We start from the raw sequence: 112,995 nt of genomic DNA on the forward strand, positions 1-112,995 counted from the left end.
GCGCCGCCCCAGGCGTTTGCCCTGAACCTCTACCGGGACGGGGACTTCGTTCCGCAGTACACCTTCGACTGGTGTGTTGCGGCGAGCATCCAGATCGCGCACAACCTCATCGATAACACCGGCGGCACATGGGCCGACAGGGCTCAGCAGAGCGAGCTGTGGGAGATGGCCAGGGCACGGTCCTCCAACTCGTTCAACGGCGCCAACCCGTTCGGTTGGGCGCAGGTGCTGACCGAGTCCGGGATGGGCCCCTACAAGGTGGTGAGCATCGCCGATTATCAGGACGCACTGCGGACCGCGGCGCGGGCCATTGCGGACACGGACCGGCCGGTGGGGCTGGTCATGTGGAGCGGCCGGCATGCCTGGGTGATGAGCGGTTTTGAGTCGCTCGGCGATCCTCAGCACTACCCCGGTTTCACGGTCACGGGCATCCGCGTCCAGGATCCCCTCTACCCGTACGGAAGCCAGCAGTGGGGACCGTCGCCCGCGCCGAACAGCCTGCTCACGCCCGACGAGCTGGCCACGCAGTTCGTAGTCCGCGAGCCGCGACGCTGGAGCAGCGACCTTCCCACCGGCTACCTGCTGGTGCTGCCTACAGCCGCGGCCTGATCAGGTCCTGCCTGATCAGGCCGCGCCCGCTGGCGGCACGCAGAGCATTACCGGAGCGGATCGAAGGGGCGGATCTCATCCGGGATGTGACCGGTGGCGATCTGCTCGGCCAGCAGTTTGCCGGTGGCCGGTCCCAGCACGATGCCCCACATGCCGTGACCGCCTGCAACGTAGACCCCGGGGGAACGCGTCGCCCCAACTACCGGCAGCCCGTCGGGCGTGACCGGACGTGCGCCCACCCAAATATCCTCAAGGTTCTCCAGGTCCATGTTGGTGAACAGCGGCCGCACGGAGGCGAGGATGGCGTCAATGCGACCAGTCTGCAAGGGCTCGTCCGGGCCGCGGAACTCCATGGTGCCGGCAATCCGCAGGCGGCCCTGGTACGGCGTGCACGCCACCCGGCGGGCCGGGAAGTAGATGGGGAACTCGGCGGGATCGTCCGTGGCCACGCTGAAGGAATAGCCGCGGCCGGCCTGGATCTGGGTCTTCACGCCCAGCGGCTTGGCCAGCGCCGGCAGCCACGCTCCGGTGGCAAGCACCACGACGTCGGCGTCAACCGGCTCCTGCCCGTAGCTCTCCACCGAGATCCCCTGCGGGCCGTGACGCAGCGAGCGCACTTCCCTGCCGGTGAGGATCCTTCCGCCCCTGGCCTGCACGGCTTCGGCGAGTGCCTCGACAAACGGCCCGGGTTCGATGAACCGCTGGTCCCCCATCTCGTAGACGGCGGAGACGCCGGCGGAGAGCTGCGGCACCTTAAGCTGCGGATTGTCCAGGCGCGTCAGCGGCACCTTCTGGCCGGCTTTCTCCACTTGCTGGATCTCGTGGATGAAGGGCTTGCTTTCCTTTTCCTGCTCGAACCCGATAACGAAGGGCCCCTTACGCGTCCACGCTTCCACGCCGCCGGAAGTCAGCTCGTCGAAGGCGTCCAGTGCCACCCGGTCGATCGGTGTCAGGGCAGCCATGGCCTTGTCCCAGGCCTTGGCCGTGGCGTGCAGCCCGAAGCGGGCCAGGAACGCCCACAGCTTCGGATCCAGCCGGGCCGGGATATGGAGCGGCGCAGTGGAATCCAGCAGCGCCTTCGGGGCGTAGGACCACAGGGTGGGGTCGGCGAGGGGCATGGCCATGCCTGGCGTGAGCCAGCCGGCGTTGCCCCACGAGGCGCCGGCAGCGACGCCGGAACGCTCCAGGACTGTCACTTCGATGCCGCGTTCCTGCAGGTGCCAGGCCGTAGCCAGGCCAACCATTCCAGCACCGACAACGACGGCGGTGCGCGGCGACTGTGCACGTGCGTACATTCCACTCTCCTTCAACCATGACTTATGCCACATGGCATTGCCTTCAGTCTGAAGAATGCAAAAACCAACCTCAATTGATTCGGCAATCATTCTGGGGAAAGCTGGGCTTATGCCAAATTATTCAGAAAGAGGCGGTAGTTTCCCTCCGGGACCGAACAACGCTCGGCACGCATTCCTGGACGAAACGGACCGCCTCATCGTCCGGATGCTGCAGGCTGACGCGCGGACGCCGAACAACGCCATTGCCGCCGCGGCCGGCATCGCCCCGTCCACCTGCCACGGCCGGATCCGCTCCCTTCAGGAGCGGGGCGTCATCCGGGGCTTCCACGCTGATGTGGATCCGGCGGCAGTTGGCCGCGGACTGCAGGCCCTGATAGCCATCCGGCTGCATGCGCACGCGCGAGCCAACCTCACCGAATTCGAAAACTACCTGGCCGGGCTGCCCGATGTCGAGAGCATCTTCTTCGTCACCGGGGACCGGGACTTCCTCATCCACGTCGCCGTGGCCGATTCCGCCGCACTCCGTGACCTGGTGGCCGCCAACCTGAGCCTCAGGCCCGAAGTGGCCGGCACGAACACCACTGTGATCTTCGAATACGTGCGGCCCACGGAAAGATCGCCCTCCGCCTGACCTGCACCGTTACCAACCGCCCCGGGTGGGCGTATGACCCTTTCGGGCGTCGTCGGGCATTGCCATCTCGGCTCGCAGGCCCAGCAGCCGGATGGGGCGGTTCGGCTCGATTGCGGTTGCGAGGTCCAGGGCCCGGGCGAGGATTTCGACCCGGTCGAAGGTCTCCGGGATCTTCCTCGCATGGGTTGTGGTGAGGAACGGGGCATACCGGACCTTGAGGGTCAGCCCGACCACGGGCCGCCCTTCGGCCACAACATCCTCCAGGACATGCGCCGTCAGCTCCCGCACGGCCTCGTCCACCTGGGCGGGCTCGGTCAGGTCCCGCTGGAAGGTGGTCTCCCGGCTGTGCCCGCGCGCCACCCACGGGGTGTCATCCACCACGCTGGCGCCGTCGCCGCGCCCCAGCTCGGCATACCAGAGACCCATCTTGGGACCGAACTCGGGGACCAGGCTCTGGGGGTCGGACGCGGCGAGCTCGGCGACCGTATTGATGCCCAGTTTGGCCAGCCGGGCAGACACTTTGGCGCCGACGCCCCACAGGTCCCGGGTGGGTCGAGGGCCCATGACATTCAGCCAGTTCCCGGCGGTGAGGCGGAAGACGCCCGCCGGCTTGCCAAAACCGGTGGCCACCTTGGCCCGGACCAGGGTGTCGCCGATGCCCACACTGCAATGCAGCTGAGTACGTTCCAGCACAGCGGCCTGCACCTGCCGGGCGTAAGCTTCCGGGTCCTCCGCCTCAATACCCATGAAGGCTTCGTCCCAGCCGAGCACCTGCACGGTAGCGCCGGGCCGGGCACGCAGCGTAGCCATTACCGTTTCAGACGCCGCGAGATAGGCCTCGTGATCGACGGGCAGGATCACGGCGTCGGGCACTTTCCGGGCCGCAACACGCAACGGCATGCCGGAGCCCACCCCGAACGCCCTGGCTTCGTAGGATGCGGTGGACACCACGGCACGTTCGGTGGGGTCACCCCGGCCCCCGACGATGATCGGCTTACCCGCAAGTTCAGGCCGCCGGAGCACTTCGACCGCAGCGATGAACTGGTCGAGATCAACATGCAGCACCCACGGGACTCCGCTCACGCCACCAGTCTGCCGCAAACATCCCCGGCATTTCAGAATCAGTTGCGGTCAGCCGCAACAAAAAGGTTGACTTATCAAGTATTGGTGCGACAATAGATGCATACGCATACAAAACGCGTACCGCGGGAACATCGTTACCACCGTGACCCGCGCAATCGCTCTAGAGATTGGACTGACTCATGCAACTCGAGAACAAGGTCGCATTCATTACCGGCGGCGGATCGGGGCTCGGTCTCGCGACCGCAAAGTCCTTCATTGCCGAAGGCGCCAAGGTCATGATCTTCGACTACAACCCCAAGTCGCAAGAGGTTGCAGACCAGATCGGCGCGAAGTTCGTCCAGGGCGACGTCTCCAAGGCCGAGAACGTTCAGGCCGCCGTCGCCAAGACGGTTGAAGAATTCGGCCGCGTGGACATTGCGGTCGCCTCCGCAGGAGTGGGCGGCGAGGGCGACGTTGTCACCTCGACGGTCGACAACTGGGAGCGCACCAACGGCATCGACTACTCCGGGGTTTTCTACACCAACAAGTACGTCATCGAACAGCTCCTCAAGCAGGGCCAAGGCGGCGTTGTAGTCAACCTCGCGTCCATGTTCGGCCTCGTTGCCGTGTCCAACAACATCGCCTACTCTGCCTCCAAGGGCGGCGTTGTGAACATGACCCGCGCCGCCGGGACAATGTACGCGAAGGAGGGCATCCGCGTGAACGCGGTGGCCCCGGGCGTTATCCGTACCCCGCTCATCGACGAGCCCACCCTCGAGCAGTATGCAAAGCTGCACCCGGCCGGCCGCGTCGGCGAGGCGCAGGAAGTTGCCGACCTCATCACCTTCCTGGCAAGCGACAAGGCAAAGTTCATCACGGGTGCCACCATTCCGATCGACGGCGGCTACACGGCCGTCTAGCCGGAACAGGCACCGCGCGAAAGTGCCCCCTCCCAACGGAGGGGGCACTTTCGCGTCATGATTCCCTTACGCCTTCCGCCGCACCACCAGGCCGGTTCCGGCGGGAGCACCGCCGTCGGGCCCTGCCTTTGCCTCCAACCCGTCAACGGTGAGTTCTTCGACGTCGGCAGCGGTGTCCACCAGCACGGTGTCACCGTCCGCGATGTCCCCGGCGAGGATGGCCTTCGCCAGCCGGTCACCGATCTCCCGTTGCACCAGCCGGCGGAGCGGCCGGGCACCGTACGCGGGATCAAAACCGGTCATGGCCAGCCAGGCGCGGGCGCCCTCGGTGACGTCCAGGGTGAGCCGGCGGTCGTGAAGCCGCTTACCGAGCTCGGCCACCTGGAGTTCCACGATGTGTGCCAGCTCGTCCACCGTGAGGGCGTCGAACAGCACCACCTCGTCCAGCCGGTTCAGGAACTCAGGCTTGAAGGAGGCGTTGACCGTGGCCATTACGGCGTTCCGTTTGGCCTCCGGATCCAGCGTAGGATCCACCAGGAACTGGCTCCCCAGGTTCGAGGTCAGCACCAGGATCACGTTGCGGAAGTCCACGGTGCGGCCCTGGCCGTCGGTGAGGCGGCCGTCATCGAGCACCTGCAGAAGGATGTCGAAGACCTCAGGGTGGGCCTTCTCCACCTCGTCCAGCAGGATCACCGAATACGGCCGACGGCGGACTGCCTCCGTCAGCTGGCCGCCCTCCTCGTAGCCCACGTAGCCGGGAGGCGCACCAACGAGCCGTGCCACCGAGTGCTTCTCGCCGTACTCGGACATGTCGATCCGCACCATGGCGCGCTCGTCGTCGAAAAGGAAGTCCGCGAGTGCCTTGGCGAGCTCGGTTTTACCCACACCGGTGGGGCCCAGGAACAGGAATGAACCGGTGGGCCGGTTGGGGTCGCTGATGCCGGCACGGGCACGCCGCACGGCGTCGGACACCGCGGTGACGGCCTTGGCCTGGCCAATGAGCCGCCGGCCCAGCTCCTCCTCCATGTGCAGCAATTTTTGGCTTTCACCCTGCAGCATGCGGCCGGCCGGAATACCGGTCCAGGCGGAGATGACCTCGGCGATATCGTCCGCCGTGACCTGCTCGGCCACCATCTGGGCGGGCTTGTCCGTGTTGGCTTCCTCCGCGGCCGCCGCTGCGCTCAGTTCGCGTTCGAGGGCCGGGATTTCGCCGTAAAGGATCCGGGACGCCGTCTCCAGATCACCCTCCCGGGCGGCCTTGTCGTACGTGGACCGCAGCTCGTCGAGCTTGGCCTTGAGGTCGCCCACGCGGTTCAGGCCGGCCTTTTCAGCCTCCCAGCGCGCGTTGAGTGCATCCAGCTCCTCGGTCTTGTCCGCTTTGTCGGCCCGCAGGGCTGCCAGGCGCTCCACGGAGGCGGCGTCTTTTTCGTTTTCGAGGGCCAGCTCTTCCATGGTGAGCCGGTCCACGGCACGGCGGAGCTGGTCGATCTCCTCCGGCGCGGAGTCGATCTCCATGCGCAGCCGGGAGGCGGCCTCATCAACCAGGTCGATGGCCTTGTCCGGCAGCTGCCGGCCTGAAATGTACCGGTTGGACAGCGTGGCCGCCGCCACCAGTGCGGAGTCCGCGATGGTCACCTTGTGGTGCGCCTCGTAGCGTTCTTTGAGGCCGCGAAGGATGCCGATGGTGTCCTCCACGCTGGGCTCGCCCACGTACACCTGCTGGAACCGGCGCTCCAAGGCGGGATCCTTTTCGATGTTCTCTCGGTACTCATCCAGCGTGGTGGCACCGATCAGCCGCAGCTCGCCGCGGGCCAGCATGGGCTTGAGCATGTTGCCGGCATCCATCGACGACTCGCCCGTGGCACCGGCACCCACCACCGTGTGGATCTCGTCGATGAACGTGACGATCTGCCCCTCGGAGTTCTTGATTTCCTCAAGGACGGCCTTAAGCCGCTCCTCGAACTCGCCGCGGTATTTCGCACCGGCCACCATCGAGGCCAGGTCCAGGGCGATCAGGGTCTTGCCGCGCAGACTTTCGGGCACGTCGCCTTCCACGATGCGCTGGGCGAGGCCTTCGACGACGGCAGTCTTACCCACGCCGGGCTCGCCGATAATCACCGGGTTGTTCTTGGTGCGGCGGCTCAGCACCTGGATGATGCGGCGGATCTCGGTGTCACGGCCGATCACCGGGTCCAGCTTGCCCGAGCGCGCCATCGCGGTGAGGTCGGTGCCGAACTTCTCCAGGGACTGGAACGTGTTTTCGGGATCCGGGCTGGTCACCTTGCGGTCCCCTCGGACACCCGGCAGGGCGGCGAGCAGCGCCTCATGGGAGGCACCGGCGTCGCGCATTAACCGCCCGACGGCGTCACTCCCAGCAGAGAGCCCCAGCAGCAGCATCTCGGTGGACACGAAGGTGTCACCGAGGCGTTCGGCCTCGTTTTTGGCGTTTTGGATGGCCTGCAGCGCAGGCCGGGACAGCTGCGCCTGCTGCGTGGAACCGCCCGATGTAGCCGGCAGGGCCTTGATGGCGCTGCTCGCCTGCACGCTGACGGCGTCCGGGTCAGCACCGGTGGCGCGGAGGAGCGCGACGGCGACACCCTCCCGCTGGTCCATCAGCCCTTTGAGCAGGTGGGCCGGCTCAACCTGGGGGTTGCCGATGGTGGAGGCGTTCATGGCTGCCGCCGATAGAGCCTCCTGGCTCTTGGTGGTGAATTTGACGTCCAAAGAGAGCTCCTTCCGATTTAAGCATTTTCGCTAAGTTGAGTCTACTACGCTCAACTTTACGCGCGGTCTGCTACGCCTCATGTTTGCCGACGGCGAACTTCCTGTCCAGAGCCCTTCGGAGTTTTGTCCAGATATTCGGCCTCTTGCCGCCCAAAAGCGCCATTATCTGGACAAAAACTCAATAGCCGGCGGCAGGCTTGGTCTCGATATAGTTGATCACCAGGAAATCCCCGGCCGGGACCAGCTCCACGTACCAGCGGGTCGGTTTGTCCAGGTCTTCCCAGCTTCCCTGGCCCGCAACGACAGGACGGTAGACGGCGTCGAACTTCAGGAATGTCCCGCTGTCCGTGGCGCTGGAATCGATCTCCTTCAACAGCTCGAACTTCCCGCGGCCACCCGACTCCGGCAGGGCAAGCCGGACGGACGCCAGGTTCTGCTGGTTCATCACCTTCACGGACGCGAAGTACTCCCACCAGGCCACGTCGCTGTGGGAAGTGAACAGGGTGCTGGAGTAGGCCTCCGCGTTCCGGGCCGCCAGCCGCTCAACGCAGTTTTCGGGGACCGTGGTGCCGGGGCTCCAGGCGGTGACCAGTTCGGATCCGGCATTGAGCCACGCGCCGTAGGCGTTCAGGACGCTCCCGATCGTTTCGCGCGGCGTTCCTATCGGGATGCGGACGGGTGTCAGGTCGTTCTTGCCAACGAAGGGGCATTCCGGCGGCAGCGCCGACACGGGCGTGGCCGGGGCGATGTCCGGCGGGGGCGTCGGCGACGGAACCAGGCTGCAGCCAGCAAGGCCTGTCAGCAGCGCCAGCGCGGCAGCCGCCGTCGTGATTATCTTCAAGTTTCTTCCCCCCAATACCGCCGCCGCACCCGGACGACGCTGCCCAGCCTACCCGCCGCCCGGCGCCCCGGATGTGCGAGAGCGTCCGGCAAAACCGTGCAGCAAGTGCGAGAGCGTTGGGGTCAGACGGGGTAGATGGCCACCGCCCCGGCCTTGATCACGAAGTACACCCGCAGGCCCGGGGCGAGCGCCAGGTCCGCGGCGGCAGCGGGCGTGATGTCCGCACTCAGTTGGCCGTCTTCGCCGGCGCGGACGCGGATCTGGTCACCATGCGGCTCCAGGTCCGTGATGGTCACCGGGAAGGTGTTGCGCGGGCTGCCGTGCGCTTCGGACAGGAAGATGGAAACGGCCGACGGCGGGAAGACCGCCACGCCGGGCTGTCCCGTGGGCAGCGGGCCGGGGAGGTCGTGGTGCTGTCCGTAGAGGTTCAGCCCGCCCGACCGGAGGCCGTGCTCCGTGATGTCGCCGGCCAGGAAGTTGAGCCCGGCGAGCCCGGCGGCAAACCGGCTGCGCGGCCGCTGCAGGACCTCGCGGGTGGGGCCTTCCTCGGTGATCCGCCCGTCCTCCAGGATGACCACGCGGTCGGCCAGCATGAGGGCATCGAGGACGTCGTGGGTGATGATGATGGCGCGCCTGTTGTGGAGTACGCGCTTGAGCAGCCGCCGGAGCAGCGGCGCGGCATGGATGTCCAGGGCGGCCATCGGCTCGTCCAACAGCAGGAGTCCGGGATTGGCCGCGAGCGCCCGCGCCACCGCCACCCGCTGGGCCTGCCCGCCGGAGAGCTCGCCCGGGCGCCTCGCCTGCAGGTCCGTGGCCTCGACTTCAGCGAGCCAGCGCAGGGCCGACTCCTTGGCCGCACGTTTGGACGCGCCTGCACTCCGGGGCCCAAACGCAACATTGTCCAGCACGCTCAGGTGCGGAAAGAGCAGCGGTTCCTGGGCCAGCAGGCCGGTGCCGCGATGGTGCGGCGCGGTCCATTCCCCACGCCCGGCGGTCAGGTCAAACAGGGTCCTGCCGTCCAGTTCGGCCCTCCCGGAGTCCGGATGCAGCAGGCCCGCGATGACGTTGAGCAGGGTGGATTTGCCCGCGCCGTTGGCTCCCATGACGGCTACGGTTTCGGCCGGGCCGACGCGCAGGGACACGTCGAACCCGCGCTGTTCCACGGCGGCCTGAACCAGAAACGTCACTGGACGCCACCGCCCGCGGCGCGCGCCGTCGTCGTACTCTCCGTATTTGCAGGCCTGCCGGCGCGCGGGCCGCGGTACGCGAGCGCCACCACGGCGATGGCCACCGCGACGAGGACCAGGGAAAGCGCGACGGCGGCATCGGCGTCCGTCTCGCGCTGCAGGTAGATTTCCAGCGGCAGGGTCCGGGTCACGCCCTGCAGGCTGCCCGCGAACGTGAGGGTGGCGCCGAATTCGCCGAGGCTGCGCGCGAAGGAGAGAACCGCGCCGGACGCGAGGCCCGGGAGCACCAGCGGGAGCGTGACCCGGCGCAGCACGGTGCTGGGGCGGGCGCCGAGGGTTGCAGCCACCGCTTCATATTTCGGTCCCGCGATGCGCAGGGCGCCCTCAAGGCTGACCACCAGGAACGGCAGCGCAACGAAGGTCTGGGCCAGCACCACAGCAGTGGTGGAGAACGCGATCTGCACACCGGCAACTTCCAGCGTCCTGCCCAACAGCCCCTGCCGGCCGAACGTGTACAGCAGCGCGATGCCGCCCACCACCGGCGGCAGGACCAGCGGCAGGAGGACCAGCGAGCGCAGGATCCGCTGGCCGGGAAAGCTGCCGCGGGCCAGGACCAAGGCGAGGGGCACCCCCAGGATGACGCACAGCACGGTGCTTGCCGCCGAGGTGCGCAGGCTCAGGCCCAGGGCCGTCAGTGACGATTCCGACGTGACCAGCGGAATGAAGTTGGCCCAGTTGACCTTGGCCACCATGGCCGCCAGCGGGAGCACCACCAACAGCGCCCCGACGATGGCCACGGCGTAGATCCAGGCGGGAACCCCGGTGTAGGTGGCGGCCTTGCGGGCCGTCATGGTCCTCATGGTGTGCCGAAGCCGGCCTCTCCGAGCGTCTTCCGGCCTTCCGCGCCGGTCACCATGGCGATGAAAGCCTGCGCGAGTTCCTTGTTGCGGGCCGGACTTACTGCGGCGATGGGGTACGTGTTGACGGCCCCGCTGGACTCGGGAAACGTGATCCCCTTGACCTTGTCTCCCGCGCCCTTGATGTCCGTGACGTACACCAGGCCGGCGTCGGCTTCGCCGGAAGTCACCTTGCCCAGGACGTCCGTGACCGACGATTCCTCACTCACCGGGGAGATGGTCACGCCGGCAGCTTTCTCCACCGCGTCGGCGGCCGCCCCGCAGGGAACCTGGCTGGCGCAGAGTACCACCCGGGTGCCGGGCTTCGCCAGATCGGCGAAGGATGCGATCGACGCCGGATTCGACGGCGGGACGGCAATCTCCAGGACATTGGTGGCAAAGTTCTTCGCGGTTCCGTCGAGGAGCTTGGCGTCGGCAAGCTTGGCCATGTTCTTCGTGTCCGCCGAGGCAAAGACATCGGCGGGCGCGCCCGCCGTGATCTGGGTGACCAGGTCCGATGAGCCGGCGAAGCTCAGTGCGACCTTCGTGCCGGGATTCTTTGCCTCGAACTGTGCGGCGAGGTCCGTGAAGGTGGCTTTCAGGGAGGCCGCGGCGAAGACGGTCACAGTCCCGGAGAGCTGCCCGGTGGAACCTGACGGGGAGGCCCCGGGTGCGGATGCCCCGGGTGCGGTGGATGCCGCGCAGCCGGTGAGGCCCGCCATGACGGCGGCGGTGATCACCGCGGTCTTCAGATGCTTGGTGGCGCTCATGCGGAGCCCTGTCCCTGCTGGGTTTCGATGATCACAGTGGTGGCCTTGACCACGGCAGTGGCCACGGAGCCGAGTTCCAGGCCCAGATCGCGGACGGCCTCGCTGCTCATCAGCGAGACCACACGGAAGGGCCCGCACTGGAGTTCCACCTGCGCCATGACCTTGTCCGTGGTGATGCCCGTGACCAGTCCGACAAACCGGTTGCGCGCCGAGCTGCCGCCCCGGTGCGGATCGTCCGGGAGCTGGGCAAGTTTCTGGGCGTGCCGGGCCAGTTCCAGGCCATCCACGGCCAGCCGGCCGGTGTCGTCTTTGAGGGCGGCGAGGGTCCCGTTGTCCGTCCAGCGCCGGATGGTGTCATCGCTGACGCCCAGGAACCGGGCGGCTTCTGATACGCGAATAGTGGGCATTCGGCCAGTTTAGACCGCATTTGCGGTTTTGCGGCCTATTTAGGGCTTCCCGGCAGGTGTTACGGCAGGTGCTCCGGCCCGGGCGGGAGGTTGGTGGTGGCGGGCCCGTGGATGACCGTGCCGTCGACGGCGAAGCGGGAGCCGTGGCAAGGGCAGTCCCACGTGGTGTCGGCGGCATTGAACTCAACGGTGCAGCCAAGGTGGGTGCAGATGGCTGACAGTGAGTGGATGCGCCCGTCGCCGTCCCTGTATACGGCGGCACTCTCACCGGCCACATCCAGAACTGCTCCCTCGCCGGGGGCCAGCGAGTCTTCGCGGGGCGCCGGTGCTGTCTCGGCAGGCGCTGCCGCGGTAGCCGCGGTGGGCACCCCCGAGGCAGCGTCCCCCACCGCGCCGGCCCCGGCGGCCGGGGCGCGTCGGTTGCTGTCGAACACCGCTGCCCAGGGGGTCTCCCGTCCGCCGAGGGTGTCTGCGAGGATGAGGGCCGCAGCCGTTCCGTTGGTCAGACCCCATTTGCGCAGCCCGGTGATGACGTACACATGCCGGGCGTCCGCGGACATGAGTCCGACGTACGGCAGCCCGTCCGCAGGCAAGTTGTCCTGGGTTGACCAGCGGTGGGTGATTTCTCGGACGCCCAGCCTGTCGCGGGCGAAGGCGGCGAGCCGGCCGAACCTCCCGGCGGTGTCGCCCGCCTCGGAAGCGGGATGCCCTTCCCCGCCCGTCAGCACATAACTCTGGCCATCGATGGCGACGGTCAGGATGGAGCGCATCGGTTCGTCCACGCTAATGAACGTCGCGTCAAGCGGCGGCGCATCCACGCGTCCGGCCACGATGTAGGAGCGGTGCGGCTGGCAACGGGAATCGAAAGCCCCGTCGTCGCCGAACGGCACGTTGGTGGCGACGATGATGTCGCGCGCCCGGACCGTCCCGCCGTCGGTATCCACCACACCCGGACTGCCGTCGTGAAGCCGCAGCGCCCGAGTCTGTTCGAAGACGAAGCTGCCATCGCCATGGACTGCGCGCGCCAGGCCCTGCAGGTACTTCACCGCGTGGAACTGTGCCTGCCCGTCAAACCGGACCGCACCCTTCGCCGGAAACGGCAGCGGCACATCCGATGTGAAGCTCGAGGGAAGGCCCAGGCTGGCGGCCAGATCCGCTTCGGCACGGACCAGCTGGAGGGCCTCGTCGGTCTCGGCATAGGTGTAGTTGGTGACCAGGCGGAAGTCACACTCGATGCCCTCCGCAGCCACCACCCGCCGGATGTGGTCGATTGCGTCCTGGTTGGCCTGGCCGTAGATGCGGGCGGTGTCCGTGCCGTGGCTGCGGACCAGGTCGGTGTAGGCAAGCCGGTGCAGCGAGGTGACTTTGCCGGTGGTGTGGCCGGTGACGCCGGTTCCCACCCGCGCCGCCTCGAGGACCGCCACGGTGTGCCCGGCGCGTTTGAGCGCCAAGGCCGCCGTCAGTCCGGCAACACCGGCCCCGATGACCGCCACGTCCGCCTCTGCGTCGCGGTCCAGTGCCGGATAGCCGGTCTCCCCGGCAGAGGCAAGCCAGAGGGAAACAGGTTCACCTTGCAGCCGCCCGCCGCCTGGTATCTCCATTGGAACCTCCCCGTTGACGGAACGTGCAGCCACATGTGTGCTGATCATCCGCCTTCCGCCGGGGAATATCAACGGCCCCAGTGCCGCAGTATGCGCAGGTCAGCGGCGCGCTGTGGAACATCGCCTGCCGGCGTCCTACGCTATGGGGAGGGGAGGGGCCGTGGTCGCTGAGGAGCATCGCCATGAAGTGGATCAGGCCCGACAGCCCCGACTTTGACCAGGCCCGCAGGGTCTTCAACGCCATGATTGACAAACGTCCGGCGGTCATCGCCCAGTGTTCGGGTGACGCCGAGGTAGCCGAGGCCCTCCGCTATGGACGCGATAACGCCATGGTCGTTGCCGTCCGGGCCGGCGGGCATTCCGTGGCCGGCATGTCCACGAACGACGGCGGCCTGGTGATCGATGTCCGGCCCATGAAGTCGATCGGCGTGGATCCGGAGTCCGGCATGGTCACCGTCGGCGCAGGCGTGACCTGGGGCGAGTTCGACCATGCCGCACAGGAGCACGGGCTGGCCGTGACCGGCGGGCGCGCCTCCACCACCGGCGTCGCAGGCTTCACCCTCGGCGGCGGTTCCGGGTGGCTGGAACGCGCGTACGGGTTCGCCTGTGACAGCCTCGTCTCGGTAGACCTGGTGACGGCCGACGGCGATCGGGTCACCGCGAGTGCTAAGGAAAACCCCGAACTCTTCTGGGCCCTGCACGGCGGCGGCGGAAACTTTGGCGTGGCCACGTCCTTTACGTTCCAGGCGCACAGGCTCGGTCCCATGGTGCACGCCGGAATGTGGTTGTGGCCCGGCGAGGAGGCCACTCACATTTCGCGGGCTTACCGGGACCTTGCCCTGGCGGCCCCGGACAGTGTGGGCCTCGGAATGCTCTATCTGACCGCGCCGCCGGAACCGTTTGTGCCCGAGCATCTCGTGGGGAAAATGGCCGTGGTCATCGGCTACGTCTATGCGGGAGACCCTGAGGAGGGTTCTGAACATGCCCGGCCCTTCCGTGAACTCATGCCTGCCGTTGACCTGGTAGGCGACACGCCGTACGCCGAGTTCAACGGCGCCCTGGATGATCCGCCGGACCACTACAACTACTGGAGCTCGGATTATCACAACGAACTGTCCGACGACGCCCTGGACGTGTTTGTGGACTCGGCCAGGAACCTGCCCGACGCCACCTCCCAGCAACTGGTCGCGCGCTGGGGCGGCGCTGTCGGCGGTACTGCGGGCGCAGCCACCCCGCTGATTAACAGGGACGCGGCCTGGGTGAGCCACCCGTACGGCATCTCCCCCACGCCCGAGGAAGGCCAGCTCGCCAAGGCCTGGGTCAAGGACTTCCGGCAGAAAATTGCGCCCTACGCCACCGGCGGTGTGTGGCTGAATTTCATCGGCAACGAGGGCCACGACCGCATCCGTGCCGCGTTCGGCGACGCCAACTACGCGCGGCTGGCGAGGGTCAAACGGGACTTCGATCCGCAGAACATCTTCCAGGGCAACCAGAACATCCTGCCGGCGGGCTCCTGAGTTCGGGCTCCTGCCGTCCAGCCCGAACTAGACTTCTTGCATGTCGATCTATATCGATCCGCCCCTCTGGCCTGCCCACGATACACACTTTTCACATCTGGTCTCCGACTCCTCGCTGGCGGAGCTGCACGCCTTCGCGGCCGCGGCGGGCATCCCGGACAGGGCGTTCGACGGCGACCACTACGACGTTCCGGAGCGCCGGTTCGATGACCTCGTGGCGGCCGGCGCTGTCCCGGTCGAGGGCCGCATCTTGGTCCGCAAACTGATCGCCAGCGGGCTGCGCATCCCTGCCAGGCAGCGCAGCAAATCCCTCAAAGTGCCGCTGCTGCACCGCTGGGAAAGCATCATGCCCGGCCACGACGCCCTCTTCCTGGACCTCCTGGATCGGTGGGGCGAGGACCACCGCAAGTACCACGGCCGTACCCACCTGCTGGCCGTCCTCGAGGCCTTGGACCTGCTCACCGAGCCTGCCGATCCGCCGAAGACCGTGCTGCTGGCGGCCTGGTTCCACGATGCCGTGTACCGCGGGGTTGCAGGCCAGGATGAGGAGGAATCCGCACGGCTGGCCGAAGACCGGCTGGCTGAGGCTGGACTCCCGGCGGCTGAGGTTGAGGAGGTGGCGCGCCTGGTCATGCTGACGTCGGACCACCGTCCGGAGCCGGGGGACGACGACGGCGCCCTCATCTGCGACGCGGACCTTTCGGTCCTCGGCGGGGAACCGGAGCCCTACGCCCGGTATGTGGCCGCCGTCCGCGAAGACTACGCGCACATCGGCGACGCCGATTTCGCCGCCGGACGCGCCGCCGTCGTACGCCAGTTACTGGAACTGGACCCGCTCTTCCACAGCCCCCGGGCACGGGAGCTGTGGCTGGACGCCGCCCGCCGGAACCTGCACGGCGAGCTCGCCTGACCCGGACGGCAGGGAGTTCTGCGCCCTGCGCGCGCGTCAGCGGTAGGCGCTAATAAAGGGCCGGTTGGTGGGGACGATCTGCTTGCCCAGCGGCATCAGGCTCACCGGGATGAGCTTCAGGTTGGCGATGGCCAGCGGGATGCCGATGATGGTGATCGCCATGGCGAAGGCCGTCACCACGTGCCCGATCGCGATCCAGATGCCGGCCACCAGCAGCCAGATGACATTCCCCAGCAGGGAGAACACACCCGTTCCGCCGGGCTTGTCCACTACCATCCGACCGAACGGCCAGAGCGTGTACGCCGCGATCCGGAAGGACGCGATGCCCCAGGGGATGGTGACGATCAGCAGGCAGCAGATGATGCCCGCCGTGAAGTAGCCCAGGGCAAGCCAGAATCCGCCGAAAACGAGCCAGATGATGTTGAGCAGAGTCTTCATGTGTCCATTGTGCCCTGCAGGGTCTGACAAAAACGTCGGGGTCTGCCCTGATTGGCCCCTGATTTCTGCCGCCTTGGGCCGTTCCCCGGCCGCAAGCTTCAGCCGATGACCTTAGCCTTTGGCCGCCGTCACGAACGCGGCGATCTTATCCAGGTCCTTCACCCCGCGCGACGCTTCCACGCCGGAGGAGACGTCTACACCCCATGCGCCCGCTGCCGCGGCGGCGTCGCTGACGTTGCCGGGATTCAGTCCGCCGGCCAGGAGCCACTGGCGGCCCTGAAGTGCTGTCACGTCAACCATGGAGGCGTAGTCCCACGTTTCACCGGACCCGGGGACGGCGGCGTCGATCAACAGGATGTCCTCGCCCCAGTTGGCGAAGGCGTCCGCGGTGGCTGCCATGGTGACCGCCCTGATGAGCTTCATGCCGGCGTCGTGCACTGTGGTGACGTCCGCCGGGGTGAGGTCGCCATGGAGCTGGATCCATTCGAGTCCGGCGGTGCGGGCGATTGCGAGGGCATCGGCCACGGGTTCATGCCGGAAAACGCCGATGGCGGTCACGCCGGCAGGCACGCCTGCCAGCAGCGCCGAAACCTGGGACGGCGAGACCGCGCGAGGACTCGCAGTCAGCACAAACCCCACCGCGTCAGCCCCGGCGTCGACGGCAACGCGGACCGATTCAGGCGTACTAAGACCACATATTTTGACGAACATTTCAGGCTCCTCGAGTCTTTGTGTGCTATGTCCCCCGGGAGGAGAGTAGCAGGCGTGGGGTCATTACAGTGATCCCGGCCTGCGGCGGGGGCATCGGCACACGAACTAGGCTGGACGGATGGAGATCATCCGCTTCGCAGAACTCAGGTCCGAACCGTGGCGCAACGGCGGCGGGGCAACCCGCGAACTGGCCAGCCATCCGAAGGCGGCCTCCGCGCAGGACGGCGCCTGGGACTGGCGCGTCAGCATCGCCGACGTCACCAAGGCCGGGGACTTCTCGGCGTTCCCGGGCATGGAGCGGGTGCTGACCGTGCTTGAGGGCGAACTCCTCCTGCTCACCGTTGACGGTGCGGAGCATCCGTTGGAAAAGTACCGGCCGTTCAGGTTCTCCGGTGACGCTGCCGCGCACGGTGCCCTGCCCACCGGCGACATCCGGGACCTCAACGTCATCACGCGGGCGGGTTCGTTCAAAGGCTTCACGTCCATCATTGAGCTCTCCAAGAAGCGTGCGCATCCGGTCTTCGAGGGCCAGCTGGCCGTGCTGCTGCAGGGACAGGCCACCGTCAGCCCCGGCGCGGCCGTGGAAGCGGACGGCACAGAAGATGCCGACGGCGGAGCTGCCGCAAGGCCCGCTGAACCCGAGGCGCTCAACCGCTATGACGCCGTCGTCGGTTCCGATACCCGCTCCCCCGAGATCCTGGGCCGCGGCTTCCTGGCCGTCGTGTCGATCGACCGCGTCGCAGGCTGACCGCGGGGCAGGCTGACCGCGCAATCCCGGCCCATCTCATCCCAACTGGGGAGTGGAACCCCGCTGGTGAAGTTGGCCACCAGACCGACCACCCGCCGTCGGGCGTTTGCTACGCTGTTGACAAGGTCCCGCACTGGGGCCTCCGGACGACGGTTCAGTACCCGGCGCGCGACAAGACTGGCCAAAGGATCTGTCATGTCGTGGGTAATCCTCATTCTTTCGGGGTCGCTGGAGGCCGTGTGGGCCGCCGCCCTGCACCGGACCTTTGAATCAGCCGGCCGGCGCCGCATCGCACCCGCCCTCCTCTTCCTGGTCTCCGTCCTGGCCAGCATGGCCGGGCTCGCCATCGCCATGCAGTCCATTCCCACCGGGACCGCCTACGCCGTCTGGGTGGGTGTGGGCGTGGTGCTGACCTCCGCGTATGCGATGGTCACCAAGGCAGAACGTCCGACGACGGCGCGCCTGCTGCTGCTGACCGGCATCGCCGCGTGCGTGGTGGGCCTGAAGGTGGTGGCGTAATGAACAAGCGTTCCGTTGCGTGGCTGTTTTTGCTGGTGTCCGCGGTGCTCGAAGCCGTCTGGGCCACCGCCCTCGGCTTGTCGAACGGCTTCACCCAGCTGCTGCCCACCATTGTCTTCGCCGTGACCTCCACGCTGAGCATGATCGGCCTGGGGCTCGCTATCCGCAGCATCCCGCTCGGCACCGCCTACGCCGTCTGGGTGGGGATCGGAGCTGCCTTGACGGTGGGCTGGGCCATGGCCACCGGCGTCGAACCCTTCAGCCTCCTGAAAGTGCTGTTCATCGCCGGGATCGTGGGGTGCGCGGCCGGGCTGAAGTCGCTGCCTGCCGACGCAAAGGTCCGTGAGGACCAGCCGGTTTAGGCTTTTGCCATGGACTCCCCCGAAATCACCGCGGCGCTGACCGCGCTGCGGCACAGGCTCGCCGGCAACACGAACGGCGGGTCCGGCGGCCCTCGGACCCTGCTGGGTATCACCGGGGCCCCTGGCTCGGGCAAGTCCACCTTCGCCGCGCGCCTGCAGCGGGAGTTCGGCCCGGGCGTTGCCGTGGTGGTTCCGATGGACGGCTTCCACCTGGGCAACGCCATCATCGACGGCACACCGCTGCGGCAGCGCAAAGGAGCAATGGACACGTTCGACGTCGGCGGGTACCTCTCGCTGCTGCAGCGGCTGGTGCGGCGGGACGAGGCAGTGGTCTACGCCCCGGAGTTCCGGCGGACTCTGGACGAACCGGTGGCAGCGTCCATTGCCATCCCGGCCTCCGTGTCCCTGGTCATCACCGAGGGGAACTACCTGCTCGCAGACACGCCGCCGTGGAAGGACGTCCGGGCGCAGCTGGACGAGGTCTGGTTCATGGACACGCCGTCTGCGGTCAGGTTGGCCCAACTAGTGAACCGGCACGTGGAGTTCGGCATGGAGCGGAGCGCCGCGGAAGCCTGGGCCTCGGGCCCGGATGAGGCCAACGCCGTGCTGATCGAGGCCACCCGGGCGGGAGCGGACCGGATCATCCCCTGGGGCTAGGCCTCTCTCCGTCGACCAGCGAGATCTCGGCGCTAAGCGGGCGCCGTAACGCCGAGACGTCGCCACTCGATGCGTGGGCCGGCCATAAAACCCACACAGAGCCCGGAATACCATTGACGGGCACGGGGTTCTTGGCTGGGACAGCCTTTTCTCAACGAACGGAGCGCGCTCATGACTGCATCAGCACCATCGGTACACCTCGGGGACGGCCTCACTGTCAGCCCCCTCGGCTTCGGCGGAATGGCCCTCACGCCGGTGTACGGCGACGTTGACCCGGACGATGCCCTTAAGACCCTGCACCATGCGGTGGATGCCGGCATCAGCTTCATTGACACGGCGGACATCTATGGCGGAGGCAGCAACGAGGAACTCATCGCGAAGGTGTTGAAGGACCGGCGGCAGGAGGTTCAGCTGGCCACCAAGTTCTCCCTCGTGGGCACGCCCACCACCGGCTACACCGACGTCCGCGGGGATGCGGCGTATGTCCGGCAGGCAGTGGACGCCAGCCTGAAGCGGCTGGGCACGGACGTGATCGACCTCTACTACATGCACCGCCGTGACCTCCGCGTTCCGATTGTGGAAACCGTGGAGGCCATGGCGGGGCTTGTGCAGCAGGGCAAGGTCAAACACCTTGGCCTGTCTGAGGTGACCGCGCAGGAGCTTGCCGAAGCCCACGCGGTACATCCGATCGCCGCAGTCCAAAGCGAGTGGTCCATTTGGAGCCGCGATGTGGAACGCAACGTTGTTCCCGCCGCCGCCGGACTGGGCGTTGGTTTTGTGCCGTATTCGCCGCTGGGCCGGGGATTCCTCACCGGCACCGTGGACGCGTCCAGCCTTGGTGCCGACGACTTCCGACGCCGGATCCCCCGATTCGCCGAAGACGCCGCCGCTGCCAACCAGGCAGTGGTGGCCGCCGTCCAGGCCGTGGCCGCGGAGCTGTCCGCAACCCCGGCGCAGGTAGCCCTCGCCTGGCTTCTGGCCCAGGGCAAGCGGCTGGGCCTGCCCGTGGTCCCCATCCCCGGCACGCGCAAAACGCAACGGATCGACGAAAACCTGGGTGCCTTGTCCCTGGTCCTTACCCCGGCGCAACTGAACGCACTGGACGAGGCTGCGGACGCCGTCGTCGGCTCCCGTTCCGCGGATCCCACGTGGGTGTCCGAGGGCCGCGAATAGCCAGCACCGTGAATAAACAGCAGCGTGAATAAACTGGGGCGCATGGAAACCCTCATTCATGACCTGCAGGACATCTCCATCCGCCGGATTTCGGTCAGCGAGATGGACAACAACGTGTATCTGCTGACCGCGAAGCAGTCGGGCGCGCAGCTGCTGATTGATGCCGCGGACAACCTTCCGGCCATCCGGGGGCTGCTGCGGGACGCAAACCTGGACACCGCCGCAACACCCCGCCTTGCCCTGATCGCCACCACCCACCAGCACTGGGACCACGTCCGGGCGCTGGAGGAACTGGTGGCCGCCACCGGCTCACGCACTGCTGCCGGCGTGGATGACGCCGCGGCACTGCCTGTGAAGGTGGACGTGCTGCTGAACCACGGCGACGTCGGCAACTTCGACGGTTTCGACGTGACCGCAGTGCACCTGCGCGGCCACACGCCGGGTTCCATCGCGTTTGTCTACCGGGACCCGGCCGGGCCCGCCCACATCTTTTCCGGGGATTCGCTCTTCCCCGGCGGTGTGGGCAACACCCAGAAAGATCCCGAGCGGTTCAACCAGCTGATTAATGACGTCAGCGAGCGGCTGTTCGATGCCTACCCGGATGACACGGTGGTGCACCCGGGCCACGGCAAGCCCACCACCCTCGGCGCGGAACGCCCGCACCTGGAAGAGTGGCGCGCCCGCGGCTGGTAGGCAGGCTTAACAACCAATCGAGTGCTCCGTAACCGCCGTTTAGAAGGGTCATAACGGCAGTTACGGAGCACTCGGTGGCGTTTAAGTTGGGCCCACGCCGGCAGGGTTCCCTGGCCGGGCTTGCGAGGTTTGGGAGCCGGTGGGGATTAGCGGCTGCGGCGTTCGTTCGAAGCCGGAGCCGACGCGCGGCGGGGACCGCTGCGGGCCAGACGGCCTTCACCGGAACGGCCGTTGCCGCCGTAGGAGCCACCCGAAGTACCGCCGGTGGTCGAAGACCAGACAGCCTTGTTGCCGCCGGTTGCGCCCGCACCGGCAGAGCGCTGTCCGCCACCGGTCCGGGCACCCGTACCCGCGCCGGCACCTGCTGTGCGTGCGCCGGCTGCGCGCTGGCCCGTTGCCGGACGGCCGTTACGCTGTCCGCCGGAAGACGCCGGGCGGCCGGAGGAAGCCGGACGTCCGGTGCCGCCGCGAGGAGCATCGCTGCGGGTTACGCGTGAATCCGTGCGGCCATCAGCGCTGCGTCCGTCTGAACCGCGGCCAGCCGATGCACGGCCACCTGCTGCGGGAACGTCGTTGCGATGGGTGGAGGCAGCGGTGCCGCGGCCCCTGGCGTTGCGTCGTGCAGCAGCTGCTGCAATGGCGCGGTCCTCGTTCTGCTCAGCTACGCGATCGAATGCTGCCCGCGCCTCGGTGCGGCCTTCGTAAGCCACGGCGCGGCGTTCTGCACGGGGCAGGTCGGTGCGGGGAGCCTCGGTGGAAACACGTCCGCGGCCACCGCGTCCACCACGGCCACCCGCGGTGGGTGCAGCCTGGCCACTGCGGCGGGCGCGCTTGCGCTCCGCGTTGGCTCCGGTGGAGGTGCCGCCGCCCTGCTGCTTGGCCTTGGTAGCCAGCAGTGCCGCACGGGTGCGGGGATCGATCTTGTCGGCCATTTCGCCCACGAGTTCAGCAACCAGCGGGGAGTTGGCCGTGACGCGCTCGAAGTTGACCTCGACGCCGGCAGCCTTCATCAGCTTCTTGACGTCGGACTGCTGCTCCGGGAGGGTCAGCGTGACAACGGTGCCGTCCGAACCCGCACGGGCCGTACGGCCTGAGCGGTGCAGGTATGCCTTGTGCTCTGTGGGCGGGTCAACGTGGATGACCAGTTCGACGTCGTCCACGTGGACGCCGCGGGCCGCGACGTCGGTGGCCACCAGGACGCGCACGTCACCGGAGGAGAACTCGGCGAGGTTGCGGTCACGGGCGTTCTGCGAGAGGTTGCCGTGCAGGTCGACGGCGGGGATCCCGGCGTCGGTCAGGGTCTTGGCGAGCTTGCGGGCGTGGTGCTTGGTCCGCATGAAAAGTACGCGGCGGCCGGCACCGGAGGCGAGCTCGACGATCAGCTGCTTCTTGACAGTCTGGTCGTTGACAACCAGCACGTGGTGTTCCATGGTGGTCACCGCGGCCTGCGGATCGTCCACGGAGTGGGTCAGCGGGTTGGACAGGTAGCGCTGGACGATCTTGTCCACGCCGTTGTCCAAGGTAGCGGAGAACAGCAGGCGCTGGCCCTGGCTGGGGGTCATGTCCATAAGCTTCTTGACCACGGGCAGGAAGCCGAGGTCGGCCATGTGGTCGGCCTCGTCCAGGATGGTGACCTCTACGCCTTCGAGGGTCAGGATGCGCTGGCGGATCAGGTCCTCCAGGCGGCCGGGGCAGGCGATGACAATGTCGACGCCGGCGCGCAGGGCCTTTTCCTGGCGGGCCTGGGAGATGCCGCCGTAGATCACGGTGGTGTTCAGGCCCATGGCCTTGGCCATCGGCTCGATGGTGGCATTGATCTGGGTTGCCAGCTCGCGGGTCGGTGCGAGGACCAGGCCCATGGGGCGGCCGGGCTTGCGGAAGTGCTTGGCTTCCCGCTCAGCGAGTCTTGCTACAAGCGGGATGGCGAAAGCGATGGTCTTGCCGGAGCCGGTGCGGCCGCGGCCCAGGACGTCGCGTCCGGCCAGGGTGTCCGGGAGGGTCTTGACCTGGATGGGGAAAGGCTCAACGATTCCCTGGGCTGTGAGGGTCTCGGCAAGTTCTTTGGGCGTGCCGAGGGCAGCAAAAGTAGTCATAGATTCAAGGTCTTTCAGGCGGTATCCGTGCGGATATCGGCCCCCGATGCCGGTTGGCTCAAGGGTTTCGCCGAAGAAAAGTCAGGTGATCAACCGGGCTGCTGCCCAATTCAGGGCGGCGGCTGGGACCAAATGGAACGCGTTCATCGACGCAGGATGTGCCTCTCACATGAAAAAACCCGCTTCCCAACGTTTGGGACTCCAACCAAGGAGCAAGCGGGCATCACTGCACATCAAGTCCCCTAAGCGTACCACCCCGCGGCCCGCAGCCCCGATTCCTGACCCTCCCCCGCCCCATGTAGGTCGCAGCACATGTCGGTTTGAGGCCTCATAACAGCATCTGCTGCGACCCAGTTGGGTGGGGATCGCGGTGGGGAAGGGACGCGCAGACGGGACCGTTGCCTTCGAAGCCGCGCCGGGGCAGGCTTGAGGCATGACTGAACAGGGCGGGGACCACCAGCACGGAACGCACGACGGCGACACTCACCAGGGGGATCAGCGGCAGCAAAGCGCGGCCGAAGCCTGGGACGAAAAATACGGCAGCAAGCCACAGATCTGGAGCGGCAAACCCAACGCCCAGCTGGTCCGGGAAGGTGCGGGGCTGCGGCCCGGCAAGGCACTGGACCTCGGTTGCGGCGAAGGTGCCGACGCCATCTGGCTCGCGCAGCACGGCTGGACGGTCACCGCCGTCGACGTGTCCGCCGTCGCACTGGAACGCGCGGCCAGGCACGAAAAAGACGCCTTGGACCGCGCCAGTGTGCACGCCGGCCCGGGCGCCATCGCCAGCCGCATCCACTGGGAACAGTGCGACCTGGACGAGTGGCAGCCGGCGGAGGCTTACGATCTTGTGTCGTCCCATTTCCTGCATGGTCCCCAGCTGGTGTGGCAGGGCCCGCTGCGGACCGCGGCTGCCGCGGTCAAGCCCGGCGGCACGCTGCTGATTGTGGGCCACCACCCCCACCGCCTGCCGCCGTGGGGAAACCACACCAACCCGGACATGTTCTACACCCCGGAGCAGCTCGTGCAGGAACTGGGCATCGAATCCCCGGGCTGGCAGGTGGAGGTAAGTACCACGCGGGAACGGCCTGCCACGGGTCCGGACGGTGAGGAAGCCGTCATCTCCGATACCGTGCTCCGGGCCACCCGCCTCCTCTGAGTTTTTGTCCGGCAGGAGGGTTAGCGGGCGACGCGCGGGGCTACGGCCACCGCGGCGACGGCGAGCACCGCGGTCAGGGCGAAGACCCCGGCGAACGATTCCGCCGTCGTCGTAAATGCCGCGAACACGATGCCCGTGGCGGCGAGGGCCAGCGCGCCGCCCAGCGAGTCCGCGATGGACATCGCCGAGCTGTTGAAGCCCTCATCCGCCTTCGTGGACAGCGCCAGCGTCATCACGCTCAGCCGGGGATAGAGCAGTCCCATGCCGCCGCCGGCGAAGATCCAGGCGGCGATCGCGACGACGGCGGACCAGTGCAGTGCCGATGTCGCCAGCGTCAGGACGATGGCCAGCAGCACCAGCGCGGCACCCGTGCGCACCGCCGTGCGGTGGGGCAGCCGCGGGCCGAGCCTGCCCTGGACCGCGGCGGCACCGGCCCACGCGACAGCACCCGCGGTGAGGGCCAGCCCCGCGAACGTCGGCGCAAATGCATACCGGTCGATCAGCAGGTACGGCAGGTACACCTCCGCCCCGAAAAACGCCGAGCCCGCAAGGCCACGCGTCAGGATGACGCTCGGCAGGCCCCGCCGCGCGAGCAGTGTTCCCCGCGGCACGAGCGGGCGCACCGCAACCAGGGCAATCACGACGGCGGCCGCGGCCAGGAGCGCCGGTGCGGCGGAAAGTCCCGCGATGGTGACGTCCGCGGAGAGGTTCAGGCCCAGCACCGCGAGCGCTGCGAGCGCAGCCCAGGCAATCCGGCCCACCGCCCAGGGCGGCGGCGTTCCCTGTTCCGCCGGACGGTCAATGCCGCGGAGCACCGGAACAATCATCACCAGCGCGGGGACCACCAGGACCACAACGCCCAGGAAGACCCAGTGCCAGCTCAGGACCTGGGCCACCAGGCCGGCAGCGAACGGCCCCACCAGCGACGGAACCACCCACGCCGCGGAGAAGGCAGCAAAGATCCCCGGGTGCAGGGCCGCAGGGTAGACCCGGGCCACCACCACGTAGAGGGCCACTGTCAGGGCCCCGCCGCCAAGTCCCTGCACCAGGCGTCCGCTGACCAGCATCGGCATGGACACTGCGGTGCCCGCGATGATCAGGCCGAGCACAAACAACCCCACGGCGGCGTAGAGGGGCAGGGCCGGCCCCCGCCGGTCGGACCAGTTTCCGGCCGTCACCATCCCGATCACCCCGGTGGCCAGCGGCCCGGCGAAAGCCAGTGCATACAGGCCGGCGCCGTCCAGTTCGCGGCTGACCACGGGCATGATGGTGGTCACCGCCAGCGATTCGAAGGCCGCCAGGAATACCAGGGCGCACGCGCCGATGGTCACCCACAGGTATGGCCGCTGCAGGATCCCGGCGGTGGTCCCTGTTGTAGGGAGGGTGGAATCGTGCACGGCACCAGCCTGATCAGTCGTTGTGCAGGCCACCGTATCAGCCCCCTCCCCGAGTTATTGTCCAGGTAACCCTCTTTTTTGGCCGGAAAACCGGCATTATCTGGACAAAAACTCCAAGGGTTGGGGTTGGTGTGGGTTACCGGACGGCCAGTGCTTCCTGCACGCTTTCCGCGACGGCGCGGGCGCCGGCCTGGCCCATGACAATGGTGTAGTGGTTAACGTCGGGCACCTCACGGACGCGCAGGCTCGGCAGTTTCCCCGCCCACTCGTCAAGATAGCCGGGGGCGTACAGGGCCGCCGGTTCGTTGAGGAGGCCCCGCGGCGCACGGAGCACCCGGGTATCCACGGCCAGTTCGTCGAGCGCCTTGAGCAGCGAGGCGCCCCGGTGCAGCTCGGCGGTGTCCTCGGCCATGGCCTGGTAGCTCGTGGCCGGCCTCAGCTCCGGCTCCTCCCCCGTCAGGTCGTAGTCCACGTACTCCTCCACGAACTGATCCCAGTCGCTGAACGCGGGGTGCTGCCGCCAGAACGACCGGTAGACCTCGCGGCTGGGGAACGTGGAATTCAACCGTTCGGCGGCCGGGCCCAGCACCGCCGCCACCACGTCCTCGTCCGAAATTCCGGCCGGCACCTGCAACGGCAGGCCGCCGTCCACCAGCACTAGCGACCGGACCAGCTCCGGGAACAGATTCGCCAGGACCACGGAGGCGAACGCACCCATGGAATGCCCAACCACCACCACCGGCCCGGTGGTGAGGGCGCCCAACACCCCGGCAAGGTCCTGCGCGTGCGTGGGCATCCCGTAGGGCCCCGGCAGCGTATTGCTGCGGCCCCGTCCCCGCAGGTCGGGGGCGATGATCCGGGTATTGGGCAGCGCCTCCGCCAGGTACGGCCACGCCTTGTGCGATGCCGTCACGCCGTGGACCGCGAGGATGGTGGGCGCCAGGGGATCATCCGGGCCCCAGAGGGCGGTATGCAGGGTGCCGCCGCGGACCTCGACGTCTGTGGTCCGGTATCCGGTGCTGCTGGCTGCTCGGGTCATGGGGCTTTCCCTTCCTGGGGCGGGATGGAACCGGCGGGTGTGGGCGCGTGCGGGGTGGCGCCGGGTGCGAGGGCCCGCTCGATGAACTGCATCATCTCTTCGAACACGTCCTCCGGGACGTCAGGCCGGGCGCCCGGGACAGGTTCGGTGCCTTCCTCGTCCCAGAGCACCCAGCGCATGCCGATCAGTTCGCCGATCCCCATCAGGGCCCACGCGGCAACGGTGGGATCCATGTCCCGGACCTCGCCGTTCAGCTGGGCCGCCTTCAGGCCGGCGATGTAGCCGTCCACAATCCGGGTGTAGTGGAGCCGCAGGGCGCCGGGGGACACGAACTCGGCCTGCCGGATGATCCGGTAGAGCGCCGGGTGCTCAGCCGTGAACCGGAAGAAGGCCCGGAACCCGGCCCGCTCGGCCTCAATCCGGTTGGTGGCGCTGCGGGCGGCATCGGTCATCGCGTGCCGGACCCGCCTGTTGAGGTCTTCCACCACTTCGTCGAAGATGGCCTGCTTGCCGTCGAAGTACAGGTAGAAGGTACCGAGTCCGACGGCGGCCCCTTCCGTGATCTTCACGATGGAGGCTTCGTGGTACCCCACCGACGCAAACACCGTTTCGGCTGCTTCGAGCAGTTTGGCGCGGGTGCGTGTTCCCCGGGCCGTGCGCGGCTGGGCGCTCATGGCCGGCTGCCTTCTGCGTGGTGTGCTGCGTGTTCGGGCAGCGCGGGTTCCTGTTCTGAGAGCTCCTGCCGCAGCCTGGACCGAAGCACCTTATTCAGCGCAGTCCGGGGCAGTGCCGTCACCATGGAGATGCGGGTGGGTACCTTGAAGGCGGACAGTTGCGTGGCACAGTGTTCCAGCAGTTCCTGCTCGTCAGTGGCCATGCCTGCACGTACCACCACGAACGCCGCACCGCTTTCGCCCCAGTGCCCGTCCGGCACGCCCACCACGGCGGCCTGCGACACGGCGGGATGTGCCAGGAGCACCGCCTCCACCTCGGCCGGGGCGACGTTTTCGCCGCCGGAGATGTAGATGTCCTTGATCCGGTCCACCACCCTGATGTACCCGTCGGCGTCGCGTTCCACCAGGTCGCCGGTGCGCAGCCAGCCGGCCGCGAGGACAGCTGCCGTGGCGGCGGGGTCGCGGAAATACCCGGCGAACACCCCGGGGCCGCCCACCAGGAGCTCACCGGTGGCGGCCCCGTCGTAAATTTCACCGGTGACCGGATCGGCAACCGCGACCGCGACGTGCGGGTATGCCTTCCCGGAGTAGCCCACCATCCGTTCGGCGTCCTCGTTGGCCAGGCACAGGACGTTGGGCGAGGCCTCCGTGAGCCCGTAACCCTGGCTCAAGGCCACCCCGCGGCGGTGCCAGATCCGCAGCAACGGCGCCGGCATCGGCGCGCCGCCCACCACGGCGTGGCGCAGGCTGCCGAGGTCCGTCCGGGCGAAGTCCGGGTGTTCGGCGAGCATCAGGTACTGCGTGGGCACGCCCATCAGCATGGTGACGCGCCGTTCTGCGATCAGCTGCAGGACCCGGCCCGGTTCGAAACCGCGCTCCAGGACCACCGTGGCGCCGGCCCACCAGGCCAGCAGCGGCTGGATGTTCCAGCCGCCCACATGGAACTGGGGCAGGACTGCGAGCACCACATCTGTACTGGCCATGTCCAGGGTCCGGGACAGCGCCAGGTTGGTCCAGAAGCAATTGGCATGGGTCAGGACGGCGGCCTTACTGGCCCCTTCAGTGCCGGAGGTGAAGATCATGAGGAGGGGGTCATCGTCGCGGACTTCCCTCCCGGCGAACGGCGCTGGAGGCAGCACACGCGACGGCGCGGGCACGGATTTTTCGACGCCGCCGGGCCCGGGCGCCACGGTCCGCGGCGGTTGGGGCAGCAGGGAGCACGCCGCGGCCGCCAGGGCGTCCAAGTCGTTTTCAACGAGGAGCAGCTGGGGGTCCGCGAGTTCCAGCTGGGCGGACAGTTCGCGCGGCGAAAGCCGCCAGGACAGCGGCACCAGCACCAGCCCGGCCTTGGCGCAGGCGAAGAACACCACCACATGGTCCGAGCTGTTGCCGGTCAGGGTGGCGATCCTGTCGCCCGTGACGTAGCCGGCGGACTGCAGTGCCGCGGCGAGGTCGGCTGCCCGGCGTTCCAGTTCGGCGTAGCTCAGGGTGAGGCCGCGGTCGTCGATGGCGATCCGGTGCGGGGTGGCCAGGGCGCGGTCCGCGGTCCAGCGGCCCAGCGTGTGCAGGCCGTCCGGCCGTCCCGGGCCTGTTGTGCCGGTCATGCTGCTTCCTCCAGGATCTCGCGGGACTCCTGCACCCTGCTGGTGCCGCGCCGGCTCCGGCGCTGCGCCAGCCGCTGGGCGGCACCCGTGAGGCCGCCGGGCAGGAACAGCACCACCAGGACGAACAGGGTGCCCAGGATGAAAAGTGGTTCTGACAACGGTACGCGCAGGATGTCCGGGAGCCCATCGATGGCATCGGAATTTGCCAGCGCGGTGAGGCGCTGGTCCAGGATCGTGTAGAAGACACCCCCGATCACCGCACCCCAGCGCGAACCCACGCCGCCCAGCACCACCATGACCAGCAGGGTGATGGTGAGGTCCGCGGACACGGCCCGGGGGACGGCGCCGCTCTGCAGCAGCAGGAACACCATGCCGATGATGCAGACCAGGACGGCGGAGACCACGAAGATCAGCAGCTTCACCAGGTAGGGCTGCAGGCCGAGGACCCGCACCCGGAGTTCGTTTTCACGGACCGCCGCGGCCACATGGCCGGCGCGGGAGGACTGCACCCACGTGACGATGATGAAGACGGCCACCAGCACGGCGAGCGCCAGCCAGTAAAGGTTGCGGGTGTTGACCACGCCCACCAGGAAGTCCGGCAGGTTGTCCGTGCGCAGGGTCAGGCCTTCGTCGCCGCCGGTGGTGCCTTCCGGGTTGCGGCCCACCACCACCGAACCGGCCTGTGCGAAGGCGAGGGTGACCATGGCAAACGGGATGCCGCTGACCTTCAGGCTGATGCTGCCCACCACGTGGGCCAGCACGATGACCACGAGCAGGGTCAGGCCCATGGCCGGGAGCAGCGGGATGTCCAGGTTTTGCAGGATGATGGCCAGCCCGTACACCCCGGCGCCGAAGTAGAGGGCGTGGCCGAACGAGAGCAGGCCGGCGACGCCGAGGAGCAGGTGGTAGGTCAGTGCGGCGGCGGCCATCAGCATGCACATGGCCAGCAGCTGCAGCGACCCCGGCGTGTAGGTGGGCCCCGGCAGGACCCCGGGCAGGGACAGGTTGAGCAGCGGCAGCAGGATCAGCAGGACGACGCCGGCGAGTCCGGCTGCGGTGCCCGCAATCCTGCCGCGCGTCAGGCGCAGCGGTGGGCGGCCGCCGTCGTTCGCGGTACGACGGCGGGACGCGGCAGCGGTGCCTGCCTCCCCGCCGGTTGTGGGCCCGGCGGGCGCGCCGTTGGTTTCCGTGGCGTCGGTTTCGGTGGTCATGAGGTTCTCCCGAGCAGGCCGGAGGGGCGGAACAGCAGGACAAGTGCCAGGGCCAGCACCACAACGAAGTCGCCGGTGCCGCCGAGGTAGAAGTTGGCGAACTGCTGCAGCACCGCCACCGCGACGGCGCCGATGGCTGCGCCGGTCAGGGACCCGAGGCCGCCGATCACGGTGACGATGAAGGCGAAGATCAGCAGCGAGCCGCCCAGGAGCGGCGAGACGTAGCCGAAGTAATGCGAGGCCAGGACCCCGCCCAGGCCCGCCGCGGCACCGCCGATGGTGAAGACCAGCGTGAACGCCTTGCGGACGTCGATGCCGAGCGCGGTGACCATGGACCGGTTCTCCACGCCGGCCCGGATGATCATGCCGTAGCGGGTGTTCTTGAGGAAGAACACCAGGGCCAGCAGCACCAGGACGGCGGCGATGATGCAGATGAAGCGGTCGTTGGGAATGCGCGCGCCGAGGATTTCGGTGGTGTCCTTGAACCAGGCCGGACCCTGGATGAAGACCGGGTCGGTGCCCCAGATGCCGTCGAACAGTGCCACCGCGGCGAGCGAGAGGCCCACGGTGATCAGGACCTGCTCGATGTGCCGCTGGTACAGGCGGCGGATGAGGACGAATTCGGTGAATGCGGCGAACACGGCTCCGGCCACGGCCCCCACCAGCAGGGACAGCAGGAACGTCCACCAGTTGTCGGCACCGGTCCGGCGGGCGATTTCCCAGCCGGTGAAGGCGCCGAGCGTCAGGAAGGCACCGTGGGCGAAGTTCAGAACGCCCATCAGTCCGTAGATCAGGGACAGTCCGGCGGCCACGAGGAAGTAGAGGGCCCCGAGGCCCAGGCCGGTGAAAAGCAGCAGGACAACGGTGCTCACAGGGCTGCGCCTTTCTCGTGCGCGGCGGCGGTTTGGTGGCGGGGTGCCGCGTCGTGGGCGGCGCCCTCGGTGGAGACGCCCAGCAGCCGTTGCGTCAGCCCGTCGTCGTCCAGGAACTCCAGGGCGTTGCCGGTGTGGACCACGCGTCCGCCGGAGAGGACCACGGCGCCTTCCGCCAGCCTGCGGACCACCTGCAGGTTCTGTTCCACCAGCAGGATGGGGACGGTCTTGGCCGCTTCGGCGAGGGTCTCGGCCACTTCGGCCACGATCTTCGGCGCCAGCCCCTTGGTGGGTTCGTCCACGAGGAGGACCTTGTTGGTGTTCAGGAGTGCGCGGGCCAGCGACACCATCTGCTGCTGGCCGCCCGACAGGGTCCCTGCCATCTGGCCGGCGCGGGCCAGCAGGTCCGGGAAAAGCTCCTCGACCAGCTGCCGGCGGGGTGCGGCGTCGCGTTCGGCGAGCCTGAGGTTTTCGGCGACGGTGAGTTTGGAAAACACTTCACGGTCCTCCGGGACATAACCCACGCCGCTCCGGATGATCTTGTAGGTGGGCTCCTTTTCCACCCGGACGCCGTCCAGTTCCACCTCGCCGGTCCGGTCAATCAGGCCGATGATGGCTTTGATGGTGCTGGTCTTGCCCACGCCGTTGCGGCCCAGCAGGGCGGTGATGCCGGTGGCGGGAACCGTGAAGGACACGTCCTCCACCACCTGCTGTCCGGCGATGTGGGCGTTCAGTCCTGCGATCCTGAGGATAGGGCCGCCGGGTTCGGGATTTCGGGGATTGGGGCGCTGTGCTGCGGCGGTCATACGGGTTCTCCAAGGTAGGCACTCTGCACGGTGGGATCGGCCATCACGGCATCGGGGCTGTCCAGGGCCAGCAGGCTGCCGTGGTGCATCACTGCCACCCGGTCCACCAGCCCCAGGACCACGTCCATGTGGTGCTCCACCATCATTACGGTGCAGCCGCGGTCGCGGTGCATCCCGCGGATGATCGCGGTGAGGGACGGGACGTCCCCGGACGCAACGCCCGCCATCGGCTCGTCAAGGAGGACGACGGCGGGATCGGTGGCCAGGAGGACGGCGATTTCCACCTTGCGTTTCTCGCCATGCGAAAGGTCCCCCGCCGCCGTCGTGAGCTGGCTGGTAAGCCCCACTTCACTGATGGTGCCGCGGGCAATCCGGGTGGCCTCGTCCGAGCCGGCCGGGAACCTCAGCAGGTTGAGGCTGCCGCCGATTTTGGCCTGCGCGGCGAGCCGGACGTTTTCCAGGACGCTGAGCCGGGGGAACAGGTTTGACGTCTGGAAGGTCCGCCCCAGCCCTGCCTTGGCCCGGCGGTGGACGGGTGCTGCCGTGATCTCCCTGCCGTTCAGGCTGATGCTGCCTTCGGTGGGCCGCATCACCCCGGAAATCAGGTTGAACAAGGTGGTCTTGCCGGCGCCGTTGGGGCCGATGACGCCGATCATTTCTCCGGCGCCGACGGCGAAGCTCACGTCCTGGAGGATGCGGGCACCGCCGATCTGCAGACCGAGTCCGTCCACCGCGAGGGCAGGCAGGGCTGGAGCGTTCATGTCCTGATCCTCTACTTCTTCTCGGGCGGTGCCACCTGGTCGCCGGGGACCACCTTGACGAGCTCGGGTGCCCAGGCAGCGCTCTTCTGGACGAGCTTGACCTGGTACATGTCCTGGACCAGTGCGTGGTCTGAGGCCCTGACGGTCTCCTTGCCCTTGGGGCCGTCGAAGCTGAAGCCTTCGAGCGCCTTGACCATGGCGTCGGTGTCGGAGCCGCCTTCCTTGATGGCCTGGACGATCATCTGGCCGGCCACGAAGCCGTCCGGGGTGAACAGGTCGGCCTTGGCGCCGGCCTTTTCGACGGCGGCGATCATCTTCTTCTCCACCTCGGTGCCGGAAGCGCCCGGGAAGTAGTGGTTCAGGAAGCTGATTTTGCCGGTGGCTTCCCCGTAGGCGCCGAAGGTGGACGCGTCGCCCAGGCCGGTGACCACCGGGGCGGCATCGAAGGCGCCTTGCTGGCTGAGGGCCTGCCACATGGTGCCGGAGGTGGCTCCTGCCCAGGCCACGAAGACCATGTCCGGCTTGGCGTCAACCAGCTGGCGGGCGAACGGGGTCAGTTCCTGGCCGTCCGGGACGAGGACGGACTCTACGGTGGCGCCCTTGGCTCCGAGGACGGCCTTGACGGCGGCCACGTTGCCCTGGCCGAAGGCGTTGTCCTGCGCGAAGACCACTACCTTCTTGCCGTTGGTGTCGATGAAGGAGCCGGCGGTGGCCACGTCCTGCAGGCTTTGGCGGCCCGAGCGGAACGTGTACTTGTTGATGCCCTGGATGGCGTCCGTGGCGGCGGGACCGGAGATGTAGAGGACCTTGTTCTGGGCCGCCTGCTCGGCCAGCTTCAGCGCGATGCCGGAGACCACGGTGCCGCCGATGATCTTGTAGCCCTTGCCGATGAGGTCCTTGGCTGCCGTCACTGCCTTGTCCGGATCGCCGCCGTCGTCAGCGTACGTCAGGTTGATCTTGGCGCCGTTGACCGCACCGGTGCCGCCGGTGGCGTGGTCGATGCCGGCCTGGAGGCCCTCATAGTAGGTGGCACCGTAGGCGGCCAGCGGGCCGGTCTTGGAGTAGATGATGCCAACGTCCACCGGTTCGGCCGACTTGGTACTGCCGGACTCGGCCGGGGTGGCGGCTCCGGGCGTGGGCGCGCAGGCGCTGAGGGCCAGCCCCGTGGCCATCACGGCGGCGAGCAGGAACTTCTTCGTATCCTTCACGGGATGCCTTTCGTACTAAAACTGGGGATTGTGGACAACGGGTGCGATTAAGAAATCGTGAGCAAACCTGAAAGGTGATTCATGTTACGGCAAATCTAGGGCGTGACTCATCAACTGTCAATGGAATTCCCCGCCCGATTTAGGCAACGCGGGGTCACCAAACACCCAATAGACGGCGCGGAGGGGACATCAAGTGACCCCGCGTCGGTGTGTGGCGGGCGGGGTGCGTGAGGTGGGTGGGGTCGGGGGTTAGCCGCCGACGTACCGGTTCCGGCCGGCGCGGTAGCCGAACACCGCGGCCAGGGAGCCTACGCCGAGGAACAGCAGCCCGGCGGCGGTGAAGGAGCCGGTGGACTGGTGCAGCTGGCCCACCAGCAGCGTCCCGGTGGATCCCACGCCGTAGCCCACGCCCTGCATCATCCCGGACAGATGCGCGGCGGTGTGGCCGTCGCGGGTCCGCAGCATGATCATGGTCAGGGCCACCGCAGTGAGGCTTCCCTGCCCGAGTCCCAGCAGCCCGGTCCACACCCAGATGAACTGCAACGGCCCGAAGATGCTGAGCGCGAAGCCGCCGCCGGTCATCAGTGCCACCAGCACACTGATGGCACGCTGGTCCCGGAACCGTGCCGCGAGCGCAGGGGCGAACAGCGAGCCCAGCATCTGGAGCACAATCGAAACGGACACCATCAGCCCTGCGGTCCCGCCGTCGACACCGCGCTCGCGCAGGATGGGCGCCAGCCACGCGAACACGCTGAAGGACATCATGGCCTGCAGCACCATAAAGATGGTCACCTGCCAGGCGACCTCCGAGCGCCACACGTTGACGCCGTCCGACGCGGCCTGGTGCCGGACGGGGTGCTGCCGGAGCGCCACCGGAAGGAACAGCAAGAGCACGACGACGGCGGGCAGCGCCCAGAACCAGAGCCCCGCCGTCCACTCCCCCGTTGCCGTGAAGACCGGGTAGGTAAAGCCGGCGCCGAGGGCGGCCGAGGCGCAGATTGCCGTGGTGTACAGCCCGCTCATGAGGCCCAGCCGGTGCGGGAAATCGCGTTTCACCAAGCCGGGGAGCAGCACGTTGCACAGGGCGATGGCTGCACCGCAGGCGGCCGTCCCCACGAGCAGGGCCGGCAGGTGCCCGGCGCCCGGCAGCAGCCCGCCCAGGTCCGCCGGCCGCAGCAACAGCCCCGCCGTGAGGACCGCCATGGCGCCGAGCAGCACGCGCTCCGCCCCGAACCGGCGGGCCAGGACAGGGGCCAGCGGCGCAAACACGCCCAGCAGCGTGACGGGCACGGTGGTGAGCACCACCACCGCCCAGCCCGGCAGGCCGGCGTCGGACGTGAGCTCCGGAAGCACCGCGGCGAAACTCGAGAAGACCGTCCGGAGGTTCAGGCCGATGAGCACCAGGCAGAGGCCCAGGTATGCCAGGGCGCGGCGGCTGCGGGGCCCGTCCGGGAGCTCCGTGGGGGACGCCGGGGGAACATCGTCGATTTCGGCGTCGACGAGGAATCCGGGTACGTCAACGTTGTCAGCACGGGTCACGGCACCCATTGTGTCAGGCGGCAGTGGGCGCCATCACCAAGGCCATCCCGAAACCGCTGCCTGCCCGCAACTCAACTACTCTGGAAGGGATGAGTGAATCCCCAGAATCTCCCCAGCCTCCGCATGTTCCGCGGCCGGTGACGCCCGGAACCCAGGCCTCCTTCGGCACGTACGGCGGCAGGCCCGTCAGCTTCGTGCGCCGCGGCACCCGCCTTCAGGGCAGGCGCCAGGCGGCCTGGGAAGAGCACGCGGACCGCTGGGCCGTGGACGTGCCGCGGCACGTCGCCAACACGTCCGTCCACCCGGATTACACGTTCGACGCCGAGGCGGAGTTTGGCCGGAAGGCACCGCTGATTGTGGAGATCGGGTCCGGGCTGGGTGACGCCATCTGCCACGCCGCCGAGGAAAATCCTGACACGGACTTCCTGGCGGTGGAGGTCTACACACCGGGCCTGGCCAACACCATCATCAAGATCAACAGCCGCGGGCTGCAGAACGTGCGCGTGGTGGAAGCGAACGCGCCCGAGGTCCTGGCCACCATGCTGCCGGCAGGGTCCGTCAGCGAACTCTGGGTCTTCTTCCCGGACCCCTGGCACAAGTCGCGCCACCACAAACGGCGCCTCATCCAGCCCGAGTTTGCCGCGCTCGCTGCACGGGCGCTCAAACCGGGCGGCCTGTGGCGGATTGCCACTGACTGGTCCAACTACGCCGTCCACGTCCGCGACGTCCTGGCGGGCTCCGCCGACTTCGAGAACCTGCACACCGGCGAGCGCCACGGACCCGAAAGCCCCCTCACCCAGGTGTGGCAGTCCGGCGTCGAATCCCTGGTGGGCGGCGCACCGGTCCGCGAGGGCAGGGCCCCCGTCAGCACCGAACATACCGGCCCGAACGAGGGCGTGGATGAAACCGGAGGCTGGGCGCCGCGCTTCGAGGGCCGGATCCGGACCAGCTTCGAAGCCAAAGCCCATGAGGCCGGCCGGCTGATCTTCGACCTCTGCTACCGGCGCCGCTGAGCCGCGGAAGGCGAGTGGCCGGGGGTCAGGCCACGCTGATGGACGAAACGATCTCCTTCAGCATGTCCACCCGCGGCTCAATCTCCGGGTTCACGTAGGGCCAGATCACCACAACACCGATGAACCGGTTGTTCTCCCAGACGCCGACGCTGGCTGCCACCCTCGCCGCACCGTCGGGGTCCGAGTAGCCAACCAGGACGGCGTACGCGGACTTGCCCGGCAGGTTCAGCGCGCCCTCGGTCAGCACGGTACCGGCACGTTCGAGATAGAAGTCCGACATGACGTGCGCCCAGCCGTTGGCGCCGGGGGCATCGGTGACGGAGGTGTCGTCCTTGATCACGGTGACCAGGACACCGCCCAGGAGGCCGTACTGCTCGGTGTTGGGTCCTGCGGCGGAATCCTCGAGGACCTGGGTGTGTTCGGGAAAGTCTGCGGTGAAACCCAGGGGGGATTCGATGTGCACTGACATGGTTGCTCCTTAGCGGTAAGTCTTGGGATCAGGCACGGCCACGTCAGAGCCGCTCGAGCTTGGTGTCGTTCGCGACCTTATAGTACGTGGACACGTTGGTGGTCGCCTTGTTCTCAGTCTTCAGCTCCACCTCGCCCGCCTTGAAGTCCACGCCCACCTCATTGGAGGCCGTCACCACGTTGTTCACCTGTACCGTGGCCGAACCTGCCTCATACAGCTTGGCCGCATCCGCAGCCGCCGCGCTGTCGTTGCCCAGCGCCACATTGCGCATGTAGCTGTCGATCACCGGTGCGTTGTCCGGGGTGTAGTCGATGTCGATCTTGACGGTGCTCTGCGTCCCGACGGTCACGTTGGACTCGAGCTTGGCGCCTTGCAGGTCCGGCCCGGCACTGGCTCCCTGCGCTACGTTGCCCTCCATGGACACCACGATCGACTTGATGCTGCTGTCCTTGTCCAGGTTCACTTCCAGGCCCCCCTTGCCGGAGGCCGTGAACAACTGGCCATCCAGGTCCAGCTTGCCCTGGGCTGACACCTCCCCGCTGCCCTTGGCAGTACCGTCCGTCAGGTTCCGCTCGTAGGCAAGATCCAGCTTGGCGGAGCCGGACGCGGGCCCGGCATCGCCTTTGGCCTCGAAGGAGAGGGTTCCCTTGACCTTGTCGTCCCAGCTCGTCGCGCCGTTGTGGTCCGCGGCCTCCTGGATGGTGGTCATGAGGTAAGCAGGCGCGTTGGCGGCCACGTCCTTGACCTCTCCGATGCTGTCCGGGGGAAGGTCCCGGTACATCTGGTTCCGGGCAGCCACGGCCTCTTCGACGCTGCCGAACTTGTACTCGCGCGATCCCTCTCCGTTGAGCGTGATGTTTCCCGATCCGGTGGTGTCGTTGACACCCACCCCGACGTTTCCGTAGACCTTGAGCGTGGCTGACCCGTCGGCGTTCTCGCTCACCACCGTGCCCACTTCCGCGCCGGCGTGGAACCAGGCGATCCGGCCGTCGATGGTGGCCTTGCCGCTCTCGGTATAGACCGGGGTGTCTGCGAGGGCGAGTACCTTGAGATGCTCGGCGGCCTGGTCCTGGGCGGATGCCGGGATGCCTCCGTCCATTTTCATCAGCTCGGCGGCGAGGGGTCCGTGCTTGCCTTCGCCTTCGATCAGGTACTGACGGTCAGCCTCGGACAGGGCCGCCCACCATTTGGCCTGCTCCTCCGGGGTGCCCTTGAGCGCCTGGTCGAGTCCCTGTTCGAGCTCCTGGCGGTGTGCCTGCGCCTCGGCAGCTTTCTGCATCTGCTCTTCAAGCCAGGTCTGGGCGCGGCCGCCCAGACCCTTGAGCTTGTCCAGGAAGCTTCCGCCGCCACCGGCGCCGGCGGCATCGGATGCCTTTTCCTGCTCGTTGGCGTGCTGCAGGAGCAGTTTGGAGTTGTGGCGCAGGCTGGACGCCACGCGCTCCAGGGTGGGGCGGTGGCTTCCGGCCCAGTCCTGCCGGAACCGCTCGCCGTCGATGCCCTTCCAGGGTGCGGACTGAATCTGCCCTTGCAGGGAGCTGGCCCGGCTACTGAGCAGTGTGGCCGCCTTGTCGACGGCCTTCGCCAGATCACGCAGCTGGCTGACGTCCGCGCCGTAAAAAGTCATGGTTTTCCCCCGGAAAGTGAAACGAGTGGGTTTATCGCTGAACTTATGGTCGCACGGCGGCCAAGACCCGGCGATGGGGATCACTCCCCATCCCCGCCTTCACCGGCGGCGGGATCGTCGGCGCACCTCACGGCCGCCCGGAGCGCGGGCAGCGGGATCATCAGCGCACCTCACCGGCACCCGGAGTCCGGGGCTGTCGGCGGCAGTCTTTGCGTGGCACGATAAGAATTGTGTGGGGGCACGCAATTTGCGCCTCCCTGGCGCCGGCAAAAGGAACCGTCATTAAAAGAGAATTAAGGCAGGCCGCAGACGCTGCGGAGGACGTCACCAACTCGCGAGTTTTGGAGCTGCTGGCACGGGCGGGGTTCGCCGCAAGCGGCATCCTGCACTTCCTGATCGGGGCAATCGCCATTCGGCTCGCTATGGGCGGTACGGGGAACGCGGACTTCAGCGGGGCCGTGGCCGAACTCGCCGGCCAGCCCGCCGGCCCGTTCCTCTTGTGGGCAAGCTTCGCCGCCTGCGCGGCACTGGCGGTGTGGCAGGCCAGCGATGCGATCTTTGATTACACCAGGCTTCCCACCAAGAAAAAGGTGGGAGAAAAAGCCAAGGCCGCAGCGCAGGCCCTGGTGTTCGCCGGGTTCGCCCTGACACTCCTGGCCTTCGCCATGGGCACGGGCTCCGTTAACGACAACAGGCAAAAGGCGAGCGACCTCACCCTGACCGTGATGAAGGCACCCGGCGGCGTGGCCCTGTTAGTCCTGGTGGGGACAGCCATCGCCATCACCGGCGCGGTCTACGCCATTCGGGGAGTCAGGAAATCCTTCGAAAAGCACCTGGTGATGCCCAGTTCCCCACCGGCCCGGACAGCCGTCACCGTCCTGGGCGTCGCCGGCTATGTTGCCAAGGGCGCCGTGCTGCTGCTGACCGGACTGCTGATCGTGATCGCCACCCTCAGGGCCCATCCGGAAGACTCCACGGGCCTCGACGGCGGCCTCAAGGCGCTCCGCGACCAGCCCTTCGGCGTGTACCTGCTGGCCGCTGTGGGGGCCGGCCTGATCTGCTACGGCGTGTACATGGCGGTCCGGGCCAAGCTGGCGAAAATGTCCAGATGAGCTACGGAACGGTGATCACGGCGACGGTTTTCTCGTCGTCGTCGCGCAGTTCCACGGTGGCGATGCTGGCCAGCTGAACAGGTGTGGCGCCGGTGACCTTGACCCGCCCGCTCGGCGTGGCGGTCCAGGCGCACGCGCGGTCCTCCCCGCCGGCACGGTCCCGCACCCACAACGAGTACGTTCCGGTCAACGGCATGCTGCTGCCGTTCACCGCCAGTTCCGTGCCCCAGGTCTTCCGGGCCAGGTCCACGCTGAACCGCAGGCCGTTGTCCGCCTGGACCGAGTAGCTGGCATCCGGCTGCGGCGGCCGGTTCAGCAGCGGCCCTGCGGCCACGCCCAGCGCGAGGCACGCGGCGGCGACGGCGCCCACCAGCCCGGCCCACCGCCGTCGTGATTTACGACGGCGGGTGGCCAGTTCGGTCAGGACCGCCCGGGGCACCTGGGCACCCGGCTCTGCGGTGGCAGCCGGACGGGAAGTTCCGGTCAGTGCCACCGCGTCCGGCACGGGAAGCGCGGCCAGCAGGGCCGGCAGGCTTTCCAGATCGGTGAGCTCCGCGCGGCAGTCGGCACACTCCTGAAGGTGCTGCCCGAAGCGCTGCGAATCGGCGGCATCCAGTCCACCCAGCACATAGGCGCCCAACAGATGGTGCAGGTCGGCGGCGTTCACCGTTCCACCCCCATCTCATCCAGGATGGTCCGCAAAGCGCGGACCGCATAGTAGGCCCGTGACTTCACGGTGCCGCTGGGAATGTTCAGTTGCACGGCGGCTTCATTGACGGTGAAGCGGCGGTAGTGGAGCGCCACCAGCACGTCACGGTGTTCGCTGCTGAGCCTGACCAGGGCCTCTTCCATCAGTACCCGGTTGAGCAGTTCGTCCACCCGTTCAGCGGCTTCGGCGGGATCGGCGACCTCCCGTTCGGTGACCTCGCTGGGCCGCCGCTGGGCTTTCCGGTAATTGTCGATCATGATGTTGCGTGCCGTCCGGAAGAGGTAGCTTCGCAGGCTGCCGGTGATATCCGGGGCCTTCTGCCAGACCCGGAGCACGGTCTCCTGGACCACGTCCTCGGCCAGTTGCGGATCCCGCGAGGCACTGAGCACGAACCGGCGCAGGGCGGGGCCGTGCTCGCGGTAAATCGCGGCCACCACTTCCTCGTCCAGCGGCATGCCGCCTCCTTCAGTCCCTGACGCCCCATCCGCGGTCCCCCGTTTGCTGCCGGGACCTCGTGTCGGCTGATACGACGTCCGCCGCGCGTAAACGGTTCACTGCCGGCGATCCGGGGGCGATCAGGGGACGGCCGGTGCACCATGCTTGAACCATTCTTCACCTTTGGCCGTCTTATGGTTAGCGTTCGGCGATCCGACGCCGGGCCCCAGCGAGGGAGCACCTCCATGAAGAAGCATCCGGGCACAAGTCTTGCAGCGCTGGCCCTCCTGGCCGCGCTGGCAGGCTGCGGCGGCAGCCCCGGAACCACCAGCACATCGGCCGCGCCCGGCGGGTCCGCCACAAGTCCGACGGCCTCGTCCTCCGCCCCGGCCGCGGGCCCGGGCGCCACCCCCGCAGCACCCGCCGTCGACCTCATGACCGCGTCCTCAAGCGCCGGCAAGATCGTGGTGGATGCCAAAGGCATGAGCGTCTATTTCTTCGCAAAAGACCTCAAGGATTCCGGCACCAGCGCCTGCACAGGAGCCTGCCTCATGTCGTGGCCACCGGTCCAAAGCAACGGAACCATGCCGTCCGCTGACGGGATCACTGGAGCGCTGGGCACCATCACCACGCCGGACGGGACAAAGCAGCTGACCCTGAACGGACTGCCGCTGTACCACTACTCGAAGGACATGAAGCCGGGCGACGTCATGGGGCAGGGCGTCGGTGGCCTCTGGTACCTCGCGGATCCGGCCGGGGAGATGATCAAGGCCGAGGCGCCGGGCTACTGAGGGTGGCGGTTACGAGTTCCGGTTACGGCCGGACCACCGGCAACTGGACTGGAGGGGTCGGCGGAAGGGGCAGCGCTGGGGGCTGTCCCTCGCCGTTCGGCAGCCGGTCCGGCACGCCGGGCAGGCTGGGCGTGAGGTTTTCCGGGACTGGGAGGTCCTGGAGGGGCGCGGCCGGGACGTGGGACGGCTGGCCCGGAGCGTGTTGCGGGGCCTGGCCGGGTTTCGATTCAGGAGCGGCCGGAGCCTGCTGCGTGACGGGTGGTGATGCGGGCACTGTGGCAGGAGAGACTGGCTGCGCCGGCAGCGGAGCCGGCGTTGCCGGCTTTGCCGGCTGTGCGGGATTTGACGCGCCGCTAACGGTGCCCACGAAGGAACTGACGGCCTTGTTTACCTGGCCGAGGGAATCGCGGAGGCCCTGGTCCGACGCCACCGCGACCGCGCCGCCGGCCGCCAGCGACACGGCCACTGACAAGGTGGTGAGGGTGATTCGGCGCTTCGCACGACGGCGGGCTGCGAGTTCGTCGGTTGCGGTCTGAGTTGCGGCCTCCGGCGTGGCATCCGGCGTCCGGGGCGCAGTCGACGTTGGCGTCCCAGCCGGCGTCGGGGTGGCAGCCATCATCAGGGTGGGTGCAGGCGCCGGGGTCGGCGCCGGGGCCGGGTTCTCAGGGCTGTCCGCAAGCTGGGCGAGCCGCTCTGTTTGGGGGGCGGCCTCGGGGACGGCGGCGAGGTGGCGGGTAGGCGGGGCCATCAACGCGGCCACCGCGGCAGATGCCTCAGGCTGGCCGCCGGCCAGGTCGCGCAGGTCCTGCAGGGCGGAAAGGAGCACGGCGTCGTCGTCGAACCCCGCGTCACGGAGCAGCCTGTCGACGGTCCCGTCGCTGCTGGAGCCTGCGATGTCACTCATGATCTGCCTGGTTCCTTCTAAGGGTCTGGTCCTTGAGGTTTTGCAACGCCCTGCGTTGGAGCTGTTTGATGGCGCCCTGGGATTTGCCCATGATGCTGGCCACCTGTTCGATGGACAGGTCGGCCACGACCCGCAGGGCCAGGACTTCCCGGTGGTCGTTAGGCAGGCCCTCCAGCATTCCGGCCGCACCGCCGGCGTGGCCGAGGGCGTGGTCCTCTGCCGACGCCGTGCTGCGCGCGTCCTGCAGGGGATCGTACGGGGTGAAGGCCGGGCTGCGTTCAACGCGCCGGTAGTGGTCCACCATCCGGGCGTGGGCGATCGAAAACACCAAGGATTTGGCGCCCTGCAGCCCGCCGGTCAGCTCGCCGATTTTGGGGAAGAACGCCAGGAAGACGTCCTGGGTGACAGCCTCGGGATCGTCGACGCCGCGGGCCCTGAGGTAACCCAGGACAGCGCCGGAAAAGGTGCGGTAGACGACGCCGAAGAGCACGGCCGGATCAGCGCCGGCAGTGTCTGCAAATATGTCGATGTCTTCTTCGGCCAAAGTGTCTGGCACCAGTGGCTCCTTCGTCCCGGGCGACAGCTTCATCCCGGCATTCTGGACTGCGGGCGGCCCTAACCGGCCGTTTTCCCGCAGTCCAGCCTAGCCGGGAGGGTCCTAGCGGGCCGAAACGGCGGGGACGTCCACGTCGTGGCCGGGCACGGCGGCAACTGCGGGCACAGCCGGAACAGCGGGGACGACGGACTGCCCGTTGGCGCCCGGCACTGCCGGAACAGCGGGAACCGCGGGAACAGCCGGCAGCTCGGGGCGCTCGGCCTTGACGGTGGCGGATCCTTCTGCGGTGGCCTTGGTCTCAGCGGCGGCATAGCCCTTGGCGACCACGTCGGTGCAGAAGGCCTTCACGTTGCCCTCACCCTTGGCGGCGATGACCAGCGAGGAGAAGCCTTCGGAGGACGCGTTGAGTCCGCCGTTCGTGAAGGCGGTGCAGAGGCCGAATGCTGCGGCGCCGGCAGCGTCCACGGCGGTGCCGGCAGCGGCGGAGACGTTGGCCTCGGCAGCAAGCTTGTCTTTGGATACGGCAGCGTTGCCGGCGGCTGCGCCGTCAGCCGTCACTGCGGCGTCGCCCGTGGCGTTGGCCGAAGCCTTGTCTGCAGCCTTGTCGGCGGTGTTCTTGAGTGCACTATCCGTAGCGTCAGCGGCCAGCTTCGGTGCCGGAGCGCCGAGCAGTTCGTGGGCGGTCTGCTGGGCTCCGGTCGGGAGGGCGCCGGAAACAGCGGCGACGCCGGTTCCGCCGACGGCCAGGGTGCCTGCGGCGAGGACTCCGGCTGCGACTTTGCTGGTGGCGAGAACAGTGAAGAACGACATAAGACACTCCAAAACTAGGGAACGATTCAGATCCGGCTCCGTGGGGAACCCATCACGCCCTACATCGCTGGCCGGCCGGGGAAAGTTACGGCGCTGCGGGAATTTCTTTTAAAGCGCCCGCCGTCGGGAACGCCCAAACGCAACAGGGCCGCCGGAACGTTCCGGCGGCCCTGCACTCCTTCGGCGATTGCGGCGATCTGGGCGAACCGGGCGAACCGGCTCCCCGGGGAACTCCGCCCGCCGAACCCGGCCCGCACAAGCCCGCCGCGCGCGTCAGATGAGGTGCGCTACGCCTCGATCATCTCGTCGTCGTCCACTTCCTCGAACTCGACGGCGGCCACGATCTCCTGCGTCTCCGGGTTGATCATGAAGGCCTCGTCCTCTTCCTCAACCATGAGGAAATCGCCGTGGTCCGTGCTGAAGTGCCAGGCCAGCGTCTTCTCGCCGTTGTGGACGTAGTTGGGGTCACCCATGGTGATCTTCTCGAGTTCGTAACCGGCAACATCGCACAGTTCGCGGATGATGACTTCAAAATCCGGCGCGTTGTCCAGGGCTTCCTCGTCGGCCCGGGCCTGGCGCTCTTCGAGGTCGGGCAAGAGCGCAACCTGGCGTTCGATGTAGGCGCTGAGCTCTTCGTCATCGAGCACCAGCAGGTTTTCCTGGGCCAGGAGCCAGGCGGCGTTGAGGGCCGTGATGTTCTCAGTTTCGAACAGTTCCTCGAACTCGCCGTCGAGTTCCTCCATGGTCCGCACGGCGTCGTTGGACTCTTCCTCGGTGTCCAGGTCGCCGTCAAGGTAGCGTTCCTCGTCCTCCTCGGACAAGGCATCGAACGCCGTCACGGTCCGGTTGAAAAGCTCCAGGTGCGCCGTTGCGCCGATGCTCTCCAGGCCCTCGCGGATCAGCGGATCGACTTCGTCACGGTCGGCGGTGAAGACGTACTGGGCGAAGCCGCCCTCCAGGGACTGCGTGACGTAGAAGTCCACGTAGTAGCTGCGCAGGGCCACGGGTGAGATCTCGCCGGAGTCGAGCAGGCTCCCGTACATGGCGTTCACCACGTGAACGTTGGCATCGACAACCTCCTCACTCCCGGCTTCGATGCTGGCCTTGGTCAGGACGACAGGGTTCTGGCTCGTGGTCATGGGATTCCTTACTGCTGCTGAAACCGGTTGATGCTCGGGACACTTTCACGCTACGTGGGCCCGGACAGCGGTTGGTTGAGGCGGAAGTGAACGTCAGGCGAAGTTTCAGGCCCCTGCCGGGCGAACTAAGATGAATCAGATAACCATCGATCGGCCCCGGCCACGCCGCGGGCACTGAAAGTAGCGCGCACCATGCCATCCCAACCGGACGAGAGTGCGGCACTGGCAATACAGACTCCCGCCATCAACGACCGCTCCCTCGCGGCCGGCCTGGCCTATGCCATGGGGAGCCGCGTTTCCGGCATATCGTTCGACGCCACCACCGGCCTCATGCTGGGCAAGGTCCGGGGCGGCGCGGACGTGCCCTACTCCACCACGGCCAAGCTGGTCCGGAAAACAGGCGGCTGGAGCTGCACGGTGGGCGTGTGCAGCTGCCCCGTCCGCAAGGACTGCAAGCATGTGGCGGCGTTGCTGTTCGCTGCCGAGGACAATCCCGCCATCCGCGTCCAGCTGCTCGCCCCCGCCGAGGTCTCCCGGCTGTCCCGCCAGCCCGCCAGCCTGGACCTGGCCGACTGGGAACAGGCCCTGAGCCCGCTGATTTCGCAGCCCGGCATCACCCCGTCCAGCAACGGCATCCCGCTGGCCCTCCAGTTCGAGATCGAGGAACCCACCCCGCACTTCTCCTACACAGGCCGCCGCGACCCCCTGCGCAGCGTGCGCCAGCTCAAGGCCCGGCCCGTGATCATGGGCGCCAAGGGCAAATGGATCCGCGGCGACGTCTCCTGGAACACCCTGAGTTACCTGAACTTCCGGCGGGAATGCAACGAAGCGCACATCGAGTGGATGCAGACCTTCCTCGCCGCGCACACCGCCGCCGCCAACCGGGTCCACAGCTCCTCCGCGCTCTGGCTGGGCCTGAACACCTTCGCCGGGAAGAACATGTGGAGCCTGCTCGCCGATGCCAAAAAGATCGGCCTCGCCCTCGTCCACAGCCGCGGCACCGAACCGGTCCGGCTCGCGGAGTCTCCCGCCGCCGTCGGGCTTAATTTGAGCCGCTACGGCACGCCTGCCGCTGCAGCCGCGGGGCAGTCACCCGATAAAACAGCCGACGACGGCGGGCTGGAGCTCGCGCCCACCATCACCGTGGAGGGGGAAGAGGTTGATCCGGCGACCGTGGGCACCATCGGCCGCCCGGCGCACGGCATCTTCCTGACGACGGGCGGCGAGGCGCTGCCGGGGGTGGCTGCGGACAACGTGATCACGCTGGCCCCGCTCGAGAGTGGCCTCAGCGAGGAGTTGCTGTCGTTCGTGACCGCCGGCAGCACCCTGCACATCCCGGCCCGGGACGAAACCCGCTTCCTTACCGGCTTCTATCCGAAGCTCAAGCAGACGGCCCGGGTCACGGCGAAGGACGAGTCCGTGGAACTGCCCGCGCTGGCCGTCCCCACACTCTCGCTGCTGGCCAACTACGGCGCGGACCACCGGGTGCGGCTGCACTGGGAATGGCACTACAAGTCCGGCACGCTGGTCACCGCCCAGCCGCTCTGGCGGCACCCGGGCGACCATGGCTACCGCGACGACACCGCAGAAGCACGGATCCTGGAGGGCATCGGCCAGCCGTGGAACGTGGTCGCGGCCCTGGGCGAATCCGCCACCGGCGGCTGGGGCACGCCGCGGCTCTCGGCGTCCGCGGAACTGAGCGGCCTGGACACGCTGGCGTTCACCGAGGAAGTCCTGCCCCTGCTTCGGCAGGCGCCGGACGTTTCCGTGGACACCGCGGGTGACATCGCAGACTACCGCGAGGCTGAGGAAGCGCCCGTGGTGTCCATTTCCACCAAGGCCACCGAGCAGCGGGACTGGTTTGACCTTGGCATCCAGATTTCCCTGGAGGGCCAGCCGGTGTCCTTCGCCGCCGTGTTCTCCGCGCTCGCCGCCGGCCAGACCAAGATGCTCCTGCCCAGCGGCGCCTACTTCTCCCTGGACCTGCCGGAGCTCCACCAGCTGCGGGCCCTGATCGAGGAGGCCCGCTCGCTGCAGGACAACAAGGACGCGCCGCTGCAGATCAGCCGCTTCCAGGCCGGGCTCTGGGACGAACTGGCGCAGCTGGGCATCGTGGACGAGCAGGCCGCCGCGTGGCGCTCCGCGGTGGGCGGCCTGCTCGAGGGCGGGATCGACGGACTGCCACTGCCTGCCTCGTTGAACGCCGAGCTGCGGCCCTACCAGCTTGAGGGTTTCAACTGGCTCAGCTTCCTCTTTAAGCACAGCCTGGGCGGGGTCCTCGCGGATGACATGGGCCTGGGCAAGACCGTGCAGGCCCTCGCGCTGATGTGCGCGGCGAAGGAGCAGGCCGCGGAGCTGGCGGCTGCCGGCACCGCGCCGGACGCTTCAGCGCCCGACGGCGGGACTCCAGGGCACGGCGGCGGCACTCCCTTTTTGGTGGTGGCCCCCACCAGCGTCGTGGGCAACTGGGCGGCCGAAGCCGCGCGCTTCGCCCCTGGCCTGACCGTCCGCACCGTCAGCGAAACCTTTGCGAAGAACGGCCAGGACCCCGCCGTCGAACTGGGCGGCGCGGACATCGTCATCACCTCCTACGCCCTGTTCCGGATCGACTACGAGTCCTACGCCTCCAAAACCTGGGCCGGCCTGGTGCTGGACGAAGCCCAGTTCGTCAAGAACCACCAGTCCAAGGCCTACCAGTGCGCCCGCAAACTCCCTGCGGCGTTCAAGCTGGCCATCACCGGCACGCCCCTGGAGAACAACCTCATGGAGTTCTGGGCACTGACCTCCATCGTGGCACCGGGCCTCTTCTCAAGCCCGAAGCGGTTTGCCGAGTATTACCAAAAGCCGGTCGAAAAGAACGGCGACAAGGGGCAGCTGGAGAAGCTCCGCCGTCGGGTCCGTCCGCTGATGATGCGGCGCACCAAGGACCAGGTGATCAAGGACTTGCCGCCCAAGCAGGAACAGATCCTGGAAGTGGTGCTGAACCCGCGCCACCAGAAGGTCTACCAGACGCACCTGCAGCGGGAGCGGCAGAAGATCCTGGGCCTGATCGAGGACGTGAACAAGAACAGGTTCACCATTTTCCAGTCGCTCACCCTGCTGCGGCAGCTCAGCCTGGACGCGTCCCTGGTGGATCCGTCACTTACTGGTGTCCGTTCGTCGAAGCTGGACGTGCTGTTCGAGCAGCTGGAGGACCTGGTGTCCGAGGGTCACCGTGCCCTGATTTTCAGCCAGTTCACCGGCTTCCTGGGCAAGGTACGCGCCCGGCTGGATGAGGAGAACGTCGAGTATTGCTATCTCGACGGCGGCACCCGGAACCGTGCCGACGTCGTGAATGAATTCAAGAACGGCAGCGCGCCGGTGTTCCTGATCTCGCTCAAGGCCGGCGGCTTCGGCCTGAACCTGACCGAGGCCGACTACGTTTTCCTGTTGGATCCCTGGTGGAACCCCGCGTCCGAGGCGCAGGCTGTGGACCGGACCCACCGGATCGGGCAGGCGCGGAACGTGATGGTGTACCGGCTCGTGGCCAAGGACACCATCGAGGAGAAGGTCATGGCGCTGAAGGCCCGGAAGTCGCAGTTGTTTGCGGACGTCATGGAAGGCGATGCCCTCTCCGGCGGCGCCATCACGGCGGAGGATCTGGCGGGTCTGTTCAAGGACTGAGCCTGGGCGCTGCCGCTGTGGAGTCCGTGAATTGCCTGCCGCCGGCGGGTTAGGCGCATCCAGCCAGAATGCCGGCGATCGCGTCATGCTCGGCCGGGGTTGCCCACAGTTGGTACTTGGCTTTGACCGCGGTCTGGCGGGCAACGTATTCGCAGCGGAACGCCTTGTTTGGCGGAAGCCAGGTGGCCGCGTCCTTGTCGCCCTTGGCCCCGTTGGTGGGCCCGTCGGCAGCCATGAGGTTCAGGGGATCGTTGGCCAGTTCCTTCCGCTGATCGGCGCTGAGCTGCTGGGCGCCCTTCTGCCAGGCGTCGCTGAGTGCTACCAGGTGATCAATCTGGACAGCGGAGCTGGTGGCGTTGCCGCGGACAAAGCTGATGGTGGTCCCGGTGTATTTGTCGGCCAGAGTTCCCGTGGCAACCACGCAGTCCTTTGTGCCGGGCTTGAACGTCTCCCCCTCGAGGTCCCTGGCGAGGATGTCATTGCGGGTATCGCAGCCGTTCCGGTCGACGTCCGCCCAGGCGGGGCCGAATTCCTCGCGGGTGTAGCCCGTCTTGGGTGCGCGTCCCTTGACCGGGATCGTGTCCAGCTGCGCGAGGGCCGTAGCCACGTCGGCCGGCGTTACAGACTGGCTGGCGGAGCTGCCCGGCTCTCTGGCACCTTCGGCCATCCTGGTGGCGGCCTGGGCTGCGGCATCGCACCCGGCGAGGGTGCCTGCAACAAGCAGGGAAAGGAACAGGGTGAAGCCCTTGGTGGCGGCGGAGCGGTTGATCGGAACGTCCTTCGGGAGTGCGGCGGCAGTTGTTCGGTGGCGGTGAACAGGCTACTAGCGCCAGCCGTCCCGGGCTGACAGGCTGGCGGGTGGAGTCGGTCACGCCCCGCATGCCGGAGCCACCGGATCCCTGTGCGGGCCGGGCACTTCTCACGACAACGGGCCGAACCGCGGAACTATAAGCCAGCGATCGCCGGCACCGGTCCGCAGTTCGGCCCACGGCCGGACTCGTCAACTATTTATTTTTGGGCACCTGCTGCTGCCGATGTGGCCGGTTTCAACTTCTGCCGGCTGGTATCAGGCGCGGAGCGGCGAACCCAACTGCACGGGGTCCTCGTCAGTCAGGTAGGCCAGCTCCGAGTGGGCGGCGAGGTCGATGCCGCGGAGCTCGTCTTCCGGCTTGATGCGCAGGCCTACTGCACGGTCCAGGATCTTCGCCAGGATCCAAGTCACCCCAAATGAGTACGCCAGAACCGAGACGGTGGCGATTGCCTGGATCCCCAGTTGTTCGAGGCCGCCGCCGTAGAAGAGGCCGTTCACCCCGTTGGGAGCCTTGTCGGTTGCGAAGAGGCCGATCAGCAGGGTGCCGATGATGCCGCCTACCAGGTGGACGCCCACCACGTCGAGTGAGTCGTCGTACCCCAGGCGGAACTTCCATTCGATGGCGAGGGAACAGACTGCGCCGGCAATCGCCCCAATGGCCAGTGCGCCGAGCGGGCTGACGGCACCGCAGGCAGGAGTGATCGCTACCAGCGCGGCGATCAGGCCGGATGCCGCGCCCATGCTGGTGGCGGCGCCGTGGCGGAGCCGCTCCACCAAGGCCCAGGCAAGGAGCCCGGCAGAAGCCGCCACTGCCGTATTCAGGAAGACCACGGACGCGGACTGGCCGGCGGAGAGGGCCGAACCGGCGTTGAACCCGAACCAGCCAATCCACAGCAGGCCGGCACCAATGAGGACCAGTGGCCGGCTGTGGGGTTTGGTGTGCTCCATCTTCGGCCAGCCGGAGCTCTTGCCCAGGACCAGGGCCAGTGCCAGTGCGGCCGCGCCGGCATTCATGTGCACAGCGGTGCCGCCGGCGAAGTCGATGGCCTTGATGCCATTGGCGATCCAGCCGCCGGTGACGCTCCCGTCCGCCGACGAGAAGGCAAACACCCAGTGCGCGATCGGGAAATAGACGATGGTCGCCCAGATGCCCGCGAAGAGCATCCACGCACCAAACTTCATCCGCCCGGCCGCAGCTCCCGCGACCAGGGCCGTGGTGACGCAGGCAAAGAACAGCTGGAACGCGGCGAACAGGATCCCCGGAATGGAGGCCGAGTCATCTTTAGCCAGCAACTGCCCCATTCCCGGGAATTCGGTCACGTCACCAATCAGCCCCAGGCCCCCCACAGAGTTCCCGAAAGCCATTGAGTAGCCGAAGAGCGCCCAGATCACCGCCACCAGGCTCGCGCCGCCGAAGCACATCATCATCATGTTGAGAATGCGACGCGACCCCACCATGCCCCCGTAGAACAGTGCGAGGGCGGGAATCATCATGCAGACCAGCGCGGAGCTGGCCAGAATCCAAGCGACATTTCCCGTGTCCATGGGAAACCCCTTTCGTGATGCGAAGAAAGAACGGACAGTGTCCGTCGAAGCCGCGCCGGGGAGGGACGCGGAGTCAGTACCACGTTCATTGGATGGCAGCCACTGCCGTCTGATTCCAACTTTAGGGCCGCCTTTTCGCCTTAGGTTTCCGGCCGGTAAATTCAACGTTTCAGTCATCCACCCGCGAGTTTCAGAGGTCACTCCAGTTCGTGCGTCGCCACGAAAGCACAGAGGCCACGGACCTTTGTTGGTCCGTGGCCTCTGCGAAAGGAACGTGCTGTTTGGGGGATGCCTTAGATGAGCCCCTGCGCCAGCATGGCGTCCGCAACCTTGACGAAGCCGCCGATGTTGGCGCCGAGCACGTAGTTTCCGGGCTCACCGTATTCGTCCGCGGTGGACGCGCAGCGGTCGTGGATTCCCACCATGATCTCGGTAAGGCGCTGCTCAGTGTGCTCAAACGTCCAGGAGTCGCGGCTTGCGTTCTGCTGCATCTCCAGGGCCGAAGTTGCCACGCCGCCTGCGTTGGCCGCCTTACCGGGGCCGAACAGCACGCCGGCGTCCTGAAAGACCGAAACGGCCTCGCGGGTGGAAGGCATATTGGCGCCCTCACCCACCGCAACCAGGCCGTTGCGCACCAGCCGCGCGGCAGCATCGCCGTCGAGCTCGTTCTGGGTTGCGCACGGGAGGGCAACCGTGGCGTCCACATCCCACACCGAGCCGGCCTCAACGTAGGAGACCCCAGAACGGCGGAGCGCGTAGTCCTTGAGGCGTCCGCGCTCCACTTCCTTGATCTCGCGCACGAGCTCGACGTCGATGCCCGCCTCATCGACGATGTAGCCGGACGAGTCAGAGCAGGCCACCACGATGGCGCCGAGCGTCTGGGCCTTGGCGATGGCGTTAATGGCGACGTTGCCGGAGCCGGACACCACGACGCGCTGGCCGTCGAAGGACGCGCCGCGGGTCTTCAGCATCTCCTGGGTGAAGATGACGGTGCCGTAGCCTGTGGCTTCGGGCCGGACCAGGGAGCCGCCCCAGGAAATTCCCTTGCCCGTGAGGACGCCGGATTCGTAGCGGTTGGTGATGCGCTTGTACTGGCCGAAGAGGTAGCCGATTTCACGTCCGCCGACGCCGATGTCACCGGCGGGCACATCGGTGTACTCGCCGATGTGGCGGTACAGCTCGGTCATGAAGGACTGGCAGAACCGCATGATTTCGGCATTGCTCCGGCCGCGGGGGTCGAAGTCCGAGCCGCCCTTGCCGCCGCCGATGGGCATGCCGGTGAGGGCGTTCTTGAAAATCTGCTCAAAGCCGAGGAACTTGACGATGCCGAGATACACCGACGGGTGGAAGCGCAGGCCGCCCTTGTACGGGCCCAGCGCAGAGTTGAATTCAACCCGGAAACCCCTGTTGATCTGTACACGGCCGGAGTCGTCGGTCCACGGGACGCGGAAGATGATCTGGCGCTCGGGCTCGCACAGGCGCTCCAGGATGGCGGCCTCCAGCAGCTCAGGGTGCCGGTCATGGACGGGGCCGAGGCTTTCGAAAACCTCGGTCACGGCCTGGTGGAATTCTGCCTCGCCAGGGTTTCGCGCCAGTACCGTATTCCGGATGGCTTCAAGCCGCGCGTCCACACTGTCTCCTCAAGTTTGTTAAATGTTCAACATGAAATGATAACAACCGAATGTTCCTGCCCGACTATTTGTGTCCTCCGCCCTAAAATCCCCTCTCCGTTCCTTTCCCCAAGTGGGCAGCGCTGTCCGTCGTTTAGGCGCCCGGAATGGCAGCTGCCGCTACCCCGTTGGGTGCGCGGGCACCTGACGTGAAACCATACGGATCATGGCCCAGAAAATTGCGTACCAGGGTGAACCCGGCGCCAACTCAAATATCGCGTGCATGGACATGTTCCCCGACCTTGAAAGCGTTCCGTGCGCCAGCTTCGAGGACGCCTTCGAGCTGGTCTCAAGCGGTGAGGCCGAGTTGGCCATGATTCCGATTGAGAACTCGATCGCCGGCCGGGTGGCCGATATCCACATCCTGCTCCCCCAGTCGAACCTGCAGATCGTCGGCGAGTTCTTCCTGCCCATCCACTTCGACCTCCTGGGCATCCCGGGCAGCACCATCGAGGGCGCCACCGAAGTGCACAGCCACATCCACGCCCTGGGTCAGTGCCGCCGCCTGATCCGCGATGCCAAGCTCCGGCCCGTCATCGCCGGCGACACCGCTGGCTCCGCCCGTGAGGTCCGTGAATGGAACGATCCCGCCAAACTGTCCCTCGCTCCTCCGCTCGCCGCCCGGATCTACGGCCTGGAAGTGCTGGCGTCGCGCGTCGAGGATGATCCTTCCAACACCACCCGTTTTGTGGTGCTGGCCCGGGAAAAGGAGCTGCCCACCCGGGAGGAGCTGCCGGGTCCGGCGGTGACCAGCTTTGTGTTCCGGGTCCGGAACGTCCCCTCGGCGCTCTACAAAGCGTTGGGCGGGTTCGCCACGAACGGGGTGAACATGACGCGGCTGGAAAGCTACATGGTGGGCGACGAGTTCGCGGCCACCATGTTCATGGTGGACGTTGAGGGCCACCCCGAAGACACGCCGCTGCGGCTGGCCCTGGAGGAGCTGGACTTCTTCACCACCGAAGTCCGCATCCTGGGCGTCTACCCCGCCGCCGACCATCGGATAGCGCAGGCAGCCAACAGCTGACCGCCCGCGCCGCCCACACCGCCCACACGGCCCCCGCGCCCCGGCGCGGCCGTCGCGTGGGCGGCGCCGTAGCCGTTACTCCTTGGCGGATCCGTCCGCGGCGTCACCGATCGCGGGCTCGACCTTGGCGATGGAGCCGGTGGCGGGCGGTACCGGAGGCGTGAGCACCGAGGCGTAATCGTGCTGGGTGGAGTAGGTCAGGAAGCCCAAGTGCGCCTCGTAGCGGTCCAGGACGTCGTCGATGATCTGCTGGTGGGTCACTCCCATCAGGTCATACCCCTCAGAGCCGGTCTGGGCGAACACTTCCACCCGGTAGTAGACGTCGGTTTCGCGGGACATGCGGCCGCCGAACATGGGGACCGGCGCCTCCACGGCCTGGACCTGGTACTGGAAATCGCGATGGTCCGGGATGCTCACCACCAGGCAATGGCTGGAGATGCCGCTTTCCTCGTCGGGAATGATGTCCAGTGTTGCCGGGTAGCCCTGGTTCGTGAATTCGCGGAGCACATCGGCCAGTGCAGGCTGCACAACGCGTTCCATGAACTGGGCCACCTGTTTCTTCGAAGGGTACGAACGCATCCCGGCGAGGCGTTGCCGCCAGGTGCGGTCCGGCACCATTCCGCCGTGCGCCGCCGTCGACTGCCGCCGCAGGACCTGGCCTTCGCGTTCGGCCCGCTCCATGCGCAGTGCCTTTGAGAAGGATGCCATTACCAGCCAGGCGATGATGGTCACCGGCAGCGCAAAGATGAGCGTGGCGTACTCCATGGTGGTCACGCCGCCGGCAACCAGCATGGCGATGGTCAGCAGGGCGGTGAGGACGGCCCAGAAGATGCGGAGCCACTTGGCGCCGTCCTGGGAGGGGTCCGGGATGGAGGAGGAAAAGTTGGACATCACCATGGCGCCGGAGTTGGCGCTCGTCAGGTAGAACAGCAGGCCGGACAGGGTGCCCAGGCCGATGAGGAAGCTGGCGCCGGGGAACATCTCGAGGAGGGCGTACCAGCCCTGTTCCGGGCTGTCCATGGCCAGTTGGGCGAAGGCGGTGTTGCCGCTCAGGACCTCGTGCATGGCGCTGTTGCCGAAGATGCTCACAATCAGGAAGTCGCACAGCACCGGCGCAGTGATGGCGGCAATGACGAACTCGCGCAGCGTCCGGCCGCGTGAGATGCGGGCCAGGAACAGGCCCACGAACGGGCCCCACGCCAGCCAGAAGGCCCAGAAGAAGAGCGTCCAGCTGGCCATCCACTGCGAGCCGCCGTCCTCGTAGGCGAAGGTCTGCAGGGTGCGGTCCGGCAGGGTGAACAAGAACCGGCCAATGTTCTCCACCATCGAGTTCAGTAGGAATGAGGTCTGGCCGGTCACCAGGATGTACAGCAGCATGGCCGCCGAACTCCAGAGGTTCAGTTCGGAAATCCAGCGGATCCCTTTATCAACACCCGACGTGCACGCGGCGATGGTAAGAACGACGGCGACAATCACCAGGGCGATCTGCAGCGCCAGGCCCTGTTCCAGGCCGAACATCAGGGCGAAGCCCACGTTCAGCAGCACCACACCGATACCCATGGACGTGGCAACACCGAAGACGGTTCCCACCAGGGTGACGATGTCGATCGTGTCACCGATCCCGCCGCGGACGCGTTTGCCCAGCAGCGGATACAGGGCGGCACGGATGGACAAGGGCATGCCCCACCGGTAGGCGAAGTAGCCCATGGCCATGCCGAGGAGCGCATACATGGCCCAGCCCGCCACGCCGTAGTGGAACATGGTCCACACCACGGCATCCGCGGCTGCCGCCGGGGTTTGTCCCTGGCCGGAAGGCGGCGAAATGTACTGGCTGATGGGCCCGGTGACGGAGAAGAACAGCATGTCGATGCCCACGCCGGCGGCGAACAGCATGGCCACCCATGTGAAGAGCTTGTATTGGGGCCGCGAGTGGTCGGGGCCGAGCCGGACCGAGCCTTCCTTGGAGAAGGCCACCCACAGGACAAACCCGATCACCACGGTCACGGTGAGGACGTAGAACCAGCCCACGTTCTCCGCGATCCATGCCACCACGGTCTTCATGGTGGACTGGGCACTTGCCGGCACCAGCATCGCCCACACGGAGAAAGCGATGATGATGATCGACGCGATCACGAACACACGCCAGTTGACCTTGGGCTGCGGAGCCTCGATCAGTTCGGCGGGGCCGCGGCTTAGTTCCTGGCGTGAAACCGGCGGGCGGTTCTCGAATTCCGGGCCGTTTCGGCGGCGATCCGTGCCGCCGAGCTGGCTGCGTGGAACCAGCGCTTTCGGTGGTCCATCTGCCGGGCGCCGCGTGTCTTCTTGTTCAGCCATGGAATCTCATGCTAGTACACCTGGCCGGAACGGGACCCGGTCAGGGGTACCCTGCAGACGGCCGTCAGGAGCCCGCTTTCACGGGTTCAAGGCCTCTTCCGGCCTGCTCCTACGCGGGATTAGGGCGGTTGAGGAGCGGCGCGAAGAACGCGGCCAGGTCCGCCGTCGCTGTTAGGGGAAGCACATTTGCTACGTACTGGTCCGGCCGCACCACCACCACAACACCGCCGCGGTGAAGGCCCCGGAGATCAAAGATGCTGTCCTTGGGATCGGTGGCGTAAACCTTCTCATAGTCCGTGAGCCGGAACGGTCCGACGTGCGGCTTGAACACCGCCGGCACAGCACCTATTTCCACCTCGGTATGGTCCTGCTGGTAGACGACCTTGACGTCGAACCAGGCGTCAGGATCAAGGCCCGACGGCGTCGCAGCGAGCGGCGATTCGGCTGAGTTCGCGAGCCACTCGGCGAGGTCCGTGGTGGGTGACGGGGCGCCTGCACCGGCGGCATCCGCGAAGACGTAGATGCGCCAGCGGCCGTCTGCCGTGGCATGGTGGCCCAGGTGCATCGGGTTGGCGTCGCATACCCGCACCACCCGGGCGGACCTGAAGCGTTTGCCGATGGGGAAGCCTTCGGCCAGGTCCTGATGGGCGGGTCCGCCGGTGATGAGGGACGGTGTGTACTGGGTCATGAATCCGGCGGGGAACTCGGCGGTCCTGACGTAGAAGTCCTCCAGCTCGGAGGGGTTCTCAAACTCTTCCGGCTTCTTCGCCATCATGGTGGACCACACTTTGTCGAAGTCGATGAGGTTTTTCGCCACCACCTGGCGCTCGGCCGAATATGTGGCGAGCAGGCTTGCGGGGCTCCGGCCTTCCAGCACGTGTCCGAGCTTCCAGCCCAGGTTGAACCCGTCCTGCAACGAGACGTTCATGCCTTGGCCGGCCTTGGCGCTGTGCGTGTGGCAGGCGTCGCCCGTGATGAACACGCGCGGCGTGCGCGTGCCGCGCTGGTCCGGCAGGACGTCGTCGAACCTGTCTGTCAGGCGGTGGGCAACCTCGTAGACGCTGTGCCAGGCGACGTTCCGGACGTCCAGCGAGTACGGGTGCAGGATGGCGTTCGCGTGGCCGATGATCTGCTCGATGGTGGTGCTGCGCACGGCGCCCTTGTCGTCCGGGTCCACCTCGCCGAGGTCCACATACATGCGGAAGAGGTGGCCGCCCTCGCGCGGGATCAGCAGGATGCTGCCGCCCGAGCCGGACTGGATGGCGCATTTGGTCCGGATATCGGGGAAGTCCGTGACGGCGAGGACATCCATGACGCCCCAGGCGTGATGGGCCTGGTCGCCGGCCATGGTGCAGCCGATCGCAGTGCGCACCTTGCTGCGCGCCCCGTCCGCGCCGACAACGTATTTCGCCCGGACAACACGCTCTTCGCCCTCGTCCGGACCGGCCGCGCGTGCGAGGGTAACAGTCACCGGATAGTCGCCGTCAGCCACTTCCAGGCCGCGGAACTCGTACCCGTAGTCCGGCTTCATCCGCGTTGGGGCATCCGCCATGTATTCGGCGAAGTAATCCAGCACGCGTGCCTGATTAACAATCAGGTGCGGGAACTCGCTGATGCCCATCTCGTCATCAACTGCCCGGGCGGCCCGGACGATCCGGGAGTGGTCCGCGGGGTCCGGCTTCCAGAATGCCATCTCCGTAATGCGGTAGGCCTCGGCGATGATCCGTTCGGCGAAGCCAAAGGCCTGGAAGGTCTCGACGCTCCGGGCCTGGATGCCGTCCGCCTGGCCGATGACGAGCCTTCCTGCACGGCGTTCCACAATGCGCGTGGTGATGCCGGGAAACTGGGACAGCTGGGCCGCGGCGAGCATGCCTGCCGGGCCGGTGCCCACGATCAGCACGTCCACCTGGTCGGGGAGCCCGGCCGGGCGGTCAAGGCCGACGCCGGCGGCAGGCTGGATGCGCGGGTCCCCTGAAACGTAACCGTGGTGATGGAACTGCACGGGCTTCCCTCACTTCGTTGTGTGAATGTACTCGATAGTACGCCGGTCGGCCCGCGATTTCAGGGCCGCAGCTTGGCGTAGGATCCTCGCATTCGATGAGTTTTCGTCCAGATGTTGTGCCCACGCCGCTTCCAAACGGGCATTATTTCGACGAAAACTCCAGGGACGGGCCGGCTACCCCATCGCCGGAACCGCAGTGGTCCCGGAACTGAACTGGCGGCGGGCCCAGCGTGCGAGTTTTTTGCCTTTGCCCTTCCACCAGCTGTCCTCGTCCTTGTCGCTGTGGAGGCGGAAGATGATCGCCACCATCACGAACGTGGACATACCAACGTCCGTCCAGGACCAGGACAGGGCGGCGATGAGGGCACTCATGCCGGTGGCGATAATCGAGGGGATGGCGAGCGTCCGGAAGACGGTGCTGGCTATGTACCGGCGGTGCGATCGCGGCACCGAGAGTGCCCGCACCATGTCAAAACACGCGCAGACCACCACGACGGTCTGCCCGAAGGACAGCAGGATCAGCCCAGCACTGGACCCCGCAAACATAACGACTGAAGAATTAAGCACGTGAAACCCCCAGGGACTCGAACCTGCGCTGTGAGACCAGCAACAGTTACATTCAAGACACCGGGGGCGGACGGGGCACGAGTAGTGAGTACTCTACTTTTCGGCGTGCACGCGTCCGGGGTTCTTGTTTTCGGCGTGCCTACTTGCCCAGGGCCCTGGGCCGCCAGACCACCACTGCCTGCGAGCGGGCGCGCGGGCGCTGGCCGCGTGCCAGGCTCACCACATCGCCCGCTGCACCGGCTGCGAAAATCCTGGAATCCAAGGGATCACGACGGCGGGCCACCTCCTCGGTCAGCTCGCTTACCTTGCGCTGGAGCGCGGCCACCTGGTTCTCTAGTTCGAGGATCCGTTTGATGCCCTCCAGTGAGACGCCCTCGTGGGAGAGCCGCTGGACCTCTCGCAGCATGTTGACGTCCCGCTGCGAGTAGCGGCGCGACTTCCCCGGCGCCCGGCTGGGCGACACAATGCCCAGCCTGTCGTACTGCCGGAGCGTCTGCGGGTGCATATCCGCCAGCTCGGCCGCCACCGAGATCACGAAGATCGGCTGGTCAGCACTGATATTCACGGCTTGCTCCGCTTACAGCCGGGCCTTGGCGGCCAGGCCCTCGCGGACATCGGCGTCGGCCGTGGCCTCGGCAAAGGCCTTCACAGCCGCTTCGGCGTCCTTGTTCAGGTTCTTGGGGACCGCGACGTCGATGGTCACCAGGAGGTCGCCGGTCGCCTTCGACGTTTTCACGCCGCGGCCCTTTACCCGGAGCGTGCGGCCCGACGGCGTGCCGGCCGGAACCCGGACCTTGACCTTCTCGCCGTCGATCGTGGGGACCTCGATGTCGGCACCCAAAGCAGCTTCCGGGAAGGTGACCGGGACGTGGATGCGGAGGTTGTCGCCGTCGCGCGTGTAAAAAGCGTGGGACTGGACCGAGACAGCCACAACCAGGTCCCCGTTGCCTGCCGGAGACGGCTGGCCCTTCCCGCGGACGCGCACTTTCTGCCCGTCCTTGATGCCGGCGGGGACACGGACGTCGATGACTTCGCCGCTCGGTTCGCGCAGGCCGATGGTGGTGCCGCGGATCGAGCCGGCGAACGAGATACTGGTGGACGCGGTGCGGTCAGCGCCCTTTTGGGGTGCGCGCTGGAAGCCGGTCTGGCCGCCGAAGCCGCCGCCGAACAGGTCCGCGAACTCGGGCGGAATGCCGCCCGAAGTACTGAAGCCGCCGGAGTGGCGGCCGGCGTTCCCGGTGAACAGGCCGCCGAACATGTCCTCGAAGCCGCCGTTGCCGCCGGCAGCGCCGCCCGGCGCGAACCTGGCGCCTCCGCCCATGGCCCGGATGGCATCGTACTGCTGGCGCTCGTCCGGATCGGAGAGCACCGAATAAGCCTCGGAGATGTCCTTGAACTTCTTCTCCGAGGCGGCGTTGCCTTCGTTGGTATCCGGGTGGTGCTGGCGGGCAAGTTTCCGGTACGCCTTCTTAATGTCGGCGTCGGAAGCGTCCTTGGCGACGCCAAGGATCGCGTAAAAGTCCTTGTCCACCCAATCCTGGCTAGCCAATGGCGTTTCCTTTCAAAAGTCTTTTAACTGACAGCTCTCCGCGGTATAGGGGCCCCCGCCCCTACGCGTGGTGACTCGGTCCTGTCGGACCAAGCCACCACGCTCCGGCAGGCCCGAAGCCACTCCCGGGGCCCCTATACCGCTGCGAGCTTTGTGGTTATCTCACCTTACGCAGGGACTGCGACGATAACCTGTGCTGCGCGGAGGACGCGGTCGCCTGATTTGTAACCGGAGCGGAGGACCTGGCTGACGGTGTCAACCTCGATGTCCTCGCCCGACTGCTGGATCAGTGCCTCGTGGATGTTCGGATCGAACTCCACGCCGGTCTCGGCGATACGGACCAGGCCGTACGTCTTCAACGTGGTCTCCAGCTTGGTGGCGATGGCCGCGAACGGGCCCTCCGCGAGGTCACCGTGCTGGCGCGCGGCGTCGATGTCGTCCAGGACCGGAAGCAGCGAGTTCAGGACGCCGATGACGGCCATCTCCCCTGCCACGGCCCGGTCGCGTTCAACGCGCTTGCGGTAGTTGACGTACTCGGCCTGGAGGCGAAGGAGATCGTTCTTCAGCTCCGCGGCTTCGGCGTGGGCTGAACCCTGGGCCACCGAATCCTCGGCCGGCACCTCGACGCCGTTGAGGATTTCCTCGGCCTGGGCCAGGGCGTCACCGTCGGAGTCCACCGGCGCCTCACCCTGGGGAGCCTCACCGTGCCCGCCCTCCGGGTGCCGGGCCTGCCCGGTCACCGGGTCAACCTTGCGGTTGTCCCGGATGACCGGTTCCTGCTGGCGTTCTTCACCGGGTGATGCGTTGTGCTCTTCCTCGTTACCGTGGTGCGGCATGGCTACTTCTTCGCTTCGTCTTCGTCGATGATCTCGGCGTCGACGATGTCTTCTTCGCCGGAGGCAGAACCGGTCTTCTCGCCGCCTGCGGCACCTTCAGCACCCGGAGCACCGGTGGCGCCGTCCGGCGAACCGGCCTGGGCGTAGATTGCCTCGCCGAGCTTGGTCTGGGAAGCCTGCAGCTTCTCGAACGCGGTCTTTACGGCGGCGTCATCCGTGCCTTCGAGGGCCTTCTTGAGGGCGTCGACGTCGGCCTGGACCTCGGTCTTGACCTCTTCGGGCAGCTTGTCGGCGTTGTCGGCGATGAGCTTGTCCACGGAGTAAGCGAGCTGTTCGGCCGTGTTGCGGGTGTCGGTGGCCTCGCGGCGGGCCTTGTCCTCGGCTGCGTGCTCCTCGGCGTCCTTGACCATGCGGTCAATGTCTTCCTTGGACAGCGCGGTGCCGCCGGTGATGGTCATGGACTGTTCCTTGCCTGTGCCCTTGTCCTTCGCGGAGACGTGGACGATGCCGTTGGCGTCGATGTCGAAGGTGACCTCGACCTGCGGGACGCCGCGCGGAGCCGGCGCGATGCCGGTCAGCTCGAACGTGCCCAGCGGCTTGTTGTCGCGGGTGAACTCACGCTCGCCCTGGAAGACCTGGATGGCCACGGACGGCTGGTTGTCATCAGCGGTGGTGAAGGTCTCGGACCGCTTCGTGGGGATGGCGGTGTTGCGCTCGATCAGGTGCGTCATGACGCCACCCTTGGTTTCGATGCCGAGGGACAGCGGGGTGACGTCGATCAGCAGGACGTCCTTGCGCTCGCCCTTGAGGACACCGGCCTGGAGCGCGGCGCCGACTGCGACGACCTCATCCGGGTTGACGCCCTTGTTGGGCTCCTTGCCGCCGGCGAGTTCCTTGACCAGGTCGTACACGGCGGGCATACGGGTGGAACCGCCGACGAGGACGATGTGGTCGATCTCGGAAAGCTTGATGCCGGCTTCCTTGATAACGTCGTGGAACGGCTTCTTGGTGCGCTCGAGCAGGTCCTTGGTGAGGTCCTGGAACTTGGCGCGGGTCAGCTGCTCGTCCAGGTGCACCGGGCCATCGGGGGTGACGGAGAGGTACTGCAGGGAGACGTTGGTGCTGGTGGAGGAGGACAGTTCCTTCTTGGCCTGCTCGGATGCTTCACGGAGGCGCTGCAGGGCGATCTTGTCCTTGGACAGGTCAATGCCCTTGACCTTGAGTTGGTTCAGCAGGTAGTCCACGACGCGCTGGTCCCAGTCGTCGCCGCCGAGGCGGTTGTCACCGGCGGTGGCGCGGACCTGGATGGTGGAGAAGTTGTCTTCGTCCTTGCCCACTTCGAGCAGGGAGACGTCGAACGTGCCGCCACCGAGGTCGAAGACCAGGATGAGTTCGTCTTCCTTGCCCTTGTCCAGGCCGTAGGCCAGTGCCGCGGCGGTGGGCTCGTTGACGATGCGCAGGACGTTCATGCCCGCGATTTCGCCGGCTTCCTTGGTGGCCTGGCGTTCGGCGTCGTTGAAGTAGGCCGGAACGGTGATCACAGCGTCGGTGACCTTTTCACCGAGGTAGGACTCGGCGTCGTTCTTCAGCTTCATCAGCACGCGCGCGGAGATTTCCTGCGCGGTGTACTTCTTGTCATCGATCGCGACGGACCAGTCGGTGCCCATGTGGCGCTTGACGGAGGCGATGGTGCGGTCGATGTTGTTGACGGCCTGGCGCTTGGCGATTTCGCCCACCAGGACCTCGCCGGACTTGGAGAACGCAACGACCGACGGCGTGGTGCGGCCACCCTCGGCGTTGGCAATAACGGTGGGCTCGCCACCTTCGAGAACGGAGACGACGGAGTTGGTGGTTCCGAGGTCGATACCTACTGCACGTGACATAAGTTGCTTCCTTCTTTCCTTGGAAACTTGCTGGCGCCCACTCATTGAGCGTTCTGCACTCAACTTTACTCAGGGCATGAAAGATGTCAATCCAAAGTTGAGCGCAGTACGCTCAACTTTGGAGTTTTCGGAGGACACACCACCCCGGCCGCCGCGTGTTTCCGGGGATTTTGGACCACGGGAAGTACGACGGCGGCTGGTGCGTTTCGCTGTAGGAGAACGTTTGGGGGCGTCGCGGCGCCGCCGGCCTACCCGTGGAGCGGTCCGCGCTCCTGGTCGGTGGTGTTTACCTGTCCGTCAGTAAGGCCCTCCCGGATAGCCCCTTCTGCACGGTCCGTTCCGGTGGTCCCGGCCTCACCGTAATCACCGTCGGGGTACTGGGCTTCCTCGGGATCCACTTCGGCGGGGCCCACTACTCCGGCATCGCCGTAGTCGCCCTCTTCGTACTGGCCGCCTTCGCCCTCCAGCCCGGGCGCTGTGCCGGCGCGCCGTGCCTGCTCTTCCCGGGCAGCGTCGCGGGCAACCGGCTCGTCGGCAGGAATGTGATTTTCGCTCATGGTGGCATCTCTTCCTCGAGGTTGCGCGTCCATGCGGGCGCACTTGGAGTTTACCCAGCACAGGCCGGGCTAAACAGGGGCGGCTGCAACTTAGATCCGTTTATCAGCGTGCTGCCACCAAGGCCTGGGGAGCCGCCTGCTTCATCCGCGTCTGCAGCCATTTGAGCTGCCTCGATGTCTCCTTGCCGCACTGCGCCACCACCTCGAGGAGTTCCTCATCGCGCAGGGCGGAAGCGGCCTGCTTAACCATGGTCCAGGTGATGTCCACGAAGCTCGCCAGGAGGTACAGGTCCTGCAGGTCCCGAAGCAAGCCGACGGGTCCGCTCCGGGTTTCGGCAAGGCCCTCGGCGTGCAGGCGTTCCGGTTCGTTGCCGGACTCCTCCTCGCCGTAGCGTTCGACGACGGGCTGCAGCAGCCGCCGATGTCCGTCGCACTGCCCCGCCAGGGTGAGGCACAGGAAGTGGACGTCCGGCTCCTCGCCGTGACCGTCCGCGACCTGGCGAAAGGAGCTTCCCAGGGTCTCTTCGGCCTGGCGCAGCAGCCCCAGGTAGATGGTGAGGTTCATGGCCTGCCTCCAACTGGTGTGATGGCGGATGGGAACTCGGGCGGCGGGGTGGGCTCAATGGCCTCGGACGCCTCGGCTTCCGGACCGCCTCGGGTGGCCGGAACCGCGCCAGTCCCGGTGGGGCGCGACGCCGTCGTGGTCGGTGCCGGTGCTGGTCCTGCACCGGCACCGATCCGCTCAACCCGTACCGCCGCGTTCTTGAACACCGGTTGCTTGGAGACAGGATCCCACTCGGTCAGGGTCAGCTCGTTGGCGGCCGTAGGGTGTTCCCCTGGTGTTCCGCCGGTGTCCCAGTAGCCGTAGTGGAAGGGGGCAAAAACCGTCCCGGGGCGGATGTCGGTGATCCGGACGGGCGCCTCAAGGCGACCCCGCCGGGACGTTACCCGCACCAGGTCGCCTTCGGCAATTCCGAGGGCGGCACTGTCGTCGGCGGCCATTTCGAGCCAGACTTTCGGTGCGGCGGCATCGAGCGGCCGGGAGCGCGCCGTCTTGGTCCGGGTGTGGAAATGGTAGGCGGTCCGCCCGGTGGTGTAACGCAGGGGGTAGTCCTGGTCCGGTTCCTCATGGGGCGGCACGTAGGCGGTGCTGCGCAGGATGGCCCGGCCGGCGGGTGCCATCGCTTTGTACTCGGCGGGCGGTACGGATGCCCCGGTCAGCAGGTCGTGGCCGTAGCTTTCGCAGTAGTCGGGTGCCGTGGGGAACTCGCCGTCGCCGTACAGCCGGACGCAGCCGTTAGGATTCTCGCCGTTGCAGGGCCACGGGATGCCGCTGCCGCCGCGCAGCCTGTCGTAGCTCATCGCAGAGTAGTCACACGGCCGGCCTGCTGAGCATTCCTTCCACGCCTCGAAAGTGTCCTCCGGGCCGGTCCACGGCAGCAGCGGCCCGCCGGACAGGTTCCGGAAGTCCATCCGGCGTGAATAGTCGAGGAAGATGTCCAGGTCGGCCCGGGCTTCACCCGGTGGTTCCACCGCCTTTTCCGAGAGGTGGACGGTGCGGTTGACGTTGGTGAACGTCCCGGCCTTTTCGCCCCACCCCGCGGCAGGAAGGACGACGTCGGCCGCTTGGGCGGTTTCGGTCAGGTACAGATCCTGCACCACCAGGAAGAGCTCGGGCTTGGCGAGGATCTCCCTGATCCTGGGGAGCTGCGGCATGGACACGGCCGGGTTGGTGGCCGAGACCCAGAGGAATTCGATGGACCCCTGCTCCGCGTACCGGAAGATCTGCAGGGCATGCGTGGGCGGCGCCCAGTGGGGAATGATGGCCGGATCGACATCCCAGAGCCGTGCCAGCTCCTTGATGTGGTCCTCGTTTTCCCAATTCCGGAAACCCGGCAGGTCGCCGTCGGCCCCGCACTCCCGATTGTTCTGCGCGGTTGGCTGCCCGTTCATTTGCAGGATGCCGCAGCCGGGGCGGCCCAGCAGGCCGCGGAGCAGGTGCAGGTTGTTCACCTGGCAGGACGCCGCTGTTGCCTGCGAGGACTGGTAGAAACCCTGCAGCACGGTGGACAGCACCCGTCCGGACATGCCGAAGATCCGGGCCGCTTCCCGGATGTCCGCTGCTGCCACGCCGCACGTTTCCGCGGCGGCCTCGGGAGTCCATGGTTCCACTGTTTTCCTGAGCTCTTCCAGGCCCAGCGTGTGGCTGTCCAGGTAGGCCGCATCCTCCCAGCCGTTGTGCAGGATTTCCCGGACCAGGGCATGCATCAGGGCAAGGTTGGTGCCCGGCTTCAGCGCCAGGTGGACGTCGGCATGCCTGGCAACCTCGGTGTCACGGGGATCCACACAGACAATCTTCGGCCGGTCCGGTCCGGCGATCCGGTCCAGGACGCGGGACCACAGGACGGTCTGCGTTTCGGCCATGTTGTGGCCGTAGAGGAAGAGCGCGTCGCAGTGGTCGATATCTTCGTAGGCGCCGGGCTGTCCGTCGGCTCCAAACGACTCCTTGAGCGACGCTGCCGCGGTGGCCGTGCACAGCCTCGTGTTGCCGTCCATGTGGGGCGTGCCGATGCCGGCCTTGCCGATCACCGCCAAGGCGTAGTACTCCTCGAGGAACAGCTGGCCGCTGGTGTAGAAACCGTGACTGAGGGGACCTTTGGCCGTGAGCAGTTCCCGGCTCCGCCCCACAATGCGGTCCATCGCCACCTCCCAGCTGCACTCCACCAGCCGGCCGTTCTCGCGGATCAGCGGACGGGTGAGCCGGTCCTTGTGCGAGACTCCCTGCCAGCTGGCGAAAAGCCCCTTCGGCCCCAGCCGGCCGTGGTTGACCAAGTCGCCTGCCCGGCCGCGGATGCCCACCATAGAGCCGTCCTTGACCGCGATGTCGCAGGCGCAGCCGTTGCTGCACAGGACACAGGCGGACTGCACCCAACGGTCAACGTCCGCTTCCTGTACGCCGCCGTCGAGCGCCTGGTCCACCCGGACGGGCCACAGCCCGCCCCGGGCATAAGGGGTTCGGCTCCCCCAGATCTCAGCTATGCGGTCAGCCACGGCGGCCTCCTGGGTTCTTACGGCGGCGGAAGACTTCCTGCTGCTCAGGCTAGACCCGGATGATGCCAAACAAAAGGGCAGTAGGCTTACTATTATTGGCCCACGTAGCCGGAACCGTTCGCGTCCGGGCGTCACGCAAAACAGGCTTTCGGCGCCACCGCGGGCCGGCGTCCCCGGAAATCCGCGCGCTTACCGACGACGGACGGCCAAAAGCATGCGTGGCGTGACACGCCGGGCCGGATCAGATCGAGCTGAAGCCCGCCACGCCCGCGAGGACCGCCAGGTGGTGCTCGAAGAGTTCATCGCGGGCGCTGAACGTTTCGGACCCATACTGGCCGAAGACCTCGAAGCTCACGGCGCCGAACAGCGACGTCCACGCCAGCACGCCGTTGGCCACGAGGACGTCGGGCACGGCCAGTCCAAGTTCCGCGCGGATCGTTTCGAAATCGGCAGCAAGCGCCGGAGGCACGGGGGGAGGCACGACGGCGGCACACGCCGGCGGCGTCAGGTCGCCTGCGCGGTAGGCGGCGTCGAGGATCCCCACCAGACGGTAAATCACCCGGGTGCCGGGCGCCGTGGTCTGGCTGGCGGGGGCCTGATAGCCGGGCACCGGGCTGCCGAACAGCAGGCCGTAGCGGGCGGGCTCACGCAGCGCCCAGCCCCGGACTGCGAGTCCCAGGGCAGTAAACCGGCCGGCGAAGTCACGCTCAGGCCGTGCGTTCACGGCCGCATCCACCGCATCACCGAGCTCGTTGTAGGCGTCCACCAGCAGCAGGGTCAGAAGCTCGTCCCGGTTGGCCACGTAGCGGTAGACGGCGGACGAGACAACACCCAGATCCCTTGCTACGGCGCGCAGGGACAGCGCGGCCGCGCCGTGGGTTGCCAGGTGGTCCCGGCCCAGCCGAACAATGTCAGCGATCGTCTGGGCACGGGCCCGCTCCCTGGGCGTCCGGACGGCGGTTTCCGCGTTGGCGGCGGCGTCACTCATGGGTCCAGCATCGCACAAAGCAGAGCAGTGTCAACAATTGAGAGCACTGCTCTTGACGTAGGTCCGGACGGCGAGCATCCTTATTGGAGAGCAGTGCTCTCAAACGAAGAAAGTCTCGAAGGGGAAGTCATGAACGATCTCAATGTTGTCACGGGTGCCGGCCCTGTTGGCTGGGCGGTCGCCGAACAGCTGGCCGGGCAGGGCAAGCACGTGAAGGTACTGACGCGTTCCGGCTCGGGCCCGGCGCATCCGCTGGTGGAACGGCTGACCGTCGACGTCCAGGATGCCGCCCAGGTGCGTGCGGCGTTCGCAGGCGCCACCGCCGTGTTCCACTGCATCCACGGATCCTCCTACACGGCGGACGCGTGGCGGGCGGAACTGCCCCGGGCGGAACAAACGGTGCTGGCCGCGGCGCACGAGGCTGGCGCCGTCGTCGTTTTTCCCGAAAGCCTCTACTCCTACAGCGAGCCGGACCGGCCCATGACCGAAGCGGGGCCGCGGACCGCCCGCGGCGGCAAGCGCGGAGTCCGCACTGACCTGCTCCAGTCCAGGGACGCCTCGCCCGCCAACACCGTCAGCGTGGCGGCCGGCGACTTCTTCGGCCCGCATGTCCGGAACTCCCACGGCGGCGAACGCATGGTGGCGCCTGTCCTGGCGGGAAAGAAACTCTGGGTTGTCGGCAGCGCGGACCAGCCACACTCGTTCACCTACGTCCCGGACCTCGCAGCGGCGATGATCCGCTCCGCGCAGACCCCCGCACTGTGGAACAAAGTGTGGCACGCGCCCACCGGTCCGGCGGTGACGCAGCGGCAGCTGGCAACTGCCTTCGCGGAAGCCGGCGGAGCCGCCCCGCCGAAGATTGGGGCAATCCCCGGTTGGGCGCTCCGGACGATGGGTGTCTTCTCGAAGGATCTCGGGGAGCTCGGCGAGACCCTCTACCAGTTCCAAGAGCCCTTCGTGATGGACTCGGCCGCGAGCCAGGCCGCCCTGGGCCTGCAGCCGACACCCCTGCACCAGGCCGCCGCGGAAACGGTGGCCTGGTGGCGGGCGCAGGGCTGAGGCTACCCAGGGCGGTGGCTACCGGCTGCCGGCGCCTTCCGACTCCAGCTCCACGTCTGCGGTGTCCCGCGTGGCGGCCGCATCCAGCTCCGGACGGCCCAGCTTGCTCGGCCACCAGATGCGCGGGCCGATGTCGGAGGTCAGGGCCGGAACCAGCAGCGAGCGCACCAGGACCGTGTCCAGCAGCACACCGAAGGCCACAATGAACGCCAGTTGGACCAGGAACATGATGGGAATGATGCTCAAGGCGGCAAAGGTGGCGGCCAGCACCACGCCGGCTGACGTGATCACACCGCCGGTCACCCCCAGCCCGCGGAGGATCCCCGGACGCGTCCCGTGCTTCAGCGATTCCTCGCGCACCCGGCTCATGAGGAAGATGTTGTAGTCCACGCCCAGGGCCACCAGGAAGACGAATCCGAATAGCGGCACGGTGGCATCCGCGCCGGGGAAACCGAGCAGATTGTTGAACACCAAGGCCGAGACGCCCATTGCCGCGCCGTAGGACAGCACCACCGAGAGCACCAGGAGGACCGGTGCCACCACGGAGCGGAGCAGGAGCATCAGGATAAAGAGGATGACCACCAGCACCACGGGGATGATGATCACCAGGTCGCGCTGCGCGGTGGTGTTCGTATCCAGGGCCGTGGCGGTCACCCCGCCCACCAGCGCACCGGCGTCGACGGCCTTCACCTCCTGGCGCAGCGCCTTGACCACGTCCTCGGCCTCGATGGAATCCGCGGCATAGTTGAGTGTGGCGTTGATCAGCACTTTGCCGTCGCGGACGTCGGGGGCGGTGGGGGCCCCGGGTGCGCCTGAACCGGTGGAAACGATGGGGACGCTGCCTGGAGCCAGGAGGTAGGCGTCTCCCACGCCGTCGGCCGCTTTGACCTTTGCGAGCACCTCTGCAGCCTTGCCTTCATCCGCAACCACGACGGCGGGGCTGCCGCTGCCGGCGTCGAAATGGCGCGCCAGCGCGTCCTGGCCGTCCACGGCGTTGGACGCTGTGAGGATGACATCCGTCTGCGGCACGCCGTTGGCCTTCAGCTGCAGGATGCCCGTCGAGGCCACCAGCAGCAGGAGGACCGAGGCGATCCACACGGTGCGCGGGCGTCGGGAGACCAGCGAACCGGTGGCACGCCAGAGACCCTTCTGCCCCTCCAGGCCGGTCACCAGCTCCGGTTCGCGCTGGTGGTCCGGGACCAGCTTGGGGCGGAACGGCCAGAACGCGGCCCGGCCCAGGAGTGCCATCAGCGCCGGCAGCAGGGTCAGCGCCGCGAACAGCGAGCAGAGGATGCCCGCGGCGGCCACCGGGCCCAGGCCCTTGTTGGAGTTCAGATCGGAAAACAGCAGGCAGAGGAGAGCAATGATGACGGTGGCGCCGGAAGCCACGATCGGTTCCACGGACGCCTTCCACGCCGTCAACACCGCCGCGGTCCGGTTGTGGGTGTGGGTCAGGGCTTCGCGGAACCGCGCCACGTACAGCAGCGCATAGTCCGTGGCCGCGCCGATCACCAGGATGGACAGGATGCCCTGGCTCTGTCCGTTCAGCTGGATCCAGCCGAGTTTGGCCATTCCGAACACCAGCAGGATGGCGGCGCACAGTGCGAAGACGGACGTCAGCAGGACCGCGATGGGCAGGAGCAGGGAGCGGTAGACGATCAGGAGGATGACAAAGACAGCACCGAGTGCCACCAGCAGCAGGATGCCGTCAATCCCTGCGAACGCGCTGGTGAGGTCCGCGGCCAGGCCAGCAGGTCCGGTCACGAACGTCTGCATGCCCTGCGGGGCGGCGTCGGCAACGGTGGCCCGCAGTTCCTTGACCGCTTCCTTCAGCTCACCGGATGAACGGATCGGGGCGATGAACTGGACAGCTTTCCCGTCCTCGGAGGGGATGGGGCCGATCACGGTGCTGCCGAGCTTGAGGGCTTCCAGGTCGGCTTTCAGGCCGGCGGCCTCGCCCAGCTGGGCCCGGGTGAAGGCCTCAGCATTCTCAATCACGATGACGGCAGGCACTTCATTGGAGTCCCGGAACTTTGCCTGCCATTCCTGCGCCGCCGTGGCTTCGGCACTTGCGGGCAGGAACGAGGCCTGGTCATTCGAGGAGACCTCACTGAGGCGTCCGAACGTGGGTCCGCCAATGCCGGCGACTGCCAGCCACGTGAGCACCAGGAGGACCGGGATGAGCCAGCGGAGCCAGAACGGAACCCGCGCGCTGTGTTGGGGACTGGTTTTCATGATTCCTTCTTGACCGGGGAGCGGAGGCGTACAATTGATTCCATCATAGAGTATCTCCACCATAGAGATAAGTGGCTGTCGTGCAATTTCCTCCATCGTCCCCGTGGAAGGGCCCCGGAGGGCGTTGCTGCAGTAAGATCCGTCAAGGCACCGCGAGGTGCCGCCATCAGCACCGCGGCCGCAGGCAGAGGAGGGACATACATGGCAGGAGAACCCTTCCAGGGGCCACCCGACTCCGCACCGCAGTCCCTCATCCGGCTGCTGCAGGAATTCACGCTTGAGGCCAACCGGTATGCGGACTCCGCCGGCGAGCGCAATGACATGCACCGAACCGATCTGAATGCCCTGGCTGTCATCATGCGCCACACCGCCAAGGGCCTTGTGGTCACGCCCGGCGTCCTGCGGAAGGAACTGCACCTCAGCTCCCCGGCCACCACTGCCCTCATCGACCGGCTGGACAACTCCGGCCACGTGGTCCGCGAACGGCACGCGTCGGACCGGCGGCAGGTCCAGCTCCGCATGACGCCCAAGGCCTTCCAGGACGGCGGCGCCATGTTCCTGCCGCTGTCCCGCCATATGGGGGCGGCCATCGCTGCCTTCTCCCCCGAGGAACTGGAACTGGTGACCCGGTTTATGACCGCCATGGTGGATGCCACCGTCGCCGCCCGCCAGGAAGCGTCCGGCGACGTCCCGGCCACCCCCGGCTCTCCTGCCAACCCCGGAGCCTCGGCCGCTGCTGAGTCCCGCCCGCCCAAGTAGGTAGCGGTACATGTCGTTTTGGGCCCTCATACCCACTTGTGCTGCCACCCAGTTGGGCGGAACCCACGACGGCGGTTCCTCCCATTCCTGCAACGGCGGCGGTAGCGTTTGGTTATGAGTGCGCAGCAGCCTGAAGACGACGATGTGTATACGCACGGCCACCACGAGTCCGTGGTCCGCGCCCACGCTTCCAGGACCGCGGAAAATTCCGCGGCCTTCGTCATCCTGCACCTCACCCCCGGGACATCCGTGCTCGACGTCGGCTGCGGACCCGGGAGCATCACGTGCGATTTCGCCGCGCTGGTTTCCCCGGGAAAGGTGACCGGCCTGGACCGCTCGCCGGACATCATCGCGCAGGCAACGGCGCTCGCCGCTGAACGCGGCGTCACCAATGCTGAGTTCGTCGCGGGCAATATCTATGACCTCGACTTCGAAGATGAGACGTTCGACGTCGTCCATGCCCACCAGGTCCTGCAGCACCTGACCGACCCGGTGGAGGCACTGCGGGAGATGCGCCGCGTGGCGAAGCCCGGCGGCATTGTGGCCGTGCGCGACGCCGACTTCCACGGCATGAGCTGGTACCCGTCACTGCCGGAACTCGACGAGTGGATGGAGCTTTACCAGCAGATCGCCCGCCGTAACGGCGCCGAGCCCGACGCCGGACGCCGCCTGGTCTCCTGGGCCCAATCCGCCGGCTTCACCGACGTGGCGCCCACCAGCAGCAACTGGCTCTACGCCACCGGCCAGCAGCGGAGATGGCAGGCGCGTGTATGGGGCGAGCGGGTGCTGCACTCTGCGTTTGCGGACCAGGCCCTGGAGTACGGTTTCGCCAACGCGGCCGACCTTGCCCGGATCTCTGCGGGCTGGCACCGCTGGGGATCCACCGACGACGGCTGGTTCCTCATTCCCAACGGCGAGGTCATCGCGCGGGCGTGAGCTCCGCGTACCTTTTGGTCCACCGCCTGACTTTTCCACATACGGATATTCCACGCTGACACGCACCATTGCGCCCGAATAGCGTCGGATCATGATCATTCAAGCAGGCTTTGACCTTGAACTACTCGCACGGCCGTTCATAATCCAGGAAGACAAACTGCTCCCCCGGCTGGTGGTGATCGGGCTGGATGCAGAAATGCAGCTGGAGAGCATCACGGTGGCATCCGACCACTTCACGGGAAAGCTGGAGCCGGAGTTCGACGCGGTTCTGGATGAGTTGGAGTCACAACGGATCCGGTATTTTGCGATTGCCCATGCCGGGATCTGGGCGGAGCACTGCCCGCCGTGGGAAGTGCCGATCATCCAGGAGGCCGCCGGCCTGAAAGTGTTGGCGGATCAACGCGGCTTCCGGATGATCGGACACCTTGGCATTGATGAGACGGGATACATGTGCGACGGGCCGCACATGTACTTCGACCAATACCCGCTGGGCGATGACCTTCCGTGCACCATGAGCCACTGGGTGCATTCGAGCTACCGGGGCTACGACTGAACCGCCCTAAACTTGGGAGGTGCAATTCTCCCTTTGGCTCGCGCTTGCGGGCGCCGGCGTCCTGATCAGCTTCACCCCGGGGGCCGGTGCCATCAACACCATGAGCAACTCCCTGACGTCCGGGTTCCGCCGCTCCATTTGGGGGATCCTGGGCCAGCAGGCGGCCTTGGTGGTCCATGTGATCATCGTGGCCCTTGGGGTCGGCGTGCTGGTGGCCAGCTCACCGGTGGCCTTCAACGTGATCCGCTACGCCGGCGCCGCCTACCTTGTGTACCTGGGCATCCGTCAGTTTCTCAGCAAACCGGACCTGGACCAGGAACAGGCGGCCGCACTTCGGAACGAGCCGGGGTGGTCCATGTTCCGTCGCGGCCTGTGGGTCAACCTCCTCAACCCCAAGGCCATCGTTTTCTTCCTCGCCTTCATGCCGCAGTTCATCCGCCCGGAACAGCCGCTCCTGCCCCAGTACGCGGTACTCACCACCACCGTGGTGGTCATCGACATCATGGTCATGTGGTTCTTCTTTGCGCTGGCCGCCAAGTCCTTCCAGCGTTTCACCCACAACGCCCACGGACAGAAGGTCCTGAGCCGCATATTCGGGGTCCTCTTTGTCGCAGTCGGCGTTCTCCTCGCCGTGATCCACTAGCCCATGCAGCAAGCGACACCACAGCAGGTACGCTCTACTTTCATGACCCCCGCACCCGTGATCATCGCCATTGACGGGCGTTCCGGAGCAGGCAAGACCACGCTGGCTATCGAACTGGCTGCGCGGCTGCGGAACCACCACAAGGTCTCCCTGTTCCATCTTGAGGACATTTACCCGGGCTGGAACGGCCTCACGGCCGGCATCGAGCGCTACGTTTCGACCGTCCTGACACCGCTGAGCGGCGGCGAAGCAGCCACCTGGACCAGCTGGGACTGGGCAAACCACTACGACGGCGAGACCCGCACCACCCTCCCCGCGGAAATCGTGATCATCGAGGGCGTCGGTGCCGCCGCGGCTGAAGCACGGCCTCTGCTCAGCGCCGTGGTATGGGCGGATTCACCGGACGATGTCCGCCGGAAGCGCGCGCTGGACCGTGATGGCGGCACTTATGAGCCGTTCTGGGAACAATGGGCGGCGCAGGAAGATGACTGGCTCGCCGACGACGATGTCCCGGGACATGCCGACATCCGAGTGCTGAATCATGCTGACGGATCGGCCCCGGCGGACGTCCTCCAGGCACTCTCCTACCTCCCTGCACTGGCACCGGTCATGGTTCCCGAACTTGCCGCCCGCCGCGGCCTGAAGCTACGGGCGGAGCGCCTGGAGGGCCGGCCGGACACCGCAGCCCTCTTCGCGACGCTGTACGGAACTTCCGTGAACGCCGCCTGGCTGGACTCCTCCAACGCCCCCGCTGCCCCGGAGCCGGCCGCCCCGGAGGATGGTCTTCCGGGAACTGGTCTCCCGGCTGCCGGGAGTCCGGCGCAACAGTCACCCGCCGCCGCCCGCAGCCGCTTCAGCATCCTCGCGGACGACGCCGGAACCTACGGCCAGTCGGTCACGCACCGCTCCGGCGAAAGCGTGGTCACCGCCGGATCAGCAACAGTCCGTGTGCCGGGACCGTTCTTCCGCTGGCTAGACACCGTCTGGGGACGCAGGGCCGTTCGCACCCCCGACGCCTATCCCGGCGACTTCACCCTGGGCTGGGTGGGCTGCCTGGGCTATGAGCTCAAGCGTGAAACCGGCGGCTCGGACCTGGCGTCACCCACCCCCGATGCGGCGCTGATTTTCGCCGGCCGGGCCGTCGTGGTGGACCATGTCGAGGGGACGGTCTGGCTCCTGGCTTTGGATGCGCCCGACGCGGACAGTTGGCTGGCCGCCGCACGCAGCGCCGCCAACGCAAACGGCGGCAGCAGCGCAACCGCCGTCAACGCAAGCGCAGTGAACGCAACCGCCGCCCCGGCTACCCAAGCCGGCGGCAGCTCCGGCATCGCGCCTCCCCGCGGTCCCGTTTTCACCAGCCGCGACACCGAAGAGTCCTACAAACAGAAAATCGCGGCCGCACAACACGAGATCCATGAGGGGAACTCGTATGAGGTCTGCCTCACCACCACGCTCACGGCCACGCTGCCGGCCGGCGCGGCGGACCCGTGGCCCACCTACCTGGCCCTGCGACGGAGGAACCCGGCACCGTTCGCCAGCTACCTGCGCTTTGGCGGCCTGGCCGTGGCAAGCACCTCGCCGGAGCGGTTCCTGCGTATCACGTCCGACGGCGGCATGCGCGCCGAACCCATCAAGGGCACCCGCCGCCGGGGTACTGATCCGGAGCGGGACAGGGCCCTGCGGGAGGATTTGGCGTCATCGCTGAAGGACCGCGCGGAGAACATCATGATCGTGGACCTGCTGCGGAATGACCTTAGCCACTTCGCCGAGCCCGGATCCGTGACGGTCAGCCGGCTGTGCGAGATCGAAAGCTACGCCACGGTCCACCAGATGGTGAGCACCATCGACGCCCGGCTGATGCCGGGCTCGCCGCGCGCGGAAGCCGTGGCTGCGTGCTTCCCGGCCGGGTCCATGACCGGCGCGCCGAAAATCAGCACCATGGCCATCCTGGACCGGCTGGAGGACGGCCCGCGCGGGTTGTACTCGGGCGCCATCGGCTATTTCTCGCTGAACGGAGCCACGGATTTGGCGGTAGCCATCCGCACGCTCGTCACCTACACCGCGAACGGCCCGGACGGGAACGGCAGCCACGGGGCCGCAACGGCGGAACTGACCCTCGGCGTCGGCGGCGCCATCACCGCCGACTCAGTACCGGATGAGGAGTACGACGAAATCCGGGTAAAGGCGTACGGCGTGCTTTCCACACTCGGCGCGGAGTTCCCGGACCGATAGACCGCGAACCCGCGGAGTTACTGGACGGTGGCCGTCAGCCGCGCCACGTTGTCGATGTAGCGGGCAGCGAGGGGCCGGTTCACCCAGCTTTCAAGCAGGAGCTCCGTGGAAATGTCCCGGTACGTGTCTTCCACCGCGCGCATGCTCTTCACGATGTCCGCGCCGAGCAGCATCACCGAGACCTCCATGTTCAAGGAGAAGGAGCGCATGTCCATGTTGCTGGAGCCGAGGACGGCAACTTCGTCGTCGATGGTGAAGTGCTTGGCGTGGAGCACAAACGGGGCTTTGTAGAGGTAGATCCGGACGCCGGCTTCCAGCAGCGCCTCGTAGTAGGAGCGCTGGGCATGGTGGACCAGGAACTGGTCGCCCTTTTCCGAAACGAACAGCTCCACGTCCACGCCCCGCTGGGCCGCGGTGGTAATGGCGTAGAGCAGCGAGTCGTCGGGGACGAAGTACGGGCTGCAGATGGAAATCCGGTGCTGGGCCGAGTAGATCAGGGTGGTGAAGAGGCGCAGGTTGTTTTCCGTGATGAACCCGGGCCCGCTGGGCACTACCTGGGCAGTGACGTTGCCGGGTTCCGGGTTGGCCGGGAGCTGCAGCTGGTGTTCGAGATTTTCGTCGGTCTCGCTGAGCCAGTCGGTGGCAAAAACCACGTTCAAGGTGGTGACGATGGGCCCGCGCAGGCGCGCCATCAGTTCCACCCATTCGCGGCCGGCTTTGCGGTGCTTCGGGTTGTTGTAGGACGGCTCAATCAGGTTCTGCGAACCGGTGAAGGCGATTTCGCCGTCCACCACCATGATCTTGCGGTGGTTCCTGAGGTCCGGACGGCGCCACTGGCCCTGGGTAGGCAGCAGCGGCAGCATCCGACGCCATTGGATTTTGCTTGCCTTGAGCCGGGTCAGGAGGTTGCGGTAGCCCTTGATCCGGAGGGTGCCGATGTGGTCGAACAGCACCCGCACTTCCACGCCGCGTTCGGCTGCCTCTTCCATCGCCGTCAGGAGGTCGTTGGTGACATGGTCCGTGCTCATGATGTAGAACTCGGCGTTGACGAATTTCCTGGCGCCGCGGACGGCCTCAGTCATGGCAAGGATGGAGTCCGGATAACCGGGGATCAGGTCCACGGAGTTGCCGTCCACCATCGGCAGGGAACCCAGCCGGCGGTTCAGTTCACCCGCGGACTTGACCCAGTCCGGGCCCGGATAGTCACTTTCGACGTCGGCAAGCGCCGAGATGCCGGACCGCACCCTCGTGTTGACAATCTCCTGCTGCTTCCGGCGCCGGCTGGAGAGCTTGAAGTTCCCGAAAAGAAGGAACAGAACCAGGCCGAGGAACGGGATGAAGAAGATCCCCAACAGCCAGGCCATGGCCGTGGTGGGGCGCCTGTTGCCGGGAATGATGCCCACGGCCAGGACCCTGATCACCAGATCCGCAATGCTCAGAAGCACCACAAGCCACGTCGGCGCAGTACCGGCAAGCGAAATCGGCCACAACACTGGAAATACCCCCGGGGTGTGCGCACCGGCGGACGGATTCCGGCCGGGCAATGACCAAAGCTTAGCCGCGCCGGGCCCGACTAAGCTGGAGCCATGACCTCTCCTGCGCCCGTGGTGCTCGTTTTCCTTGACCCCGACTACCCGGAAGGCCGCCTGGCCGACGCCTCGCAGCCCCAGCTGATGGCCACGGACCAGGGTGCCACGCGCGGTGACGGCGTGTTCGAATCCATGCTGGCCGTGGGCGGAATCGTGCGGAAACTGCAGGCCCACCTGGACCGGCTGGGCGGGTCAGCCGAGGCCCTTGACCTCGTTATTCCGGCGCAGGAGCAGTGGCGCGCCGCCATCGCCACCGGCGTCGCGGAGCACCGCGGCCAGCACCCCTCGGCGTCGCCGGAAGAGGATGAGGTGGTGGTCAAACTCGTGGCAACACGGGGCCCGGAAGGCGCCGACTCCCCCACCTGCTGGGTGCAGGTATCCCCCGTAGGTGCCCTCGGCCGCCGCCAGCGCGAGGCCGGCATCGACGTCATCCTCCTGGACCGAGGCTACGACAGCGATGTTGCGGACCGCGCCCCCTGGCTGCTGCTCGGTGCCAAAACCCTTTCGTATGCGGTGAACATGGCCGCGCTGCGGCACGCGCACAAACAGGGCGCCGACGACGTGATCTTCCTGTCCGCCGACGGCCGGGTCCTGGAAGGGCCCACCTCCACCGTCCTGCTGGCACACGTGGAAACATCCGACGACGGCGCCGGCGGCATCCGCACCGTCCGCCGGCTGATCACGCCCCAGCTGGACACCGGGATCCTCGCCGGCACGTCCCAGAACGCACTTTTCAGGGCCGCGAAGGCGGCCGGTTGGGAACTGGGGTACGGTCCGCTGGAACCGCAGGACCTCCTGGACGCTGACGCCGTGTGGCTGATTTCCAGCATCCGCCTGCTGGCGCCCGTGAACCACATAGACGGCAAGGAAATCGGCACGCCGGCCCTGCAAAAGCAGCTGACGGCCGAACTGAGCGCACTGTACGCAGGAATCCAGTAGGTCCCATGACGGTGCGCAGCGCGGGCATCCTGCTGTACCGGCACGGCCCGGGAGGCGGGCTGGAACTCTGGATTGGGCACATGGGCGGGCCTTTCTGGGCCGGCAAAAAGTCGCATTCCTGGTCGCTTCCCAAGGGCGAGTACCAGGCGGACGAGGACCCGCTGGCCGCAGCCCGCCGCGAGTTCACTGAGGAGATCGGCACCCCGCCGCCGGCCGCTGACTATGCCCTGCTCGGCGAATTCCGCCAGCCGTCCGGGAAGCGCATCACGGTGTTCACCGCGGCGGCCGCCGATTTCCAGCCGGAAGAGATTGTCAGCAACACCTTCCCGCTCGAATGGCCGAGGGGTTCCGGGACGGTCCGGGAGTTCCCCGAAATCGACGACGCCCGGTGGGTCACCGAGGCCGATGCACGCGACAAGCTCGTCAAGGGCCAGCTGCCCGTCCTGGATGCCCTCGTCCAGGGCCTCGGCGTCGAAGGCCTGTTGAAACGGCAGGATCATCCGTAAGGTTTGGTCCATGAACTCGCACACGGATCCGATCATCAAACTGACCTTTGACGAATGCTGGGAACTGCTCGCCGACGAGATCGTGGGGCGCCTGGCCCTGGTGGTGGACGGCCATCCGGAGATCTTCCCGGTCAACTACATCCTGCAGCGCAGGACCATCGCCTTCCGCAGCGCCGGCGGCACGAAGCTGTGGAGCGCGGCGTCGGAGCGGCCCGCGGCGCTTGAAATCGATGGCTACGATCCCGGCACCGAGCAGGCCTGGAGCGTGGTGGTGCGCGGCGACACGGAGTTGATCGAAGACCAGGCTGAGAAGGACGCCGTGGACGCCCTCCACCTGGAACCGTGGCAGCCCGGGGACAAGAACTTTTACATCCGGCTGACCCCGCGCGCCCTCACCGGCCGCCGGTTCCGGGTCAACAAGCCGGACGTCTGGAACACCCGGCCTGCGGACCGCCGGCGCGCCTCCTTCGAATAACCCGTCTTTCAACCACCCGTCCTTCAACAACCCGTAGGCGCACTTCCATGAGCAACGATGCCCGCGTCCCCGTCATCCTGGGCGGGGCCCGCACCCCCTTCGGCAGGTTCCGCGGCGGCCTCTCCGGCCTGACCTCAAGCGAACTTGGCGCCCACGCCATCCGCAGCGCCCTGGCACGGACCGGGGTGGCTCCGGAGCAGATCCAGGCCGTGATCGTGGGCCAGGTGATCCAGGCAGGCGCCGGCCAGGGACCCGCCCGGCAGGCCAGCCTCGCCGCCGGCATCGGGTGGGACGTGCCCACCGTGACCATCAACAAACTCTGCCTGTCGGGGCTGACCGCCGTGATCGACGCCGCCCGGATGATCCGTGCCGGCGAGGCCGACTTCATTGTGGCTGCGGGCCAGGAATCGATGACCAACGCTCCGCACCTGCTGCCCAGGCTCCGCGGCGGCGTGGCCATCGGCGACACGGCGCTGCTCGATTCGCTCAATTTCGACGGCCTGCAGGACCCCCGCACCGGGGAACTGATGGGCTCCGCCACCGACGCCGGGAACGCCCGCCTCGGCATCAACCGGGAGGACCAGGACACCGTCGCGGCCCGCTCCCACCAGCGGGCGGAAGCCGCCCGGGCGGCCGGCATCCTGGCCGCGGAGATCGCTCCGGTGGAAGTGCCGCAGCGCCGCGGCCCCGCCGTCGTGATCGATGCTGACGAAGGGATCCGGCCAGGCACGACGACGGCGGCACTCGCAGCCCTGAAGCCCGCCTTCTCCACGGCGGACTCAGCCACCATCACCGCAGGGTCCTCCTCACCGCTCTCCGACGGCGCGGCCGCCGTGGTGGTGGCCAGCAAGGCAGCAGCGGAAGCGGCCGGCCTCAGCTGGATCGCCGAAATCGGAGCCCACGGGCAGACCGCCGGACCAGACGGTTCCCTGCACTCCCAGCCGTCCCGCGCCATCGAGCGTGCCCTGAAGCTTGAGGGGCTGACCGTCGCGGAGCTGGACCTTATCGAGGTCAACGAAGCCTTCGCCTCGGTGGTGCTGCAGTCCGCCAAGGACTTGGGAATCGACGCCGAACGGATCAACGCCGACGGCGGCGCCATCGCCCTGGGGCACCCGGTGGGCGCCTCCGGGACCCGGCTGGTGCTGCACCAGTCCCTGGCGCTGCAACGCCGCGGCGGCGGCACCGGTGTGGTGGCGCTGTGCGGCGGCGGCGGCCAGGGCGAGGCGCTAATCCTGAAGGCCTGACGCGGACCCTTGCCGGATGCCGGGTCAGGTGCCCGGGTATCGGCTCAGGTGGGAATGATTCCGAACAGGACCCGCTTTTTCACCATCAGCCACAGCAGGCCCAGGATCGCCGCGTAGGCAGCCGTGTTGAGCAGGAGGTCTGCCTGCTTCAGGGCCGGGATGTTGGCGATCACGGCGATCAGCACAACGTGCAGGATGAAGACATAGAGCGTGGCCTGCCCGAGCGGGATCAGGAACCACCCGAGGCCGCGTTCCACCGGTTTCCAGTACGCGCTCAGGAACGCGTAGGCGGCCACCACCAGGACCAGGACGTTGAGCAGCCGGCCGGGATCCAGGTAGGTGCGGGCAAAGAAGGTGTCGTACATGACCCGGTAGGCAGCATCCGGGATGACGGCCAGGCGCAGGTCGAAACTGTTGGCCAGATACGGATTGCACCAGGACAGGAACGCGAAGACGGCCGCGAGCACCGTACACGCTGCCACCACCCACTGATGTGCCGACAGCCAGGCGACGATGCGGTGCCGGTGGAAACCTGCCACAAGGCCGAGGACAAACAGCACCTGCCACACCAGCAGCGGGAAGGAGTCCTCAAACTGGGACGGCAGCAGACGGAACCGCGTCACGGCGCCCACCGCGTACAGGCCCAGCGTGGCGGCCAGGACCCACAGCCACTTGCCCCGGTTGAGTGCCGCAAGGACCAGGGGGCTGATGAGGAGCAACACAACGTAGAGGCCCATCACGTTGAATTGCCAGGGCCCGAACTGCAGGAGGATGATGGCGGGCAGGATTTGGGCGGGGACCGGGAACTGCAGCAGGGTTTCCATCCCGGCGTACAGGTCGTAGGTACGGCCGACGGCGTTGTGCCCGGCCCCGCCGGTTCCCTGGTCCACGTAGGTGGTCAGCGCATCGGTCTGGAAGAACGGCAGCAGCGAGAGCAGGAAGACGCCCACCAGCACGGCCAATGCCGTCATGTACAGCTTGCCGGCACGGCGGGACGTCAGGTCCACCACCTTGCCGAAGTCGTCCCTGACCCTGGGGCCATAGACCATGCCCACCACCAGCCCGGAGAACAGGACGAACAGTTCCGCGCCGGACACGAACCCCACCGCCTCCTGGGTGAACAGCTGGAACAGCGAGGTCATGCCCAGGTGGTTGACCACCACAAAAACAATGGCCACCCCGCGCAGGAAGTCCACGCGAGAATCCCGCTTGGACGGCGGGCCGTACCCCCAGCCGGCCACCGCACCTACCCGCCGCGGCAGTTGCCACAGGCCAACCAAAAGGATGAGCATGGCCGCAGCCACGCTCCAGGCCGCGGCCCCGGACAGGGAATTGGCGGGCGTTGCCTGCTGGCCCCCTCTGACAGCCGTCACCGGGCCGGTGGTGAGGCCGGACTCGGCCAGCCTCTTGCCCGCCGCGCCGGCAATGCCGCCGTTGCCCGTCAGCCGCCAGTCAATGCTGACCACGCCTGTGTCCCGCGTGCTGGTCCGTTCGTCCCAGACGACGGCGGCCGTCCGGGCAAAATCCGCTGACGTGGCCGTGGCCAGGGTTTGGTCCCACCAGGACGCCTTGATCTCGGCTTCCGCGGCGCCGCCCGCGGCGGGGCTGTAGAACGCAGCCGTCTGGAGCAGCATCGGCTTGTTCCGCCCGGCGGCGTAGGCGGCATAGAAATCCTCGTTGCCGGACTGGGTCAGCATCGCGGTCAGCTCGCCCCCGGCCGGGAGGGTGTTGACGGCGGAGTTGCCGCCGGTGTCATCGTGGTACGCCGTCAGCCCTACCCACTCCACGGCATCGTCGCCCGGATAGTACGGTGCATAGGCGGCATCTGACCCGTCCCAGCGTCCGTCACCGTTCGTGTCCAGCAGGGCGAAACCCTCAGAACCCTGCGCCGGGGCGTTCCGGTGCCGCGCAAACGGGTAGTCACGCCCAAGGAAAGGCTGCCACACCATCACGGTGCCGGCGTCGTCCGTTGCTTTGAACTGAGCGGCGACGTTCCGGAATGCTGCCCTGTAGGCGTCCGGCTGCTGGCCCCATTCCACCCAGCTTGAGTTCATGTCCGGGGCGAAGCGGATCAGGAGGGTGCCTTTGAAGGACCCCGCCAATTGTCCAACCTTGGCCGCGAAGGCCTTGGCGGCAGCCGGGTCCACCTGGTCCAGTGCCGTGGTAGGCCGCACCGTGAGCATGGCATGGGAACCCTGCCCGGCGACCTGGCCCAGGTACTCGCGGATGTCCTGCTCCTCGCCGGGCCGCACGGGCAGCGAGATCTCGTGTCCGAGGAGCGCCGGTGCCGCCCCGAGCCGATCGGCAAAACCCTGGGCCGAGTCCTCGCCCCACTCCAGGACCGCCCCGAGCAGGGGCTTGCCCTTCGCCGGTTCAGGCTCTGCCGCCCGGGCCGCGCCCGCGGGCAGCAGGCCCAACAGGAGGAGCAGCGCCGCCAGGAGTGCGGCTGGCAGAGGGCGCCGGAATCCGGGCACGGCCGACGGCGGCACCCGCCTGAGTGCGGTGGCTGTTCGCATGCTGGTGTTGGACCTTCCCCCAGACGGCTGTTACAGAGACGGTGGCCGGTGCCCCCGCCAAACTCTATCGGTCTTCGCAGGTCAGGCCCGCTTTAAGGCGCCAGGATCACCAGCGTCTCCAGGCGCTGGGCACAGGAGGCCCTAATCAGGGTCCGCTGCCCCGAAGCGGCCCGGTTGTTAACTCCGGTGTCATCGCACCAGTCCACGTTATACGGGTACGCGGTGACACCGGCTTTCCCGGGGGACATGCCCGCCGGGACGGTGAACACGAAAGTGAAGCCGCCGTCGTCGGTCATGGGTGCGAGCTCTTCCAAAACGGGGGTGCCGTCCGCATTCAGCAGTTGCACCTGGACCTGGGCGCCCGCGCCATAACGTGCATCGCAGGCAGCGTCCGGGGCGCTGACCGTGACCTGATCGCCGGGTTTCGCCTCCGACGGCGCCACGCTGAACGCGGGCGGCATGCACGGCGGCGGCGCGAAAACGTTCCGGCAGCTGCTGAGCGCCACGGTCAGAAACACGGCACACAGCACTCCGGCCACAAAGCGCCGCAACCCACGGCTCAAACGGTTCTCCCCCATGGTCCGATTCTGATGCCCGGCTGCCGCGCATGGAAGCACGTGTTGGTTACGGAACATGACGGCGGCGGCCGTGCCGACGGGCGGCCCGGGTGTTACGTTTTTCGGGAGTAATGAGAACCGGCGCCAAGCCCTGACTGGCCGGTCGGCAACCCTCCTATCGCGGCGGGGTGCCTCAGGTGAATACTCGGCATATCGACCCATTCGAGCTGCAAGCGTGAAGAAGGAGTTCCGTCGTGTCCGACGTACCTGTTCCTGAAGAAAAACTGTCGTACCGGCTCATCACCGGCCCGGACGACAGGACGTTCTGTGAGCGGATTTCCGCCGCCCTGGCCGAAGGCTATGTCCTGCACGGCAGCCCGGCCGCCACGTTCAACGGCACCGCCGTGATCGTCGCCCAGGCTCTTATCCTTCCGGCTGCGATCGCCAGCGCGGATGCCGCCGTCGCCACCGCCGTGGAGGATCTCGAGGCGGGCGAGGATCTCGAGTTCGACGGCGAGGGCCACGCATGAGCTACGCCGGAGACCTCACGCCGCAGGAAGCCTGGACCAGGCTGCAGCAGGGCGCCATCCTGGTGGACGTCCGTACGGAGGGCGAATGGGCGCACATCGGCATCCCGGTGACCGCGTCCGCGAACGAAAAGGGCACTGACCCCTTGTTCATCCCGTGGACCTTCCCGGGCGGCATTCCGAACCCCGATTTCATCACCGACCTCACGCGGCAGGCGCCGGAGGCCGAAGCCGCCGAGCTGCTTTTTATCTGCCGCTCCGGCCAGCGTTCCATCGCCGCCGCCACCGCCGCAACGCAGGCCGGCTTCACGTCCTACAACGTGCTGGAAGGCTTCGAAGGCGAACCCGACCGCTACGGCGAGCGCACGGTCAACGGCTGGAAGAACCGCGGCCTGCCCACCAACCTCGGAAGCCGTTAAATGACATTCAACAATGACGCCGCCGGCTGGAGCCCTGACACCCAGGCCGTCCGCGGCGGGCTGGACCGCACGCAGTTCCAGGAAACCACCGAGCCGATCTTCCTGAACTCCGGCTTCGTTTACGAGTCCGCCGCCGCGGCCGAACGCGCCTTCACCGGTGAGGACGAACGGTTTGTCTACTCCCGGTACGGCAACCCCACCGTGGCCACGTTCCAGGAACGCCTCCGGCTCCTCGAAGGCACCGAGGCGTGCTTCGCGACGGCGTCGGGCATGTCAGCGGTGTTCACTGCCCTGGCTGCCCTGCTGGCTGCCGGTGACCGGGTGGTTGCCGCGCGCTCGCTGTTCGGCTCCTGCTTTGTGATCCTCAACGAAATCCTGCCGCGGTGGGGCGTTGAGACGGTGTTTGTGGACGGCCCGGACCTGGACCAGTGGCGCGAAGCCCTGTCCCGGCCCACCACCGCCGTGTTTTTCGAATCGCCGTCCAACCCGATGCAGGAAATCGTGGACATCGCCGCGGTCAGCGACCTGGCGCACGCCGCGGGTGCCACGGTGGTGGTGGACAACGTCTTTGCCACTCCGCTGCTGCAGCGCTGCGGCCAGTTCGGCGCGGACGTGATTGTGTACTCCGGCACCAAGCACATTGACGGCCAGGGCCGGGTCATGGGCGGCGCCATCCTGGGGACGGCGGAGTTCATCAACGGCCCGGTCAAACAGCTCATGCGCCACACCGGACCGGCGCTGTCATCCTTCAACGCCTGGGTCCTCACGAAGGGCCTGGAGACCATGGCCCTGCGCGTGAACCACTCGTCCGCCTCGGCGCTGCGGCTGGCCGAATGGCTCGAGCAGCAGCCGGCCGTGAGCTGGGTCAAGTACCCGCTGCTGAAGTCGCACCCGCAGTACGAGCTCGCGGCGAGGCAGATGAAGGCCGGCGGCACCGTGCTCACGCTGGAACTTGCGACGACGGGCGGCCGCTCGGGCAAGGAAGCCGCCTTTGCGCTGCTGGATGCGCTGCGGATCATCGACATCTCCAACAACCTCGGCGACGCCAAGTCCCTCATCACCCACCCGGCCACCACCACCCACCGCGCCATGGGACCGGAAGGACGGGCCGCCATCGGGCTGAGCGACGGCGTGGTGCGCCTGTCTGTCGGGCTCGAGGACGTGGACGACCTCATCGGAGACCTCGAACAGGCGCTGAAGCAGGTCTGACGCCGGCCCGCCCGGTCAGTTGCCTGGCCGCCGGAGCTCCCGGGATGCCGCCTGACGCACGGAGTCCGTCAGCTGGTTGAGCACCGGGGAGTCAATCTTCCACCGCTGCCAGTACAGGGCCACGTCCACCGGGTCCTCCGGCGCCAACTCCACGAGGCCCCCGTCCGCGAGGTCCCCCCGGAGCTGCTGCTCCGGCAGCAGCCCCCAGCCCAGTCCCAGCAGGATGGCCTGGGCAAATTCGGCCGACGACGGCACATAGTGCCGGGGTGCCGTCAGCTCCGCGCCCGTCATGGTCCGGAAGAACCCGGCCTGCAGATCATCCTTGCGGTCGAAGTCCACCACCGGCGACCGACTGCCGGCCACCAGTACAGGACCCTCCTGCCACCAGCGCTGCACATAGGCCGGGCTGGCCACCGCCCGGTACCGCAGGGAACCCAACGGCTCCACGCTGCACCCGGGGACCGGCTCCGGCGTTGCTGTTACCGCCGCCATCACCGCGCCCGAGCGCAACTGCCGGGTGGAATGCTGCTCGTCCTCCCGCCGGAGTTCGAAACAAGCGCCGAGGTCCGCCGGCAGGCTTGCCAGCGCAGGCAGGAACCAGGTGGACAGCGAGTCGGCGTTCACCACCAGGGGGATGGGAGCGCTCGGCGCGGCGGGGTGACCGCCCAATTCCCGGTGCGTGTCCCACTCCAACTGCCGGACTTGCAGGGCGAACCGCAGGACTGCCTCGCCGGCGGTGGTCGGCCGGACCGGGCTGGTGCGCTGCAGCAGGATCCGGCCGGCCGCATCCTCCATCGCCTTCAGCCGCTGGGAAATGGCCGACGACGTGACGTACAGGCTGCGGGCCGCCGCCTCAAGGGTGCCCTCCTCCACCACTGCGGCAAAGGTCCTGAGCTGTTCCAGCTGGAACCCTTTCATTAGCTTTCCTTAATACAAGTAACAATATTTAGCTGGAGTAATGCTAGCCCGGGCCGTACGTTGAAACATATGGACTTCACAGGATTGCTGGGCCCCGCCGCGCTGGGTTTCGGAACCGGGCTCGCCCTCATTGTGGCCATCGGCAGCCAGAACGCCTTTGTCCTGAGGCAGGGTATCCGGGGCGAGCACGTGGCCGCCGTCGTTGGGGTCTGCAGCGCCTCTGACGCGGTGCTCATCGCCGCCGGGATCGCCGGCGTGGGTGCACTGCTGCAGGCGAATCCGGTGATCGTGTACGTGGTCCGGTTCGCCGGCGCGGCTTTCCTCGTGGCTTACGGCGTCATGGCGGCGCGCCGGGCTTTCCGTCCCGGAGCCCTGACGGCGTCCGGCCGGCAGCCCGCCGTCGGCCTCGGCGCCGCCCTCAGCACCGTGCTCGCCCTGACCTGGCTGAACCCGCACGTCTACCTGGACACCGTCCTGCTACTGGGGTCCGTGGCCAACCAGCAGGCGCAGGAGCTGCGGTGGTGGTTCGGCGCCGGCGCCATTGCCGCAAGCGTGCTGTGGTTCAGCGCTTTGGGTTTCGGTGCCCGCGTCCTGCGCCCATTCTTTGCGCGGCCCTCCTCCTGGCGCATCCTCGATGGCTTCGTGGCGCTGGTGATGCTGACATTGGGGATCCGGCTGGCCGTCGGCGGTTGAGTCGGCGGCGGGGGCGGGGAACTAGACCTGGCGCACGCGCAGCAAATCTGCAACCTCGTCCGCCTCGGACAGCCCGGAAGTGCCACGCATAGTGACACCCACCGCGTGGGACACCACGGCCCCGAGCCCGTCGTCGTCGGACGCTGATCCCTCCACCGCAGCGTCACGCACGCGGCGCTGTTCGGCGGAACCGGTGCCCCGGGAAATGATGTCCTCCACACCCTGCCTGGCCAAGGACAGTTCGCCCTGTTCCTCCAGCACCGGCGCAAGATACTCCACCAGGGAACGGACCACGGCCACCGCGGGGGCCGGCCGGAAGGTGCCGAAGTCCAGCAACTCACCGCCCAGCCCGCTGCTGGATGCCTGCCACGCCGCCATCCGCAGCAGCACGGTGGGCACCGGCGCCGGCTCCACGCCCTCCCGCCATTCCCGACTGGCCGACTCCACCAGCGCCCGCACCAGCACGGCGATCAGGGCCGCATCCTCGGCACGAAGGCAGACATCGGCAACGCGGACTTCAATGGTGGGATGGTTCCGGGACAGGCGGGCATCGAAGTAGATCATGCCTTCGTCCAGCATCACCCCGCTGTCCAGCAGGCGTCCCACCACCCGCCGGTACTGGGAATACGTGCCGAAGATGGCTGACGGACCCGAGGTGGGCCACCGGTTCCAGGCCTGGGTCCGGTAACTTTCGAAACCGGTGGACAGCCCCATCCAGAACGGCGAGTTGGCGCTCATGGCGGTGAGGACGGCCAGCTTGTCCCGGATCCGGTCCAGGACAGCCACGCCCTCCTCGTTGGACTCAATCGACGTATGGACATGGAAGCCGCAGGTCAGCTGTTCCTGGGCGGTCAGGCCAAAGCGCTCCAGCATCCGGGCATATCGCGGGTCCGGGGTGGTGTGGCTCGCCAGCCCGAACGGGGACGTGGCCAGCGCAGCCACCCGCGCGCCGTACTTGCGTGCCGCCCGGTCCGCGAGCAGGCGGCCTGCCCGGATCTGCGGGAGCAGCTCGGCGTACTCGAGGCAGGGCCGGGTCTGGGTCTCGATCTGCTCGAGTTTCAGCTCGGCGCTCAGGCCCATTTCGTCGTCGGGCGCGGTTTTGTCCCGGGTTCTGCCCGCGTAAGGGTCTGGCGGGGCGTCGTCCGCCGCGAGCCGGTGCCCGGCGAGCAGGGCGTCCGCCAGCGCAAGCGGCTGCCCCGAGTCCGGATCAACGATCAGGAGCTCTTCCTCGACGCCGAAAGTTCGCATGGTTATATTGTGCGCCAGCCGGGCGGGCCCGCGGCAGCCCGGTCCGGGTGACGGATGCGGCCGACTGAGGGATGACCGGCCCTGGTGCGTCGGGGGCCGGTCCGGAACGACTCGGGTGGGGATGCGGCCGGCTGAGGGATTACCGGCGCTCCGTGTGGGATTCTGCACCATCATCCGGCGTGGACCTGACCTCCGGCGCGGGATGGCGCGGCCCCGACTCGCGCGCCGCGGAATCATGGCGCAGAAACCCTCGGCCGACCTTTCCCCCACAGCCCGCGTTGTCCACATACCGTCATTTGCCAGCCCACCCCGGGCCAAAACCGTGGCTAGCTCGATCCATGGACCCCTTGGATTACCTGAGATCCCTGTGCGGTGTGGCCCGAGTTGGCCAGCTGCGTCGGGAAGCTCGCGCGAGGCCTGGCGGAAGGACATGACCCGGTCCAACATTGCCCAGACACTGGGCCACGCCGTTCTGAACTATGCCCCGGAACAGATCTGGAACAGCCCGGACATGGTGTTGCGGGAAATCCGGGCCGTCCTGGAGTGTGGCCGGGCCGTCCCGTGACGGGTTCTGCACCATCATCCGGCTTGGACACGGCCGCGGGCGCGGGATGGCGCGGCCCGCACCCCCGCAAGGCTGAATGATGGTGCAAAAGCCCACGGTCCGGCCATTCCTAGCCCAACCCCGGCCCGGCCATTCCCTAGCCCAACCGGGCCCCTAGAAAACCCCCGGCCCACCTAGTCCTGGAAGTACTCCACCTTCGCGCCGATCGTGTTGAGCCGCTCGGCCAGGTCCTCATAGCCCCGTTCGATCACGTAGATGTTGCGCAGCTCGGAGACTCCCCGGGCAGCGAGCATGGCCAGCAGCAGGCAGGCGGCCGGTCGGAGGGCAGGCGGGCACCCCACCTCGGCGGCGCGCCACTTGGTGGGGCCGTTGACGTAGATCCGGTGCGGGTCCAGCAGCTGCACCTGGGCGCCCAGCCGGTTCAGCTCCGTGAGGTAGATGGCCCGGTTTTCGTAGACCCAGTCGTGGATCATGGTCTGGCCGTGCGCGTTGGCGGCGATGACCGCGAAGAACGGCAGGTTGTCGATGTTCAGCCCGGGGAACGGCATGGGGTGGATCTTGTCCTCCGGCGCCCGCAGCTCGGAGGGCTTTGTGGTCACATCCACCAGCCGGGTGCGGCCGTTGCGCGCCATGTACTCCCCCGAGATCTCCAGCTGCTGGCCCATCTGCTCCAAGGTGGCCAGTTCGATCTCCATGAACTCGATGGGTACCCGTCGGATGGTCACCTCCGAGTTGGTGACGATGCCGGCGGTGATCAGGCTCATCGCTTCAATCGGATCCTCGGACGGGAAGTATTCGATGTCGGCGTCCACCCGCGGCTGCCCGGTGATCTTCAGGGTGGTGGTGCCCACGCCTTCGATCTGTACACCAAGCATCTCCAGGAAGAAACAGAGGTCCTGGACCATATAGTTGGGGCTGGCGTTGCGGATGATGGTGGTGCCCCGGCGGTGGGCTGCGGCCATGATGGCGTTTTCGGTCACAGTATCCCCGCGCTCGGTCAGCACGAACGAGCGGTTGTGGGTGTCCGGCCCGGGCGCCTGGACGGTGTAGAAGCCGGCCGTGGCCTCCACGGACAGCCCGAACTGGCGCAGCGCCTGCATGTGCGGCTCCACGGTTCGTGTGCCCAGGTCGCAGCCGCCGGCGTAAGGGAGGCGGTACTCCGAGCTCTCGTCCAACAGCGGACCCAGGAGCATGATGACGCTGCGGGTGCGGCGGGCCGCATCCACGTCCATCGCCGCCAGGTCCAGGACCTCCGGGCGGCGCAGTTGGAGGTCGGTGTCGTTAAGCCAGGTGCATTCCATTCCGATACTGGTCAGGACTTCCACGATGCGGTTGACTTCTTCGATCCGGGCAAGGCGGCGGAGCACCGTGGTGCCGCGGTTGATCAGGCTGGCGCACAGCAGGGCCACACCGGCATTCTTGCTGCTGTTGACATCCACGGCGCCGGACAGGGTGCGGCCGCCTTCTATCCGCAGGTGGGTCATCTGCGGTTTGCCCACCTTGACGATGCTGCGCTCGAAGATCGTTTCAAGCCGTTGGATCATTTTGAGGCTGAGGTTTTGCTTGCCCTGCTCCATCCGGGCGATGGCACTTTGGCTGGTCCCCAGCGCGTCGGCCAACTGGCCCTGCGTCCAGCCCTTCTCTATCCGGGCGTCCTTGAGCGTGGCGGCAATGTGCTCGGCAGTTTCCTGAGTCATGGCTAAAAAATATCACGGATGAGTTATTGGAGCAGCGTTTTATGCCGGGACACACACAATCGGCGAAACGATACCCATTTCATGCGATATCTTGCCGACCGGACAGGTCAAGGCCTCTCCAGCCCGAAGCCTACCGCCACACGAAGTTCCAGGTCCCCATCCCTGCCGCGGCACTCACCGCCGCGGCAGCAATCAGCACGCCGCCCAGGACCACCCAGGCGTCCAGGAGCGAGTAGGTGGATTCCCGGGCCCAGGTACGCTGGCCGGTACCGAACCCGCGCGCCTCCATCGTGACAGCCAGCCGGGAGGCCCGCCGGATCGCCTGGACCAGCAGCCCGAACCCCTGGCCAAGCGTGGCACGGAGCCGTTGCAGCGGGCCGCCGTGGGAGCCGACGCCGCGGGCACGCCGGGCCATGCCGATGGTCTGCCATTCCTCGGCCAGCAGCCCCACCAGCCGCATCGCCGCCAGGGTGCCGAGCACGAACCGGTGCGGGAGCCGGGCCTTCTGCGCGAGGGCGTCGGCAAGGTCTGTGGGGTCCGTGCAGGTCATCAGGAGGATCGCGGGCAGGGCTATGGCGAGGCCGCGGAGCATGAACCCGAGTCCCAGCTGAAGGGAACCTTCGCTGATGGACCAGATCCCGACGTCGAGGAGTACAGCGCCGCTGTCCGCTGCGACAATCGCCGTGCTCCAGCCGCCCACCGCTGCCGCGATGATGAGGGGCCAGCCGCGCTGCCAGAGCAGGCGCAGCGTCAGCCCGGCGAGCGGGAAGAGTGCCAGTTCGGCGGCTAGCGCCACGGAGGCGGACACCCAGTCGATGGAGAGCGCCAGGACCAGGGTGATCAGGAAGACGGCGCCGAATTTGGCCAGCGGGTTGGCGCGCGTGAGCAGGGCGTGGTTGCCACTGAGCGTCAGGGCGTCCCTCATGCCGCGCCTGCTTCCTGGCGGGCGCCGCCACGCAGGGCCGGGCCCAGGCGCAGCTCGGTGCCGCCCAGGACGGCGGTGAATTCTTCGTCGTGGGTCACGGAGACCACGGACGTTCCGGCGTCGAGCAGTTCGGCGAGGAAGGAGGCCAGCTCGGCCCACGTGTTGGCGTCCTGGCCGAAAGTGGGTTCATCGAGCACCAGGACGCGCGGGTGGGCGGCGAGGACGGTGGCCACCGACAGCCGCCGCTTCTCGCCGCCGGACAGCGTGTACGGGTTCGCATCCACCAGATGGGTCAGGCGCAGCCGCTCCAGGAGTTCGTCCACGCGTTCCTCCCCGTAGCCCAGGTGACGCGGACCGAACATCAACTCATCCAGCACCCGGCCGGTGACGAACTGGTGCTCGGGTTCCTGGAACACGGTGCCGATCCGGGAAATCAGCTGTTTGGCTTTCCATTTATAGGGGTCTATTCCGGCACCTTGGGAAAGTTCGACGGCGGCGGACACCTTGCCGCCCACCGGCGCCAGGAGTCCGGCGAGAGTCAGCGCAAACGTCGATTTTCCGGCGCCGTTGGGACCCGTGACGGTCAGGGCCTGGCCGGCGCGCACCTGGGCCGTGATGCCCGTCTGAACGGGCACCGGCGGGATGGTGCGGAACCCGCGGCGGCGTGGCCGCTCGCGGGAGACGGCGACCTGCTCGGCGGCCAGCAGCAGGTCGCCGCCACCAGCAGTCGTGCCCGTCCGGGGCCGGGTTTCGGGAACATAGCCGGGTACCCACACGCCGGCTTTGATCAGCATGCTGCGGGCCTCTTCGAGCACCTGGTCCGGTGGCCCGTCCAGAAGGACGCCCGAGGTGCTGCCGGGCGCACCGGAACCGCCGCCCGGTCCGGACGCTGAGCCCGGCTGCAGCACCACGATCCGGTCCACCAGGTCCTTCCAGACGGACACGCGGTGTTCCACCACCACTAGGGTGGCGCCGGTCTTGTCGAGGCAGCGGCCCACGGCGTCCCGGACTTCGAGGACACCGGCGGGATCGAGGTTGGCGGTCGGTTCGTCCAGCAGGATCAGCCCGGGCCGCATGGCGAGGATGCCGGCCAGCGCCAGCCGCTGCTTTTGCCCGCCGGACAGGGCCGACGTCGGGTGGTCCAGCGGGAGGCCCGCGGCACCGGGCTCCCCGGTGCCTGAGCCCGCACCGCCCGGACGTCCGGCACTGCGCAGCCCGACGTCGTCGAGCGCTTCCCGCACCCGCCGCCAGATTTCCTCGCGCGGCACGGCCAGGTTCTCGGCGCCAAATGCGACGTCGTCACCCAGTCGGGAGAGGACCACCTGCGTTTCAGGATCCTGCTGCATGAGTCCGGCCGCGCCGCGCCGGCTTCGCGGCGCAACGCCGTCGATCAGGAGCGAGCCGGTCTCGTCGGAGTCGTCCCCCTGGTCACCCAGCACCCCGGCGAGCGCGTGCAGCAGCGTTGATTTGCCGGCCCCGGAGGGCCCCAGGAGCAGCACCCGCTCACCCGGTGCGATGTCCAGGTCAAGCCCCTGGACGGCGGGAACGGTGCGGCCTGCATGCCGCCAGCCCCAGCCGCGGGCGGACACGGCGGCGGGGCGGACGGCGGAAGCGCCGGCGTCGGAAGCGGCCATCAGCTGACGACGGGCTCCGAGGAGGCCTTCCGGGAAGCGAAGGAGCTCAGCACGCCGGTTTTGGCGAGGCCGCGGGTGGCCACCCATGACACGCCGCCCGCAATCACGGCACCGGAGATGGCGCAGAAGAGGATGTATGCGGCTTTATCGCCGGCCTCGTAGGCAATGTTCCAGCCCCAGGGAAGGAAGGAGTCGTTCAGGCCGCAGAACAGCCCCGCCCCGGCGCCGGCGAGCAGGGCGGTAGGCAGGTTGAACTTCTTGTAGGCGAAGGCGGCGAACACCAGTTCCGCGCCGAGGCCCTGCAGGATGCCGGAGATCAGCACGGTGGTGCCGTACTGGGAACCCATCATGAGCTCGCCGGTGGCGGCAACGGCTTCGCAGAACAGCGCGGCGCCGGGTTTGCGGATGATGAGCATGCCCAGGACGGCCGGAATCATCCAGCCGCCGGCGATCAGGCCGGTCAAGGGCGGGTAAGTGGCGTTCATCGGCGCCGAGACCAGCGCCGCGCCCTGGTCCCAGGCCCAGAAGATGACGCCGCCGGCGATGGCGATCAGGGCCGCCACCACGATGTCCACAACGCGCCAGGTATAACTGGGCTTCTTGGTGCTTACTGTTGTCATGTCAACCTCCTGAGGTACAGGAGGGGAGAGTATTCGCGGTTTCGGCCCGGCCTGCGCCGCCCGGATCCGGACACTCTGAGAAGCTCGACTCCCTTGCGCCGGTACTAACCGGATCAGGTTCGAGGGTCTGCGGCTGTCCGCACTCTCAGCGCCCATCCACCGGCTGCATCGCTGCAGTGCCCGACGGCGGCGCTCCCCTGTCGTAAATAATTCCGCCCTGATGGGCGTGATCCAGTTTACACCGCAGGCACGGTAGATTGTGGGCCATGACTGCCGACTCCCCGCATATGACAGCGTTCGATCCCGATTCCACCGAGAATCAGGCTCCGGGTTCGCTCGAGGCACTCATCGCCAGGATCGACGCCGAGATCGGCGAACTGCAGTTCCCGCGGTTCACGAAGGACGATTCGCTGAGCCTGGGGCTGCTGCTCGTGGAGTTGGGCAAAACGCGCCGGCTGCCGATCGCCATCGACATCTCCAAGGGTGACCAGGTCCTGTTCCATGCGGCGCTGGAAGGTGCCACCGCCAACAACGATCAGTGGATCCGGATGAAGCAGCGCGCAGCCGCCCGGTACGAAATCCCCTCGATGCTGGTGGGTCTGCGGGCCCGGCTGCGGGGTGGCCGGATCGAGGACCAGGGCTGGTATGACGAGTCGTTCTACGCGGCGCACGGCGGGTGCTTCCCGGTCTACGTCGCCGGTGTGGGTGCCGTGGCCACCGTGACGGTTTCTGGCCTGCCCCAGCAGCAGGATCACGATCTCGTGGTGGAGGCGCTCAGGGAGATCCTTGGGTCCATGCGCGCGGCGTAGGTGGTCTGTGTTGTGCCGGTGCTGTGCTGGCCGGCGGCCCGATCGCGTTAGGCTAAAGGCAGTCCCCGATCCGCCCAGAAGGAGTTCAACCCATGAACCTGCTCATCAAGCTGCTCGGCACGGCAGTCAGCCTCGGCGCCGGGTTTGTCGGCACCAAGCTGGTCAACACGGTGTGGGAGAAGTCCACCGGCAACAAGCCGCCCACAGGCAAGCACGAGGACACCCCCACCAGCCTCCGCTCGGCCCTGACTTTCGCGCTGATCTCGGCCTCGGTCAGCACCATCATCCAGGTTCTCGCCAACCGCGGCACGCAGCGGGCCATCGAGCGCTTCGCCAAGACCCAGGACATCGTCTAGCCGGGTTTTTGTCCAGATAACCGTCGGTAAGCGGCCCCAAACCGGCATTTATCTGGACAAGAAACCCTCAGCTGTCGGAGGCCCCGTCGCGGGCGGACTTGGCCGCCTTCTGGACCACGGCTTCCAGGTCGTCGGAGCTGAGCAGCTCGCGGTGCATGTGCTTGGTGCGGTAACCGGAGCGGCCCACCATGTGCGCGGACACAGGCACGGTCAGCAACTGGAAAATCCACGCCACCAGCAGCACCGGCCACACCCACCACGTCCGCATCTGCAGGCCGACGGCCGCCAGGAGCAGGAACAGGCCCAACACCTGCGGCTTGGTGGCCGCGTGCATGCGGCTCAGCAGGTCGGGGAAGCGGAGAAGTCCGACGGCGGCCGCCAGGGACATTAGGGCGCCCGCCACCAGGAACACCGCCGTCACGGTGTCAATCACGTTATCCACCAGGCTCGCTTCAGGATTCATGGGTGTGCTCCCGTCGGTCGGCCACGAAGCGCGCCACCGTGACGGAGCCGATAAAGCCGACTACCGACAGTGCCACGAGCAGCATCAGGTTGTTCAGGTGCCGGTTGACGGCCATGTCGATACACAGCGCTGCGCCGAGGATGGCCAGCAGGACGTCGGAGGCCAGCACCCGGTCCAGCAGCGAGGGGCCGCGGGCGATGCGGATGATGGCACCGGCGGCGGCCAGTGAGAGGATGACTGCCGTGACGGCCAGGACAATCTGCATCATGCCGGGTTCTCCTGCCGCACTATTTCGAGTTCTTCCCTGCTGCCCATGATGCGGATCAGGCCGGCTTCGATGGAGCGGACTTCCTCGCGCAGCTTTTCCACGTCCTCGGGGGTGCTGATGTTGAGCGCATGCAGGTACAGGGTGGATGTTGAGCGGTCCACTTCCACCACGAGGGAACCAGGGATCAGCGAGATCACGTGTCCCACTGCGGTGACAATCAGGTCCTGACGGCTCCGGAGCGGGACAGCGACGACGGCGTTGATCACCTTGGGTCCGCGGACTGCGGCCAGGTACATGACTTCGATGCTCGCTGCCGCCACCCGGCCGAGGAACCGCAGGGCGAAAGGCACCGCATGGAGGATGTTGAAGCGGCCGCTGAGTTCCACGGGCGGCAGATAGAACATACGGGCTACCAGCACGGCCAGCAGGGCGCCGAAGAGCAGGTTGCCGGGACTGAAGTCCTGCCACAGCGCACCCCAGACGATCACCAGCCACACCAGCAGGGGAAGCTCCTGGCGCAGGGAAATCCGGCGGCGAGTCATTCGCCACCACCCGCTTTGAGCGCCAGGGGCGGCACCACGGTGTCCTCACCGAGCACGGCCTGGATGTAGGAGGACCGGTCCAGCATTTCCTGGGCGGCCTGGTCCGCAACCTTGAACAGCGGCCCCGCGAAGACGGTGAGCGATACGCCCAGTACCACCAGGCCGAGGGTTGAGCCCACCATGGTCCGGGGCAGCAGGGTCACGCTCTCGCGGCCGGCCCGGCGGCCGGTGGCCGATTCCTCGGGCGCCGCCAGCAGGACAGGGTCGGGATGCTCGGCGTCCGAGGGCTTCCGCCAGAACGCACGGTTCCACACCCTGGCCACTGCCAGGAGGGTCAGGAGGCTGGTGACCACTCCGCCGATCACCAGTGCGTACGCCAGCGGGGTGCCCAGTTCGATTCCGGCCTGGATTAGCCCCACCTTGCCCAGGAACCCGGAGAACGGCGGGATGCCTGCCAGGTTCATTGCCGGCACAAAGAACAGGAGCGCCAGGAGCGGAGACAGCTTGGCCAGGCCCGCCAGCCGGTCCACGGAGGAACTCCCGCCGCGGCGTTCGATCAGGCCCGTGACGAGGAAGAGGCTGGTCTGGATGGTGATGTGGTGCGCCACGTAGAACACGGCAGCGGCCAGCCCGGCCACGGAGGACATCGCCAGCCCGAACACCATGTAGCCGATGTGGCTCACCAGGGTGAAGGACAGCAGACGTTTGATGTCGCTCTGGGCCAGGGCGCCGAGGATTCCCACCACCATGGTCAGGAGCGCCGCCACCATCAGCGGAGTGTTCAGGCTGTCACCGGGGAACAGCAGGGTCTCGGTGCGGACCATGGCATACACGCCCACTTTGGTCAGCAGGCCGGCGAACACTGCAGTGACGGGGGCCGGCGCGGTGGGGTAGGAGTCAGGCAGCCAGAACGACAGCGGGAACACAGCCGCCTTGATCCCGAAGGCCACCAGGAGCATCACATGCAGCAGCGTCTGGGTTCCTTCATCCAGGCCCGCGAGTTTGATGGCAAGGTCGGCCATGTTCACGGTCCCGGTGGCCCCGTAGACCATCGCGATGGAGATCAGGAACAGCACGGAGGACACCACGGAGACCACCACATAGGTGACCCCGGCCCGGATACGGGGACCGGTCCCGCCCAGCGTCATCAGGACGTAGCTTGCGGTCAGGAGGATCTCGAAGCCCACGTACAGGTTGAACAGGTCCCCGGAGAGGAAGGCGTTGGACACGCCGGCCACCAGGATCAGGAACGTGGGGTGGAAGATCGACACCGGCGCGTCCTGGTCGCCGTCGGCCATGCCCTGCCCGGTGGCGTAGATCAGCACGGCGAGGCTGACAGCAGAGGACACCACCAGCATGAGGGAGGAGAACTGGTCCACCACCATGGTGATGCCCCAGGGCGGCAGCCAGCCACCGATGTTCACGGCGGCCGTCCCGCCCTCCCACACGGATGCGAGAAGCGAGCACTCGAGGAGGAGCGTCAGGGACAGTACCGCGATGCTCACGGCGCGCTGTGCCCGGGCGTGCCGGAACAGCAGGAAGGCCAGGGCTGCGCCGAAGATGGGGAGCAGGACGGCGAGCGGGGCAAAGCTTGCGATGTTCACTTCACACCTCCTTCGGGGCCGGGGTTGATGTTCAGTGAGCCGGGCTGTTCCTCTGCGGCGGCCTCGACGGCGGGAATCGTCCTGGCGCCGGCCACGATGTGCTCCGTGTGGTGCCCGGATTCGGCGCGGTCCGCGTGATTGGTAATACCGCTGCCGTCGCTGCCGAGCATCGTCAGGGGAAATTCGGACGTCTCGGCCGGGATCTCGGCGTCGTCCTCGGCGTCGAACCTGGGCGTCTCGGCCACCCGGAGGTCTTCGATGTCGTCCTGGATCTCGTCCTGGCGGGCAAGGACCCAGGTGCGGTAGATGATGCCGAGCATAAAGGCCGTCACCGCAAACGAAATCACGATCGAGGTCAGGATCAGGGCCTGCGGGAGGGGGTCCGCGTACTCGGTGGCGCCGGTGTCCTTGTTGAAGAACGGTGCCAGGCCCGCATAACCGCCCGTGGTGAGGATCAGCAGGTTGGTGGCGTTGGTCAGCATCATCAGCCCCAGGAGCACCCGGGTCAGGCTGCGTTCCAGAATCAGGTAGATGCCGCACGCGTACAGCGCACCCATCACGATCAGCAGGGTCAGGTTGACACTCATCCTTGGCCCTTCAGTGTAGGTTCGGTGGACAGGCCCGAGGGTTCGCCCCGTTCGGCGGGAGCCGCGCCGGCCAGCACACCTTCGGCGGCCTCCTCCGCAGCTTCTTCGGCTTCAACGGCTTCTTCGGCGGGTGCGTGCGCCTGCTCTTCAAAGTGTTCGTCGATCTCGGAACCCAGGCTGCGGAGCACGTCCAGCACCAGGCCCACCACCACGACGTACACACCGATGTCGAAGATGGTGGAGGTGACGAATTTGATGTCGCCGAACACGGGCAGCCAGAGTTCAATGATGGCGGTCTGGAAAACCTGTCCGCCCAGCAGGAGCGGCACCACGCCGGAGGCGGCGGCTGTCACAAGCCCGACCCCCAGGAGGGTACCGGCGCCCACGGGAGTTGCCTCCCGCAGTTCGAAGCGGCCGCCGGCCAGGTATCGGATGGTCAGGGCAAGGCCCGCCGTGAGGCCCCCTGCGAAACCGCCGCCCGGCAGGTTGTGACCGGCCAGGAGGAGGTAGAGGGAGAAGATGATGAGGGAGTGGAACATCAGCCGCGTGACCACTTCGAAGATGATGGAGCGCCGTTCAGGTGCCAGGGTCCGGCCCGCCACAATCCATGCCTCGCGTGCCGAAGCGGCAAACTTCCGGCTAATGGCCAGCGAGGCGGCCTCGCGCGAACCGGGATCCGCTACGGGGTGCCGTCCCACGCTGCCCTCGGCAATGCTGGCCGAGACCCGGAGCCGGTCGCCGCGTCCGCGAACGAAGATCAGGCTCGCGACGCCGGTTGCGGCGAGGGCCAGGACGGAAATCTCCCCGAACGTGTCCCAGGCCCTGATATCCACGAGCGTCACGTTGACGATGTTCAGTCCGCCGCCGCCCTCGTAAGCCAGCTGCGGGAACTCAAGGGACACCGGCGCCTCCACCCGCGCACCCATCGCGTAGATGGCCGCGAAGACCATGGTGACGCCGAAGGCGGCCCCGATAATCACGCGGACCACCCGGTACCTGCCGCCGGTCCGGTCGCGGAGCTCGGCCGGGAGGCTGCGCATGGCCAGCACAAAGGCCACCAGGACGATGGTTTCCACCAGCATCTGCGTCAGGGCCAGGTCTGGCGCGCCCTGGAGCGCGAACATCAGGGCAATGCCGTATCCGGTCACGGACACCATCAGCACGGCAAGGAACCGCCTGTTGGCTTTGACCGCCGCCAGCGCCCCGATCACGATCGCGGCGCCCACCACCGGCTGGAGCGGTGAGAAGGGGTCGATGAAGTACAGGTCCTCGGGAATCGGCTTGCCCGCCGCGAGCATGGCAGTCAGCGGCAGCGCGAACGCCATCGAGAGAATCACGGAGAGGTAGAAGTACAGCGAACCACGCTGCGTGCGGCCCGTGATCCACACGGCGGCGTCGTCCAGCGCACCGATGCTGAGCTGGTAGAAGCGGTCGCCGTCGATCCAGCCGGGCACCCGGGACTGGGCCCGCGCCACCATGGTCCGGCCAAAGTGCATGGCCAGGCCCAGCGCGAACGTGAGCGCAGTCAGCCCCAGCGCCGGGGTGAAGCCGTGCCACAGCGCAAGGTGCCCTGCCTGCTCGGCCGGTGTGCCGGCGTCGGCCGCGGTGGACGCAAACAGCGCCGCATAAGGCTGGACCCATGCGTCCACGGGCGCGGGCCACAGGCCATAAACAATGGTGAGGAGGCTGAGGAAGGCCGGCGCGGCCAGGAAGGAGGGGCGGACGGCTTTAAAAGGGGTGGCCTCAACGCCTTCCTTGAGGGCGAACGCCCCCCACATGAACCGGGCGCTGTAGGCGAAGGTGAGGACCGAGCCCAGGACGATGCCCGCGAGCACCACCACGCTCCAGGCATCTCCGCCCGAGGTGTGGTGGACGAACGCTTCCAGGACGGATTCCTTGGCCACGAAGCCTGCCAGCAGCGGAACGCCGGCCATCGACGCGGCGCCGATGCCGGCCACGATGCCGAGCGCGCGGGAGGATCGGAAAACGCCGGACAGCTGGCGCACGTCACGCGTTCCGGACTGGTGGTCGATGATGCCCACCACCAGGAACAGGGTGGCCTTGAAGAGGCCGTGCGCCAGCAGCATTGCGAGGCCTGCGAGCGCGGCGTCCGGCGTCCCGAGCCCCACCACCATGGTGAGGAAGCCGAGCTGGCTGACGGTGCCGTACGCGAGGATGAGCTTGATGTCAGTCTGGCGCAGTGCCCGGTAACCGCCCACCAGCATGGTGGCCAGGCCAAGCCCCAGCACAATGGACTGCCAATAGGCGGTCTCGGAAAATCCCGGCGCGAGCCTGGCCACCAGGTAGATGCCGGCTTTGACCATCGCCGCGGCGTGCAGGTAGGCGCTCACCGGGGTGGGGGCCGCCATGGCCCCCGGCAGCCAGAAGTGGAAGGGAACCAGCGCGGATTTGCTGATGGCACCCGCGAGGATAAGTACGACGGCGGCGGCGACGATGCCGCTGTCAGGTCCAGTGACCAGCGTGGACGCCTCCGCCATGATCGCCGAGATCCGGTACGTTCCCGCGCTGTAGCCCAGCATGATCAGGCCCACCAGCATGGCGAGGCCGCCCGCGGTGGTGACCATCAGCGCCTGCAGGGCGGAGCGCCGCGCGGCCAGCCTGGTGCGCGCGAAGCCGATCAGCAGGTAGGACAGGATGGTGGTGAGTTCCCAGAAGATGAACAACAGGAGAAGGTCGTCCGCCACCACCAGGCCGAACATGGCACCCGCGAAGGCGAGCAGCTGGGCTCCGAAGCCACCCAGGTCCTGGTCCTTCTTGCTGAAATACCGTGCACAGTAGACCAGTACCAGCGCGCCCACGCCCAGGACCAGGAGGGACATCACCCAGGCTAGCGGGTCCATGCGGAAGGCGAACTCCAGGTGCAGCCCGGGGACCCACGGGATGACCTCCGCGACTTCCCCGGAGCCTGAATACACGGTGCCGTGTTGGAACAGCAGCCAGATAAAGGACGCAGCGGGCACGGCCGCCAAAGCATAGAACGCGTTGCGGCCCCAGATCCTGAACAGGAGAGGCGCTACAGCAGCCACCGTAAACTGCACGGCAAGGACTGTGATCACTGGTATCTCCGCAACGTCAGGGTTTCGTTTTACAAAAAGTTAGGGCAGGCGGTCAATCGTTAGGTTCGGTGGCCACAGTTTATCAAGCCGTTCCGCCCGATTTCCCCGGGAGGGGCCCGCGCCGCTCGATTTTGGCGGGTGTCAGGCGTATTATGCCCGCGCTGTTCGCCACGGGCGGATACCATTCAGCGTATGAACACCGCCAGCGCTCCTGAGGCCACCCAGCCGTCATCGGAACTCGCATCCGGAAACCGGGCCACCGGCAAGGGCCCTGTGCTCGCCTGGGCCGCCTGGGACTGGGGCTCGGCGGCCTTCAACGCGGTGATGACTACGTTTGTCTTCACCGTTTACCTCACCTCCAATGCCTTCGGAGACAAGGACCAGGCCTCGGCTGTCCTCGGCGGCGCCCTGGCCATTGCCGGGCTCGCCATTGCGCTGCTCGCTCCCGTGACCGGGCAGCGCTCGGACAACGGCGGGCGGCGCAAGCTCTGGCTGGGAGTCAACACGATCGCCGTCGCCGTCCTGACCGGGCTGTGTTTCTTCGTCTTCCCCCGCCCCGAGTTCCTGTTGCTGGGCGTCTCCCTGATTGCGCTGGGGAATGTGTTCTTTGAGTTCGCCGGCGTCAACTACAACGCCATGCTCACCCAGGTCTCCACCCCGAAGAACATCGGCAGGGTCAGCGGATTCGGCTGGGGCATGGGTTACCTCGGCGGCATCGTGGCGTTGCTGGTGGTGCTGCAGCTCTTTGTGCAGCCGAGCTTCGCCTGGTTCGGCGCCTCCACGGAAGGCAGCCTCAATATCCGGCTTGTGGCGGTGTTCTCCGCCTTATGGTTCTTGATCTTTGCCCTTCCGGTCCTGTTCACCGTCCCGGAGCTTTCACGTCCTGCCCGGGCAAAGCAGCTGGGTTTCCTGGCCTCCTACGGCCTGCTGGTCCGCCGGATCAAGGCGATCTACGCCACCAGCCCGCACACCATCTACTTCCTCCTCGCCAGTGCCGTCTTCCGCGACGGACTCGCGGCCGTCTTCACCTTCGGCGGGATCATTGCTGCCGGCACCTTCGGTTTCGAGCTGCCCCAGGTCATCTTCTTCGCCATCTTCGGCAACGTGGTGGCGGCCGTGGGCGCTGTCATCGGCGGTTTCCTGGACGACCGGGTGGGGCCGAAGACCGTGATCATGGGCTCCCTCGTGGGCCTGCTGATCGCCGGGACGGCCATCCTGGTCCTCGGCAACGGCAGCTACGTGTTCTTCGGTTCAGCATGGGCCGGCACCACCACCTTCTGGGTGTTCGGGCTGTTCCTCTGCCTGTTCGTCGGCCCGGCACAGTCATCTTCGAGGGCGTATCTGGCCCGGCTTGCACCCAGCGGGGAGACGGGCGAACTGTTCGGCCTCTACGCAACCACCGGCCGAGCGGTCAGCTTCCTGGCTCCCGCACTCTTCACTCTGTGCATCGCCCTGGCCACTCCGCTGGTCGCACCCGGCGAGGCCCAGCGTTGGGGAATCCTGGGCATCATGGTGGTGCTGCTCGGCGGCCTGCTGGTCCTGCTGCCGGTGAAGCCGCCGAGCAAGACCTCCATCGCCCGGGTCCCGGCCTCGTAGCGTCAGCAGGCCTCTTAGCGTTACCGGTGGCTGCGGCGGTTTGCGCGCCTGCGTTCTTGGGCGGTGCGCGGACACCCGAAATGGGCATCCGGCGACTAGGCTGAATCCATGAACGTGGACGAAACGGACCTCCCCGGCCTGGGCCGGCGGAAGGATTTCATGACCGCTTCCGGCCGCCGCATCGGCGTCGTGGAGCTGCGGGAAGGCCAGACGGAACTCATAGTTTCCACCTGGGACGATCCCGACACCTGCCAGGCCTCCATTCCCCTGACCGGGGATGAGGCTGCCACCCTGGGCAACCTCCTCGGCGGGCAGTACCTTGCCATGAAGCTGGCCGAGGAACACCGGGACGTGCCCGGGATTGTGACCCGGCAGTTCTCCATTGCTCCGGATTCCCCGTTCCAGAACCAGCCCATGGGCAAGGCCTGCATCCGCACCCGTTGCGGTGTCTCGATCGTGGCCATCATGCGCGAAGGCGAGGTGCTCCCGTCGCCGGGACCCGACGTCGTGCTTCATTCCGGTGATTTGCTGGTGGCAGTGGGAACGCAACAAGGCCTCGATTCGGCGGCCGATATCCTCCGCAACGGCTGACCGCCATGGACCCGCTGGCCCTGACCCTCATTGAACTGGGGGCCGTTGTGTTCTGCCTTGGCCTGTTGGCCAGGCTGGCCGGACGGATCGGAATGTCGCCCATACCCCTTTACCTCGTGGGCGGGCTCGCCTTCGGCGCGGGCGGGGTGGTCAAGCTCGACGGCATGCACGAGTTCGCACATCTCTCCGGCGAAATCGGCGTGATCCTGCTGCTGCTTATGCTTGGGTTGGAATATACGGCTGCCGAGCTTTTCACCGGTCTGCGCAGGTCCTGGCAGGCCGGTGTTCTTGACCTGGTGCTGAATTTTGTGCCGGGTGCCGGAATTGCGATCTTGCTCGGCTGGGGCCCTGTGGGCGCCATGGTTATGGGCGGCGTGACGTATATATCCTCCTCCGGGATTGCCGCGAAGGTCATCACCGACCTCGGCCGGATCGGAAACCGCGAAACTCCCGTGGTGCTTTCCATCCTGGTGTTCGAGGACCTGGCCATGGCCGTCTACCTGCCCATCCTCACAGCCACCCTCGCCGGCGTGAGCTTCCTGGGCGGACTGACCACCGTGGGCATTTCCCTGGCCGTTGTCACCATGGTGCTGATGGTGGCCCTGCGGCACGGGCACCATGTGTCCAAAGCCGTGCACAGCGAAAACTCCGAGGTCTTCCTGCTCAACCTGCTCGGGGCCGCCCTCCTGGTGGCAGGCGTGGCATCGGCCATGCAGGTCTCGGCGGCGGTGGGCGCGTTTATGCTCGGCATCGCCATCTCCGGGGCCACCGCACACAGCGCCACCCGGATTCTCGAACCCCTGCGGGACCTGTTTGCCGCCATTTTCTTTGTGGCGTTCGGGCTCAACACGGACCCGACATCCATCCCTCCGGTCCTCGGCTGGGCACTGGTCCTGGCCGTCATCACCGCCGCCACCAAGATGCTCACTGGGATCTGGGCGGCCAAGCGGGCAGGCGTCGGCCGGCCCGGCCGTTTCCGCGCAGGCGCAGCACTGATAGCCCGCGGCGAGTTCAGCATTGTCATCGCCGGCCTGGCGGTGGCCTCTGGTGTGGTCCCCCACGACCTCGCCGCACTTGCCACGGCCTACGTCCTCCTGATGGCCATCGTCGGACCCCTGGCTGCCCGTTACGTGGAGCCCCTGGTCAAGGCCCTCAGCCGGCCGGCTTCCGAGCCCGCCCGCGCATAGGTTAGCGCCGAGAAGTCGCCGCCCACCGAAGCCGGGGCCCCGGAAACCCGCGCTAAATCTCGGTGCGGTGGAAGTTCAGGTGGCTTCGGCTGGCGGTGGGACCTCGCTGGCCCTGGTAGCGGTTGCCGTACTCGCCCGATCCGTACGGGTGCTCGGCGGCCGACGTCAGCCGGAAAAAGCACAGCTGGCCGATCTTCATCCCCGGCCACAGCTTGATGGGCAGGGTGGCCATGTTGGACAGCTCCAGGGTCACATGTCCGGAAAATCCCGGGTCGATGAAACCGGCCGTTGAGTGGGTCAGCAGGCCCAGCCGGCCGAGGGAGGACTTGCCTTCGAGCCGGGCGGCAATGTCGTCCGGCAGCGTGACGGTCTCGTAGGTGGAGCCGAGCACAAACTCGCCGGGGTGCAGGATGAAGGGCTCGCCGCTGTCCACTTCCACCAGGCGGGTCAGCTCCGGCTGCTCCTCGGCGGGGTCGATGTGGGCGTACTTGTGGTTGTCGAAAAGCCGGAAGAAACGGTCGATCCGCACGTCCACCGAAGAGGGCTGGACCATTGCGGGATCGAAGGGTTCGAGGACGATCCGTTGGGAGTCCAGTTCGGCACGAATGTCGCGGTCAGAGATCAGCACTGTCCCAAATTACTATGCGAACTACCATGCGTTGTCCACAGTTCCCATTTTTACGTTGTTGCAGTCATCTAGTGGGGCTAATGTTGCCTCAGGATGTCAGCCACCGGAGGTCTCCCGGTTGGTACAACTGAAATGAACTGATCTGGGGTTGGTTTGAGAAAATTTGCGGCGCCCGCCGTTGTGGCCATGCTGTGCGCCCTCGCCTTGATGTCCCCCGCCGCCGGCCTGCAGTCCGGCCCGCCGGCGCAGCAGCCTGCCGAGGCTGCCGGTGCCTTCGGGCCCAGCACGGTCAAGCTGGGTCCCGCGGGCGCAGCGAACGACGACGGCAGCGCACGCCGTGCGGATACCGGCAGCGGGACGCTGCTCGCCCCCGCCGTGGAACCCGAGATCACAGCGGCGGCGCCCGCGGGAGTGCAAAACCCGACACCAGCGTCAGCCGAAACAGCTGTGGCGGCACCCGCTGCCGCCACGTCCGAGGCCGCCGCACCTGACGTTCCGTCCGTGCCGCCCCTGTGGGCGCCCGAGGAAGAGCTCGCGCAGAACAAGTCCGCTGTCCCCGCCCCGCAGGCCTTGGCAACGGAAGCCCCCGCACCCGGCCGCCTTGCCACGGAGGCCCTGGTACCGGACAGCAACACGGCCGCCATCCTGATTGTCTTCACTAAAATCAACGAGTACCGCGTGGCGAACGGTCTGGCCCCGGTCAAGTATCACCCCACGGTGGCCGGCCTGTCCCAGGACTGGTCGGACAACATCGCCTCCCGCGAAGTGATTGAGCACCGGGCCAATTTCTGGCTCGATCCGCGTGCCATGAGCCCAAGCAGCGCCGGTGAAGTCATCGCCATCCGGACGGACCGCGACGCCGCACAGCTGGTGGAATGGTGGAAGGGCTCTCCCGGCCACAATGCCATGCTGCTCGACCCGCGCTTCAACGTCATGGGCGCCGGAATCTCCTACACAAACAGCACGTACAAGATCTGGGGCGTGGTGAACTTCTTCGGATACACCACCCTCCCGGCCGGCACACTCAATTCCCCCGGCGGCAGCAGCGCAGGGTTCCCGCCAGCCACGCCCACTGTGTGCGATACTTCCGTCAAGCTCATGCCGCCCACACTGGACCTGAGCAGCGCGGCCATCACCAGCGCGGCCGACCTCGTCTCCGTCAATGACAGCGGCCAGCTCATCAACCGTCCCTCCACAGGGAATAGGACCTTCGGGCCGGCCAAGGTCATCAGCTCCCTCTTTAGCAACGTCAAGGAAGTCTTCGTCACCGACTGGGACCGTAACGGCACCTATGACATCCTCGCCCAGTGGAACGACGGCCGGCTGACGCTTCATCCAGGACTCGCGGAGGGCGGCTTCGGCGCTGCGGTCACTCTCGGCAAGTCCGGGTGGAATAGCATGACGCTCGCCGTCGGCGGCTGGTGCGCCAACAACCGGCTCCCCCAGCTCGCGGCCCTGGATGCTTCCGGCAACCTCTGGCTCTACCCCAACGTGGGCCCGGCAGACATGTTTTCCCGCACCCTCATGGCCGGCAATGTCTCGGCCACGCGGCTGGCCATGGTGGATTACGACGCGGACGGCTTCCAGGACCTCCTGGCGCGAAGGTCCGACGGCACCGTGCAGCTCTTCCGCGGAATCGGATCCCCCACGCCCCGCGCCGAGGCCCGGACCATCGTGGCCACCGGCTGGACGGACGTGACGGGCATCCGGCCGCTGCGCGATGTCACCGGCCTGAACTCGACCGGCGTGGCACTGCGCAGGGCAAACGACGTGGTGCAGTACTGGGACCTGACCGGCGGAACCCTTGCGTCGCCGTCGAACATCAGCGGCAGCTGGGCAGGCCAACGTCTGGCCCAGTAAGGGGGCGCGCAGGCGGGTTCGCGCGGGTAACGGGTAAGGCCGGGGCTTACGCGGCCGACGCGACAGCCAGCAAGTCCTTAAGCCGCTCCAGCTGAACAACTTCAGCCTTCATGGCCCGCTGGATGCCGGTGTTCATCAGGCTCAGGAGTCCCTTGGGCTGGCATTCGAGCGCGAAACGGACCCGCGTTCCGGCCGGTTCGGTACTGAGGTAGTACCCGCCCGAGGGACGGTTTTGCCCGGCAATGACCTGATAGCGCACTTCGGCGCCGGGCCTGGCTTCCGTAATCTCAAAGTCGGCTGAAACCGGCCAGCCGGAGCGGCCCAGCACCGTCTGCCGGTACACGGCTCCCTTGGCCTGGGCCGCGCCGGAAGCCAGGCTGATGCTGCGGATTCCGGTGCGCCACTTTGGCAGGTTCATGCCGTCCACCAGGAAGGCATATACGTCCAGGGCGTCACGCGGGACGAGTACCTCGTGTTCTGCGAATGCCATGGGAATCCTTCGGTTAGCGTCAGGCCAGTGGTAGTAGCCCGCCTCACCCCCATGACACTGCAGCTAACGGGTTCACAGTAGCCACTGGTTTTGTCCCGCACCTAGCCACGGGCCCGGACGTTATTGAAGAGTTACTGGATGACGCCGCGCAGCCGGTCCCGGCGCAGACACGCTCCGTCACGTGGCCCGCGTTGCCTGGACGGCGCCGCATCTGCGCTAAGCTAAGTTCTGCCCCGCGCACTCGGGGCCACGCGGCTGTAGCTCAATGGTAGAGCGCTAGCTTCCCAAGCTTGATACGCGGGTTCGATTCCCGTCAGCCGCTCCACTGCGAAAAATCCGCCTGTTACCGGGGGTTCGTCGCGTTCCTGATCCCGCGTTCCGCGGCCTTCTTCAGCGCCGCCAGCCGCGCAGCCTCCTGTTTCCTGTAGGCGCCTTCTTTGGTCGCGGCAAGCAGCCTGCCGAGTCCCTTCGGGGAGATTTCAGCGGTTACGGTCAGGCGGGTGCTGTCCGCCACCGGGTACACCACGCAGGAGCGGGTGATGATTTCCGTGCGGCTCTCGTGTGTTTCGGTCCATGAGCGGTCCTGCACCTGGTCCCGGAAATGCAGAGAAACCGCCTCCTGGCCGGGTACCGCGGCGCGGGCATCCTCGTCGACGCAGAAGGCGTAGACGTCCTGCCGTCCATAGGGGACGAGGACGGTGCTTTCGATCGTGATGGATCCCATGATGCTGTTCCCGTACTTCCGCGGGCCCGCCCGGCGCAGGGCCCAGCGTCATTTTCACACCGGGAACGCCGAGGCACAATCACCGCCGCGCCCGGCCATGCTCCGCCAGGCCCGTTAGGTGCCCCCGTGTATCGTCAGGAGTCAGGAACCCTTTCGGTTCCGCTACAGGAGCAATCATGGCTGACAAGTCCCCGCGTCAAACAGCATCCAAAAAAGCCGGCAAGTCCATCAAGGAAAAGCGCGCCGATAAGAGGGCAGCCGCAGCGCCTTCCAGCTCCCTGGACGTCACGTCCAAGGCCGCCAAAAAGAAGTGAGCGGCGAACAGAGCCAGCTGACCCTGGGCGTCCTGGCGTCATCCCGGAAACCGGACGAACGCCGTCTCCCCATCCACCCATTGCATTTTGAACGCATCGCCCCGGAACAGCGCCAGCGCATCATCCTGGAGCAGGGCTATGGTGAGCGTTTTGGCGTCTCGGATGACCATCTCGCCACCCTTGTGGGCAAAATGGCCACCAAAGAAGCGCTGCTGGCGGAGGCCGACGTCGTGCTCCTGCCCAAACCGCAGCCGGAAGACCTTGCCGAGCTGCGCGATGGCCAGGTCCTTTGGGGCTGGCCCCACTGCGTCCAGGACCGGGCCATCACCCAGCTGGCCATCGACAAGAAGCTCACCCTCATTGCTTTTGAGGCCATGAACCACTGGGCAAGCGACGGCGGTTTTGGCCTACACGTTTTCCACAAGAACAATGAGCTCGCCGGGTACTGCTCGGTGCTGCACGCCCTCTCGTTGACGGGCTCAACCGGTGACTACGGTCGCCGCCTCAACGCCGTGGTCATCGGTTTCGGGGCTACTGCCCGCGGCGCCGTGACCGCACTCAACGCGCACGGCATCCATGACGTCCAGGTGCTGACCAACCGCGGAGTCGCCGCCGTGGGGGCACCAATCCATTCGGTCAACATCGTGCAGTTTGATCACGACGCCGAGGCCCCCTTCCTGAGCCAAGTGATCTCCGATCGGGGCCGGGTTCCGCTGGCTCCGTTCCTGGCCGACAGCGACATTGTGGTTAACTGCACGCTGCAGGATCCGAATAATCCGCTGACCTACCTGCGGACCGAGGACCTCGCTGCGTTCAGCCCGGGCAGCCTGATCGTGGACGTCTCCTGCGATGAGGGCATGGGCTTCAGCTGGGCGCGTTCGACTACCTTCGCCGAGCCGATGTTCACCGTGGGTGACCACATCAACTATTACGCCGTGGACCACAGCCCGTCCTATCTCTGGAATTCCGCCACGTGGGAAATCAGCCAGGCGCTCCTGCCGTTTTTGGAGGCCGTCACCGACGGGCCGGAAGCGTGGGACTCGAGCGAAACCATCGCCCGGGCCATCGAAATCCGCGACGGTGTGGTGCTGAACAAGGACGTGTTGGAGTTCCAGCAGCGGCAGGCCGGGTACCCGCACCTGCCGGCTTAGGCCGCGGCCACCCGGCTGACAATCCGCACCGGGTGGCGGCGGTCCTTGAGGTTCACCCGGAGCTTCAGGGCACCTTTCCGGCCAAGTACGACGCCGACCGTCACCGCCGCGAGGACCGGCACCCCGCCGGAGACCAGGAGAGCAATGTGCGGGTCAAGGTGTTCGGCTATCCAGCCAAGCATGGGTCCGCCGATGGCCTGGCCGCCGATCAGCACCATAATGTAGAGGCTCATCACGCGGCCCCTGATAGCCATGTTTGAACTGATCTGGACGAGCTGGTTGGACCCGGTCAGGAACATCAGGCACCAGAACCCGGACAAGACCATCACGGCGCCGAACCACAGCATGGACGGGGCCAACGCCGCGAGGCAGAGCATGAGGCCGTACATTCCCGCGCAGAACACCACGGACCGGAGCCGCAGCTGCCGCCGGCGGGTGGAGGCGACGGCACCGGCCAGCGCGCCGAGCGCCACCAGCGCGTTGAGCAGGCCGTAGCCGCCGGCCCCGACGTCGAACACATGGTCCGCGAACGCTGCGAGCAGGACCGGCAGGCTCATGGCGAACACGGCGATGAACCCGGCCATCAGCCACGGCCAGTAAATGGTGGGCTTGCTGAGCGCATAGCGCAGCCCCTCCCGCAGCATGCCTTTCTTCTTGGGGGCCGGCGCGCTGACGAACAGCTGGTCCTTCCGGAGGAGCAGCAGCATGGTCACGGTGGAGCAGCAGGCCACCGCATTGGCGGCGAAAGCCCAGCCGGCGCCCACAGCCGTGAGCAGCAGCCCGGCAAGCGCCGGCCCGATCAGCCCGCCCAGCTGGAAAGTGGTGGAGTTGACGCTGATCGCGTTGCGCAGGTACCGGGCACCCACCAGCTCATTAACAAACACCTGGCGCGCTGGCTGGTCCAGCACGGTGACCAGCCCCAGAACGAGGGCAATGCCGTAGACGTGCCAGACCTCGATGACGCCGGTGAGGGACAGCACGGCCAGGGTTGCCGCGAGGACGGCCGCCAGGCTCTGGCACAGCATGAGGATCTTTCGTTTGGCGAACCGGTCGGCCACCATGCCGCCCCACGGTCCCAGCAGGAGGGACGGCATGAACTGCAGCGCCACCGTGATGCCCACGGCCGTGACGGAGCCGGACAGTTCCAGCACCAGCCAGTCCTGCGCGATTCGCTGCATCCAAAGGGCCACAACAGCCACAAAGTGGCCGATCGCAAAAATGCGGAAGTTTGGAATTTTCAGGGAGATGAAGGTGTGGCGCCATGGAAGGCGTTCACTGACGACGCCGATGGGCTGGGTGTAGGTGCCGGTAGTGGCGGCCGGGGCGCAGGCGGGGGAGGCCGCGGCGGCGGCGGAATCGATGACGGGCTGGCTGACGGCTGCCGATGTTGGCGGTGGGGGAGCCACGAGTATGTCCTCAGGGAAGCGGGCGGGTTGGGATGCTCCCACGCTAGGCTGGTCTCGACTGATTATGTAGACCTATCGCGCCTATAACTCCCATCACGAAACGTAATGATGTCCCGCTCCGACCGGCCGAAACTTTCAAGGAGTCCGCAGTGTTCGAACCCGCACAGCTCCGCTCTTTCCTTGCTGTGGCAGAGACCCTAAGCTTCACCAAGGCGGCCGAACGGCTGGGCCTGGCACAGCCAACGGTCAGCCAGCACGTCCGCAAGCTGGAGACCGCCGCCAAACGCGTCCTCATCCGCCGGGACACCCGGGACGTCCGGCTGACGGACAACGGCGATGCCATGGCCGGCTTTGCCCGCAGCATCCTCTCTGCCCACGATGGTGCCGCGCGCTACTTCTCCGGTTCGGCCATGCGCGGCCGGCTTCGCTTCGGCACGGCCGATGACCTGGCCATCACCGGGCTCCCCCGGATCCTGCGTGAATTCCGGCAGGTCTACCCGCAGATCAACCTGGAGCTCACCGTGGGCCAGAGCGACCAGCTGTACAAGAAACTCAACGCCGGCCAGCTGGACCTGGTGTTTGTGAAATGGGTGGCTGGCGCCAAGGACGGCACCGTGGTCCAGCACGACACGTTCTCCTGGGTGGGACTGGAGCAGACCTCCCTCAAACCCGCGGATCCCGTGCCGCTGATCGCCTACCCCTCCCCCAGCCTCAGCCGGAAACTGGCCATCGACGCGCTCGAAGCGCATGGCCGGACCTGGCGCATTACGTGCACCACCCGGCAGATCAGCGGTGTTTTGGCGGCACTCCGGGCCGGCATCGGCGTTGCGGTCATGCCCACGTCGCTGGTCCCCGACGACCTGAAAATCATCACCAGGACCTTCGACCTGCCACCGGTGGGCGATGTCGATTTCACCCTGATCCGCAACCCGCTGGCCAACTCGGAAGTCATCGAGGCCCTGACGGAGGCCATTGTAGGGCGGACACTCAAAAAGTCAGCCTGACCACGCCCACATTTCATAAAAACTCTTGAGAAAAAAGTCCGCCTCCTTTATGCTGGTTTATCCATGGGGTCAAGCAGAGGCCGGTTCAACACTACGAGCATGCCCCGCGGCCCATGGGGCGGCCGTGCTCGGGAAGGCAGCCAATGACGACAGCCGAGAACACCCATTTCCACACTGCTTACGCGCCACGACATAACACCGCACGCCCGCTGGTCACGCATCATCCCAGCTACAGCGCCGGCATCACCCACGCCACCGAATACGTAGGGAAGCCAACCTGCGACAAGTGCGGCACGGACGAATTCATCTATCTCGAATCGTATGTCCCTCCGGTTTACCGGCGTGACGGGGCGGTCAGGTCACTGGGCGAAGTCGCCTACACGTGCACCCGTTGCGAAGATTTCTCCGCCCATAACGTTCCCACGTCGTGGACTCCCCCAGGCTGGTATTTGGGGTAACTTCCAACGGTCTCCGTCCCGTTATCCGACACGGGCCCCTACAACAACAGAAAGTCCCTGCGACCACCAGTACTGGAGGCCGCAGGGACTTTTGCGCTTCGAGCGCTGA

105 protein-coding genes, 1 tRNA gene and 3 riboswitches are annotated in these 112,995 nt (G+C 67.1%); of the genes, 42 read left to right on the plus strand and 64 right to left on the minus strand.

The features are described from left to right. Positions 1-609: hypothetical protein (locus NQJ30_RS04820; RefSeq protein ID WP_255768612.1), on the plus strand; the 609-nt coding region annotated here is incomplete at its 5' end. A 47-nt stretch (positions 610-656) separates the two neighbouring features. On the opposite strand, the gene NQJ30_RS04825 is transcribed toward NQJ30_RS04820, so the two are convergent. After that, positions 657-1,904, minus strand: coding sequence for an NAD(P)/FAD-dependent oxidoreductase (locus tag NQJ30_RS04825; protein ID WP_255768613.1), 1,248 nt, complete (start codon positions 1,902-1,904; stop codon positions 657-659). A gap of 109 nt (positions 1,905-2,013) precedes the next feature. Between NQJ30_RS04825 and NQJ30_RS04830 the strand changes: the two genes are divergently transcribed. Further along, positions 2,014-2,535 (plus strand): Lrp/AsnC family transcriptional regulator, encoded by a 522-nt coding sequence (locus NQJ30_RS04830; protein WP_255768614.1) that lies wholly within the window; start codon positions 2,014-2,016, stop codon positions 2,533-2,535. Positions 2,536-2,544: 9 nt separating this feature from the next. Here the strand turns inward: NQJ30_RS04830 and NQJ30_RS04835 are convergent, their stop codons facing one another. Further along, positions 2,545-3,618: a DNA polymerase IV gene (locus NQJ30_RS04835; protein ID WP_441339089.1), complete on the minus strand. Its 1,074-nt coding sequence runs from the start codon at positions 3,616-3,618 to the stop codon at positions 2,545-2,547. Positions 3,619-3,797: 179 nt separating this feature from the next. Here NQJ30_RS04835 and NQJ30_RS04840 point away from each other — a divergent pair, with 179 nt between their 5' ends. After that, positions 3,798-4,517, plus strand: a complete 720-nt coding sequence (locus tag NQJ30_RS04840) for an SDR family NAD(P)-dependent oxidoreductase (RefSeq protein ID WP_255768615.1) — start codon at positions 3,798-3,800, stop codon at positions 4,515-4,517. Between the two features lie 66 nt (positions 4,518-4,583). Here the strand turns inward: NQJ30_RS04840 and clpB are convergent, their stop codons facing one another. From clpB to NQJ30_RS04875, 7 genes are all read right to left on the minus strand, one after another. Next, positions 4,584-7,241, minus strand: a complete 2,658-nt coding sequence (gene clpB / locus NQJ30_RS04845; protein WP_255768616.1) for an ATP-dependent chaperone ClpB — start codon at positions 7,239-7,241, stop codon at positions 4,584-4,586. Positions 7,242-7,419: 178 nt separating this feature from the next. Further along, positions 7,420-8,082, minus strand: coding sequence for a hypothetical protein (locus NQJ30_RS04850; protein WP_255768617.1), 663 nt, complete (start codon positions 8,080-8,082; stop codon positions 7,420-7,422). A gap of 122 nt (positions 8,083-8,204) precedes the next feature. Further along, positions 8,205-9,269: a sulfate/molybdate ABC transporter ATP-binding protein gene (locus NQJ30_RS04855; RefSeq protein WP_255768618.1), complete on the minus strand. Its 1,065-nt coding sequence runs from the start codon at positions 9,267-9,269 to the stop codon at positions 8,205-8,207. After that, positions 9,266-10,120 (minus strand): ABC transporter permease, encoded by an 855-nt coding sequence (locus NQJ30_RS04860; protein WP_255768619.1) that lies wholly within the window; start codon positions 10,118-10,120, stop codon positions 9,266-9,268. The genes NQJ30_RS04855 and NQJ30_RS04860 overlap by 4 nt, the downstream gene beginning before the upstream one ends. 5 nt (positions 10,121-10,125) lie before the next feature. Continuing rightward, entirely contained in the window at positions 10,126-10,935 is an 810-nt protein-coding gene (modA, locus tag NQJ30_RS04865) for a molybdate ABC transporter substrate-binding protein (RefSeq protein ID WP_255768620.1), read from the minus strand. Next, complete coding sequence (locus NQJ30_RS04870; RefSeq protein WP_255768621.1) at positions 10,932-11,342, minus strand: TOBE domain-containing protein; 411 nt, start codon at positions 11,340-11,342, stop codon at positions 10,932-10,934. The genes modA and NQJ30_RS04870 overlap by 4 nt, the downstream gene beginning before the upstream one ends. A gap of 59 nt (positions 11,343-11,401) precedes the next feature. Continuing rightward, positions 11,402-12,943 (minus strand): FAD-dependent oxidoreductase, encoded by a 1,542-nt coding sequence (locus NQJ30_RS04875; RefSeq protein WP_255768622.1) that lies wholly within the window; start codon positions 12,941-12,943, stop codon positions 11,402-11,404. A 182-nt stretch (positions 12,944-13,125) separates the two neighbouring features. On the opposite strand from NQJ30_RS04875, the gene NQJ30_RS04880 reads away from it, so the two are divergent. Further along, complete coding sequence (locus NQJ30_RS04880; RefSeq protein WP_255768623.1) at positions 13,126-14,460, plus strand: FAD-binding oxidoreductase; 1,335 nt, start codon at positions 13,126-13,128, stop codon at positions 14,458-14,460. A 40-nt stretch (positions 14,461-14,500) separates the two neighbouring features. Further along, complete coding sequence (locus NQJ30_RS04885) at positions 14,501-15,370, plus strand: DUF4031 domain-containing protein (RefSeq protein ID WP_255768625.1); 870 nt, start codon at positions 14,501-14,503, stop codon at positions 15,368-15,370. Between the two features lie 36 nt (positions 15,371-15,406). Here the strand turns inward: NQJ30_RS04885 and NQJ30_RS04890 are convergent, their stop codons facing one another. Together NQJ30_RS04890 and NQJ30_RS04895 are read right to left on the minus strand one after the other, a co-directional pair. Continuing rightward, positions 15,407-15,808: a YccF domain-containing protein gene (locus NQJ30_RS04890; protein ID WP_255768626.1), complete on the minus strand. Its 402-nt coding sequence runs from the start codon at positions 15,806-15,808 to the stop codon at positions 15,407-15,409. Between the two features lie 111 nt (positions 15,809-15,919). Beyond that, positions 15,920-16,519, minus strand: a complete 600-nt coding sequence (locus NQJ30_RS04895) for a phosphoribosylanthranilate isomerase (protein ID WP_255768627.1) — start codon at positions 16,517-16,519, stop codon at positions 15,920-15,922. Positions 16,520-16,637: 118 nt separating this feature from the next. Here NQJ30_RS04895 and NQJ30_RS04900 point away from each other — a divergent pair, with 118 nt between their 5' ends. The 6 genes from NQJ30_RS04900 to NQJ30_RS04925 all read left to right on the plus strand — a co-directional run bounded on the left by NQJ30_RS04900 (position 16,638) and on the right by NQJ30_RS04925 (position 20,671). Next, complete coding sequence (locus NQJ30_RS04900) at positions 16,638-17,267, plus strand: HutD/Ves family protein (protein ID WP_255768628.1); 630 nt, start codon at positions 16,638-16,640, stop codon at positions 17,265-17,267. 120 nt (positions 17,268-17,387) lie between these two features. Beyond that, positions 17,388-17,453: riboswitch (guanidine-III (ykkC-III) riboswitch) on the plus strand. A 9-nt stretch (positions 17,454-17,462) separates the two neighbouring features. Then, on the plus strand, positions 17,463-17,786 hold the full coding sequence (locus NQJ30_RS04905) for a DMT family transporter (RefSeq protein WP_255768629.1): 324 nt from the start codon (positions 17,463-17,465) through the stop codon (positions 17,784-17,786). Continuing rightward, complete coding sequence (locus NQJ30_RS04910; RefSeq protein WP_255768630.1) at positions 17,786-18,148, plus strand: DMT family transporter; 363 nt, start codon at positions 17,786-17,788, stop codon at positions 18,146-18,148. Before NQJ30_RS04905 ends, NQJ30_RS04910 begins: the two co-directional genes overlap by 1 nt. Positions 18,149-18,157: 9 nt before the next feature. Then, positions 18,158-18,805, plus strand: a complete 648-nt coding sequence (locus NQJ30_RS04915) for a nucleoside/nucleotide kinase family protein (protein ID WP_255768631.1) — start codon at positions 18,158-18,160, stop codon at positions 18,803-18,805. Positions 18,806-18,976: 171 nt separating this feature from the next. Continuing rightward, positions 18,977-19,978: an aldo/keto reductase gene (locus NQJ30_RS04920; protein ID WP_255768632.1), complete on the plus strand. Its 1,002-nt coding sequence runs from the start codon at positions 18,977-18,979 to the stop codon at positions 19,976-19,978. A gap of 42 nt (positions 19,979-20,020) precedes the next feature. Beyond that, the gene (locus NQJ30_RS04925; RefSeq protein WP_255768633.1) at positions 20,021-20,671 is read left to right on the plus strand and encodes an MBL fold metallo-hydrolase; all 651 of its coding nucleotides are present in this window, start codon (positions 20,021-20,023) and stop codon (positions 20,669-20,671) included. A gap of 146 nt (positions 20,672-20,817) precedes the next feature. Here NQJ30_RS04925 and NQJ30_RS04930 read toward each other — a convergent pair whose 3' ends face one another. Continuing rightward, positions 20,818-22,764, minus strand: coding sequence for a DEAD/DEAH box helicase (locus tag NQJ30_RS04930; RefSeq protein WP_255768634.1), 1,947 nt, complete (start codon positions 22,762-22,764; stop codon positions 20,818-20,820). Between the two features lie 433 nt (positions 22,765-23,197). Between NQJ30_RS04930 and NQJ30_RS04935 the strand changes: the two genes are divergently transcribed. Further along, positions 23,198-23,920 carry a class I SAM-dependent methyltransferase gene (locus NQJ30_RS04935; protein ID WP_255768635.1) on the plus strand — a complete coding sequence of 241 codons (723 nt, stop codon included), beginning with the start codon at positions 23,198-23,200 and terminating at the stop codon, positions 23,918-23,920. A 20-nt stretch (positions 23,921-23,940) separates the two neighbouring features. Here NQJ30_RS04935 and NQJ30_RS04940 read toward each other — a convergent pair whose 3' ends face one another. The 10 genes from NQJ30_RS04940 to NQJ30_RS04985 form a co-directional block, all read right to left on the minus strand. Next, positions 23,941-25,317 carry an MFS transporter gene (locus NQJ30_RS04940; protein ID WP_255768636.1) on the minus strand — a complete coding sequence of 459 codons (1,377 nt, stop codon included), beginning with the start codon at positions 25,315-25,317 and terminating at the stop codon, positions 23,941-23,943. Between the two features lie 136 nt (positions 25,318-25,453). Continuing rightward, positions 25,454-26,356 carry an alpha/beta hydrolase gene (locus NQJ30_RS04945; RefSeq protein ID WP_255768637.1) on the minus strand — a complete coding sequence of 301 codons (903 nt, stop codon included), beginning with the start codon at positions 26,354-26,356 and terminating at the stop codon, positions 25,454-25,456. Beyond that, the gene (locus NQJ30_RS04950; protein ID WP_255768638.1) at positions 26,353-27,030 is read right to left on the minus strand and encodes a TetR/AcrR family transcriptional regulator; all 678 of its coding nucleotides are present in this window, start codon (positions 27,028-27,030) and stop codon (positions 26,353-26,355) included. The genes NQJ30_RS04945 and NQJ30_RS04950 overlap by 4 nt, the downstream gene beginning before the upstream one ends. Next, positions 27,027-28,634, minus strand: coding sequence for a class I adenylate-forming enzyme family protein (locus NQJ30_RS04955; RefSeq protein ID WP_255768639.1), 1,608 nt, complete (start codon positions 28,632-28,634; stop codon positions 27,027-27,029). Before NQJ30_RS04955 ends, NQJ30_RS04950 begins: the two co-directional genes overlap by 4 nt. Continuing rightward, entirely contained in the window at positions 28,631-29,845 is a 1,215-nt protein-coding gene (locus NQJ30_RS04960) for a branched-chain amino acid ABC transporter permease (protein ID WP_255768640.1), read from the minus strand. Before NQJ30_RS04960 ends, NQJ30_RS04955 begins: the two co-directional genes overlap by 4 nt. Then, positions 29,842-30,717: a branched-chain amino acid ABC transporter permease gene (locus NQJ30_RS04965; RefSeq protein ID WP_255768641.1), complete on the minus strand. Its 876-nt coding sequence runs from the start codon at positions 30,715-30,717 to the stop codon at positions 29,842-29,844. The genes NQJ30_RS04960 and NQJ30_RS04965 overlap by 4 nt, the downstream gene beginning before the upstream one ends. Continuing rightward, the gene (locus NQJ30_RS04970; RefSeq protein WP_255768642.1) at positions 30,714-31,523 is read right to left on the minus strand and encodes an ABC transporter ATP-binding protein; all 810 of its coding nucleotides are present in this window, start codon (positions 31,521-31,523) and stop codon (positions 30,714-30,716) included. Before NQJ30_RS04970 ends, NQJ30_RS04965 begins: the two co-directional genes overlap by 4 nt. Beyond that, positions 31,520-32,284: an ABC transporter ATP-binding protein gene (locus NQJ30_RS04975; RefSeq protein ID WP_255768643.1), complete on the minus strand. Its 765-nt coding sequence runs from the start codon at positions 32,282-32,284 to the stop codon at positions 31,520-31,522. Before NQJ30_RS04975 ends, NQJ30_RS04970 begins: the two co-directional genes overlap by 4 nt. A gap of 11 nt (positions 32,285-32,295) precedes the next feature. Then, entirely contained in the window at positions 32,296-33,492 is a 1,197-nt protein-coding gene (locus tag NQJ30_RS04980; RefSeq protein ID WP_255768644.1) for a substrate-binding domain-containing protein, read from the minus strand. A gap of 249 nt (positions 33,493-33,741) precedes the next feature. Further along, positions 33,742-35,031 (minus strand): MFS transporter, encoded by a 1,290-nt coding sequence (locus NQJ30_RS04985; RefSeq protein ID WP_255768645.1) that lies wholly within the window; start codon positions 35,029-35,031, stop codon positions 33,742-33,744. Between the two features lie 89 nt (positions 35,032-35,120). On the opposite strand from NQJ30_RS04985, the gene trmB reads away from it, so the two are divergent. Then, positions 35,121-36,044 carry a tRNA (guanosine(46)-N7)-methyltransferase TrmB gene (trmB, locus tag NQJ30_RS04990; protein WP_255768647.1) on the plus strand — a complete coding sequence of 308 codons (924 nt, stop codon included), beginning with the start codon at positions 35,121-35,123 and terminating at the stop codon, positions 36,042-36,044. Positions 36,045-36,069: 25 nt separating this feature from the next. Here trmB and NQJ30_RS04995 read toward each other — a convergent pair whose 3' ends face one another. After that, the gene (locus tag NQJ30_RS04995; protein WP_255768648.1) at positions 36,070-36,513 is read right to left on the minus strand and encodes a hypothetical protein; all 444 of its coding nucleotides are present in this window, start codon (positions 36,511-36,513) and stop codon (positions 36,070-36,072) included. A gap of 43 nt (positions 36,514-36,556) precedes the next feature. Next, on the minus strand, positions 36,557-38,137 hold the full coding sequence (locus tag NQJ30_RS05000; protein ID WP_255768649.1) for a hypothetical protein: 1,581 nt from the start codon (positions 38,135-38,137) through the stop codon (positions 36,557-36,559). A 245-nt stretch (positions 38,138-38,382) separates the two neighbouring features. Between NQJ30_RS05000 and NQJ30_RS05005 the strand changes: the two genes are divergently transcribed. Further along, positions 38,383-39,249 (plus strand): DUF1206 domain-containing protein, encoded by an 867-nt coding sequence (locus NQJ30_RS05005; RefSeq protein WP_374113219.1) that lies wholly within the window; start codon positions 38,383-38,385, stop codon positions 39,247-39,249. Position 39,250: 1 nt separating this feature from the next. Here the strand turns inward: NQJ30_RS05005 and NQJ30_RS05010 are convergent, their stop codons facing one another. Together NQJ30_RS05010 and NQJ30_RS05015 are read right to left on the minus strand one after the other, a co-directional pair. Next, positions 39,251-39,916 carry an anti-sigma factor family protein gene (locus NQJ30_RS05010; RefSeq protein ID WP_255768650.1) on the minus strand — a complete coding sequence of 222 codons (666 nt, stop codon included), beginning with the start codon at positions 39,914-39,916 and terminating at the stop codon, positions 39,251-39,253. Then, complete coding sequence (locus tag NQJ30_RS05015; RefSeq protein ID WP_255768651.1) at positions 39,913-40,413, minus strand: sigma-70 family RNA polymerase sigma factor; 501 nt, start codon at positions 40,411-40,413, stop codon at positions 39,913-39,915. Before NQJ30_RS05015 ends, NQJ30_RS05010 begins: the two co-directional genes overlap by 4 nt. 225 nt (positions 40,414-40,638) lie before the next feature. Here NQJ30_RS05015 and NQJ30_RS05020 point away from each other — a divergent pair, with 225 nt between their 5' ends. Beyond that, positions 40,639-41,184 (plus strand): COG4315 family predicted lipoprotein, encoded by a 546-nt coding sequence (locus NQJ30_RS05020; RefSeq protein ID WP_255768652.1) that lies wholly within the window; start codon positions 40,639-40,641, stop codon positions 41,182-41,184. A 22-nt stretch (positions 41,185-41,206) separates the two neighbouring features. Here NQJ30_RS05020 and NQJ30_RS05025 read toward each other — a convergent pair whose 3' ends face one another. The 4 genes from NQJ30_RS05025 to NQJ30_RS05040 all read right to left on the minus strand — a co-directional run bounded on the left by NQJ30_RS05025 (position 41,207) and on the right by NQJ30_RS05040 (position 44,593). After that, entirely contained in the window at positions 41,207-42,088 is an 882-nt protein-coding gene (locus tag NQJ30_RS05025) for a hypothetical protein (RefSeq protein ID WP_255768653.1), read from the minus strand. Then, complete coding sequence (locus tag NQJ30_RS05030; RefSeq protein ID WP_255768654.1) at positions 42,081-42,644, minus strand: RNA polymerase sigma factor; 564 nt, start codon at positions 42,642-42,644, stop codon at positions 42,081-42,083. Before NQJ30_RS05030 ends, NQJ30_RS05025 begins: the two co-directional genes overlap by 8 nt. 102 nt (positions 42,645-42,746) lie before the next feature. Further along, positions 42,747-43,454, minus strand: coding sequence for a protein tyrosine phosphatase (locus NQJ30_RS05035; RefSeq protein WP_255768655.1), 708 nt, complete (start codon positions 43,452-43,454; stop codon positions 42,747-42,749). A gap of 287 nt (positions 43,455-43,741) precedes the next feature. Then, a complete protein-coding gene (locus NQJ30_RS05040) occupies positions 43,742-44,593 on the minus strand; it encodes a DMP19 family protein (RefSeq protein ID WP_255768656.1) in 852 nt (283 codons plus the stop codon). Between the two features lie 192 nt (positions 44,594-44,785). Between NQJ30_RS05040 and NQJ30_RS05045 the strand changes: the two genes are divergently transcribed. Beyond that, positions 44,786-48,256 (plus strand): DEAD/DEAH box helicase, encoded by a 3,471-nt coding sequence (locus NQJ30_RS05045; RefSeq protein WP_255768657.1) that lies wholly within the window; start codon positions 44,786-44,788, stop codon positions 48,254-48,256. Between the two features lie 49 nt (positions 48,257-48,305). Here NQJ30_RS05045 and NQJ30_RS05050 read toward each other — a convergent pair whose 3' ends face one another. The 3 genes from NQJ30_RS05050 to gdhA form a co-directional block, all read right to left on the minus strand. Further along, positions 48,306-48,863, minus strand: a complete 558-nt coding sequence (locus tag NQJ30_RS05050) for an HNH endonuclease family protein (RefSeq protein ID WP_308215148.1) — start codon at positions 48,861-48,863, stop codon at positions 48,306-48,308. 459 nt (positions 48,864-49,322) lie between these two features. Beyond that, positions 49,323-50,612 carry an ammonium transporter gene (locus NQJ30_RS05055; RefSeq protein ID WP_255768658.1) on the minus strand — a complete coding sequence of 430 codons (1,290 nt, stop codon included), beginning with the start codon at positions 50,610-50,612 and terminating at the stop codon, positions 49,323-49,325. A gap of 293 nt (positions 50,613-50,905) precedes the next feature. Further along, entirely contained in the window at positions 50,906-52,243 is a 1,338-nt protein-coding gene (gene gdhA, locus NQJ30_RS05060) for an NADP-specific glutamate dehydrogenase (protein WP_255768660.1), read from the minus strand. A gap of 205 nt (positions 52,244-52,448) precedes the next feature. On the opposite strand from gdhA, the gene NQJ30_RS05065 reads away from it, so the two are divergent. Then, positions 52,449-53,306, plus strand: coding sequence for a prephenate dehydratase (locus NQJ30_RS05065; RefSeq protein WP_255768661.1), 858 nt, complete (start codon positions 52,449-52,451; stop codon positions 53,304-53,306). 75 nt (positions 53,307-53,381) lie between these two features. Here the strand turns inward: NQJ30_RS05065 and betT are convergent, their stop codons facing one another. The 11 genes from betT to NQJ30_RS05120 form a co-directional block, all read right to left on the minus strand. Further along, positions 53,382-55,640, minus strand: a complete 2,259-nt coding sequence (betT, locus tag NQJ30_RS05070; protein ID WP_255768662.1) for a choline BCCT transporter BetT — start codon at positions 55,638-55,640, stop codon at positions 53,382-53,384. 109 nt (positions 55,641-55,749) lie between these two features. Next, positions 55,750-57,642, minus strand: coding sequence for an FAD-binding monooxygenase (locus NQJ30_RS05075; protein WP_255768663.1), 1,893 nt, complete (start codon positions 57,640-57,642; stop codon positions 55,750-55,752). A 174-nt stretch (positions 57,643-57,816) separates the two neighbouring features. Then, on the minus strand, positions 57,817-58,188 hold the full coding sequence (locus NQJ30_RS05080; protein ID WP_255768769.1) for a hypothetical protein: 372 nt from the start codon (positions 58,186-58,188) through the stop codon (positions 57,817-57,819). Between the two features lie 160 nt (positions 58,189-58,348). Then, positions 58,349-58,774: a heat shock protein transcriptional repressor HspR gene (locus NQJ30_RS05085; RefSeq protein WP_255768664.1), complete on the minus strand. Its 426-nt coding sequence runs from the start codon at positions 58,772-58,774 to the stop codon at positions 58,349-58,351. A gap of 12 nt (positions 58,775-58,786) precedes the next feature. After that, entirely contained in the window at positions 58,787-59,758 is a 972-nt protein-coding gene (locus NQJ30_RS05090; protein ID WP_255768665.1) for a DnaJ C-terminal domain-containing protein, read from the minus strand. Positions 59,759-59,925: 167 nt separating this feature from the next. Beyond that, on the minus strand, positions 59,926-60,594 hold the full coding sequence (locus NQJ30_RS05095; protein WP_255768666.1) for a nucleotide exchange factor GrpE: 669 nt from the start codon (positions 60,592-60,594) through the stop codon (positions 59,926-59,928). Positions 60,595-60,596: 2 nt separating this feature from the next. Next, complete coding sequence (dnaK, locus tag NQJ30_RS05100; protein ID WP_255768667.1) at positions 60,597-62,477, minus strand: molecular chaperone DnaK; 1,881 nt, start codon at positions 62,475-62,477, stop codon at positions 60,597-60,599. A 248-nt stretch (positions 62,478-62,725) separates the two neighbouring features. Beyond that, positions 62,726-63,034 (minus strand): hypothetical protein, encoded by a 309-nt coding sequence (locus NQJ30_RS05105; RefSeq protein ID WP_255768669.1) that lies wholly within the window; start codon positions 63,032-63,034, stop codon positions 62,726-62,728. Positions 63,035-63,137: 103 nt separating this feature from the next. Beyond that, positions 63,138-63,599, minus strand: a complete 462-nt coding sequence (locus NQJ30_RS05110; RefSeq protein WP_255768670.1) for a hypothetical protein — start codon at positions 63,597-63,599, stop codon at positions 63,138-63,140. Continuing rightward, positions 63,596-66,085, minus strand: a complete 2,490-nt coding sequence (locus NQJ30_RS05115; protein ID WP_255768671.1) for a molybdopterin oxidoreductase family protein — start codon at positions 66,083-66,085, stop codon at positions 63,596-63,598. The genes NQJ30_RS05110 and NQJ30_RS05115 overlap by 4 nt, the downstream gene beginning before the upstream one ends. 241 nt (positions 66,086-66,326) lie before the next feature. Then, positions 66,327-67,073, minus strand: coding sequence for a TetR/AcrR family transcriptional regulator (locus NQJ30_RS05120; RefSeq protein ID WP_255768672.1), 747 nt, complete (start codon positions 67,071-67,073; stop codon positions 66,327-66,329). A 129-nt stretch (positions 67,074-67,202) separates the two neighbouring features. Here NQJ30_RS05120 and NQJ30_RS05125 point away from each other — a divergent pair, with 129 nt between their 5' ends. Then, complete coding sequence (locus tag NQJ30_RS05125; protein ID WP_255768673.1) at positions 67,203-68,132, plus strand: NAD-dependent epimerase/dehydratase family protein; 930 nt, start codon at positions 67,203-67,205, stop codon at positions 68,130-68,132. Between the two features lie 18 nt (positions 68,133-68,150). On the opposite strand, the gene NQJ30_RS05130 is transcribed toward NQJ30_RS05125, so the two are convergent. Continuing rightward, complete coding sequence (locus tag NQJ30_RS05130) at positions 68,151-70,367, minus strand: MMPL family transporter (RefSeq protein WP_255768674.1); 2,217 nt, start codon at positions 70,365-70,367, stop codon at positions 68,151-68,153. A gap of 201 nt (positions 70,368-70,568) precedes the next feature. On the opposite strand from NQJ30_RS05130, the gene NQJ30_RS05135 reads away from it, so the two are divergent. The 5 genes from NQJ30_RS05135 (at position 70,569) to NQJ30_RS05155 (ending at position 75,490) form a co-directional block, all read left to right on the plus strand. Further along, positions 70,569-71,126, plus strand: coding sequence for a MarR family winged helix-turn-helix transcriptional regulator (locus tag NQJ30_RS05135; protein ID WP_255768675.1), 558 nt, complete (start codon positions 70,569-70,571; stop codon positions 71,124-71,126). Between the two features lie 114 nt (positions 71,127-71,240). Next, entirely contained in the window at positions 71,241-72,062 is an 822-nt protein-coding gene (locus NQJ30_RS05140; protein WP_255768676.1) for a methyltransferase domain-containing protein, read from the plus strand. 91 nt (positions 72,063-72,153) lie between these two features. Next, positions 72,154-72,615, plus strand: coding sequence for a hypothetical protein (locus NQJ30_RS05145; RefSeq protein ID WP_255768677.1), 462 nt, complete (start codon positions 72,154-72,156; stop codon positions 72,613-72,615). A gap of 19 nt (positions 72,616-72,634) precedes the next feature. Continuing rightward, entirely contained in the window at positions 72,635-73,258 is a 624-nt protein-coding gene (locus tag NQJ30_RS05150; RefSeq protein WP_255768678.1) for a LysE family transporter, read from the plus strand. 42 nt (positions 73,259-73,300) lie between these two features. Then, entirely contained in the window at positions 73,301-75,490 is a 2,190-nt protein-coding gene (locus tag NQJ30_RS05155; RefSeq protein WP_255768679.1) for a chorismate-binding protein, read from the plus strand. Positions 75,491-75,507: 17 nt separating this feature from the next. Here the strand turns inward: NQJ30_RS05155 and cls are convergent, their stop codons facing one another. After that, positions 75,508-76,983, minus strand: a complete 1,476-nt coding sequence (cls, locus tag NQJ30_RS05160) for a cardiolipin synthase (protein WP_374113218.1) — start codon at positions 76,981-76,983, stop codon at positions 75,508-75,510. 93 nt (positions 76,984-77,076) lie between these two features. Between cls and NQJ30_RS05165 the strand changes: the two genes are divergently transcribed. From NQJ30_RS05165 to NQJ30_RS05180, 4 genes are read left to right on the plus strand one after another with little or no spacing between them, the layout of a single operon-like run. Beyond that, positions 77,077-78,018, plus strand: coding sequence for an aminodeoxychorismate lyase (locus tag NQJ30_RS05165; RefSeq protein ID WP_255768680.1), 942 nt, complete (start codon positions 77,077-77,079; stop codon positions 78,016-78,018). A 5-nt stretch (positions 78,019-78,023) separates the two neighbouring features. Next, positions 78,024-78,524, plus strand: a complete 501-nt coding sequence (locus tag NQJ30_RS05170; RefSeq protein WP_255768681.1) for an NUDIX domain-containing protein — start codon at positions 78,024-78,026, stop codon at positions 78,522-78,524. Positions 78,525-78,534: 10 nt separating this feature from the next. Continuing rightward, positions 78,535-78,999 (plus strand): pyridoxamine 5'-phosphate oxidase family protein, encoded by a 465-nt coding sequence (locus tag NQJ30_RS05175; protein WP_255768682.1) that lies wholly within the window; start codon positions 78,535-78,537, stop codon positions 78,997-78,999. 47 nt (positions 79,000-79,046) lie between these two features. After that, on the plus strand, positions 79,047-80,243 hold the full coding sequence (locus NQJ30_RS05180; RefSeq protein WP_255768683.1) for an acetyl-CoA C-acyltransferase: 1,197 nt from the start codon (positions 79,047-79,049) through the stop codon (positions 80,241-80,243). A gap of 44 nt (positions 80,244-80,287) precedes the next feature. Here the strand turns inward: NQJ30_RS05180 and opgC are convergent, their stop codons facing one another. Together opgC and NQJ30_RS05190 are read right to left on the minus strand one after the other, a co-directional pair. Beyond that, a complete protein-coding gene (gene opgC, locus NQJ30_RS05185) occupies positions 80,288-82,759 on the minus strand; it encodes an OpgC domain-containing protein (RefSeq protein WP_255768684.1) in 2,472 nt (823 codons plus the stop codon). Between the two features lie 92 nt (positions 82,760-82,851). After that, the gene (locus NQJ30_RS05190) at positions 82,852-83,337 is read right to left on the minus strand and encodes a hypothetical protein (RefSeq protein WP_255768685.1); all 486 of its coding nucleotides are present in this window, start codon (positions 83,335-83,337) and stop codon (positions 82,852-82,854) included. Between the two features lie 106 nt (positions 83,338-83,443). Continuing rightward, positions 83,444-83,558: riboswitch (SAM riboswitch) on the plus strand. 12 nt (positions 83,559-83,570) lie between these two features. On the opposite strand from NQJ30_RS05190, the gene NQJ30_RS05195 reads away from it, so the two are divergent. Genes NQJ30_RS05195 through NQJ30_RS05205 form a run of 3 tightly spaced genes read left to right on the plus strand, consistent with a single transcriptional unit; the run spans position 83,571 to position 85,471 of the window. Beyond that, on the plus strand, positions 83,571-83,846 hold the full coding sequence (locus tag NQJ30_RS05195) for a DUF1737 domain-containing protein (protein WP_255768686.1): 276 nt from the start codon (positions 83,571-83,573) through the stop codon (positions 83,844-83,846). Further along, positions 83,843-84,262 carry a rhodanese-like domain-containing protein gene (locus NQJ30_RS05200; RefSeq protein WP_255768687.1) on the plus strand — a complete coding sequence of 140 codons (420 nt, stop codon included), beginning with the start codon at positions 83,843-83,845 and terminating at the stop codon, positions 84,260-84,262. Before NQJ30_RS05195 ends, NQJ30_RS05200 begins: the two co-directional genes overlap by 4 nt. After that, complete coding sequence (locus NQJ30_RS05205; protein WP_255768688.1) at positions 84,263-85,471, plus strand: O-succinylhomoserine sulfhydrylase; 1,209 nt, start codon at positions 84,263-84,265, stop codon at positions 85,469-85,471. Between the two features lie 15 nt (positions 85,472-85,486). Here the strand turns inward: NQJ30_RS05205 and NQJ30_RS05210 are convergent, their stop codons facing one another. Further along, positions 85,487-86,389, minus strand: a complete 903-nt coding sequence (locus NQJ30_RS05210) for a LysR family transcriptional regulator ArgP (RefSeq protein ID WP_255768689.1) — start codon at positions 86,387-86,389, stop codon at positions 85,487-85,489. A gap of 69 nt (positions 86,390-86,458) precedes the next feature. Here NQJ30_RS05210 and NQJ30_RS05215 point away from each other — a divergent pair, with 69 nt between their 5' ends. Beyond that, complete coding sequence (locus tag NQJ30_RS05215) at positions 86,459-87,082, plus strand: LysE/ArgO family amino acid transporter (RefSeq protein WP_255768690.1); 624 nt, start codon at positions 86,459-86,461, stop codon at positions 87,080-87,082. A gap of 21 nt (positions 87,083-87,103) precedes the next feature. On the opposite strand, the gene NQJ30_RS05220 is transcribed toward NQJ30_RS05215, so the two are convergent. Further along, positions 87,104-88,330, minus strand: coding sequence for a glutamate--cysteine ligase 2 (locus NQJ30_RS05220; RefSeq protein ID WP_255768692.1), 1,227 nt, complete (start codon positions 88,328-88,330; stop codon positions 87,104-87,106). A 430-nt stretch (positions 88,331-88,760) separates the two neighbouring features. Here NQJ30_RS05220 and NQJ30_RS05225 point away from each other — a divergent pair, with 430 nt between their 5' ends. Then, positions 88,761-88,895, plus strand: coding sequence for a hypothetical protein (locus NQJ30_RS05225; protein WP_255768693.1), 135 nt, complete (start codon positions 88,761-88,763; stop codon positions 88,893-88,895). Between the two features lie 173 nt (positions 88,896-89,068). Here the strand turns inward: NQJ30_RS05225 and NQJ30_RS05230 are convergent, their stop codons facing one another. From NQJ30_RS05230 to NQJ30_RS05245, 4 genes are all read right to left on the minus strand, one after another. Beyond that, the gene (locus NQJ30_RS05230) at positions 89,069-90,592 is read right to left on the minus strand and encodes a UDP-N-acetylglucosamine 1-carboxyvinyltransferase (RefSeq protein WP_255768694.1); all 1,524 of its coding nucleotides are present in this window, start codon (positions 90,590-90,592) and stop codon (positions 89,069-89,071) included. Positions 90,593-90,722: 130 nt separating this feature from the next. Then, positions 90,723-91,517: an energy-coupling factor transporter transmembrane component T family protein gene (locus NQJ30_RS05235; RefSeq protein ID WP_255768695.1), complete on the minus strand. Its 795-nt coding sequence runs from the start codon at positions 91,515-91,517 to the stop codon at positions 90,723-90,725. Next, a complete protein-coding gene (locus tag NQJ30_RS05240; RefSeq protein ID WP_255768696.1) occupies positions 91,514-93,151 on the minus strand; it encodes an ABC transporter ATP-binding protein in 1,638 nt (545 codons plus the stop codon). The genes NQJ30_RS05235 and NQJ30_RS05240 overlap by 4 nt, the downstream gene beginning before the upstream one ends. Next, positions 93,151-93,771, minus strand: a complete 621-nt coding sequence (locus NQJ30_RS05245; protein WP_255768697.1) for an ECF transporter S component — start codon at positions 93,769-93,771, stop codon at positions 93,151-93,153. Before NQJ30_RS05245 ends, NQJ30_RS05240 begins: the two co-directional genes overlap by 1 nt. A 72-nt stretch (positions 93,772-93,843) precedes the next feature. Beyond that, a riboswitch (TPP riboswitch) is annotated at positions 93,844-93,980 on the minus strand. Positions 93,981-94,037: 57 nt separating this feature from the next. On the opposite strand from NQJ30_RS05245, the gene NQJ30_RS05250 reads away from it, so the two are divergent. Both NQJ30_RS05250 and NQJ30_RS05255 read left to right on the plus strand, forming a co-directional pair. Continuing rightward, positions 94,038-94,580, plus strand: coding sequence for a heme-degrading domain-containing protein (locus NQJ30_RS05250; RefSeq protein ID WP_255768698.1), 543 nt, complete (start codon positions 94,038-94,040; stop codon positions 94,578-94,580). Positions 94,581-94,672: 92 nt separating this feature from the next. Beyond that, a complete protein-coding gene (locus tag NQJ30_RS05255; protein ID WP_255768699.1) occupies positions 94,673-94,936 on the plus strand; it encodes a DUF4235 domain-containing protein in 264 nt (87 codons plus the stop codon). A 67-nt stretch (positions 94,937-95,003) separates the two neighbouring features. On the opposite strand, the gene mnhG is transcribed toward NQJ30_RS05255, so the two are convergent. Genes mnhG through NQJ30_RS05285 form a run of 6 tightly spaced genes read right to left on the minus strand, consistent with a single transcriptional unit; the run spans position 95,004 to position 101,477 of the window. After that, positions 95,004-95,399 (minus strand): monovalent cation/H(+) antiporter subunit G, encoded by a 396-nt coding sequence (gene mnhG / locus NQJ30_RS05260; RefSeq protein ID WP_255768700.1) that lies wholly within the window; start codon positions 95,397-95,399, stop codon positions 95,004-95,006. Continuing rightward, complete coding sequence (locus NQJ30_RS05265) at positions 95,389-95,667, minus strand: monovalent cation/H+ antiporter complex subunit F (RefSeq protein ID WP_255768701.1); 279 nt, start codon at positions 95,665-95,667, stop codon at positions 95,389-95,391. Before NQJ30_RS05265 ends, mnhG begins: the two co-directional genes overlap by 11 nt. Next, positions 95,664-96,209: a Na+/H+ antiporter subunit E gene (locus NQJ30_RS05270; protein ID WP_255768702.1), complete on the minus strand. Its 546-nt coding sequence runs from the start codon at positions 96,207-96,209 to the stop codon at positions 95,664-95,666. The genes NQJ30_RS05265 and NQJ30_RS05270 overlap by 4 nt, the downstream gene beginning before the upstream one ends. After that, positions 96,206-97,813: a Na+/H+ antiporter subunit D gene (locus NQJ30_RS05275; protein ID WP_255768703.1), complete on the minus strand. Its 1,608-nt coding sequence runs from the start codon at positions 97,811-97,813 to the stop codon at positions 96,206-96,208. The genes NQJ30_RS05270 and NQJ30_RS05275 overlap by 4 nt, the downstream gene beginning before the upstream one ends. After that, positions 97,810-98,400: a Na(+)/H(+) antiporter subunit C gene (locus NQJ30_RS05280; RefSeq protein ID WP_255768704.1), complete on the minus strand. Its 591-nt coding sequence runs from the start codon at positions 98,398-98,400 to the stop codon at positions 97,810-97,812. The genes NQJ30_RS05275 and NQJ30_RS05280 overlap by 4 nt, the downstream gene beginning before the upstream one ends. Continuing rightward, on the minus strand, positions 98,397-101,477 hold the full coding sequence (locus NQJ30_RS05285) for a Na+/H+ antiporter subunit A (protein WP_255768705.1): 3,081 nt from the start codon (positions 101,475-101,477) through the stop codon (positions 98,397-98,399). Before NQJ30_RS05285 ends, NQJ30_RS05280 begins: the two co-directional genes overlap by 4 nt. A 192-nt stretch (positions 101,478-101,669) precedes the next feature. Here NQJ30_RS05285 and NQJ30_RS05290 point away from each other — a divergent pair, with 192 nt between their 5' ends. The 3 genes from NQJ30_RS05290 to NQJ30_RS05300 all read left to right on the plus strand — a co-directional run bounded on the left by NQJ30_RS05290 (position 101,670) and on the right by NQJ30_RS05300 (position 104,851). After that, positions 101,670-103,073, plus strand: a complete 1,404-nt coding sequence (locus NQJ30_RS05290; protein WP_255768706.1) for an MFS transporter — start codon at positions 101,670-101,672, stop codon at positions 103,071-103,073. Between the two features lie 108 nt (positions 103,074-103,181). After that, a complete protein-coding gene (locus NQJ30_RS05295; protein ID WP_255768708.1) occupies positions 103,182-103,664 on the plus strand; it encodes a cation:proton antiporter regulatory subunit in 483 nt (160 codons plus the stop codon). A gap of 5 nt (positions 103,665-103,669) precedes the next feature. Next, positions 103,670-104,851: a cation:proton antiporter gene (locus tag NQJ30_RS05300; protein ID WP_255768709.1), complete on the plus strand. Its 1,182-nt coding sequence runs from the start codon at positions 103,670-103,672 to the stop codon at positions 104,849-104,851. A gap of 52 nt (positions 104,852-104,903) precedes the next feature. Here the strand turns inward: NQJ30_RS05300 and dcd are convergent, their stop codons facing one another. Continuing rightward, complete coding sequence (dcd, locus tag NQJ30_RS05305) at positions 104,904-105,479, minus strand: dCTP deaminase (protein ID WP_255768710.1); 576 nt, start codon at positions 105,477-105,479, stop codon at positions 104,904-104,906. A 153-nt stretch (positions 105,480-105,632) separates the two neighbouring features. Here dcd and NQJ30_RS05310 point away from each other — a divergent pair, with 153 nt between their 5' ends. Further along, positions 105,633-107,339 carry a CAP domain-containing protein gene (locus NQJ30_RS05310; RefSeq protein ID WP_308215149.1) on the plus strand — a complete coding sequence of 569 codons (1,707 nt, stop codon included), beginning with the start codon at positions 105,633-105,635 and terminating at the stop codon, positions 107,337-107,339. 46 nt (positions 107,340-107,385) lie between these two features. Here NQJ30_RS05310 and NQJ30_RS05315 read toward each other — a convergent pair whose 3' ends face one another. Next, entirely contained in the window at positions 107,386-107,829 is a 444-nt protein-coding gene (locus tag NQJ30_RS05315; protein WP_255768711.1) for an SRPBCC family protein, read from the minus strand. A gap of 251 nt (positions 107,830-108,080) precedes the next feature. On the opposite strand from NQJ30_RS05315, the gene NQJ30_RS05320 reads away from it, so the two are divergent. Further along, a tRNA-Gly gene (locus NQJ30_RS05320) sits at positions 108,081-108,154 on the plus strand. Between the two features lie 18 nt (positions 108,155-108,172). On the opposite strand, the gene NQJ30_RS05325 is transcribed toward NQJ30_RS05320, so the two are convergent. Next, on the minus strand, positions 108,173-108,553 hold the full coding sequence (locus tag NQJ30_RS05325; protein ID WP_255768712.1) for a hypothetical protein: 381 nt from the start codon (positions 108,551-108,553) through the stop codon (positions 108,173-108,175). A gap of 176 nt (positions 108,554-108,729) precedes the next feature. On the opposite strand from NQJ30_RS05325, the gene NQJ30_RS05330 reads away from it, so the two are divergent. Then, positions 108,730-108,867 carry a hypothetical protein gene (locus NQJ30_RS05330; protein WP_255768713.1) on the plus strand — a complete coding sequence of 46 codons (138 nt, stop codon included), beginning with the start codon at positions 108,730-108,732 and terminating at the stop codon, positions 108,865-108,867. Beyond that, complete coding sequence (locus tag NQJ30_RS05335) at positions 108,864-110,018, plus strand: N(5)-(carboxyethyl)ornithine synthase (RefSeq protein WP_255768714.1); 1,155 nt, start codon at positions 108,864-108,866, stop codon at positions 110,016-110,018. Before NQJ30_RS05330 ends, NQJ30_RS05335 begins: the two co-directional genes overlap by 4 nt. On the opposite strand, the gene NQJ30_RS05340 is transcribed toward NQJ30_RS05335, so the two are convergent. Continuing rightward, positions 110,015-111,424, minus strand: a complete 1,410-nt coding sequence (locus tag NQJ30_RS05340; protein ID WP_255768715.1) for an MFS transporter — start codon at positions 111,422-111,424, stop codon at positions 110,015-110,017. The genes NQJ30_RS05335 and NQJ30_RS05340 overlap by 4 nt on opposite strands. 149 nt (positions 111,425-111,573) lie before the next feature. Between NQJ30_RS05340 and NQJ30_RS05345 the strand changes: the two genes are divergently transcribed. After that, complete coding sequence (locus tag NQJ30_RS05345) at positions 111,574-112,428, plus strand: LysR substrate-binding domain-containing protein (protein ID WP_255768716.1); 855 nt, start codon at positions 111,574-111,576, stop codon at positions 112,426-112,428. The last annotated feature ends 567 nt before the right edge of the window (positions 112,429-112,995 follow it).

Source organism: Pseudarthrobacter sulfonivorans (genome assembly GCF_024391045.1).
In the GTDB taxonomy this organism is placed as follows: Bacteria; Actinomycetota; Actinomycetes; order Actinomycetales; family Micrococcaceae; genus Arthrobacter; species Arthrobacter sulfonivorans_B.

What these genes read in the sequence shown, in the direction of transcription:
- NQJ30_RS04825 (WP_255768613.1), bottom strand. Translation starts at nt 1,904, where the DNA reads ATGTACGCACGTGCACAGTCGCCGCGCACCGCCGTCGTTGTCGGTGCT.
- NQJ30_RS04830 (WP_255768614.1), top strand. Translation starts at nt 2,014, where the DNA reads ATGCCAAATTATTCAGAAAGAGGCGGTAGTTTCCCTCCGGGACCGAAC.
- NQJ30_RS04840 (WP_255768615.1), top strand. Translation starts at nt 3,798, where the DNA reads ATGCAACTCGAGAACAAGGTCGCATTCATTACCGGCGGCGGATCGGGG.
- NQJ30_RS04860 (WP_255768619.1), bottom strand. Translation starts at nt 10,120, where the DNA reads ATGACGGCCCGCAAGGCCGCCACCTACACCGGGGTTCCCGCCTGGATC.
- modA (WP_255768620.1), bottom strand. Translation starts at nt 10,935, where the DNA reads ATGAGCGCCACCAAGCATCTGAAGACCGCGGTGATCACCGCCGCCGTC.
- NQJ30_RS04870 (WP_255768621.1), bottom strand. Translation starts at nt 11,342, where the DNA reads ATGCCCACTATTCGCGTATCAGAAGCCGCCCGGTTCCTGGGCGTCAGC.
- NQJ30_RS04875 (WP_255768622.1), bottom strand. Translation starts at nt 12,943, where the DNA reads ATGGAGATACCAGGCGGCGGGCGGCTGCAAGGTGAACCTGTTTCCCTC.
- NQJ30_RS04880 (WP_255768623.1), top strand. Translation starts at nt 13,126, where the DNA reads ATGAAGTGGATCAGGCCCGACAGCCCCGACTTTGACCAGGCCCGCAGG.
- NQJ30_RS04885 (WP_255768625.1), top strand. Translation starts at nt 14,501, where the DNA reads ATGTCGATCTATATCGATCCGCCCCTCTGGCCTGCCCACGATACACAC.
- NQJ30_RS04890 (WP_255768626.1), bottom strand. Translation starts at nt 15,808, where the DNA reads ATGAAGACTCTGCTCAACATCATCTGGCTCGTTTTCGGCGGATTCTGG.
- NQJ30_RS04895 (WP_255768627.1), bottom strand. Translation starts at nt 16,519, where the DNA reads ATGTTCGTCAAAATATGTGGTCTTAGTACGCCTGAATCGGTCCGCGTT.
- NQJ30_RS04900 (WP_255768628.1), top strand. Translation starts at nt 16,638, where the DNA reads ATGGAGATCATCCGCTTCGCAGAACTCAGGTCCGAACCGTGGCGCAAC.
- NQJ30_RS04905 (WP_255768629.1), top strand. Translation starts at nt 17,463, where the DNA reads ATGTCGTGGGTAATCCTCATTCTTTCGGGGTCGCTGGAGGCCGTGTGG.
- NQJ30_RS04910 (WP_255768630.1), top strand. Translation starts at nt 17,786, where the DNA reads ATGAACAAGCGTTCCGTTGCGTGGCTGTTTTTGCTGGTGTCCGCGGTG.
- NQJ30_RS04915 (WP_255768631.1), top strand. Translation starts at nt 18,158, where the DNA reads ATGGACTCCCCCGAAATCACCGCGGCGCTGACCGCGCTGCGGCACAGG.
- NQJ30_RS04920 (WP_255768632.1), top strand. Translation starts at nt 18,977, where the DNA reads ATGACTGCATCAGCACCATCGGTACACCTCGGGGACGGCCTCACTGTC.
- NQJ30_RS04925 (WP_255768633.1), top strand. Translation starts at nt 20,021, where the DNA reads ATGGAAACCCTCATTCATGACCTGCAGGACATCTCCATCCGCCGGATT.
- NQJ30_RS04930 (WP_255768634.1), bottom strand. Translation starts at nt 22,764, where the DNA reads ATGACTACTTTTGCTGCCCTCGGCACGCCCAAAGAACTTGCCGAGACC.
- NQJ30_RS04935 (WP_255768635.1), top strand. Translation starts at nt 23,198, where the DNA reads ATGACTGAACAGGGCGGGGACCACCAGCACGGAACGCACGACGGCGAC.
- NQJ30_RS04945 (WP_255768637.1), bottom strand. Translation starts at nt 26,356, where the DNA reads ATGACCCGAGCAGCCAGCAGCACCGGATACCGGACCACAGACGTCGAG.
- NQJ30_RS04950 (WP_255768638.1), bottom strand. Translation starts at nt 27,030, where the DNA reads ATGAGCGCCCAGCCGCGCACGGCCCGGGGAACACGCACCCGCGCCAAA.
- NQJ30_RS04955 (WP_255768639.1), bottom strand. Translation starts at nt 28,634, where the DNA reads ATGACCGGCACAACAGGCCCGGGACGGCCGGACGGCCTGCACACGCTG.
- NQJ30_RS04960 (WP_255768640.1), bottom strand. Translation starts at nt 29,845, where the DNA reads ATGACCACCGAAACCGACGCCACGGAAACCAACGGCGCGCCCGCCGGG.
- NQJ30_RS04970 (WP_255768642.1), bottom strand. Translation starts at nt 31,523, where the DNA reads ATGACCGCCGCAGCACAGCGCCCCAATCCCCGAAATCCCGAACCCGGC.
- NQJ30_RS04975 (WP_255768643.1), bottom strand. Translation starts at nt 32,284, where the DNA reads ATGAACGCTCCAGCCCTGCCTGCCCTCGCGGTGGACGGACTCGGTCTG.
- trmB (WP_255768647.1), top strand. Translation starts at nt 35,121, where the DNA reads ATGAGTGAATCCCCAGAATCTCCCCAGCCTCCGCATGTTCCGCGGCCG.
- NQJ30_RS04995 (WP_255768648.1), bottom strand. Translation starts at nt 36,513, where the DNA reads ATGTCAGTGCACATCGAATCCCCCCTGGGTTTCACCGCAGACTTTCCC.
- NQJ30_RS05000 (WP_255768649.1), bottom strand. Translation starts at nt 38,137, where the DNA reads ATGACTTTTTACGGCGCGGACGTCAGCCAGCTGCGTGATCTGGCGAAG.
- NQJ30_RS05015 (WP_255768651.1), bottom strand. Translation starts at nt 40,413, where the DNA reads ATGCCGCTGGACGAGGAAGTGGTGGCCGCGATTTACCGCGAGCACGGC.
- NQJ30_RS05020 (WP_255768652.1), top strand. Translation starts at nt 40,639, where the DNA reads ATGAAGAAGCATCCGGGCACAAGTCTTGCAGCGCTGGCCCTCCTGGCC.
- NQJ30_RS05025 (WP_255768653.1), bottom strand. Translation starts at nt 42,088, where the DNA reads ATGAGTGACATCGCAGGCTCCAGCAGCGACGGGACCGTCGACAGGCTG.
- NQJ30_RS05035 (WP_255768655.1), bottom strand. Translation starts at nt 43,454, where the DNA reads ATGTCGTTCTTCACTGTTCTCGCCACCAGCAAAGTCGCAGCCGGAGTC.
- NQJ30_RS05040 (WP_255768656.1), bottom strand. Translation starts at nt 44,593, where the DNA reads ATGACCACGAGCCAGAACCCTGTCGTCCTGACCAAGGCCAGCATCGAA.
- NQJ30_RS05045 (WP_255768657.1), top strand. Translation starts at nt 44,786, where the DNA reads ATGCCATCCCAACCGGACGAGAGTGCGGCACTGGCAATACAGACTCCC.
- NQJ30_RS05055 (WP_255768658.1), bottom strand. Translation starts at nt 50,612, where the DNA reads ATGGACACGGGAAATGTCGCTTGGATTCTGGCCAGCTCCGCGCTGGTC.
- NQJ30_RS05065 (WP_255768661.1), top strand. Translation starts at nt 52,449, where the DNA reads ATGGCCCAGAAAATTGCGTACCAGGGTGAACCCGGCGCCAACTCAAAT.
- betT (WP_255768662.1), bottom strand. Translation starts at nt 55,640, where the DNA reads ATGGCTGAACAAGAAGACACGCGGCGCCCGGCAGATGGACCACCGAAA.
- NQJ30_RS05080 (WP_255768769.1), bottom strand. Translation starts at nt 58,188, where the DNA reads ATGTTTGCGGGGTCCAGTGCTGGGCTGATCCTGCTGTCCTTCGGGCAG.
- NQJ30_RS05095 (WP_255768666.1), bottom strand. Translation starts at nt 60,594, where the DNA reads ATGCCGCACCACGGTAACGAGGAAGAGCACAACGCATCACCCGGTGAA.
- dnaK (WP_255768667.1), bottom strand. Translation starts at nt 62,477, where the DNA reads ATGTCACGTGCAGTAGGTATCGACCTCGGAACCACCAACTCCGTCGTC.
- NQJ30_RS05105 (WP_255768669.1), bottom strand. Translation starts at nt 63,034, where the DNA reads ATGAGCGAAAATCACATTCCTGCCGACGAGCCGGTTGCCCGCGACGCT.
- NQJ30_RS05110 (WP_255768670.1), bottom strand. Translation starts at nt 63,599, where the DNA reads ATGAACCTCACCATCTACCTGGGGCTGCTGCGCCAGGCCGAAGAGACC.
- NQJ30_RS05120 (WP_255768672.1), bottom strand. Translation starts at nt 67,073, where the DNA reads ATGAGTGACGCCGCCGCCAACGCGGAAACCGCCGTCCGGACGCCCAGG.
- NQJ30_RS05125 (WP_255768673.1), top strand. Translation starts at nt 67,203, where the DNA reads ATGAACGATCTCAATGTTGTCACGGGTGCCGGCCCTGTTGGCTGGGCG.
- NQJ30_RS05130 (WP_255768674.1), bottom strand. Translation starts at nt 70,367, where the DNA reads ATGAAAACCAGTCCCCAACACAGCGCGCGGGTTCCGTTCTGGCTCCGC.
- NQJ30_RS05135 (WP_255768675.1), top strand. Translation starts at nt 70,569, where the DNA reads ATGGCAGGAGAACCCTTCCAGGGGCCACCCGACTCCGCACCGCAGTCC.
- NQJ30_RS05140 (WP_255768676.1), top strand. Translation starts at nt 71,241, where the DNA reads ATGAGTGCGCAGCAGCCTGAAGACGACGATGTGTATACGCACGGCCAC.
- NQJ30_RS05145 (WP_255768677.1), top strand. Translation starts at nt 72,154, where the DNA reads ATGATCATTCAAGCAGGCTTTGACCTTGAACTACTCGCACGGCCGTTC.
- NQJ30_RS05155 (WP_255768679.1), top strand. Translation starts at nt 73,301, where the DNA reads ATGACCCCCGCACCCGTGATCATCGCCATTGACGGGCGTTCCGGAGCA.
- NQJ30_RS05165 (WP_255768680.1), top strand. Translation starts at nt 77,077, where the DNA reads ATGACCTCTCCTGCGCCCGTGGTGCTCGTTTTCCTTGACCCCGACTAC.
- NQJ30_RS05170 (WP_255768681.1), top strand. Translation starts at nt 78,024, where the DNA reads ATGACGGTGCGCAGCGCGGGCATCCTGCTGTACCGGCACGGCCCGGGA.
- NQJ30_RS05175 (WP_255768682.1), top strand. Translation starts at nt 78,535, where the DNA reads ATGAACTCGCACACGGATCCGATCATCAAACTGACCTTTGACGAATGC.
- NQJ30_RS05180 (WP_255768683.1), top strand. Translation starts at nt 79,047, where the DNA reads ATGAGCAACGATGCCCGCGTCCCCGTCATCCTGGGCGGGGCCCGCACC.
- opgC (WP_255768684.1), bottom strand. Translation starts at nt 82,759, where the DNA reads ATGCGAACAGCCACCGCACTCAGGCGGGTGCCGCCGTCGGCCGTGCCC.
- NQJ30_RS05190 (WP_255768685.1), bottom strand. Translation starts at nt 83,337, where the DNA reads ATGGGGGAGAACCGTTTGAGCCGTGGGTTGCGGCGCTTTGTGGCCGGA.
- NQJ30_RS05200 (WP_255768687.1), top strand. Translation starts at nt 83,843, where the DNA reads ATGAGCTACGCCGGAGACCTCACGCCGCAGGAAGCCTGGACCAGGCTG.
- NQJ30_RS05205 (WP_255768688.1), top strand. Translation starts at nt 84,263, where the DNA reads ATGACATTCAACAATGACGCCGCCGGCTGGAGCCCTGACACCCAGGCC.
- NQJ30_RS05210 (WP_255768689.1), bottom strand. Translation starts at nt 86,389, where the DNA reads ATGAAAGGGTTCCAGCTGGAACAGCTCAGGACCTTTGCCGCAGTGGTG.
- NQJ30_RS05215 (WP_255768690.1), top strand. Translation starts at nt 86,459, where the DNA reads ATGGACTTCACAGGATTGCTGGGCCCCGCCGCGCTGGGTTTCGGAACC.
- NQJ30_RS05220 (WP_255768692.1), bottom strand. Translation starts at nt 88,330, where the DNA reads ATGCGAACTTTCGGCGTCGAGGAAGAGCTCCTGATCGTTGATCCGGAC.
- NQJ30_RS05225 (WP_255768693.1), top strand. Translation starts at nt 88,761, where the DNA reads ATGACCCGGTCCAACATTGCCCAGACACTGGGCCACGCCGTTCTGAAC.
- NQJ30_RS05230 (WP_255768694.1), bottom strand. Translation starts at nt 90,592, where the DNA reads ATGACTCAGGAAACTGCCGAGCACATTGCCGCCACGCTCAAGGACGCC.
- NQJ30_RS05235 (WP_255768695.1), bottom strand. Translation starts at nt 91,517, where the DNA reads ATGAGGGACGCCCTGACGCTCAGTGGCAACCACGCCCTGCTCACGCGC.
- NQJ30_RS05240 (WP_255768696.1), bottom strand. Translation starts at nt 93,151, where the DNA reads ATGGCCGCTTCCGACGCCGGCGCTTCCGCCGTCCGCCCCGCCGCCGTG.
- NQJ30_RS05245 (WP_255768697.1), bottom strand. Translation starts at nt 93,771, where the DNA reads ATGACAACAGTAAGCACCAAGAAGCCCAGTTATACCTGGCGCGTTGTG.
- NQJ30_RS05250 (WP_255768698.1), top strand. Translation starts at nt 94,038, where the DNA reads ATGACTGCCGACTCCCCGCATATGACAGCGTTCGATCCCGATTCCACC.
- NQJ30_RS05255 (WP_255768699.1), top strand. Translation starts at nt 94,673, where the DNA reads ATGAACCTGCTCATCAAGCTGCTCGGCACGGCAGTCAGCCTCGGCGCC.
- mnhG (WP_255768700.1), bottom strand. Translation starts at nt 95,399, where the DNA reads ATGAATCCTGAAGCGAGCCTGGTGGATAACGTGATTGACACCGTGACG.
- NQJ30_RS05265 (WP_255768701.1), bottom strand. Translation starts at nt 95,667, where the DNA reads ATGATGCAGATTGTCCTGGCCGTCACGGCAGTCATCCTCTCACTGGCC.
- NQJ30_RS05270 (WP_255768702.1), bottom strand. Translation starts at nt 96,209, where the DNA reads ATGACTCGCCGCCGGATTTCCCTGCGCCAGGAGCTTCCCCTGCTGGTG.
- NQJ30_RS05280 (WP_255768704.1), bottom strand. Translation starts at nt 98,400, where the DNA reads ATGAGTGTCAACCTGACCCTGCTGATCGTGATGGGTGCGCTGTACGCG.
- NQJ30_RS05290 (WP_255768706.1), top strand. Translation starts at nt 101,670, where the DNA reads ATGAACACCGCCAGCGCTCCTGAGGCCACCCAGCCGTCATCGGAACTC.
- NQJ30_RS05295 (WP_255768708.1), top strand. Translation starts at nt 103,182, where the DNA reads ATGAACGTGGACGAAACGGACCTCCCCGGCCTGGGCCGGCGGAAGGAT.
- NQJ30_RS05300 (WP_255768709.1), top strand. Translation starts at nt 103,670, where the DNA reads ATGGACCCGCTGGCCCTGACCCTCATTGAACTGGGGGCCGTTGTGTTC.
- NQJ30_RS05315 (WP_255768711.1), bottom strand. Translation starts at nt 107,829, where the DNA reads ATGGCATTCGCAGAACACGAGGTACTCGTCCCGCGTGACGCCCTGGAC.
- NQJ30_RS05325 (WP_255768712.1), bottom strand. Translation starts at nt 108,553, where the DNA reads ATGGGATCCATCACGATCGAAAGCACCGTCCTCGTCCCCTATGGACGG.
- NQJ30_RS05330 (WP_255768713.1), top strand. Translation starts at nt 108,730, where the DNA reads ATGGCTGACAAGTCCCCGCGTCAAACAGCATCCAAAAAAGCCGGCAAG.